The following is an 86,701-nucleotide window of genomic DNA, read 5'->3' on the forward strand; positions in this document are numbered from 1 at the left end:
TGAACTCGGCCGTGAACTGCTGACGCTTGACCATGGAACACCTCCGGGACCATTGTCCCCGTTATCAGGTGTCCGAATTAGCCGGGCCACTCCAGGTTCACTTAGTTTGGTTGTTTGAACTGGGAAGCGAGACGAGGCCATGGATCAGGCGCCCCTGACATTTGCGTTGCTGGACGCCCACATCGAGGCCATGCCCGAGGGGCCGGTCGCGACGCTCAACACGCCACAGTGGATTCGCCCTTGGACGCTCATTGGCGTTGTGGGTGCGGTGCTGGGCTTGCTGCCGTCGCTGTTGATCCAGTGGTTCGCACCGGCACAGTGGATGGTCTGGATGTCGAAGGCCGGGCTGATCGTCATGGTGATCGGATTCGCCCCGGGCTTCGTGCGCAACGTCTTTGTGTTGTGGAGCGAGTTCCGCACGCATCGACAGGGGCTGATCGCACAGGTCGACCATGATGTCGGTGAGTTCCGTGCGTTGGCGACACGGCTTGCCGCGTACCCCAAGGGTGAGCTGGAAGCGCAGGCGCGCGCTGCGCGGATGGCCTACGACCGCCTGGGTTCGCGCCTGATCATGCTGATTGGCGGTGTCGAGCGGCTCGGTCTGCTGCCATTGCTGTTGTCGCTGTTCGTGGTGCTGCGCAACTGGCGCGACCTGCTGGCCTTGCCCGGCTGGATGTCGTTCTTTGCGATCATGGCTGCGATCCTCTGGGTGATCGGCTGGGTCGGCGCCGAGTTCCGCAGGCGGTTGCAGTTCTACGGTTACCTGCTCGACGAAGCGTTGATCGTCCGGAGCGAGCAGCCAAGCACGGCATCCGGCCTGACGACGCATCGCGAGACCGGTGGGCCTGCAAACTGATACGCGTGCAGGCGCGTGCGGGTAAACAGTGAGGTCGTCGCTGTACATCAGGAGGGAACCCGCCGTGCGAACCAAGTGCCTTCTTACGCTGATCGCCGCCTTCGTTTGCTCCGCTGCAACGCTCGACGGGGCGGCGCGGGAAGTCGACACCGCCGTATTCGTCGGAGAGCGTATTTCGATTCGGCCGATGCCGGATCCATGCCGGGCGGCCGCGTCTCGGACCGGGGAACTCACCTGCATCACGATGGATGAGCTGTTCAAAGCGCGGTATCGCGTGGTGCAGAACATCGTCGGCGCGGAAGAGGGCGCGACGCTCGAGTTCGACGTGGCCGACCATTACGGATTTCCGCCGTTCGGCCGGTTCCGATACGCACTCCTGTTCGTCGCGATGGACGACGCGCCCTGGCTGCACAAGTACCAGGCAATCCCGATGCACTTGACTGCCGACAAACAGTGGGCGTCCTGTGGCGATATACGGTTCGACCCCGATGGCCAGCCCTCGGCGGACCTCAAGGCGCTGCGGTTTCCGCAGCCCATCGCACGTGAGGCGGAGCTCTCGACACACATGCGCGCGTCGTATGCAGCCGGAGAGCTGCCACATATGCGCATCGCGCGCGGTCAGGTCTGGTGTTCCGGGGGCATCCTGATCGACGACGTGTATCGGACGGTGCGCGACGGCGTGATGCGTGCTCGCGAAGTGCCGTTGCCGGAGTGGCCCGGAGTCGCTGCTCGGCCTTGAGCGCGAGTTTGGGTAACAGGTCGCGGGCCAAGTTCACTTCTGAGGTAAAGCGGTGAAAGCGGGCAGGCACGACAGAGCTGATCGGACCGTCGATCAGCGTTCCTTCGAGAATGCCGGGAACCCATCCGCCCGCTAAACTGCGCGCCCGTTTCCGCATTCGACAAGGATCCCGCCATGACCTCCATCACCACGCCGTCCGGCCTGCAGTACGAAGACACCGTCGTCGGCACCGGCAAGGAAGCGCAGCCCGGCCGCAACGTGACCGTGCACTACACGGGCTGGCTGTACGAGAACGGCGAGCAGGGCGCGAAGTTCGATTCGAGCAAGGATCGGGACGAGCCTTTCATCTTTTCCCTGGGCGGCGGCATGGTCATCAAGGGCTGGGACGAAGGCGTGCAGGGCATGAAGGAAGGCGGTCAGCGCACGCTGATCATTCCGGCCAGCCTGGGTTACGGCGCACGCGGTGCCGGCGGCGTTATTCCGCCCAACGCCACGCTGAAGTTCGAGGTGGAACTGCTGGGCGCCTGAAGCCAGCGGCGCACGCCACTTTCTGAGTGGCAGCCATTGAGCGCCATGTCGGCTTCATTTCTTTCTGCTCGCGCCCTCGCGGAAAAATCCTACGGCCAGGCGTCCCGATCGCGCCGCCGTTGACCTTGACGTTGCCGCGCGCCTCGTAGCAGACTCGATCCCAAGGAGCGTAGAAACTCCTCAGGTAGCGGTCCCCACCTCCGTCAATCTGGTGGGTTTTTTGTGCCCGTGCGCGTGCGGGCATGGACCGACGCGATTCCTGCGTCGGGAGGGCGGCTAATACAACACCCTTCGGGGAAATACGCCCGCCGTCTACCTGCGGTTTCTAACCTCCCGACTTCCCGTCCACATCCGTGGACGGGCACTTCAGGGAATGAGGAGACGACGATGTCGAAGTTGACGACGGAAGATCGCGGCGAAGTGGGCTATTTCCTGCCGGAGGACGGCCAGTTCCGGCTGCGCAAGCTGCACCAGCACATCGAGTTCCTGTCGCGTCTGGCGGAGCCACGCGTGGACGAGGAAGAGGACGGCCCGGAGATCGACCACCCGGCGTTGGCCGGCTGCCTGGAACTGTTGGCAGAGCAGGTGCAGCAAGTGCTCGATACGGTGACCTGGCCGGCACGTCTGGAGGTCAAGGGCAAGCCGGCTGCTGCAGACGTGGCTGCGGCAGTCGACGCGGCAGACGATGAAGACGAAGAGGCAGAGGAGATCGACGATGCGGCCGTGACCGGTGCGGCGGCGGTCGACCAGGACTACGACTTCGGCATGACGCTGGATCAGGTGGACGAGGCCGACCGGTTGCTTGATCTGCTGCGTGCCCAGGGCGATCTGCTGATGGCCAGCGGCGGCAATGACGTCGCGGACGGCACCATCACCGTGATGGGCGCGGCGATCTTCGATGGTGCGGAGGCGATGAAGGGCTTGATCCGTCAGATCGAGGATCAGGTGCTCGAAGCCGGGCCCGATGCGGGCGCGCGGGTGCGGGAGATGCCGGCCGTGTATGGCCCTGCCGGTGGGGTTGCCGAGCGCGAGGCAGCGCGCGTGCATTGATGAAGGCGGGCAGCGCGGCGCAGCCGCGCTGCCCTTTGGGGGAGTTTAGGCGGTCACGGGCAACCGACAGCCCGCGGGTATTCCGGCTTCTGCACGAAGAGTTGCTGAGGGAGGAATTCCGGCAGGACATGCGCGTCGCGCCACCCCACCTCGTGCCATCAGTCCGCGTCGGCCGGAACCGCGTGCAGGACGATATCGAAGTGCTCCGAGATCGCGACGGGCGCCGCGCCCGCGTCGTAGGCTAAATTGAGCGAGAACCGGACGACATAACGGCGCGCATCGCTGACAGGGGTTGTCCCGAGGCGGGGCTTCATCGCGGACCAGATGGCCTGGTGGTGTCGGGTCCAACTGCTCACCAGCAGCGTCTCTCCAGGCGCCAACGTCTTTCGCTCGGTTCGTCCGGACTGCGTGTCACCACAGCATTCGGCGAATGCGGTGGCCTCGTCCCGTCGTCCTTCGGGCCAGTAGGCGACGGACTGGAACGCGCTCGACACACCACGTCTGTAATCGACCGCCACAGGACTGGAGCCACGATTGGTGATGCGTGCGGTCGCGGTGAATTGACCGAGGTTGGCATCCCCGCCGGCCTGGAGGCAGAGCGTCGGCGTTCCGATCACGTCGAGCGCGAGTGGCCCGCTCCGGCGACTCTCCAGGATCCGGATGTCCATGTCGCAGGAGCTGGCGATGGCGGTCCCCTCCACGCTGCATGCGGCCAGTGCAACAAGCCCGACAATGGCGCACCTGGCGGACAACCATGTCGACATCTGCGGCGTCTCCCTGTCTCGCATGACCGGTTCCACCTCGACCGCCGCCCGATGCTTGATGGCCGAGGGGCGAGACGCGGGGGTGCCCATTCGGTTCGTCGTTGTCGAGACTACAGACAGTGGGAAGGCAATGGCCAGCGGGATCCCGGGTCACTTCAGGGTGGCCGCTTCGCCTATTGCTGCCCGGAGGTCGCCGACGGTGCCAGCTTCACGCATGGCGCGGGAGTCAGAACCGGTTCTCAGAATGCGGGACCCCGACCCGCCCGCTAAACTGCGCCCCCGTTTCCGCATTCGACAAGGATTTCGCCATGACCTCCATCACTACGCCGTCCGGCCTGCAGTACGAAGACACCGTCGTCGGCACGGGCAAGGAAGCACAGCCCGGCCGCAATGTGACCGTGCACTACACCGGCTGGCTGTTTGATAACGGCGTGCAGGGCGCGAAGTTCGATTCGAGCAAGGATCGCGACGAGCCTTTCATCTTTTCGCTGGGCGGCGGCATGGTCATCAAGGGCTGGGACGAAGGCGTGCAGGGCATGAAGGAAGGCGGTCAGCGCACGCTGATCATTCCGGCCAGTCTGGGCTACGGCGCACGCGGTGCCGGTGGCGTCATTCCGCCCAACGCCACGCTGAAGTTCGACGTCGAGCTGCTGGGCGCCTGAGTCCGGCAACGCGCTGTACCAGGCAGGACGCGCGCACAAGGATCGAGGACGCACTGCAGGCGTGCAGTGGCGTCTTCGACCGCTATTCGCAGCGCAGCGCCGGATGACGAAAGGCACGGCGATCCGCGGTTGCGGTGCGGTCGCGGTCAGGTCGCCGCGACGTCTGATGGACCCGCATCGTCGGCGCCAATATCCAGATCCAGCAGGCAGTCGATGAAGGCGCGCAGGGCGGGGCGCATGTGGCGCCGGCTGGCGTAATAGAGGTACAGGCCTGGCACCGTCGGTGACCAGTCGGCGAGCACGCGCTTGAGACGTCCCGCCTGCAAGGCTGCGACGACGGCGTCGTCGTCGTAGGCATAGAGGATGCCCAGCCCCGAGAGGGCCGCGGCGGTGAGCAGGTTCTGGCGGTTGGCGATCACCGGGCCCTCGCCGTAGAAATCGACCTGCCTGCCGTCCTTCGTGAATTCCCAGCCGGCGATCCGGTCGCTGCCGGGGAAGCGGAAGTTGAGGCAGGCGTGGCGTGCAAGGTCCGCGGGCGTGGCGGGCTCGCCGCACCGGGCGAGATAGTCGGGCGTCGCGACCGCCATCAGCTCCACGTCGGGCGTCAGGCGCACGGCGACGACATCCTTTTCCAGTCGCCGGCCCACGCGGATGCCGGCATCGAAGCCTTCGGCCGCGATGTCGCTGAGTTCATCGCTGATGACGATGTCGAGCACGACATCCGGATGCGCCCGCCCGAAACGCCCGAGGCGCGGCGAAATGAGTGTCTCAGCCGCCTTGCTGAAGGTGTTGATGCGCAAGGTGCCGGCGGCGCGTGCGTTCGATCCCATGGCCTCGGCCACGGCTTCGTCCATGTCGCGCAGCATCGGGGCGATGCGCGTGTGCAGGCGTCGGCCGGCTTCGGTGGGCGACACGCTGCGCGTGGTGCGGTTGAGCAGGCGCACGCCGAGGCGTTCTTCCAGCTGCCGGATGATCTGGCTCAGGACCGAGCGGGACAGCCCCAGATGATCGGCGGCCCGGGCGAAGCTGGACCGGTCGACGACGGCCGCGAAGGCCCGCAGTTCAGCGAATTCGGATCCGCGCATTGTGTACCGTTTTCGACATGGCCTGATTCGATAATAGGCGATTCACAGCACGATTCACGCGGCGCAGCATGACCGCTCCAACCGACAGGAGCGCGTCATGCACACCCTCGATCTACCCGAACCGATTGCCGCCTATTTCGAAGCCGACCGTCTGGACGGCCAGGCGTTGGCCCGCTGCTTCAACGACGATGGCGTGGTGCTGGACGAGGGCCACACCCAGCGCGGCCCCGCGCAGATCGCGGACTGGAAGACGGCGATGGACGCGAAGTACGCCGCCACCGCCCGGCCGCACACCGTGGCGCAGGACGGCCGCGCGTATGTCGTGACCTGCAATGTGTCCGGCGCGTTTCCCGGCAGCCCGGTCGATCTGCGCTACACCTTCACCCTGGCCCGCGGCCGGATCGCATCGCTGGAGATCGCGCCATGAGCTTCGATCTCCGGATCGTAGGCACACGCGTTCTGGTCACGGGCGGCACGCGGGGCGTGGGCGCCGCGGTCTCCGCAGTGCTCGCCAGCCTGGGCGCCCGCGTCGTCGCGACGGCCCGGTCGATCCCCGACAGGACCGTCGACGGCGTCCATTACCTCGCGGTCGATCTCGCCACGCCCGAAGGCGTCGCGCGCGCGGTGGCCGAGGCGCGCGCCCACCTCGGCGGTGTGGATGCACTGATCAATGTGGTCGGCGGTTCGTCGGCGCCCGCGGGCGGCTTCGCGAAACTCGACGACGCGGAATGGGCCAAGGCGCTGGACCTCAATCTCATGGCAGCCGTGCGCACCGATCGTGCGGTGCTGCCGGAGATGCTCGAGCGCGGCGCGGGCGTGATCGTGCACGTGACCTCGATCCAGCACCGCTTGCCGCTGCACGATTCCACCATCGCCTACGCCGCGGCGAAGGCCGCGCTGTCGACTTACAGCAAGGCGCTGTCGAAAGAGGTGACGCCACAGGGCGTGCGCGTGCTGCGCGTTTCGCCGGGCTGGGTGGAGACCGAGGCGACGACCGACTTCCTCGGCACCATCGCCGCCAGCGCGAACACCGATCTCGCGGGCGCACGGCAGCAGGTGATGGATGCGCTGGGCGGCATTCCGCTCGGACGGCCGGCGATGCCCGCGGAGGTTGCCGACCTCATCGCGTTCCTGATCTCGCCCCGTGCGGCGGCGATGTCGGGCAGCGAGGTCACGATCGACGGCGGCACGGTCCCCACCGCCTGACGCCGGCCGGTTGCCGCGGACGGATCCCGCGGCAGCCGGCGGTCGCGTTCGCAGATCCGGACGGATTATCAAATTATTCGGACTTTTAATTCCTCAGGGTCCGGACGCTGTGGAAAAGTAGCCCTGCCGAACGACACATCCCACTCCACGCACACCGCAATCCCATTCCGACCGGAGACCTGCCATGTCCATCCTCAAGACCGCCGTCCTCGCCGCCGCCCTGACCGCCAGCGCCGTGTCCGGCGCGTACGCAAGCGATGCAGCGACGCCGACCACCGCGACCCATGCGAAGAATGTCGTGCTGGTGCACGGGGCGTTCGCCGACGGTTCGGGCTGGCGCCCGGTGTACGACCTGCTCACCGCACGCGGCTACCGCGTGTCGATCGTGCAGAACCCGCTGACCTCGCTGGAGGACGACGTCGCAGCCACGCGTCGCGTCCTCGATCGCCAGGACGGGCCGACCGTGCTCGTCGGCCACTCCTGGGGTGGCACGGTGATCACCGAGGCCGGCGTGCACGACAAGGTGACCGCGCTGGTGTACGTGTCCGCGCTGGCGCCCGACGCCGGCGAGACCACCGCGCAGCAGTACGCCGGTTTCGCGCCGACGCCGGAATTCGTCATCGACACCGCGGCCGACGGCTTCGGCATCGTGAAGCCCGCTCAGTTCAAGGCCGGTTTCGCGCATGACACCACCGACGCCGACGCTGCATTCCTGCGCGATTCGCAGGTGCCGATCAACATGGCCGCGTTCGCCACGCCGTTGACGCAATCCGCGTGGCGCAGCAAGCCCAGCTGGGCGGTGATCGCGACCGAGGACAAGGCGTTCGACCAGGCCATGCTCGTGCACATGGCCGAACGCATCGGCGCCGACATCACCCGTGTGTCGGCCAGCCACGCGCTGTTCTACACCCAGCCGGGCGTGGTCGCCGACGCGATCGAGCGCGCCGCGCAGGGCGTGCGCCAGGAGTGAGCGTCTCGCCGCGACAGGGGCCGGTCGCGTCCGGTCCATGTCGCGGCTGGCAGCGTATCGGCTGCCTGCAGGGCGCATGTGCCGTCGGTCGGGAACTCCGTATCCGGATGCCCGATCAGCGCATCGACGCATCTCGCCACGGCACGCGCGTGACGTGTCACGCCCGGGTGGCCTGAAGCAGACCCACCGCCTCGCGCTGCAGTTTCGCTGCGACGGATTCGGGTGTCGCCCTGGACGGCCCGGCTGCGGACGAATGATCTGCAGGAATTCTCCGACCCGTTCGGGAGCAGGCGATACCGGTCGACGCGCCTCGCGTCATGCGACGATGCGTCCCGGATTCGGGGAGGAGGAGCAGGATGCTCGCGTGGCTGTTCGGAAAGAAAACACCTGAGGCGCAGCCGGCGCCGGACGCGCACGCGCGGATGCCTGTGCAGATGCATTGGCGTACCGACATGACCTTGCCTGTGCCGGACTGGTCGGCGATGGACGCCACGCTTCCCGACGATGCAGATGAGCGTCTGCTGCACGGCTACTACGACGCCGCAGCCGCGCACTGGCTCGACGTGCTCGCTGCTGCATTGCCCGCCGACTATCGGCAGACGGGCACGACGGACTTCCTGTTGCTGTCGGCGCAGTCTGCGCGCGCGTCTGCGCTGGTGCTGCGCAGCTGCACGCAGGCCTTGCGGGCGATCCGCAGCAGCCTCGGGCCACTGGCCTGCGAAAGCGGTTACGGACGTCACGTGGTGCTGGTCTTCGCCAGTCAGGACGATTACTACGCGTATCTGTCGCAGTACCAGGGCGACGGAGACGAAGTGCCGATGTCGAGCGGCGTCTTCATCAACGCCGGCTACGGGCATTTCGCGAGCTGGCACGACGGGCTGGACGAACTGGAAGCGGTGGTCGTCCACGAACTCACGCATGCGCTGCTGGCGCATCTGCCGATGCCGGACTGGTTGCACGAGGGGTTCGCGGTGAACGTGGAGCGCACCCTGCTGCCGCGGCTGGCCGATCCGCGGCTGGCGCTGTATCGCCCCGACGAGATGGCCGCGCGCCATGCGGACTGGTGGAACGCGACGACGATCCAGGCGTTCTGGTCGGGCGCGGCGTTCCACACTGCGGGTGAGGGCGTCGAGCTGGCCTACGAACTTGCGCGCGAAATCACCGTACTTGCCGCGCGCGAAGACGAAGCCGCGTTCCGGGCATTCGCGGCAAGGGCCCACAGCGAAGACGCCGGCAGTGCTGCCGCGGTCGACACGCTGGGCTATCCGCTTGAACACCTGATCGAGGCGGTGCTGGGCGAGGGGGACTGGGCGCCGAAGCCGGAATCTTGGATCGTGGCCCGGGAGATCACGGTGCCTGGTGCACGTCTCACCGCTTAGGAATTTGCGCTTACAGTCGGGTCCTTGCTGCAACGTATACGCATGCTGCTTCGTATAGACGCGCCGCCTTGCGATTGTTGGCGCAGTCATGAGGCGCAACGCCATCCACCACCGAACCCATCGGTCACCCCATGCTCTCAAGACGCGGCTTTCTCCAGGCACTTGGCGCATCCGCTGCAGCGCTGTCGCTCGATCCGCTGGCCACCGTGTCCACCACCGGCGACCTCTATCGCAATCGTCGGATCGGACTGGAAGTGTTGAAGCCGCCGGGATGGGAGTTCAGTTCGATCGCCGACTTCGCAGCGGTACGGGAGCAGACGCTGCTGTTGGACGAGGTCCGGGGCGAGCAATTTCCGGAGGAGCTGCACCCGCTCAAGGACGTGACGAACCTGCCCGTGTTCCTGTTCGAGAATCCGCGTTGGCGCCATGGCAGCTTCGTGCCGGGGATCGCGATGTATGACGAGCCGCTGGATGGCGCAGCGCCGCGTCACGAGCGCAGGGCGCACGCGCGCATGATCGCTGGCCTTGCGCAGTCGTATGCAGACTGTCGCGTGCTGGAAGCGCCCGCATACGTGGAGTTGCGTGGTGCGAAGGCGACGTGGTGCCGCTGGTCCTACCTCCACGAGATTGCCTCCGGTCAGCAGGCTGCCCTCGACGTTCAGAGCCTGCTGGTGTTCCGCGCGCCGCGCGTCCATACCTGGTATCTGATCGACCGCCATCCCGACCACCATGTCGCCGATGCGACGTGGCGCAAGGTGATCGACTCGATCGGTTACGACGGGCGTCAGGGCGACACGTCCGCCTCCTCATAGCCTGCGTTCCCGGTTCCGTATTTTTCTGGGCACGAAGCGTCGTGGGGTACGGGCGTCTGCAGCATCCATCGCAGCCTGTCTCGGGAGGTTTGAGGTTCAGAGCGTTGAGCGCGGTCACGCTGGTGATCGCAATGCTGCGGCCGGTCAGCGCGTCGGCGACGGCAAGCTGACGGTGTCAGGCTTACTTATCACGGCGATTTCAGTGCCCGGTGCACTTCATTGCGCCGTCTCGGCTGCCGAGCGGCTGAGATGGCACGCCTGGGCTGAGCGCCAGAAAGAGTTCCATGTGGATGCCTTTGCATGGAGCACCGAGGACGCAGGCGCGGATTCAAGTTCCCGTCCGCGCGGCCGCTGATAACAGACTGTCACCTTCGGTTCGGGCGGCGAGGACGCGGCCAGCTCTGCAATCCAATCTCGCTCGCTGCGAGGCACGTCGCCCGTGCCTTCGGCGGCGGCTGCGAGCGGCGCGGCGGTCCGTCATCGCCCTTGTTCCGACTTCGAGCGCCTGATGATCGCCACTCTTCTCGTCGGCATGCTGTGTGTCTACCTGCTGAGCTTCGCGGTGATGTTCCTGCTCATCGGCAGGCGCCTGGATGCCGGGAAGATGGGGATGGATGCATTCGCCGTGGGCAACTTCACCCTCGGCGCCGCGTACGTGCTGCAGCTGCTGGAAGGGCCGGCGGGGTGGAGTTGGATGGGCGTGGTCAATCACTCGCTCACGCTCGGTGCGTTGCTGGCCTACAGCGTTGGCGGCTTGCGCTTTTTCGGGCGGCCGACGTCGCTGCTTTGGCCGCTGGCCGCGCTGGGGCTGGGCTACGCGGTTGTGCAGATCATCGTGGAGTGGGTCTGGGGACCGGTGGCGCGCTACGTGTTGCTCGCGGCGATATGCGCGCTGTGTTTCGCCGGCATGGTGGTCGTGCTGCTGGCAGGGCTGCGCACGTTCGCCCGTGATCTCCGTGGCGAGGTGCTGCTGTTTGCCGCGCTGATCAGCGGCATCTGTGTGTTGAACGTGCTCAAGCTGACCAAGTTGCTGGCCGGTGGTCTTCCGGCGCTGGCGATGGATGACCAGTTCCAGGTGGTCTTCTATGTCTACATGTGCTCGCTGGCGACGATCATTCCGCCGTTCATCGTGTGGCTGGTGCTGCGTCGCCTGACCGACAAGCTCCGCGACATGGCCGCGCGTGACCCGCTGACGCAGTTGCTCAACCGCCGCGGGCTGACCGAGGCCCTGGCCGCGCGCCTGCGGCGTCCGAACGCCGGCGCGCGCTTGTTGCTGATAGACGTCGACCACTTCAAGCGCGTCAATGACAGGTACGGTCACCACGCCGGGGATGCCGTGCTGTGCGCGATTGTCGATGTGCTGCGCGGGGCCGTGGGCACGGACGATCTGCTGTGCCGGATGGGCGGTGAAGAATTCGCTGTTGTCTGCCCGGGCGCCGACGCAGACAACGCATTGCGCGTGGCCGAGCGCGTCCGCATCGCAGTGGCGTCGACGGTGATGCTGCAGGTGGCGGGCGAGGCGGTGCGCTGCACCGTCACCGTGGGCGTCTCGGGGAGCTTCGATGACGATGCGTCGCTGGTCAGGGCGATGCAGGATGCCGACGCGGCGCTCTATCGCGGCAAGAATGCAGGACGCAACCGGGTGGAATTGGGAGGCGTGACCGCGTCAGCTGCACCGGTTGGGGAGGGGGCTCCCGGCGCGCAGAGCGCCATTGAGAGCCAGGGAGGGTCTGGATAACTGGCGTCATTCCCGCGGCTCTCAACCGCCGAACGGCTGGTCAAGCGGCGGCCCAGCAGCTTCAAGCCTTTGAAAGCCGAAGACGCTGGCCACGTTTCGCGATCAGTCGGGACACGGCATTCGTAAGCGTGGCGACGCGCCGAGCAAGGCCGAGGCGAACAGCTGCGCCACCACCGGGAGAGGGCCCCAACATGCCCCGGAGGCGGCTTGTCCGCGCGCGGCGTTGTGTCTGGCAGATCGATCCGAAGACCAGCGCCATTCGCGGAAAGCTGACGGGGCCGGGCGCCTGTCCCAGAGGGCGATCAAGCGTGTGCGATGCCGGGGGCCGACGCTGCGCGACAGGTGCCTAGGGCCGGGTGTCGAGCGCGTCGATCCGCCTCTGCAGCCGGTGCAGCTGCGCACGCATCATCTCCAACACCGGCGGCGGTCGCGACAGGGCGCGTAAAGCGCGAACGGCGAACACGGCTGCCGACAGGAACAGCAGGCCCATCATCGACCGCATCAGGAGCAGGCCCCAGTACGCGGGGTCGTCGGTGCCCCGGCGTCGGCAGTCGAACGACATGCGGGGGCAATCGACGATGTAGCCCTGAAGAAGGCTCATGACCACCGGATGCAGGCACCAGACGGACACGACCAGGATCAGCGGGATCGCCAGCCCCAAGGCCCACCTGACGCGGGTGCGGTTCGCGCTGAGCTGACGCGTCGCGGTGTCCAACTCGCGTTGCTGTTCGGCGTGGAGGCGCCGCAGCCCGTCGAGCTGGCCCTGTTGTGTGTCATCCGGGTGCTCGACTTCCGTCACACGACCACCGTTTCGATCCTGTCGATTGCGCCCGCCGAATGCATGCGTGTTGCCGGCGGGAGGCGCAGTGTACGCGTGACGCCGCGGTACGGATCAGGCCGGGCGGTCCACCAGCAGCGCGAAGGCGCCCAGCTGCGTGCCCATGCCGATCGCCAGACTGCGTGTGGTGTCGGCGGCGAGTGCGGCAGCCGGCACGGTCGCGTCGGGCGGCAGTGCGCGGTAGACGGCGTCGTCATCGGTCATCACGTCGCGGACGAGATAGCCCATCAGCACATTGACCATTTCGCCCAGGGCGTCGAGCGCCAGGGCGTCGTCGCATTCCTCCGGCGTGATGCCGAGCAGGGCGCAGGCCAGCGCGCGGGCGGCGGCCATGTCGGCGGCGAGGGCGATGCCGAAGGGATGATCGCCCTGCACCTGCACGTGGGCGACGTGTGGCCAGGCGTCGAGGTCGTCCGGCGTCAGTACTTCGGCGGGCAGACACTGGCTGGCGAGCATGCGCGGGAACAGCCGTGCACACAGGTCGATCGCGCTGTTGGCGAGCCCACCCAGCGGATGGCTTTCGATCACGCTCTCGAGTGCGTGCTTTGCCTTTTCCTGGTCGGCGCGATGCAGGGCGATCTCCGACTGCAGGCGCGCGGCATCGATGGCGCCCTGTTCCAGCAGCACCTGACCGAGCATCCGGCGCCCGGTCTTCTGCGCTTCGAGCAGTGCATCGAGGCGGTCCTGATCCAGTGCGCCCATTTCCAGCGCGATATCGCCGAAGCGGCGGTCTTCCACGCGCTGGCGCTGCTGGATGCGTCGCGCCTGTGCTTCGTCGAGCCAGCCTTTGCGCACGGCCAGTTCGCCCAGGAGCGGGTTGGACGCGCGCTGCGCTTCGATCGCCGCCAACAGCTGCGGCGCGGTGATGACGCCACGTTCCAGCAGGAACTGGCCAAGGAATTTCGCTGCCATCGTGTGCCCTTTATGCAAAGAATTGGGACGGGTCGCCGCTCAGGCGAGCACCTGGTGGAGCACGCGCTCCATCGCCTCGGGGTCGATGGGCTTCTGCAGGTAGGAACGCGCGCCCAGGCGCAGACACTGCTCGATGTCGCTCTGTGCGCCGAGCGAACTGAGGATGACCACGCGGGCCTGCGGATCCACTTCGAGGATGCGGGCCAGTGCTTCGCGTCCGTCGCTTTGCGGCATCACCAGGTCCAGCAGCACCAGGTCCGGGCGCAGCGCCTGGTACTGGCTGACCGCCTCCAGGCCATCTCCGGCTTCGCCGACCACGTCGAACCCGGCGGCGTCCAGCTGCCCTGTCGCCAGCATGCGCAATGCGCGCGAGTCGTCGCACACCAGTACGGTGGGTCGTGCGGTCATTAACGTCTCCTGGTTGAGGGCGGGTGGCTCGCTGGCCTGTTGGCGTTAGCGGCTGCGGACTGCAGATCTTGAGCGCCGGCCTGCGGTGCCCGACGCGGCAGCCGACAGCGTCTTCCCGGTGCCGGCGTCGGAATATGGACCGTGACAGTTCCCTTCGCAGGCGTGTCACGAACGTAAACGTCAGCCGGCTGTGTGGCGATCAGGGCGTCTCCGTCACGCCCTGCAGGCAGCGCGCCGTCGAAACTCCCCGGCACACACCCAGACGCTGGAGCTTCAGATGACTTCCAACATCACCCGTATTCCGCTTGCCATTGCTCTGACCTCGGTGCTGGCCTTTGCCGCTGGTTGCTCGAACGATCGCGCCGCAGACGACCGCGCCGGCATGCAGCCGGCCAATGATCCGGCCATGCAGACCACGCCGCCGGTCGGCACCGCGGACACCACGGCGCCGGGCGCAATGGACAACACCCGTACCGGAATGAACGATGGTCCCGATTCCGAACAGCCGGGCACCGATACCTGGATCACCACCAAGGTGAAGTCCTCCCTGCTGGCCGACTCCGACGTGGCCGGTCTCGATATCAATGTCGAAACCGTCAATGGCGTCGTGACGCTGACGGGCCAGGTGGACGAGCAGACCCAGATCGCCGAGGCCACCCGCATTGCGCGTGAGATCGAAGGCGTGACCAATGTGGTCACCACCGGTCTGACGACCGCCGCGACCAACCGCTGAGTCGCGCTTGCCGGACCGGGCCAAGCGCCCGGTCCCGGCCGCTTCGAAACGTGTTGCCGATGCCGCACCCTCTTGAGGTGCGGCATTTTTTATTGGGCGGAAAGGCGCCGGCCAAGGTGCAGGCCGAGCGCATGAGGTGATCCGGCCTGGGCGCGGAAGTCGCGTGTCGACGCCTGCGTAGAGCAGCGCCGATTTTGGGTGTCACCCGACGGCGAGGTTGCGAAGATGCATCGCGTGCGCAGGCGATGCGCGAACTGGGCGTCGTTTCGGGTCGCGCGATGCCGATCGCACCTCGCGCCCCAGCGCGGCTGTGCCGATGGTGGGTGCACCGGCGTGGGGCGGCTACGTCGCAGCACCGCGCTGAACCGCTACCCTTCACCCGGCGTGGGCGATCCTGGCGGGCCCCGCCCGCGGTCGCGGCGAGCGCATACTTGCGCCCTATCTCCTGACGGCCGCGCGCATGATTGACCCGATTCCACTGGAAGACCTGGCGCTTCTCGACGTGCTGGAGCAGATCAGTCAGGCGAGCGAGGCGATGCAGGTGGAAACCGAAATGATGCGTCGGCTCGAGGAGAGCGCGCTGATCGAGGATCACGAAGATGGTGTCCGCCTGACCCATGCAGGCGTCGCGATGTGCAAGTCGCTGCAGCACCGGGTTGCGGCCGACAAGCTGGCCAACGAGATCATCGACAAGCGCGAGAACGCTGGCGAGAGCAACCGCCCCTTGCCGGGCGAGCGTGCGCCGGTCGAGCCGCCGACAATCCCGTGAGGCTTTGCGCGCGGCGAGTCGGGCGCTTCGGCGTCGAGGGTTCACGCACGACGTGCTGACGGACTCACGCCGGGGCTATCGGTCCCGGCTGGCGCGCTCGGTCGGCGCGCCGTTCTCGTAGACGACCAGCGCAGCGGGCGCTGACACCGCGGCGGGTTCGAACTCGAAGCGCAGATCCCGTTCCTTCGCGAAGAAGCGGGTCGCCGATTCCGGATACAGCAGTAGGACGAAGTCGCCGGCGGTCAGCTTGAGGTGCGCACCTTCGACGACCACCGACATCTCGCCGATGCGCGCCGAGCGATAACGCCCGACGTATGCGGCGAGCGTCGATGCTGGCAACTCGATCGCAGCCGGCGGCGTGTAGGGCGCCGGTCCGTGCGCGTAACTCAACACGCGGTGCATTCGCCAGCGACCGTGCTGGAAGCGCCAGAGGTTGGTGAATTCCGCTTGGCCGTCGAGGCGCTCCGGCGCATCGCCGCTGCGCACGTGGAAGCGATGGCGCCCGGACAGGATCGCGTAGCCGTCCGCCAGCGGATGAAACGCCAGACTCCCGTCGATGATTTCGCGCCGCAGCCGCATGTCGGACGTTGCGCAGGCGCCATTGCGCAATGAATCGACGACGCCTTCGCGCGTGGTCGTGCGTCCCGTTCTGTCGTGATAGAACTCCACATCTTCGGTGAGCAGTGCGCCGATGGCCGTCATGTCGCAGGCGTTGTACGCCCGCCAGAACGCGGCATCGGCGGCGCGTACCTCGCGTTCGGCATCGGGCGTCTGTGCGGTTGCCACCGTGTTCGCAATCAGCAGGACACATGTCGCGGCGTAGCGGGTGATGGCCATCGAATGGACCGGCTTGCGAACTGGCGCCCAACGTAGCGGCGCCGGGCACGCGGCGCGTCAGCCGGAAGACACCCTGCCGGATGGCGTGACGGACGTGCGTGCGCCTGGCGCGTGGTCGCGGATTGCGGACGCATGGCTGTCTGTCCGCTGCGGCGTGGGAATGCCGTTATCCAGCAGACGCGCTCATGATCCAGCGCGCGGGGCCACACCGATGTTCATTCCGAAATGGTTGTTGGCGATCGGCTTCGTTGCATTTGTCGCACTCGCGACGTGGACGTGGCTGCTGGCGAGCGGTCGCAATCCATTGCCGTTTCCTGACGGCGGCTCGCGGATCTTCGCGGCCGCCTCTCCGGAAGCCAGGGCGGCGATTGTCGAAGTGCTGGCCCGCAACGGGCTGCAGGCGCGTTTCCGCGTCGATACCGGCGGCGTGCAGCGATCGATCCTGTTCGACGGCACGATCATCAACTGGTCCGCGCCCGGTATGACGCGCAGGCTGCGGGGCGCGACATCGGCGATTGGTCTCGTCGCCGACGACCCCTTGGCGCAGGCCGAAGATGCGGCCGCCGTCTTGCGATCGCATGGCTTCAGCGCCGACGTGGTGCAGGACGGGGAACCGGGTATGCCGGTGGTGTTCGTTCTGACCGATGCGATGCCCGGCACGGTGCTCAATTTCCGTCGGCACGTGATCCACATGCCCCGACCGGCGAAACCGCCGTCGCGCTGATCGCGTCCCGAACGTGTCCGCGTCAGGCCGCCGGCGTCGCAGACCTACATCTCCGCGTCGATCGTCTCGTCCAGACGGTCGGAGCCCACCATGTAGCCGCTGGCCTCGATCGCGTCACGCACTTCGAACAGGGCGACGCCCAGAGCATCAAGATCGGCCGCGTCCGCCATGCCGACGATCTGGATGCAGCGGTCGTTGAACCACGTCCAGAACTGCCGGTAGGTCTTGCCCTGCCAGTGTTCGTGGCGAATGGCCTGATAGAGCTCGCCGACGGCGATGGTCAGATCGTCGCGCATCAGAATTCCGCCTGGCCGGGCAGCAGTCCGCGCAGTTCGGCATCGGTGAGGTTGCGCCACTGGCCGGGCTTGAGATGCGCCAGCTTGACCGGTCCGATCCGCACGCGGATCAGCTGCTTCACGCGCAGCTTGAAGTGCGCGGCCATCAGGCGGATCTGCCGGTTGAGGCCTTGGACCAGGATGATGCGGAAGCCGAACTTGCCCAGCGGGCTGGTGCGGCAGGGCAGGGTGGTCTGGCCGTGGATCGGCACGCCTCGCGACATGCCGCGCAGGATGTCCTGGCTGACCGCATGGTTCACGGTGACCAGGTATTCCTTCTCCAGCTTGTTCTCGGCGCGCAGGATCGCGTTGACGATGTCGCCGTTGCTGGTCAGCAGGATCAGGCCTTCGGAATCCTTGTCGAGCCGGCCGATGGGAAAGATGCGTTCGCGGTGGTCGACGAAGTCGACGATGTTGCCCTTGACCGACGCTTCGGTGGTGCAGGTGATGCCCACCGGCTTGTGCAGCGCGATGTAGACGTGGCGACGCTTGCCGGGCGCAGCGCTGCGCGTCTGCAGTGCCTGGCCATCGACCATGACGATGTCGCCGTCGCCGACCTCGGAACCCACGCGCCCGCGGATGCCGTTGACCGTGACCCGGCCCTCGCCGATGAGGCGGTCGGCTTCGCGCCGCGAGCAGAAGCCGGTGTCGCTGATGTGCTTGTTGAGGCGCATGGCCGCGTGCGGTGTCGGTGATCGAGAAGGGCACGCAGTCTGGCAGATCGCGTGCGCCCGGTCATCGCGCGGCGGTGCGCGGACCCCGGGAGCGCGAGTCGCCGAGAAGGATTGCCGGCGTCGCCAGGCGACGGTTCGACGGGGGCTGTCCACGAATGGCGGGCACAAAAAAACCCGGACGTTGCCGCCCGGGTTCTTTGGCGCCGCTTACGCGGCACAGGTCGAGTAGAACTTACTCGGCCTGGACTTCTTCAGCCTGCAGGCCCTTCTGGCCCTGCGCGACCTTGAACGAGACCTTCTGGCCTTCCTGGAGCGACTTGAAGCCGCTGCCCTGGATCGAACGGAAGTGGACGAACAGGTCGTCGCCGCTCTGCGGGGTGATGAAGCCGAAGCCCTTGGCGTCGTTGAACCACTTGACGGTACCGGTCTGACGATCACTCATGGTGTTACTCCTTGGATCAGTTTATTGGAAGCACGGCCCGCAAGTGCGGTGCCGGGACTGTATCGAGCAAGGGGTAACGCGAAGCGATGGAGCGGATCGTCTGGAGAGGCCGTTGCCGGCCCTGGAACCTGTGATCAACCGCATCGGAGCCACGATGTACCGTGATCCCGCTTTGAACAGTGGGGCCACCTTACAGCATTCGGAGCCGGAAAGGGGTTTGATTCGATCTGCTGTCGGATCCACGGGTGGACGGCTCAGGTTCGGCGACGCGTGACGATGGCCGGATGCCTTGGGCTTCGAGCGTGGTGATGCCGGCGCGGCGGTCGGGGCTCGACGTGTCCTGCGTCGCAGACTTGAGGCTGTGAAGCGGGGGCACATCCTGCACGGGCCCCTGACCGCAGCTTCCGCACGTCGCAGCAGGAAAAGACGCCGCCGCCGAGGCCCGAGCCGAAGCCGGCCGACACGGTGTCGAACGAGGATGCAGGCCGCCGCGCCTCGCCTCGCCTCGCCTGTCGCGGCATGAGCACGTGTACGCGGCATGCTAGCCTCGCCCGCCACCCCGCTGGTGCGCCGTATGGCCCTGACGCATTCGAAATCGCGCGTGTTGATGTGCGCAATCGTGACCAGCCTGTTCGCGCTGTCGGCATCAGAACCAGTCCGTGCGGGTGACGCCGCCGCCAGTGCAGGAATCGGCCGCTGGCAGGCCGGCGACACGTTGGTCTATGACGTCACGCAACGCGAGCGCAGGCTGGATACGCCCACGGATGTCAGCGAGGTGCGCAAGCGGATGACCTTGACGGTGGTGGATGTCGCACGGCGCGGCAGGACATCACTCGTGGATCTGCGTGAGGACGACTGCGTGCGGCTGGCGTCGGCGGCCAGTGACCCGGTGCCTGCGCGTTCCGAAGGCGAGGTCTTCTGTGCCCTGCCGCTGCGAGTGCGCCTGGCAGACAACAGCGATGCCGTGGGCATCCCCGACATCAAAGCGGTCCGTGCACGTGTCCATGCAGACGAGACCGCGCGCGTCGCTGCCACGCTCGGCCCCAAAGTCAATTTCATGATGCGCGCCTTCATGGAGGAGACGATCGCGCAGCGCAGTTCCGAGTCCGCAATTGTTGCCGAGGCGCGCGACCGCCTGCGTCTGTTCCATCTGCCGCCCCGGCTGTTGCCGGCCACCTTTACGGACACCCGGCCCGGCCCTGCAGACGAGGGACCGTTGCAGTGGACGCATGTCATCGAGTGGCTGCCGCCCGATGCGACAGGCCAGCGTCGCGCGCGTTGGCGCATGACGCCGGATCCGGACGCGGTGCGCCAGGGAATTCGCGCGCAGTGGGAAGAGGCGTCCAGTGCAGAGGTGTCGAAGGACAGCCCCATGGGCCGGGTACTGGCCGGCGATTTCGATATGCGCGTCATCACCGACTACACCTTCGACGCGACGGGTCGGGTGGTGCACGCGCTGGAGATTCGCGAATCGCGCCTGGCCGATCGTCACACGCGCCGCGAGCGCGAGGCTCGCCTGCGCACTTCGCCCTGAAGGTACGCGTCGCCGCGGGCCCGCGCACGTCGCGTGCGCTGCAGTCGTGTGGCGTCGGGGCGCGGCGATCAGCCGCGACGGCGTGAGGTGGGACGGGGCTGCAGGGCGTCGAGGACGCCCGCATTGCGGCGGGCCCAGTCGTAGATGAGTTCGATCGGTTCGACCAGCCGCTCGCCGAGCGGCGTCAGCGCGTATTCGACCGCCGGCGGCACTGTGGGATGCACGATGCGCGCGACGGCGCCGGCCTCCTCCAGGCCGCGCAGCGTCTGGGTGAGCATCTTGCGCGACAGGCCGGGCAGGCTGCGATGCAGGGCGCCGCTGCGCGCGCTGCCGGCGTGGCGTGCCGACAGTGTGTGCAAGACCATCGACGTCCATTTGGTGCCGAAGAGTTCCAGTACCCGCCGCGGCGCGCAGTCCTCGCGCCACTCGTCGTCCGCGCTGGCTGAATTCATGGGGTGGAAACCATTTGGTGCCTTCTTTCGGCGGGCGTCCCGCGTTCCTATGGTGGACGCCGGACTTGAGCAGGAGATGGATTGTGACCCAACAGGCATTGGTGGTCGGCGCGACCGGCATCGTGGGCGGCGCGCTGGTAGCGCACTTGCTGGAGGCGGGATGGGCGGTGCAGGGGCTGGCCAGGCGTCCAGACGCGTTGCCGCCCGGCGTGCAGGGCGTTGCGGCGGATCTGTCGGATGCCCAGGCAACGCGCGCAGCGCTGGCGGGCCTCGCGCCCAGCCATGTGTTCATCACCACCTGGTCGCGGCAGGCCAACGAGGCGGAGAACATCCGCGTCAATGCGGCGATGGTCCGCAATCTGCTCGATGGTCTGCAGCCTGCAGGCTCGGTGCGGCATGTGGGGCTGGTGACCGGCCTGAAGCATTACCTCGGGCCGTTCGAGGCCTATGCACAGGGCGCGCTGCCGCAGACGCCGTTCCGCGAATCACAGCCGCGACTCGACATCGAGAATTTCTACTACGCGCAGGAAGACGAGGTGTTCGCAGCCGCCGCGCGCGACGGCTTCCATTGGAGCGTGCATCGCCCGCACACGGTGATCGGCGCGGCGGTCGGCAATGCGATGAACATGGGCACCACGCTCGCCGTCTACGCATCGCTGTGCAAGGCGACGGGCCGGCCGTTCCGCTTCCCTGGTTCGTCCGCGCAATGGGAAGGCCTGACCGACATGACCGATGCACGCCAGCTGGCGAAGCATCTGCTGTGGGCGGCCACGACGCCGGCCGCGGCCGATGAAGCCTTCAACGTGGTCAATGGCGACGTGTTCCGTTGGCGCTGGATGTGGGGCCGCATTGCCGAGTGGTTCGAACTGGAACCGGCGCCGTTCGACGGCACGCTGCAGCCGCTCGAGCAGCAGATGGCCGACGACGACACGGCATGGACGACGCTCGCGGCCGCGCATGGTCTGGTCGAATCCGACATCCAGCGCCTGGTCTCGCCCTGGCACACCGATGCCGATCTGGGCCGCCCGCTGGAAGTGGTCACCGACATGTCCAAGAGCCGGCGCCTGGGGTTTCTGGACTACCAGCCAAGTGACGACGCGTTCTTCGACCTGTTCGCGAGTCTGCGCGCGCAGCGGTTGATTCCCTGACGGTGCGGGCGCGCGTCACGGGCGGTTGATCCAGCCGGGCGCAGGGTGATGCGCTCGTCCATCGCATCGCACGGAGATCGGCCATGAGCGTTCCGCAGACACCCGACAGCATGAAGAAGTCGCAGCAGGACAAAGCGCCGCCGCAGAAGCCTGAGGGCGAGAAGCCGTCGAAGCTGTCCAATGACGAGGTGGGTGACCGCGCCGAGGAGCGGCAGGGCGGGCATTGATCCCGATCGACGGCCGGGAGTTGCTCGGCCGTCGACCCGCGGACAGGGCCAGCGTCCCGTCGAACGTCGCGCAAGTCGCCATCGAAGGTCGCCGCACGCACTTGCCGGTTCACAACCGGCTGGTGCAAGGGCGCGCCTAGATCCTTGTCGGGATTGCTCGCACGCACTCGAGTCTGTGTCTGGTCGTGCGTGTTTCGCCGGAGCGCCCGGACGGACCATCAAACAGGTTTAAAGATCCGCGATCGATTTCCGGTCCGACGCCGCCTGCATCATCTGCCCGCCGCTGGCCAAGGCCTTCTTGAGCGCTTCCGCGCCGTAGGGCTTCTGCAGGATGTAGTGGTCGCGCAGACGCTCGGGCACGCCCGCCGCGCCATAGCCGGTCATGAAGATGTACGGAATGCCCCGCGCATCGAGCGCGTCGGCGATCGGAAAGCTCTGTTCGCCCCCGAGGTTGATGTCGAGGATCGCGAAGTCGATCACCCGCGTGTCGAGGATCCGCAGCGCCTGGGACACGTTCGACGCCACGGCAGGCGGCGTATAGCCCAGATCGTCGAGGAAATCCTCGAGCAGCATCGCGAGGATGGATTCGTCCTCGACGATGAGGATGGCGGCAGCGGTGTCGATCATCGGTGTTCCATTTCCGGCATGGCGCCCTCGACGGGCGCGGTTTCCAGTGGCGCGGTAGCGCGAAAGACGACGCCGTCCGGCGCATAGGCCAGTTCCACGTCGCCGCCCAGATCATTGCGCAGGCCGCGCTCGAGCAGGCGCAGGCCGAATCCGCGCCGTGTAGGGGGCTGGACCTCGGGGCCGCCGGATTCGCGCCAGGTGAACGCCATCGCGGCACCTTCGTCGGCATCGGTGCAGTCCCAGCTGATGTGCACCTCGCCCCCGTCCTGCGACAGGGCGCCGTACTTCACCGCGTTGCTCGCGAGCTCGTGCAGGGCCATGGCCAGTGCGAGCGCGCGCTGCGGGGTGAGGCGGCAGACTGGTCCGGACATTTTGAAGCGCGCGCCAGGCGTGGCTTCATAGGGCGCGATGACACCCTTGACGATGTCCTGCATGTCGGCGCTGTGCCAGTTCTCGCGCGTCAGCACATCGTGCGCCCTCGACAGTGCCAGCAGACGCGATTCGATGCGCGCGCCGCCGTCCTGCAGATCGTCGGCGGTGCCCAGGGTCTGGCGAACCAGCGACTGCACCGTCGACAGGGTGTTCTTGACCCGGTGGTTGAGTTCGTTGACCAGCAGTTCGAGCTGTTCCTCGTGCATGCGCCGGTCGGTGACGTCGCGGGTCGTCCCGGCGATGGCCTCGACCGTCCCGTCGGCGCCGATCACCGGGGTGAAGATGTAGTCGTAGATGCGCATGCCCTTGGCATGGTGTCGGAACGGCACATCGCCCCGGATCGGCGCGCGCGTGGCGATGACGCGTTCGATCTCCTCGTCGTGCATGGCCGCGTGCCATGGTTCGTAGCCGAGCTCGAGGCAGGTCTTGCCGGCGGCCTCCTCCCAGCGCATGCCCCACATGTTGAGCAGCGCGTCGTTCGCGTAGACGAAGCGGTGCTCCAGGTCGAACACGTAGAGCAGATCGGGCGTGGCCTGCAGCAGCGCCTCGTAGGCGCGCAATGTGGCGGGGTCACGCGGTTGGGCAAGTTGCACGGAGCTGGCTCGCGAGGCGGTGGCCGACTCTAGCACCGGCGTTTGTGGGCATCCTGTCACGACGCCGGCGGCAGCGGGGTGGGGCGGGCGCCGTGGTCGCGACCGGTGCGCGATCGTGAAGACGGCCCTGTCGGGCGCGCGCGTACGCTGCAGCCCCGCCCCTCGTCGTCGAACCCCGCGCATGGAAACCGAAGGTCGTTATGCACTCGCCGCGATCGTGACCCCGACGGCGCACAAGGCCGGCCGATGGACGGCGCAGGGCGCGCTGTACGTCGCCGGCTCGGACGCGCCGGTCGAGACGGTGCTGGCCGGCGACAATTTCGAAACCCCGCAGGTGGCCGAAGTGGCGGCAATCGAGGCGGCGCGGCAGGTCGCATCGACACGCGACGCGCCGGTGCTGGCGGCGGCCGACAGCGATCCGGTCTGAGCCCGGCGCAAGCGCGGGCGGGGCGAGCGCTCAGGCCTCTGGCGTGACGTCGAGCTGGTGCCAGAGCGCGTCGGGGACGGTGCCGAGTGTTTCCAGCTGGGGCCGGCCGAACAGATAACCCTGGAACAGCGGAACGCCGAGTTCTCGCAGACGGCGATATTCGGCCGCGGTTTCCACGCCTTCGGCGAGCACCGTGCAGCCGATGTCCTGGGCGATCTGCACGATCCCGCGGGCGATCGCGGTGCGGACCGGATCACGGTCGATGCCGCGGATCAGGGCGATGTCGAGCTTGAGCACATCGGGCTGGAAATCTGCCAGCAGATTGAGCCCCGCATAGCCGGCGCCGAAGTCGTCGATCGCGGTCAGGAAGCCGCGGCTGCGGTAGTCGCGAAAGATGCGCGTCAGATGTGCATGGTCGCGAATCTGTTCCGACTCCGCGGTTTCGAAGATCAACTTGTCGGTCGGAAAACCGAACATCTGCGCCGCGGTCAGCGTCAGGCGGATACAGGTCGCGGGCTCATAGACCGCGTTGGGAAAGAAGTTGATCGACAGTCGCTGCTGCAGGCCGAGGCGGGCGGCGGTCTCGATGGCTTTGACCCGGCAGGTCTGGTCGAAGCGGTAGAGCTGCGCCGGGGTGACCCGCGCGATGACCTCGGCCGCGCCGCCGCCCGCATCGGTGCGCACCAGTGCCTCGTACCCGAAGATCGAGCGGTCGCGCGCATCGACGATCGGCTGGAACGCCATGCGGACTTCGAAGTCGAGCCTGTCGTCGCTGCCGCAGCCTTTGCACGGATGCGGCGAGGGCGCCGCGCCGAAGAATTTTTCCAGATACATACCGGTGTCCGCAGTGTGGGAATCCGCCGGGTGCCGGACGCGCCGCGGCGTATCGCCATCCTACGGTCCACATGCGCAGGGATGTGAGCGCTTCCGCACATTCGACGAGCCTTTGATCACGCGTGCGCGCGACGCGTGCAGGCAAGTGAGCTGCGTGCGGCCATGCACGGCGTGACGGATCACCCGCCCATCACCCGCCTCCGCGGATGCGTCAGGCGCGTGCGCTCAGCCCGGCTGCGGCAGCACGCATTCGTCGGGCACCCGATGCTTGACGGCCAGCGCGTGGAGGGCCTCGTTGATCCACTCGCGCTCTTCGGGCGGCGCGTTGTCGCGCAGGCGCACGGCCATGTTCGCCAGGGCGGCGATCTTCTTCAGGCGGTCGCCTTCGGAATCGCCATAACTGCAGAGGCTGACATCGAGGTCGTGCAGTGAAGCGGTCGTCGCGTCGTTGATCGTCATGGGCTGGGCATCCGGAAAGCGCGCACTGTAGAACGGCCACGTGCACGGGATGTCATCACTCCACGCCGCAGCGCCAGCCAGGCGCCATCGCGTGAGGCGATGCATCGCAGGCAGCAGCAGGCGCCGATCCGCGCGGCGGCTATCGCGTGCAGCGGTGCGTCCGTTCGGGTCTGCTGCTGGCGCCGGGTCCGGCGACTGTCCGTCGTGCCGCGGGGGCGGCGAAACGTGGATGCGTCTGCAACGCAGATCCTGCCTTTGCGATGATCGTGGTCAGCCCCCGATGCCCTGCAACATGCATGAATCTGGCGGTCGGACTACCCTGCCGGCACTCTCCCGCGAGGCGCTCCGGATGAAACCGCCACACGTGCTGCTGTGCTGCCTGCTGTCGGCGATGGCGGGTGCGCTGCTCTGCTATGGCCTGATGTCCACGTCGTCCGCTCCGGGTGCGTCTCCAGTGATCGGAGCCGTCCCGTCGTCGGCCGATGTCGAAGCGCAGGCGGCTGTGCCCGATGAAGGCGCACACGACGCCCTGGGCCGAGGGCTGCAGGCGACAGGCGCGGCATCCGAGATGGGTCAGGGCGCGCTTCGTTCGGAAGGCGGTCCGAGCGGGGCGTTCGACCCACGCACCCGTGCTCCGGCGCCGGCGTCAGGCACCGGCCCCAGGCCGATGTCGGACGCGAACCTGCGCCGCGTGGACGACGTCATCGCCGAGATGCGCCTGCGTGACAGCGACATGAATGACCTCTACACGCTGCTCGACAACGAAGGCCGCGACGCCGACTGGTCCGAGGCCGCCGAAGCCCAGCTCGCGGCATTCCTGCGCACACATGCCGGCGCCTACGTCGGCCTGGAAGTCAAGCCGCCGCGCTGCAGTGTGAGCGTCTGCGAGATAGCCGCGGTGGCCCAGCCGGGCCTCGACACCCAGGCTGCGCATGCCGACTGGCAACGCCTGCTCGGGGTGATGTTCGCGCAGACATGGTTCCCCGCCACGTTCACCGATCCGCGCATGGGTATGACGACGCGGGATGGATCTGCGGTCTACGTGACGCAGTTGGTGCGCGTGGAGGCTCGGCGATGAGCCGGGTCCTGGCGGCAGCACTGGTGGCGGTGCTGTGGGCATGCCCGGCGATCGCGGCGCCGACGGTCGCATTCGCGTGGCCGGATGGCCAGCGTGCGGCGGTCAGTCTCGCCTACGACGATGCGCTCGATTCGCATCTCGACACCGCGATTCCCGAGCTCGACCGTCACGGCCTGAAAGCCAGCTTCTATCTCACGTTGTCGGCCGACACGGTGCGCTCGCGCATGTCGGACTGGCGCGCGGCGGCGCGCAATGGACACGAACTCGGCAACCACAGCCTGTTCCACCAGTGCGCAGCCTCGAAGCCCGGGCGCGACTGGGTGGCGCCACAGCGTGATCTCGACACGATGACCGCGCTGCAGATGCAGGAACAGGTGCGTCTGGCCTCGACGATGCTGCAGGCCATCGACGGCGCCGCCACGCGGACCTTCACCGTGCCCTGTGGCGACACCGCGGCCGGCGATGGTGATTACGTGGCGGCACTCGCGGACGACTTCGTTGCGATCAAGGTCATGGGCGGCGCCGTGGTGCCCGACATGCAGACGCTCGACGTGCATGCCGTGCCGGTGGAGGCGCCGGTCGGCGTCGATGGCGATGCCCTGATCGCACTGGTCGAGGACGCGGCACGGCGCGGCACGATGGTGAACCTCACGTTCCACGGCATCGGTGCCGAGCATCTCGCGGTGTCGCGCGAGGCGCATGCGCGGCTGCTCGAGCACCTGGCCGCGTCCCCGGAGATCTACTGGACCGCGACGTTCCGCGACATCATGACGTGGGTGCGCGCACGTGCGGCGCCACCTGCGCCGCGGCCTGCAGCCGTCTCTCCGTGACCCGGCACGTCCTGTTCGTCTGCAGTCGCAACCGGCTGCGCAGCCCGACCGCCGAGCAGGTGTTCGCGGACTGGCCCGGCGTGGAGACCGCTTCGGCGGGTCTGAGCCCGGACGCCGACGTGCCGGTGACGCCGGAACTGCTGGCGTGGGCCGACACGATCTTCGTCATGGAACGCGTGCACCGCGCGCGTCTGAGCGAGCGGTTCGCGCCGCATCTGCGGCATGCGCGGGTGATCTGCCTCGACATTCCTGACGACTACGACTTCATGGCCCCCCGCGCTGGTGCGCCTGCTGAACGCGAAAGTGCCCGCGCATCTGCCCCGCGGGCATGTGACGCCGCGGCGCGAGGCCTGACGCGACGTGGGCCGCGGCGTCAGCCGAGGATCTGCGTCGCCGGAATCCGGATGATGTAGTCGCTGCCGACGTCGAGCGCGGTTTCCACTGACAGCTGGTAGCCGAGCACGTCGCAGCTACGCTTGGCGATGCTGGTGCCCAGGCCCAGCGAGCCGTTGGGGTTGAGGCCGGCGAGATCCTCGGCCACGCCGCGCGCGTCGCGATCGCTCATGCCGCTGCGGTCGCCGCCGCCGCGCGCGCGGACCGACAGCACGAGGTCCTCGTCGTCGCGCACGCACTGCACGCAGACGAGGGTCGCGCGCCGTTCCAGTGCCACGCGCACCAGACTGCACAGGGCGCGGAGCAGCAGCGGCGCATTGGTGCGCAGCGCGACGTCGGTCGCTTCGACCTCCAGCCGCGTGCCGTGCACGCGCATCGGCAGCGCCATGGTGTGCGCGAGATCGGCGAAGACCTGCGACAGCGCGACACGCGTACTGGTCTGCAGGTCCTGATCGGCTTCCTCTGCGGTGGCCTCGGCGACCTGGCGGAAATCCGTTTCCAGCGTGTGCGCGGCCTCGAGCGCGAGTGCTAGCAGTTCCTTTTCCTCGGCGGAATGGGAAAAGCCGGCTAGCTCGCCGAGCACGGTGGTGATCGTGGTCAGCGGTCCGCGGAACCCACGTGTGGCGAGAACGTTGAGGCGCGTGCGATAGCGATTCGCACGGCGCGCACTCTCGAGCGCACGACGCAGTTCGAGCTGGATGCTGGCCTGGCGGACCGCGCCCTGCAGCAACGCGCGCTCCATGTCGTCGAGCGTGCGGGGGCGGGTATCCATCACGCACAGCGCGCCGAGGGCGCGGCCTGAATCCGACAGCAGCGGCAGGCCGCTGTAGAAGCGATAGCCCGCTTCGGTGACGATCGGTTCGTTGGAGAAGACCGGATGCGCCGCGAGATCCGCGACCTCGATCGGCGTGCTGTGCTCGATGACCTGGCGGCAGACCACGGTGAGGTCGGGTCCGTCGGGGTTGGCGGGTATCGTCTCGGGCGTGCGCTCGAGCGCGAACCAGGCCGAGACTTTGGGGTCGAACGTGAGCTGCGCATGGGCGATGCCGATGCTGCGCCTGAGACCCTGCAGCAGTTCGTCGAAGGCATGGCTGAGCGAGGTGCGGGTCACCGATGCGACTGCAAGATCGGCGAGATTCCCCGACTCGCTGAAGAAACGATCGCCCGTGGACACAGTGTCCTCCCGGGATGACGCCTGCTCAGGCGGGGACTCCATGTGACGACCCATTCCGTTGGCCACCCCTTGCTTCAATGTGTGGCCAGCGACTCGTCCAGTGTATTCACCGGCAGATGATGGCGTTCGACGAGCGCGTGCAGTTCGACGAAGAACCAGTGACGGTCCGGCGGCACGATGATGAACTGCAGCGCGTCGGCCACATTCGCGAACGCCGCCAGGCGGGACAGTTGGGGGGCGCCGGTGTCCGACATGCGGATGAGCTCGCCGTCCAGGTCTTCCAGCACCGCGGTCGCGGTGTCGCGAGTGGTCAAGATGTTCTCCCGGTCAATGTGGAAACCTAGCAGCCGGCAGGTGCACGGCTCCTCACATCGCGGCGCACTACGCGGCCATGGCTGCATTTCATCGAGGTCGATTGGCATGCGCGCGCTGCCGGGCCCTCACCACATGCGCCACATGTCGCGCGTGGGAGAATCCGCCACCCCCTCGGAGTGCACCATGCATCAGGCCGCCGCGAAGTTGCCCGCCCACGCCGAGTCGCGGCGCCTGTCGGCGCTGCGCAGCTACGGGATCCTCGATACACCTGCCGAAGCCGTGTTCGAAGACATCACACGGATCGCCGCGGCCGTCTGCGGCACGCCGATCTCGGTGGTCAACCTGATCGATGCCGATCGGCAGTGGTTCAAATCCGAAATCGGTCTGGGCGTGCGCGAGACGCCGTTGGAGACCTCGATCTGCGCGCACGCGATCCTCGAGCAGGATTTCCTCGAGGTGCCTGACACGACCATCGATCCCCGCTTCGCCAGCAATCCGCTGGTCACCGGCGATCCGAACCTGCGCTTCTATGCCGGCGCGTTGTTGAAGACGCCTGACGGCCTGCCGCTGGGCACGGTGTGCGTCCTCGATACCGTGCCGCGCGCACTGACCCAGGTGCAGATCGTCACCCTGCAGGCGCTGGCGCGGCAGGTGATGGCGCAGCTGGAACTGCGTCGCATGCTGGTCGAGGCGCAGGCGCTGAACCAGCACCGTGCGCGCGTGCTCGCCACCGCCGGTCACGACCTCAAGGGCCCGCTGCGCGCAGCGCTCTACGCCCTCGGCAAGGCGCGCGCGGCTGACGAAACGGATCGTGACGCGCGGCTGGAGAGCGCCGCGCAGGATCTTGCCTACATCAACCAGAAGTTCGGCGACATGATCGCCGGCGCCACCGGCAAGGGCGGCGCCGCGGCCCCCGAATTGCGGGCGACGGACCTGGCGCCGGTGCTGGAAGACGCCGCGCGCGTCTGGGCACGCGCGGCCCGCCGCAAGCAGATCGACCTGGTGGTCGAGGGCGCGCCCTGCGTCGCCAGCAGCGATGCAGCCCTGCTCGAAACCCTGATCGGCAATCTCGTGTCGAATGCGATCAAGTACACCGCCGACGGCGGCCGTGTGTCGGTTTCCTGCAGCGGGCGTGACGCCTCGGTCGACATTGTCGTCGCCGATACCGGCATCGGCATGGATGCCAGCCGTGTCGAGGACTATTTCAGCGCGTTTCGCCAGGCGGACGCCGCGTCCGAAGGGCTGGGTATCGGCCTGTGGATCGTCCGTCAGGCAGCCGAGGCGCTCGATGCCCGCGTCGACGTGGCGTCCGCGTTGGGGGCCGGGACGCGGGTGACGGTGTCGCTGCCGCGGGTCTGAGGCCTCGCCCTTGCGGCACGCGTCAATGCGGGCGCGCGCTGCACTGCAGTGCGCGCCGCGCGCACGAGCGGCTAGAGTGGTGGCCCCCAATAGAGTTGCCACCATGTCGCCAGTCCGTCGGGTGTGTTGTCTGCGGCCCCGTGCGGCCGGCACGGGTCACGTGGGGACGCTGCGCCTTCGCGGGTTGCTTGCGACGTTGATCCTGGCGCTGGGTCTGGCAAGCGCTTGCGCCCATGCGGAGGCCAGCCCCTCGGTCGTTCGGATCGTCACCACGGCGGACGGGCATCAGCTGCAGGTCGATGGCAAGCCGTTCCGCATCCGCGGCGCCGGCCTGCAGGACGGCGACCAGGAAGCCTTGGCTGCGCGGGGCGCGAATTCGTTCCGCACCTGGCACACCGCCAACGATCCCGCGCAAGTGCGCGCGATGCTCGATCGCGCGCAGCGCAACGGGTTGATGGTCGCGATGGGGCTGCATGTCGGCAAGGAACGGCATGGCTTCGATTACGGTGACGCGGCCGCGATCGCGGTGCAGCAGGCGCGCATCCTCGAACAAGTACGTGCCCACAAGGCACACCCCGCGGTCCTGATGTGGGTGGTCGGCAACGAGCTGAATCTCGAAGCCCGCGATCCACGTGTGTGGGATGTGGTCGAGTCGATCACGCAGGCGATCCATGTCGAAGATCCGCACCATCCGGTGATGACGCCGCTGGCCGGGTTCGATCCCGCGCTTGCGGAGCTGCTGCGGGCACGCGCGCCGTCACTCGATCTGATCGGCGTGCAGCTCTACGGCGACATCGTCGAGCTGCCGGCCAAGCTCGAAGACGCGCGCTGGAATGGCCCCTACGTCGTCACCGAATGGGGGCCGACCGGTCACTGGGAAAGTCCGTTGACGTCCTGGGGTGCGCCGGTCGAGGACGACGCATCACGCAAGGCGGCGCTGCTGGTCGACCGCTACACACGCATCATCGAAGCCGACGCCGCGCAGGGGCTCGGGTCCTATGTGTTCCTGTGGGGCCAGAAGCAGGAGCGCACGCCGACCTGGTATGGCCTGTTCCTGTCCAGCGGCGAATCAACGCCCGGCGTCGATGCGATGCAGAAGCTGTGGACCGGGCGTTGGCCGCACAACCGCGCGCCGGAGATCGCGCCGCTGCGCATCGACGGCCGGCTCGCCATCGACAGCGTGGTGCTGGCGCCCGATGCCGAGCATCGCGCGCAGGTGATCGCGCGCGATCCCGACGGCGATCCGCTGGCCTATCGCTGGATCGTGCGCGAGGAAAGCCGGGCGACATCGATCGGCGGCGATCCGGAAACTCTGCCGCCGGAAGTACCGCTGCGGCTGGCCGAGGCCGCGAACGGCGATCTGCGTTTCTCGGCGCCGACGACGCCGGGTGCTTACCGGTTGTTCGTCGAGGTACGCGACGGCCAGGGACACGCGGCGTACGCGAACCTCCCGTTCCATGTCGGGCCGCCGCCGGCGCAGGAGTGAGCGGTCAAGCTCCTGTAGGCGCGCGCTTGCGCGCGATGGCGCTTGTCCGGGACTGCCTGGCCGCGCGCAAGCGCGCGCCTACGGGACCGGTCAGTCCGCAGGCACGACGCGTAACACCCGCCCGCTCGCGCTGTCGGTCAACAGATACAGCGCACCGTCGGGACCGCTGCGCACGTCGCGGATGCGCTCGCCGAGTTCGTCGAAAAGGATGTCCTGTGTGCCGGGTGTCCCGCCGCGCATTGGCACCCGGCGCACGCTGCGTTCGACCAGGGCCGAGACGAACAGGCTGCCGCGCCAGGCGGGGAACAACGCACCGTCGTAGAAGGTCATGCCCGAGGGCGCGATCGACGGCGTCCAGTGGGTCAGCGGTGCGGTGATGCCGGGCCAGGTGCGATAGGGCGTCACGCGCGCGCCGGTGTAGTCCACGCCGTCGGTCGTGATCGGCCAGCCATAGTTGGCGCCGGCTGCGATTGCATTGAGTTCGTCGCCGCCCTTGGCGCCGTGCTCGTTGGAATACAGCGCATCGCCGACGCGCACCATCGCCTGCGGATTGCGGTGGCCGATCGTATAGATCTCGGGCAGGGCGCCGGCGCGGCCGACGAAGGGGTTGTCGCGCGGCACGCGGCCGTCGGTGTGCACGCGGATCGTTTTGCCCAGGTGTGTGTGCAGGCGCTGGGCATCGGTGCGTTCGAGGTTGCCGTCGCCGACTGCGGTCACCAGCGTGCCGTCGGCGAGCAGCGCCATGCGGCCGCCGAAATGCTGGCCGGCGCGCTTGGCCGGTTGCGAGGTGAACACCGGCGTGACGTCGTGCAGGCGCGTGCCGTCGAAGCGCGCACGCACGATGCGCAGGTGGTTCGCCTCCGCGGTGCCGTGTGCGAACGACAGATAGATGAGGCCGCTCTGCGCGAAGCCGGGATCGACCATGACATCGAACAGGCCGGCCTGCCCCATCGCCAAGACCTGCGGCACGCCGTCGACCGGCGCGTCGCGCAACGCGAATGCGCCGTCGGCGCCGCGGGCGATGACACGCAGGCGTCCCGCGCGTTCGGTCACCAGCATCCGGCCGTCGGGCAGGAAGGCGAGCGACCACGGATGATCCAGCCCCCCGGCAACGGTTTCCAGGCGATAGGCGGCGGTGTCGGCCGTCGCGATGCCGGCCAGCAGCAGCGACAGCAGGGCGACACACGCCATGCCGATGCGCGGGATCGGTCTGCGCGTCACGCGGGGAACCGGCAGGCGGGGGCTCGCGATCGACATGCACACTCCACATTCGGCGCCGCGACTGCGGCATCATCGACGGACATGATGCTGCATGCCACTTGCCGATGACGATTTCCCGCACGACCCGCACCCTCGGATGGGGCCAGCGCATTGCCGCGTTCGTTGCCGCGCTGCTGCTCGCCACCGTCTGGGGCAGCGTGGTGCAGACCCAATTCAATCTGCAGGCGCTGGCGGCGCTGGATGTCGACGTTCCGCTGCGCGTGCGCGCGTTGACCACGCTGCAGGATCTCGTGGGCTTCGGCCCGGCCTATGCCGGCATCGTGTTGGCGGCTTGGCTGCCGGCGTTCCTCGTCGCAGCGCTGCTGGTACGCGTTTGGCCGAAGGCGCGCGTGCCGCTGTATGCACTCGCTGCCGGCGTCGGCCTGATTGCGGCGGTGCGCGCAGTCGACGCGGTCGCGCCGATGCCGGTGCTGATCGATGCGACGCGCGGCATCGGTGGCTTGCTTGCAATGGCGGCGGGGAGTCTGCTCGCTGGCGCGGCGTTCGCATGGTGGACGCGCACCCGGCGCAGCCGGTACTGATCGCAATCGGATTGGAGGGCCGGGCGGCTTCGTCCAGCGCGAGGACGCGCATCCGCGGTCTCGGTCTTGCAGCCATTACGCCAAGCTGCGGAACGCCGCCGCGCGACCGGAGACACAGGGCGCAGGCGACAAGCCATGCGATTCATCGCTTGCACCGCCGGCGTGTTGTTCGCCACTGGAACCGGCCTGTACGGCTGACATCACGTGTGGAAGACGAGCGCAGACAGGCGTGCAATATCCCGTTGAAATCGCGGGCGTTCGTCCTCCGCGTCGCGAAACAGGCGTCGTAATCCGGGGCGATCCGCAGACAGCTTTCTGTATGGTTGGCAACAATGGCTGCGAGGCATGTACTGAATGCCCGGCCGTCTCGACCGACTCACGATCCGTGGCAGACGGTGCGCATACGGCGATTCCCGCCGTTGGAGCTTCCCATGCCTCAGCAGACTCAGAATCCGCAGCAATCCGCGCAATCGCAGAACACGCCCGGCCAGCAGGGTGGGCAGGGCAACGACCGTCAGGACGACGCAACGCGTCAGGCGCCGCAGCGGCAAACGCCCGGCGGCAGCGAAGAAGAGGAGTAAACCGCGCCGAGCTACGCAGCGCGTGACAGCGTGACGCTCCGTGTCCGGAGCGTCACGCCGATCGCATCAGGCGACGGCTTTTTGCAGATCGGCGACGCGATAGCCTGCGCCGGTGATGGTGTGCAGCAGCTGCACATCCTGGTCGCGATCCACCGCCTTGCGTAGGTTGTAGAGATGGCTGCGCAGGGTGTCGGAGTCGGGCAGGGTCAGGCCCCAGATCTCCTGTTCGATCTCGCGACGGCTGACCACGCGCGGTGCTTCGCGCATCAGGATGGTCAGGATCTTCAAGGCGATCGGCGCGAGGTTGAGTTCGCGACCGCCGCGCTGCACGCGCAGCGAGGCCGGATCGAGTACGAGATCGGAAATCTGCAGCACGCTGGCGCCGATCTCGCGACGGTCGCGGCGAATCAACGCACGCACGCGCGCTTCGAGTTCCTTGATGTCGAACGGCTTGGTCAGATAGTCGTCGGCGCCGGCTTCGAGGCCTTCGATCTTCTCTTCAAGCGAATCGCGCGCGGTCAGCATCAGGATCGGTGTCGTACTGCGATGCTCGGTGCGCAGGCGACGGCAGACTTCCAGCCCACCCAGCCGCGGCAGCATCAGGTCCAGCACGATGACGTCGAATGCGATCTCGGTTGCGAGGTTCACCGCATCGAGTCCGTCAGCCGCGTAGTCGACTTCGAAGCCACGGCTTTCGAGAAACTCGCCTACGGGTTCGGAAATATTGCGGTTGTCCTCGACGAGCAGGATGAGACCGCCGGGACTGTGGTGCGCCATGGAACGACTCCGCTCATCAGGATTAAGGTTCGCGAAGTTCGCATCAAGGCAGTGGAAATCCGGTGAAAACCCGTGTGCGTTTCCGAACATATGGCAGCGTTTTCGGGGACGTTGGCGACTCCCTGCGTGTGCGCACCGATGCGGTGTCCCGGAATGCAACGCGTCGGATATCGGCGCGCGTCCTGCGGCCGTAATGGCCGGCGCCGCTCACTCGACCTGTTCGGTCCGCCGGTCTTCGAACTGCGTGCGGTCGCGTCCGGCGTGCTTGGCTGCGTACATCGCCGCGTCCGCGCGCTGCAGCAGCGCATCGGCGCCGCCGTCGTCGGCGTGGAGCGCGCTGATGCCCGCGCTCAGGGTGACCTGCATGCCGGGCTTGCCGAGCGCGGTGCCGGTGTTCGCCAGCAGCGCGCGCAAGGTGTCGATCCGCAGCCGGGCGTCGTCGGCATCGGCGCCGGGCAGGATCACCAGAAACTCTTCGCCGCCCATGCGCGCGACGTGGTCGGCCGTCCGGAACGCGCCACGCAATGCCTGGGCCACGTGCTGCAGGACCTGGTCGCCGTAGTCGTGGCCATGGACATCGTTGATGCGTTTGAAGTGGTCGAGGTCGAGGAAGGCCACTGTCAGCGGAGCACCGCTTGCGCGGGCCATGGCAATGCTGCATCCCAGTTGTGCCAGCGCGGCGCGCCGGTTCGGCAGGCCGGTCAATGCATCGGTCTGCGCCAGTCGCGTCATCTCGTCGCGCTGCTGGCGCAGCATGCCCAGGCGCAGGGTCAGCACCATGCTGCAGGTCAGGGCCAGCCAGCCGCCCGACAGCATGAAGGCCTCGACCTTCCACAGCGCGAGCGTGTCCGGTGCGAAGGCTTCCAATGTGCCCACGGCCAGGAACGGCAGCACGCCCGCCAGCAGCGGGGCACCGCCGCTGCGTCGCTGGACCATTGCCGCCACCGCGACGCCGGCGAAGACCAGCGCCATCAGATAGAACCCGACTTCGGTGGCGACCGACATCGCGGCCAGACCGGCAGGCGCCAGCAACGGTGCGCACAGGCCGGCGAGGACGAGCGCGCGTGCGGCCCAGCGCATCCCACGTTCGAGTGCCGGCCACCGGCGGCGCAACCAGGACTGGCGCACCAGTGCCAGCGCCGTCATGCCGGCCAACGCGAGGCCCATGCCGACCATGGCTTCGACCGCGATGTCTGCGACCGGCAGCCAGGGCCGGGGCCAGGCCCACATCCCCGACAGCAGCGCCAGCCAAGTGGCGAATACGGTGACCGTGCCGGCATAGGTGAGGAACGCCCGCTCGCGCGTGGCGATGAAGTTGAGCAGGGCCGAGATCACCAGCGTCAGCACGACCGCCAGCGACGCGATCCGGATTGCGAACCGGCCGATATCGGCGCGTTGCACCGGCGTGGGTTCGCCGAATTGCACGATCGGCCGCCACAGCGGCAGCGGGTGGGGGTCGTACTCGATCTCGATCGGCGCGGTGTCGCCCTGGCGGGGCACCATCACCGTGCCCACGCCTGCGCGAAAGCGCGAGTCGAGCGTGCGGGCATCGGCCGGGGAGCCACAGCGGTCGCGTCGGCCGTGGCGGATGTCGACCTCACCCGAGAGCGCGTTGAGCACCACGACCGCTTGCGGAAATCCAGACCAGCCACCGTCCGGCGCCGGCAGGCGCACCGTCTGGCGGCCGATGTGATGCGCGTGGACGCATTCCTGCGGATCGTCGGAGACCAGCGCCGGCGCACCGGTGATGACGGGCGCGGCGCCGCCGGCCTGTCCGCAGGCCGTCAACAAGCACGCCAGTAATCCCGTCGCGATCGAAGTCGCGATCGCCCGCCAGTCCCGCTTTCGCATCATTCGTGTGCGCCAAGGCACTCTGTCGCTCGGAATGGGAGCGCCTGACAGTGTAACGGCCGGGTCGCCGGTCGCAGCGCCGACGCGCAAGGGCAAACCATGATCCGCAACGCGTGCACGTCTAAGCTGTCCCGTCTCCATCGATCGGACCGTTGCGCATGGGTGCCCGCGCCATCCTCCATCTGTTGCTGCATGCCGCCGTGCCGGCGCTGCTCGCCTGGCTGTTCTGGCGCGAGCGCTTCGGCCGGGCCTGGGCACTACTGATGCTCGGCTGGATCATCGACATCGATCATCTGCTGGCCGATCCGATCTATGCGCCCGGGCGCTGCAGCATCGGCTTCCACCCGCTGCACACGGCGCCGGCGATTGCCGTCTATGCCGGTCTCACCGTTCCGAAACGCACGCGCCTGTTCGGCATCGGCCTGCTGGTGCACATCGCACTCGATGCGATCGACTGCGTCTGGATGCGGTATGCCGGCTGACGGCGCGGTGGTCCTGCTGGCCGGCGCAACCGGCCTGGTCGGCGCGCAGGTGCTGGACAGGTTGCTGGCCGATCCGCGCGTGTCCCGCGTCGTCGCGCCCGTGCGGCGAGCGTTGCCGCGCCGCGACGCGCGCCTGGAGGCGGTGGTCGTGGATTTCGATGCACTGCCCGACGACGCCGCGCTGTGGTCGGTCGATGCAGTGATCTGCACGCTCGGCACCACGCTGCGCGCGGCCGGTTCGCGCGAGGCGTTCCGCCGCGTCGACCATGACTATCCGCTGGCCATTGCGGCGCTCGCGCGTGGTCACGGCGCGCAGGCCTTCGCGCTGACCTCGGCGATGGGCGCCGACCCGCAGTCGCGGTTCTTCTACAACCGGGTCAAGGGGGAGCTGGAAGCCGGGCTGTCCGCGCAGGGCTGGCCGTCGTTGACCTGCGTGCGTCCCGGACTGATTGGCGGCGATCGGGCCGAGGTCCGTCCCGCCGAACGCGTCGGCGCCGTGGTGCTCGGTACGCTCGCGCCGCTGCTGCCCAGGCGTTGGCGGATCAGTCCGGCGCCGCGCATCGCCGACGCACTCGTGGCCCATGCCCTGCGGGCCGCGCCAGGTTGCCGCATCGTCGATGCCGCCGCACTGGCCTGACCGCAGCCAGCACCGATTCAAGCGCGCAGTGCTAGCGTCGAACTCCGGGCCGACGCGTCCGCCCACGAAACCGGAACAGGCCTCGCCATGCGGATCACCTCAGTGTTGTGGATTTCCCTGCTCGTCACGCCGGCCATGGCGCACGCGGCGGAGGACGACCGCGTCGACCTGAGCCTGCCGTCGCAGCCGATGTTCACCGGTGACGCGGCGTTCGGCGGCGGCGAGTACACCGGTCCGCGGACCGAGACGCCCGAGTATCGCGCACGCTACGGCGACGATCTGGTGCGCCGCGGCGGCTGTCCGACCGCGCCCGACGGCAGCGAGCGCACCGTGACCGGCAGCGTCACGACCGGCATCGGCTATTCCTCGCGTGGCGGCACCAGCAACTTCAACGCCGCCGACATCAGTCTGTGCAAGGAAACGGTCAGCGAGGCCGGCAACCTCAACACGATGCAGCTCAACCTGCGCATCGCCCAGTCAGACGGCCCCGGCTACTACGGTCGCGGCTTCGGCCCTTATGGGGGCTATGGCGGGTACGGCGGGTATGGCGCCAGCGGCTACTTCGACGGCTTCGGCCCTGGCTACGGTGAGCTGCACGGCCCGTATCCGGCAGGCCGTGTGCGCGGCGAATCGTGGACCGAAGGCCGTCAGCCCTGGCGCTGACGGGCGCTGTGCACCGGACTCACAGATAGCGCAACCATGCGATATCACGGCGGCGTGCCTTGAGCCTGGCGAACGCCGCGGTCGGCGGTTGCAGCATCAGGGTCAGCGCGACTGTGATCGCCAACAGCGTGGCGACGCTGTCGAAGCCGAAGAGCGCGCCGTGATTGGTGCCCCATAGCGCAACCGCGCCCAGATACAGCAGCCGCAGCACGTAGATGTGCAGCAGATAGAAGAACATCGGTGCGGCGCCCAGCGCGGACAGCGGCTGCAAGTGGCGCGCCAGTGCGGGCGACTCGTACAGCCGCAGCAGCAACAGCCCCACGCCCAGCGTCAGCAGCACGAATTGCAGGGAGGGCGGGTACTTGGTCACGTTGAAGAACGCCATCAGCGTGCGCGTGGTGTCCGCCTGCAGGGCCCAGGCTGCATCCCCGTAGCCGTTCGCCAGACGCAGCAGCAGAAAGCCGGCGAGCGCGCCGAGTCCGCTCCAGAGCAGCAGCGCATGCCGCCGTGGCACGGAGGCCTCGCGCGCGAACCACGGCCCGGCTGCCCAGCCCAGTACGATGACGCCGATCCACGGGAGCAGCGGGTACGACGTGCGCGCACGCATCGCATCGCCGAACTGCAGCCAGTCGCGCTGGTGCAATACTGCCCACAGCGCATGCAGGGGATGCCCTGCCTCGAGTCGAACGCCATCGAGCAGGTTGTGACCGGCGATGATCGCCACCGCCAGTGCAACCAGCGCGGCGCGCGGCAGCCACAGCAGCGCCGAGAGCGCGAGCATGCTCAGCCCGATCGCCCAGATCACCTGCAGATACAGGGTCTGTGGCGGCAGCTCCAACGTCCACGCGAAGTTGACCAGGGTCACCTCGAGCAGGATGAGGACCAGTCCGCGCTTGAACAGGAAGGCAGAGGCCGCGCGACGGCCGTCGACGTGCCGGCTCGCGTAGAGCCAGGCCGATAGACCGGTCAGGAATACGAACACCGGCGCGCACAGATGCGCGAGCAGCCGGCAGGCGAAGAGCGCGGGTGAGGTCGTGTCCACATCGACGGGATCGCCCATCTGCAAATGCAGAAAGAACGTCTCGCGCACGTGGTCGAGCAGCATCAGCACCATCACGGTGCCTCGGAGCAGATCGATCGAGGACAGGCGCGCTGCGAGCGGCGCAGGAATCGCGTTGGAGGACACGGCGTCACCGGAACACTGCAAACGTTAGATTATTACATGGCGCTCTGCGCGCCCCTGGTCCTGAACCCCGTGCGGCGGTGCAAACGCCCCCGTGCCACGCCGCTCACATTTGCCTGCCTACGCTGATTGCAGCCGTATCGCGGCGCAAACCAAACAGAAGTGGAGACGATGATGACGATGAAGATTCCGCAGGGTGCCCTGGTCGTAGTGGCGGATGGCGGTTCGGCCCGCGTGTTCAGCAACGCCGGAGACGAGCGCAGCCTGGCCCTGAAGCAGGAAGCACTGCTGGAAGGCATGAACCTCGACGACGACGGTCCGTCGGGTTCGATGCCGGCGGAATCCAGCGCCTCCCAGCTCGACGAGGCCACGTTCGCCAAACAGCTCGCCCAGGGCCTCAACGACGGCGCCTTGAAGAACAAGTACGCGCACCTGGTGCTGATCGCCGATGCCAAGACCCTCGGCCGCGTGCGTCCGCTGCTGCACAAGGAAACCCAGCAGCGCCTGATTGGCGATCTCGCCAAGGACCTGACCAACGCGCCGCTCGACACCATCCAGCGCGCACTGTCCTGATGCGTGCCGCCAGCGGCTACCGCGAGAAGGCGCCGTCCCGTGATGTGGTCGACGCAATGCACGGCCCGCTGGTGATCGAATTCGGCACCGACTGGTGCGGCCATTGCCAGGCCGCGCAACCGGCGATCGCATCCGCGCTCGCCGGTCGCGACGGTGTCGAACATCTGAAGATCGAGGACGGCAAGGGCCGCCCGCTTGGCCGAAGCTTTGCGGTCAAGCTGTGGCCCACGCTGATCGTGATGCGTGACGGCGTGGAACTCGCGCGTGTAGTGCGTCCGACGGACGCTGCGACCGTTACAGAGGCCTTGCGCGCACTCGACTAGCGCGAGACTCCGCACCGCACCTTTGGCGGTCCGCGATGGCGCGATACGTGAAGATTCCCCGGAACACAAAAGCGCCACGGCGCATCGACTGCGCGGCGGATGCCGATGCGGGTGGTGATCAACGGCGTCTCCGGCGGCACCACGCCGTCATTGCCGATCCAGATGCGCGATGTGCGTTTGGTGATGTCGAGCCCACCGTCCTCGCGCGTCACGCCCAGCGCTTGCGCCAGACGGCCCGGCCCCGATGCCAGCAGGGTGGGGGTGGTCGTGTGGCGCGCGTCGGCCATCGTCTCCAGGGCGGCCAGCGGTTCGGCGGCGCGGATCAGCACGCCATGCCCGGAACGCTGTCCACAGACGGCGTTGATCGCCCAGTGCATGCCGTAGATGAAATACACATACAGATGACCTGGCGCGCCGAACATCACCGCATTGCGCGGCGTCGGGCCGCGGAACGAATGCGCCGCCGGATCGTCGCCCCCGCAATAAGCTTCGACTTCGACAATGCGCGCACGACGTCCGTCTGCGGTGACCAGCACCTTGTTGAGCAGTTCGGGCGCGACAACATGTGCATCGCGGGCGTAAAAACGGCGGGACAGGGGGCGCATGCATGCAGCGTGCATGCCCAGGCGTCGCCCACACGCGAAAATCTCACGTCTTGAACGCGGTCATGGTCTGTTGGGATGCACGTGATTCCCGCAGAGGTTCGAGCCGGCTTGATCTCGCCCAGCATCGCTGACTGGAAGCGCGACCATCGAAACGTGCCCGTCGAAGGGCGACATGTGCACTGTTGTCGGGACACTTCGCGGCGATGCGCGGGCTTCATCGGATTCCCATCGAAGAGCCGTTCGAAGCCGAGACACGGCAGTGCGTCTGCGTGTAACGGGCTCAAGCCGTTGAACACCACGAGGCCGTCATGCCCGATGTGCGAGGCTGCCGTGGTGCCCGGCTTCCCCTTCAAGCCGATGGACGCCCTGCATGCCTCCCCTGAGCTTTACCCTGCGCCACAACGCGGCGACATTCGACTGGGAACTCGCCGTTGCCGGCGATTCCGCGGCCTCGCACCATGCCACCCACTCGTCGGCTTTCGACATGCTCGCGACCCATCCGCAGCTCTTCGCGCGCGGGGCAACCGTCCGTGTCTTCGGCGCCGACGGCGGCTACGAGTGCGAGCGCACGTACGCGGCTGCAGGGTCTGTATCCGACACCGACGCTGCGGTCTCGACCGTCGCACTGTAAGGCAGCCGCTTTCAGCGCCAGGCGCGCGGGGATGCAGGCACACGATCGATACCTCTTGCGTGACGTAAGCAGGATCACCAGCAGGGCTATTTTGCATTCCACGCATGCGTGTCAACGCATCGCCTTCCCGCGATGCATTGGTGCTTTCCTGCGCTGATCAGGACTGCTGCGGGGGATCCTGTGGCTGGCCCGGTGCGGGCGGGTCCTGTACCGGCTGCGGATCGCGCTCCGGGTCGCCGGGCGTCGGCAGTGGTGGATCGACGGGCTGGTCCGGCATGGGGTCGTGCATCGGGTGCGGGATGCTGCCGGGTACGTCATTCGGCGGCGTCGGCGGTCGCGAAGGATTCGGCATCTGCATGGCATCGTCTCGTGGCGGGTGGTGCAACCACCGTGGCCGCGACGGCGACATGCAGGCGTGAAATCCGCGCCTGCTTCACGCATCGCGTCGCAGGCTGGCCGCATGTCGCATCGCGCACGTCCAATCAATCACCCGGAGCGTGCCGATGCGTAGGTTCGTGCAGGCCATCGCGCCCGATGCCGTACCGGCGGCATTGTCGGTGGATATCGCAAGTGGGCTGTCGGATGCACCGCCGCGCTACAACATCGCATCAAACGGCGACGCGCTCGTGCTGGTGATGCATGACGACGAGATGGCCGTGGACACCCTGCGCTGGGGGCTGGTGCCGCGCTGGTCGAAAATGCCGGAGACGCCATACAGCACGATCACCGCGCGCCTGAATCGCGCACCGAAGAGCCGCATCTTCGCAAGACCCTGGGCGTTCCGAAGATGCGTCATTCCGATGAATGGCTATTACAAATGGGACCGCAGTGGCGCGCGCCCGGTTCCCCACTTCATCCAGTCACGCACCGGCGAACTGCTGTTCGCGGCAGGTGTATGGGATCTGTGGGAGCGAGAGCTGCCACCACTCGCATCGTTCGCCCTGCTGACGATGGCCAATGCCGCGATTCCTGCGCCACTGTCCCCCGATGGCCCGCTGTTCCTGCCGGCGAAGGCACTTCGTACATGGCTTTCCGGTCCGGCGCCCGACCCTGCGCGGATCGCCGGTACGCCGCAGCCGGCGCTGGAGGCCTATCCGGTCTCGCGGCGGATCCGCAGTCGCGATGTCGACGATTACACGCTGCTCGAGCCGGCCATGCCCGAAGCGCCCGAAGACGCGGACGAGACACGTGACCCGGACGACGACATCGACGACGACTGACGGAAATCTCACATCGCAGCGCTATTGTCCGCGCTTCCCCCGATCCGTTCCGGAGTTCGTCATGCCGATCCTGCGTACCGCGTGCCTCGCGATGTCCCTTGCCGCCGTCGGCGCCCCTGCGTTTGCACAGGCCCCTCTCGACGATGGACAGGCCGCCTATATGGGCGCACACGTCTTCGACCGTCAGATCGAAGTGTTCCGCGAGTTCTGCGCCAAGGATGCGGCCGGCGCGCAGGCGCTCGACACCGGCGTGACCCAGTTCCGCATCAACAATCCAGACTATGTGGCCGCGAAGGGCAGCAAGCCCGACTCCCCCGAGTTCGCCGCGACGGTGCAGGCCGTCGACGCCCAGTTCGACCAGGTGGCCGGCACCATGCGGACGCAGCTCGCATCGCAACCCGTCGGTCCGCAGTGCATCACGCTCGGCGACCAGCTGCGGCAGGCGCGCTTCGCGGCACTGCTGGAGCAGGCCAAGCGCGGTGCGCCGCCCGCGCCTGCAACGCCCTGATGCCACGCGCTAGGACGGCGTGCCGTCGACGGGGTCTCGCGCAGGCGCCGGCAATCCATGGATGCGCGCGCGTGTCGCCGCATCCGGCGCGGCGCGTTGTAGATCCCAGACCTGTCCGTCGGGATAGGCGCCCACAACACGAAACGCGGCATCGGCATCGATACAGCGATGGCCGGTGCCGGCCGGTAGCAGCAGCGCATCGCCTGCTTCGACTGTGATCGCCTCGCCACCAGGGCCGCCGATCTCGAGCCGCGCGCGCCCGGCGTACACGCCGAGCACCTCGTGCGCGGTCGAGTGGTAGTGGTGATCGTCGTAGACGCCGCCGCGCCAGTCCGGCGGCCAGCCATGCGCCCCGAACATGTGCTCGAACGCCGGCGCATCCGGCACATGGCCGTCAGCCGTATGCAGGCCGCGATAAACGCGTACCGCGATTGACGGATTGTTCGGCACCCAGTCGTTGGGGCCGAGGACCAGACGTTCGATGCGCATCACAGGCTCCGGCACGATTCACCGGCAGCGTGCCTGCGGACGTGTCGCCGCGCCTTGAAATCAGCCCTGCAGGGCGACGTGCAGTGGCGCGTCGACATCCCAGCGTGCGCGGCCATCGAGTTCGGGCAATTCGACCAGGACCGCGGCGCCGACCACGGTCGCGCCCTGCTGGCGTGCCAGCGACAGCGCCGCGCGCAGGGTGCCGCCGGTGGCGAGTACGTCGTCGACCAGCACCACGCGGGCCCCGGGCGGCAATGCATCGGCATGCATCTCCAACCGGTCGCTGCCGTATTCGAGCGCGTAATCGTGGGCCAACGTGCGCGCCGGCAGCTTGCCCGGCTTGCGCACCGGCACGAAGCCCGTGCCCAGCGCATGCGCGAGCGCGGCGGCGAAAATGAAGCCGCGCGATTCGATGCCGATGAAGGCATCCGGCACCGCATCGCGCCAGGGCGCGGCCATCGCATCGATCGCATCGGCGAACCCGCGTGCATCGGCGAGGACCGGCGTGATGTCCTTGAACACGATGCCGGGTTTGGGAAAGTCCGGGATGTCCCGGATCAGCGACGACCAGTGCGGCATCGGGGGAGGGCTCGTTCGGCGGGCGACGATCATGGCCGCACATGCGTTCCGACACAATGTGCACGCCAATCGGCGTATACAGCCGCGACCCGTCTCCGGTGCCGCCATGTCCCAGCTCCAGCCCATGTCGCACCGATGGACGGCCGTTCTGGTCGTGGCTGCGCTCATGGCCGCTGCGCCGGTCGAGGCGCGCACCGTGTGGCGTTGCGTCAAGGGCGGGACGGTGAGCCTGTCGACCGCGCCCGAGCCGGGTTCGACATGCGAGGCGCGCGAGATTGCCGACGGGGCGGTGCAGACGCCGAACCTGTGGGGTTCGATGGGCGTCTTCAGTGGCGTGCTGTACGAGCGTGAGCAGGACGGCGTGCTGGTCTACGGCACGCGCCGGCTGCCGGGCGCGCGCGAGTATCTGCGCTTCACCGCGCAGACCCCGCCCGGCGAACCCGCACACGAAGGCCTGGGCAAGGTCGGCGCGCCGCAGCTCAAGCCGCACTCGGCGCTGTTCGCGGCGAACGCGAAGACCTACGGCCTCGACGAGGCCTGGCTCCGTGCGATCGCCCATGCGGAAAGTGGTTTCGACGCCACGGCAGTCTCGTTGAAAGGCGCGCGCGGGGTGATGCAGCTGATGCCCGACGTGATCGCCGATTACGGTGTGGTGGATCCGGGTGCGCCGGCCGAATCGATCCGCGCCGGCGCGCGCCATCTGCGGGGCCTGCTGCGGCGTTACGACGGCGATCGCACGCTTGCGCTCGCGGCCTACAACGCCGGCATCGGTACGGTCACGCGGTTCGACGGTGTGCCCCCGTATGCGGAAACGCGTGCCTACATTGACAAGGTGCAGGCGTTGTACGTGCGCTATCGCGCGGCGCTGGGCAATCCGATCGAACGTCCGGAAATCTGAAGGCCCCAAAACGAAGAAAGCCGCGGTGTCCCGCGGCCTTCGATGCGACGCGTGGGGGATCAGCCCTCGCGCGGCGCCAGCCGGATCAGGCGGCCGTTCTGGCCGTCCTCGATCACGTACAGCGCGCCGTCCGGGCCTTGCGCGACATCGCGGATACGGCCGCCCATCGCGAAACGCTCGGCCTCGCGCGCGCTGTCGCCGTCGATCTCCACGCGCACCAGCGTCTGGCCCGACAGGCCACCGATGAAGGCGTTGCCGGTCCATTCCGGGAACAGCGTGCCGCTGTAGAACGCGAGGCTCGACGGCGAAATCACCGGCGTCCAGGTGATCGCCGGCTTCTCGAATTCCGGACGCGTGTCGTGGTCGGGAATCTCGCGACCATCGTAGTGGTCGCCATTGGAGACGGTCGGATACCCGTAGTTCGCGCCACGCTTGACGAGGTTGAGCTCGTCGCCACCGGCCGGCCCCATCTCGCTGTTCCACAGACGGCCCTGCGCGTCGAACGCGATGCCGAGCGGATTGCGGTGGCCGAGCGACCAGACCTGCGACGCGACCTCACCCTTGCCCGCAAACGGGTTGTCGTCCGGCACGCTGCCGTCGTCGTTGAGACGCACGATCTTGCCGAGGTTGGACTGCATGTTCTGCGAGGGATCGAACTTCTGCCGCTCGCCCGAGGAAATCCACAGCTTGCCGTCGCCATCGAATGCGATGCGATGGCCGTAATGCCCGTTGCCGTCGACCTTGGGCACCTGGCGCCAGATCACCGAGACATCCTGCAGCGCACCGGCATCGAGATCGAGACGCGCACGTGCGACCGCGGCGCCGCGACCGCCTTCGCCGTCTTCCGCATAGCTCAGATAGACGATGCCGTTATCCGCGAACTGCGGATGCGGCTTGATGTCGCCCAGGCCGCCCTGGCCCGCGTTGGCGACAGCCGGCACGCCGGAGATCTCACGCGCTTCGCCGCCGGGCAGCGTCACATGCTTGAGCACGCCGCTCTTCTCGGTGATCAGCACGCTGCCGTCGGGCAGAAAACCGATTGCCCACGGCTCGTTGAAACTCGCGACCGCGGTGCTCGCGAACGGCAGGCCTTCGATTGCATCGGCTGCGGGCGCTGCAGTTGCATCGGCGCTGTCCGCCGGCGGCGCTGCGGTGTCCTGCGTCGCGGCGCCGTTGGCGGCATTGCCGTCGCAGCCCGACAGCCACAACAGCGAAGCGGCGAGGGTGGTCAGAACGAGGGGTCGCGTGCGTGTCATACGGATCTCCAGAGCACAATCGGGGTAAACCCGAGTGTCGCATACAGACCTGGACGCGCCGGTCGCCGCGCGGTTGTGTGGCCGCTCGTAAACGTTGTGTTTTGTTCATCGTTTCCGCTGCAGCAGGACGCGCGCAACACACGAGAACTTGAACACCCGCAACACCTTCATGCCGCGTTTTGCGCGCACCCGCTCACGCCTTATGAACGTTTGGCGTAGAGCCTCTTGCTGGCGTTGTGGTTAAACCTTCGTAAGTCCCGCGATCGCAGCCAGCAGTCGGTTCATTCCGGCGCCTGCATGGTGGGCCCCGTGCGGTATCCCCGACGAGGACGTATCACCACCCCGCGCACCAAACCCAAGTTTCGTATTACGGAGAAGACGCTCATGAAGAATGCACGCAAGCCGCTGACCGCGATGATCGCCCTGGGTCTTGCCATGGCCATGCCGATGGCGTTCGCGCAGGATCCGGCCGCGTCCACCACGCAGGCGCCGCCCACCACGGATACCACCACTCAGGACTATGCGCAGGACGCCACGGCCGATGCGCCGCAGGCCCAGCAGGGTCAGGTGACCTGGGCAGATCTCGATGCGGACGGTGACGGCAAGCTGAGCCAGGCCGAAGCCGCCGGCCTTGAGGGCCTCGCGCAGGTCTTCAGTGAAGTCGATGCCGACGGCGATGGCTTCATCACGCCCGAGGAGTATCGCGACTTCGTGAACCGTCAGGCTGCAGGTGCGGGCGCTGCCGAGGAGTGATGCCGTAACGCGCATGACGTGATCGGTTGACCGATATCACGTGCGATGGGGCGGCCTTCGGGCCGCCCTTTTTCGTGCCCCGCGTATTCGATACGCATCACGTCTGCCACGCATAATGCACGCATGACCGAGATCCGGATGATCGGCTTCGATGCCGATGACACCCTCTGGCGCAGCCAGGATTATTTCGACGACGCGCAGGCCGAGTTCGAACGCATCGTCGGCCGCTATGTCGACCTGGCCGATGTGCGTGTGCTCGATGCGCTGTACGCGGTCGAGACCGCCAACATCGCGGTGTTCGGATACGGCGTCAAGGGCATGACGTTGTCGATGATCGAATCGGCGACGCAGATCACCGGGGGTCGCATTGCTGCGCTCGATCTGCACCGCATCGTCGAGATGGCCAAGGGATTGTTGCGACATCCGGTGGAATTGCTGCCCGGCATCCGCACGGCGGTTGAAGCGATCGCCCCGGATTTCGAAGTGGTGCTGATCACCAAGGGTGACCTGTTCCATCAGGAGGCCAAGGTGCGCGACTCGGGACTGTCGGATCTGTTCCGGCGCATCGAGATCGTCAGTGAAAAGGACCCGCCGACCTATGCGCGCTTGTTGGCCGAGTTCGACATCGATGCCGGGCAATTCCTGATGATCGGCAATTCGCTGCGCTCGGACATCGCGCCGGTACTCGCACTCGGTGGCTGGGGCGTGCACATGCCTTATCGCACCACCTGGGCGCATGAAACCGAGGCGCGGATCGATGCGGCGCTCGCCGCGCGGATGTGTGTTGCCGCGGCACCGGAGGTCTTGCCGGAAGCCGTCGCGCGACTCGCCGCGCGCGCGTCGGCGAAGCCGGTTGGAGAGTCGAACGCGCGCGCACCTGCGGCGTAATCGCTTCCAGCGCCAGGAAACGTTTACAGTTTGAACCGTTTCTTTACGTGCCTGCGTCGACCCAGACGCATCCGGGGAAATTGCACGCTTGTTCATTCCCGGCGCGCCATGGTCGATCCATGGCCGCTGCGGTGGCGGCCCACTGGAGAAACGTCATGCGCACCAACCCCCTGACCCGATGGTTCGCGCCCGGCCTGCTGGCTGCGGGCTTGTCAGCTGCCGCGTTCGCGCCCGCACCGGCGCAGGCCCAGTCCAACGATGACCTGGTCCGGGTGATCGTCGATGTCGCCGATGTGGTGCTGCGCGGCAACCAGCCCTACTACCGCGGCGACTACAACAACCGCCTGCTCGTGTCCTACGACAACCGGGGTCGTCCGGTGTATTACCGCACCGCGCCGCGCTACAACACGCCCCACTATCGCAACGGCCCCCCGCGCCATGCACCGGCCCACGGTTGGCGCAACCAGCAGCAGGTGCGGCGCGAGACCTGTGACCGCCGTGGCCGCTGCACGGTGCAGTACTACGATCCGCGGCAGGACCGTTCGCGGGATCGCCGCTGGCGCTGAGCCTTCGCGTCGCGCGACGACATCTTCGTATTCAGTCAATCAGCACGCCGCAGTCATCGACTGCGGCGTGTGTCTGCCCCGACCTTCTGCTAGCGTTGACGCATGCACTCGTCTCTTCGCATCCGCCGAAACCAAGGTCCGCTTGCCGCGATGCTGATCGGTGCGGTGTTGTCCGCGGGCGCGTCCGGACATACGCTCGCGGCGGAGTCGATGACCTGCGAACTGGTGTTCACGGCTGGCAACTGGTCACTGCAGCACCGCACCGCGCGTGGAACCGGCGAACTGCAATGCAGTGATGGTCGGTCCCTTCCGGTGCGCGTGAGCGTCAAGGCCAGGGGCGGTGACAGCCTGCGCATCGACGCCGGCGCCGCGAGCTTCAGCGGGGTCGAGGATCCGCGCGACGTGATCGGCGCCTACGTCGCCAACGGCCAGTTCGGCAATGACCTGGCGATGCGCAAAGGCGACATCTCCCTGCGCGTCACTGGTACAGGCGACTGGTGGCAGCAAGGCGGTCGTCCGGGCACACTAGTCATCGCCGCGCGCTGAAACCTCTACGCCGCATGCCGGCGTAACCGGATCCGGTCAGTCCGTCGGCCGACGGGTGTCTTCGTTGCGCGGCAGTTCCCGCATCGTGCTTTCAGCGTCGAGCCCGACCCGCGCCGCGACACGGTCCAGCGCCAGCCACCACACGCCGAGCAGGGCGATGCCCACGCCAATGCCCAGGCCCCAGCGCCACAGGCGTGCGGCGCGATTGTGCGAAGGGCGGATGGGCATGGCAGCTGTCCTTGGGTTGCGAGGGTGCAGTATGGTCGTTCGTCACGCGTCGCGGGCACGTTGTCCGCGGATGCCGCCTGATCAACCGGCGGATCGCATCCGTCCAGTCCGTGTTCAAGGAGCCCATCCCTATGCACATGCGTTCCGTACTGATCGCCGTGCTGCTGTCCGGCCTCGGCCTGCCTGTGCTGGCGCAGGACAACGCCGATGTGCCGGCGCCGCCCGCGGTCGTGGTCTGGTCGGCGGCAACCGGAGATGCGTGGCTCGATACCTGGCTCGCGGACGTCAATACCTATGCAGGCCGTTATCGCGGCGCGTTCGTCGACGAACTGGTGCGCTACCAGGGCGCGCCACGCGCCTTCGTCATCGAGCTGCTGGATGCAGGCGCGCGGCCCGCGGATGTCTACCTGGCCTGCGCGACGGCGCGGGCGCTGGGACGTACCTGCCGGGAAGTGGTCGGCGAATGGCGATTCGACCCGGCCGCGACCTGGAACGACGTGCTGGTGCGACTGGATGCGGGGCCGGGCACGGAGACATTCCCGCGTGTGCGGCAAGGCCTGGTGTCGAGCTTCGACCGATGGGCGAGACCGATCCGCCTCGACGCGGCGCTGCGCCGCGCGCTTCCCGACCGCGAGGGCTGAGCGCCCGGATGTCCCGGGAGCGCTCGGCCCCGATGCCGTATCAACCGATCGCCAGCGTCTTGTTCTTGCGTTCGGCCAGCCGTTTTTCCAGGTAGTGGATGTTCTGCCCACCGGCATGGAAGCCCTGGTCGCGCATGATCCGCTGCTGCAGCGGGATGTTGGTCTTGATGCCGTCGACGACCATCTCCGACAGCGCCACGCGCATGCGGCAGATCGCCTGTTCGCGATCGGCGCCATGCACGATCAGCTTGCCGATCATCGAGTCGTAGTTCGGCGGCACCGCGTAGCCTTCGTAGACGTGCGTGTCGACGCGCACGCCCGGTCCGCCGGGCGCGTGGAAGTGGCGGATCGTGCCGGGCGAGGGCATGAAGGTGTCGGGGTCCTCGGCATTGATGCGGCACTCGATCGCGTGGCCTGTCAGCACCACGTCTTCCTGCCGGATCGACAGCTTGTGGCCCGAGGCGATCATCAGCTGTTCGCGGACCAGATCGATGCCCGTCACCATTTCGGTCACCGGGTGCTCGACCTGGATGCGGGTGTTCATTTCGATGAAGTAGAAGCGGCCGTCCTCGTAGAGGAACTCGAACGTGCCCGCGCCGCGGTAGCCGATGCGGATGCAGGCATCCACGCAGACCTTGCCGATTGCCGCACGCGCCTCGGGCGTGATGCCTGGCGCCGGCGCTTCTTCGACGACCTTCTGGTGGCGACGCTGCATCGAACAGTCGCGCTCGCCGAGGTGGATCGCATTGCCCTGGCCGTCGGCCAGTACCTGGATTTCCACGTGGCGCGGGTTCTCGAGGAACTTCTCCATGTAGACCATGTCGTTCGAGAACGCGGCTTTCGCTTCCTGCTTGGTCGTCGCGATCGCGTTGACCAGTGCGGCCTCGGTGTGGACCACGCGCATGCCGCGTCCGCCGCCGCCGCCGGCGGCCTTGACGATGACCGGGTAGCCGATCTCGCGCGCGATCTTGACGTTGGTGGCCGCGTCGTCGTCGAGCGGACCGCCGGAACCGGGCACGCAGGGCACGCCGGCCTCCTTCATCGCGCGGATCGCCTCGACCTTGTCGCCCATCAGGCGGATGGTCTCGGCCTTCGGCCCGATGAAGATGAAGCCCGATTGTTCGACGCGCTCGGCGAAGTCGGCGTTCTCGCTGAGAAAGCCGTAGCCGGGATGGATCGCCTGGGCGTCGGTGACCTCGGCCGCGGCGATGATCGCCGGCATGTCGAGATAGCTCTGACCCGAAGGCGGCGGGCCGATGCAGACCGACTCGTCGGCCATCGCGACGTGCTTGAGATTGCGGTCGACGGTGGAATGCACCGCGACCGTACGGATGCCGAGGGTGTGACACGCGCGCAGGATGCGCAGCGCGATCTCACCGCGATTGGCGATGACGACTTTCTCCAGCATCGCCGCCGCCTCAGCCGATCACGAACAGCGGCTGGTCGAATTCGACCGGCTGGCCGCTCTCGACCAGGATCGCGACGACGGTGCCCGAGGTTTCGGCCTCGATGGGGTTGAACATCTTCATCGCTTCGATGATGCCCAGCGTGTCGCCGGCTTTGACCTGCTGGCCGACCGAGACGAAAGCCGGCTTGTCCGGCGCGGGCGAGGCGTAATACGTGCCGACCATCGGCGACTTGGCCACCTGGCCGGGTGGCAGCTCGTCGCCGGCGGACTTGGGTGCGCCGCCGGTCGCGGCGTCCACCGGCGAACTCATCGGCATCACCGGCTCTGCGGCGCGCGGGGCGGCAGCAGCCGGGGCGGGGGCGTACATCATCGGCGCGGCGGCCGAGTTGCGTGACAGGCGCACCGACTCCTCGCCTTCCTTGATCTCGATCTCGGTCAGATTGGACTCTTCGAGCAGGTCGATGAGCTTCTTGATCTTTCTCAGGTCCATGGTGGCCTCGTGCGTCGTTTATGCGTGGAAGTGGCGGGTTGCGCGCGTCACAGCTCGGAATCGAGTGCGCGCAACCGGCGGGTACGTGAGTCGGTGTGGTCGATCATGCAATCGAGCCGCGCCTGGTTGCGGCCGCTGCCATCAGCGGCAATGGCGTAGGCCAAGTCGCAATCGGCATCGCGGAATGCGATCCAGCGGCGCTGCGCATCCACCAGTTGCGCCGACGTACATTGGCTGCAGGCGCCATCGCGGCGCTGGGCGTCGAGCCTCGGCAGCAGTTGCCGATAGGCGTCATTGAGTTGCTGGTCGGCGCGCGAGAGGGCATCGCTCAGGCACAGGTCGGTGTCCATCGTGCCGATCGGGCGGGCGCAGTCGATGCCGTGGTCGCTCTCGACAACCGGATCGGCGGCCTGCGCCGGTGCGGCAAGTGCCAACATCAGCAGGGTGAGCCAGCGCAGTGTCATGCCGCGGCCGGACCGATCCGCCGCAGCGCGGCGTCGAGCGCATAGCGGTAACTGTCGGCGCCGAAGCCGCAGACCACGCCGACGGCGAGGTCGCTGAAGTAACTGGTGTGGCGGAACGGCTCGCGGCGGTGCGGGTTCGACAGATGGATCTCGTAGAACGGCAGGGCCACCGCGGCCAGCGCGTCGCGCAAGGCCACCGAGGTGTGGGTGAACGCAGCCGGGTTGAGCAGGATCAGCGCGGTGCCGTCGCTGCGTGCGGCCTGCACCCGGTCGACCAGCACGTGTTCGGCGTTCGACTGCAGTGTCTCGAGCGCATGACCGGCGGCCTCCGCGGTCGCCTGCAGCGACGTATCGATGTCGGCCAGCGTCGCATGCCCATAGACCTCTGGCTCGCGGGTGCCGAGCAGGTTGAGGTTGGGGCCGTGGAGAACGAGAATCGAGGCCATCGGGGACGCAGTGCGGCAGTTGCGCGAAGTCTGCGGGATGTCCCCGATCGTGTCCAGTTCGCAGACGTTTGACGATTTTAAACGTCCGTTTGAATTCCCGCGGTCAGGGCGCGACCCAGCTGTCGATCTCGCCATGGGCGAACGGACCGATCCGTTGCTTGAGCAACCGACCGTCGCCCGACAGCAGCACGGTGTAGGGCAGCACGCCCCGCGGATTGCCCAGGCGCACGCCGGCATCGGCCGGGCCGGGCGTGTCGAGGGCGATGGTGTAGGTCACCGGAATCCGCTCGAGAAACGCGCGTACCGCATCCGTATCGTCGAGCGCGATCCCGAGGACCTGCACGCCGTTGGCGCCCTGTTCGCGGGCGAAGCGGTCGAGCTCGGGCATTTCCTCGATGCAGGGCCCGCACCAGCTGGCCCACAGGTTCACCAGCACCGGGCGGTCGTTGTGGGCGGCTGGCAACTGCAGGGCCGCGCCGTCAAGGCCGGCGACTTCAAACGGTGCAATGGCATCACCGCGGCGGGCGACGACCACGCCTTCGGGCGGCGCGGGTGCAGTGGCACTCAAAGTGTCGGCGTACAGGCGTTGCCCGGCCTCGGTCCCGAGCAGCGGGCCGGGACCGCCGACGAACAGACTGGCGAGCACGCCCAGGCCGCCGGCGACGACCGCGATGGCAACGACGGTCAGTGGACCGACCTTCATTCGGCCGCCCCGGCGCGCGCGCGCGCCAATGCCTCGACGACGATCGCATCACTGAGCAGGGCCGGCAGCACGACGCCGTCACCACCGCCTGCCGGATACACCACATAGAGCGGTACACCCACCGCGCCGTAGGTTTCGAGGAACGCGCCGATCTCCGGATCCACATTGGTCCAGTCGCCGACCATGTATGTCGCCCTGGCATCGGCCAGCGCCGTCTTGAACGTGGCGCCCGACAGCACCCGGCGCTCGTTGGCCTTGCAGGTCACGCACCAATCGGCGGTCATGTTGACGAACACCGGTGTGCCAGCGGCGCGCAATGCGGCCAGGCGCTCCGCGGAATACGCGACGTGCGTGCTGCCTTCGGTGACTGCGGCGGCCGCGGTTGCTGGCGCCGTCAGCCGGCCGACCGCGACCACCGGCAACAACGCCACCAGCGCGAGCGCCAGCGCGAGTCCGCGATGCAGCGGGTGACCGGTCCAACGGCGACGCTCGAACCACCACAACGCCAGCGCGAGCACGGTCATGCCCGCGACCAGCAGCGCCATCGCATCGACGCCGCGCTGCTTGCCGAGCACCCAGGCTAGCCACAGCGCGGTCAGATACATCGGGAACGCGAGCACCTGCTTCAGCGTTTCCATCCAGGCGCCGGGTTTCGGCAGCCGGTCGGCGAGCGCGGGCACCAGACCGATCAACAGGAACGGCAGCGCCAGCCCCAGACCCAGCATCAGGAACACCGCCAGCGCCATCGGCGTTGACGCGGTGAAGGCATACGCGAGCGCGCCGCCCATAAACGGCGCGATGCACGGACTGGCGACCACGCAGGCCAGCACACCCGTGAAGAAATCGCCGACCGGACCGCTGCGCCCCGCGAGTGCCTGACCGACATTGCCGATACGCCCGCCGAGGTTGAACACGCCCGACAGACTCAGACCGACCGCGAACATCAGATAGGCGAGCGCGGCGACGAACCACGGCTGCTGCAACTGGAAGCCCCAGCCCATGGCCTGGCCGGCGGCACGTAGCCCGATCACGAGCAGGCCCACCATCGCGAACGCGACCAGCACACCGGCCGTGTACCAGAGTGCATGCGAGCGAGCAGCCGCGCGACTGCCGCCGCTCCTGGCGATGCCCAGCACCTTCAGCGACAGGATCGGCAGCACGCAGGGCATCAGGTTCAACAACACGCCGCCGAGCAGGGCCAGGCCGAGGGCTGCGAACAGGCCGATCGACTTGTCGCCCGGTGGGCGCGTGCGCGATGCGTTGTCGGCGCTGGCATCAGGCGCGTCGACAGCGGTGCCCGCTGCGGATGCGTCGATGTCTCCGGTCGCAACCGGCGCAGGATTCGCCGGCGCTGCGGCGTCGTCCACATCGACGGAGGGCGTTGCCGCCGCAGGCTCGCCGGACGATGCGGCGCCGGCCATTGCAACCGCGGCCTCGGCCACGGTCTGCACGCGGCCCGCCGGCAAGGCGACGCGCACCGTGCGGGTCATCGGCGGATAGCAGATGCCCTCGTCCTGGCAGCCCTGGAACGTGGCGACGACATCGACCTCCACAGCGTCGGCGATCGTGCGCACCAGCGGCAGCGGCACGTCGACCTGGTCGAAGTACACGGTGACGTCGCCGAAATGCGCGTCGTGATGCGACTGCCCCGCCGGCCAGCGCGGCACGCCGGCGCGAATGCCGTCGGCACCGCGGATTTCGAAGCGGTTGCGGTCGCGATAGAGGTAATAGCCCTTGGCCGGCGTGAAGCGAAGCAGAATCGTGTCGCCGTCGCCCGCGATGGCTTCGAACGCGAATGCGCGTTCCGGTGGCAGCGCATCGTTGGCGCCGGTGAGCGTCGGCGCGCGCCCGGCGCTGTTGCCGCCGAGCGCCTGGCCGAACGCGGCGAAGTTCGAATCGCTCGCGGCCGGCGTGCGCGCCATGCCGCCGGCATCCCGCGGCAGCGCGACCTGCAGCATGCGCGTCTGCGGGGGATAGCAGATGCCCGCGTCCGCGCAGCCCTGGTACTTCACTTCGACCTGCAGCGTGTCGACGCCGTTGGCCGGGGCGCCGGTCAGCACGCCGGTGACCTGTCGACGGTAGGTCTCGACTTCGCCGAAGAACTCGTCGGTGTGCTTGCGACCCGCCGGCAGCTGCAGCGGTTTTGTCTTGAAGCCGCTCTCGACCCGTGCGCCCATGCGATGTCGATACAGGTAATAACCGTCGGCGATCGCCCAGCGGATCTCGATCCGGTCCGGCGCAACTGCTTCGGCGGACACCTTCAGTGCGTCATCGACCGGCAGCACATCGTCGAAGCCGATGCCCTGGCCCCAGGCCGGCAGCCCCGCGAGCAGCAGCACGCAGGCCAGCAGCCACGCGGTCGCACGGGCCGGCGACCCGGCGAAGAAGCGGAGCCGGCGATCGCGGCCGGAGAGGACATCGGAGAAGGGCGGACGCATCGCGTCAGTATCGCAGGCCGTCGCGGCCGATGCCGAACGCAGGTTCAGCGCACGCGCGTCATGGCGGCCCGCCTGACGCGACGGCATCGGCGATCCATTGCAGATACGCCGGCAGCCCGTCGGCGGCCTGCAGGGCGATCAGTTCCGGCACGGCATAGGGATGCAGCGCGACCAGATGCGCGCGCAGCGCGGGCAACTGCGCGGTCGTGGTCTTGATCATCATCAGCACCTCCGCCTCGCTGGCGACCGCGCCTTCCCAGCGGTAGATCGAACGCACGCCCGGCAGCAGGTTCACGCAGGCGGCCAGTCGGGACTCGACAAGCGTGCGGGCGATCCGCTCGGCGGTCGAGGCATCGGGACAGGTGCTGAAGCAAACGAGGATGTCCATGCCCCACATTATCGGCTGGCATCGTGCACGGCACCTCCACGCGTTCGCGGCCACGCTTGCGCGTCGGTGGACGGACACAGCATCCCGTCAGTGGGAGAAAGACCCCGCGCGCATTAGTGAACCGGCCGGTATAATTACTGCCCTTCACACACCAGCCGGATCGCCCCGCGATTCCCACCGAGTTCGATGCGCCCGATCATTTCCTCTATTGCCGCCGCCGCTCTGGCCTGCACTGTCCTGCCCGCCGCTGCCCAGAGCGCGCCCGTCGATATCGGCATCGGCGCGTCCGCGACCCGCGAGAACGAAACCACGCTGGTCGCCAGTGTGGCCTGGTTGCCCGAGTGGCGCCGCACCCGGAACGGTGTGCTGCGCTGGGACCTCGGCGCGGTCTATGTCCGCGGACGCGACAACACTCGCTTCGATCTGTCCGAAGACGCCGGCGTCTTCCACGGTGGCGCCCGCTACGAACGCGACAACGGCTTCGTCGCCGGCTTCGGCGTCGGCGTGCAGGCCGGTCGCACCACCGCGCTGTCGGGCAATCCGCAGTTCGTCAGCACGGCCGGCTGGCGCTGGGAGCGGTTTTCGTTGCTGGCCCGGCACATCTCCAACGCCAGCATCAAGCAGCCCAACGACGGCGAGACGATGCTGCTCGCGGCGTGGCGCTTCCGCTGACGGTGGACCGGGCTCGCAGTTGCATTGCCGGCCGCTTGGCCGCTTCGCCTGACGGTCCGCATCGGATGCAGTCGGCGATGACGATGGCCAATTTCTGATCGCGGGCCGCGTCGTTGCGCGCGCCGGCTAGACGAGGCGCTTCCCGAGCGATTGCACAGCTGCGCTCCGACCTCGATGCACCGTCGGTGCGGCGTGCTGCGCTGTGTCGGCCGGGCTCTTCCTTACAGAGCCCGCAGAGGGGGGCGCCAAGGCGCCAAGGGCGCAGCTTCTGCAGACCTTGTGAATGACGTGCTGGCGGATCCCGCCGGAGCTGCGCCTGTCGACGACGCCCGAAATTCTTTCGCGGGCAGCCCTTGTATTCCAATTCCCCGCGCCCATCTCCCGTGCGGCCCCGGTTCTGCCGGGTGCGTGCGCCAGGATTTCTGGCAGTCGCCATGGGCGAGTGCTAGAATCGGCGACCGATTTCTTTCCAATCAACAACTTAGCGAGGCTGTAATGAGCAACCTGAAGCCGCTTTACGACCGCATTGTGGTCAAGCCTGTCGAGGCCGAAGAGAAGAGCGCCGGCGGCATCCTGATTCCGGACAACGCCAAGGAAAAGCCCACCAAGGGTGAAGTCGTCGCCATCGGTGAAGGCAAAGCCCTGGACAACGGCAGCGTGCGCGCGCCGAAGGTCAAGGTCGGCGACATCGTGATCTACGGCCAGTACGCGGGCAGCGCCTACAAGGCCGACGGCATCGAATACAAGATCGTCAAGGAAGACGACGTCCTCGCGATCGTCGGTTGATCGAACGCGGGATTCGGAATTCGGGCATTGGGATTCAAGGCGTTGAGCGCCGTTTCCCAGTCCGTCCGAACTGACCGCAATCCCGCTTCTTCGGTGGTCAACGGACGCGTGTCCGTTCACCCCTAATCCCCAAATCCAGATTCCGGAGTTTTCCAAATGGCTGCCAAAGAAATCCGCTTCGGCGAAGACGCACGTTCCAAGATGGTGCGTGGTGTCAATATTCTCGCCAATGCCGTCAAGGCCACCCTGGGCCCGAAGGGCCGCAACGTCGTGCTCGAGAAGAGCTTCGGCGCGCCGACGATCACCAAGGACGGCGTGTCCGTCGCCAAGGAGATCGAACTGGCCGACAAGTTCGAGAACATGGGCGCGCAGATGGTCAAGGAAGTCGCGTCCAAGACCTCCGACAACGCCGGTGACGGCACCACCACCGCCACCGTGCTGGCGCAGGCGCTGATCCGTGAAGGTTCCAAGGCCGTCGCGGCCGGCATGAACCCGATGGACCTCAAGCGCGGTATCGACCAGGCCGTCAAGGCCGCCGTCGCCGAGCTCAAGAAGCTGTCCAAGCCGACGGCCGACGACAAGGCGATCGCGCAGGTCGGCACGATCTCCGCCAACTCGGACGAGTCGATCGGCACGATCATCGCCGACGCGATGAAGAAGGTCGGCAAGGAAGGCGTGATCACCGTTGAGGAAGGCTCGGGCCTGGACAACGAACTCGACGTCGTTGAGGGCATGCAGTTCGACCGCGGCTACCTGTCGCCGTATTTCGTCAACAACCAGCAGTCGATGTCGGCCGAGCTCGATGACCCCTTCATCCTGCTGTACGACAAGAAGATCTCCAACGTCCGTGACCTGCTGCCCGTGCTCGAAGGCGTGGCCAAGGCTGGCAAGCCGCTGCTGATCGTCGCCGAGGAAGTCGAAGGCGAAGCGCTGGCGACCCTGGTCGTCAACACGATCCGCGGCATCGTCAAGGTCTGCGCCGTCAAGGCACCGGGCTTCGGCGACCGTCGCAAGGCGATGCTCGAAGACATGGCCACCCTGACCGGCGGCACCGTGATCTCCGAGGAAGTCGGCCTGACGCTCGAGAAGGCGACCATCGCCGACCTCGGCCGTGCGAAGAAGATCCAGGTCTCGAAGGAAAACACCACGATCATCGACGGCGCCGGCGAGACCGGTGGCATCGAAGCCCGCATCAAGCAGATCAAGGCGCAGATCGAGGACACCTCGTCCGATTACGACCGCGAGAAGCTGCAGGAGCGCGTGGCCAAGCTGGCCGGCGGCGTTGCGGTGATCAAGGTCGGCGCGTCGACCGAGATCGAGATGAAGGAAAAGAAGGCCCGCGTCGAAGACGCCCTGCACGCCACGCGCGCAGCGGTCGAGGAAGGCGTGGTCCCCGGTGGTGGCGTGGCGCTGGTGCGCGCGCTGCAGGCGATCGGCGAGCTCAAGGGCGCGAACGAAGACCAGAACCACGGCATCATCATCGCCCTGCGCGCGATGGAAGCGCCGCTGCGCGAGATCGTCACCAACTGCGGTGAAGAGCCGAGCGTCGTGCTCAACAAGGTCAAGGACGGCACCGGCAACTACGGCTACAACGCCGCGACCGGCGAATACGGCGACATGATCGCGTTCGGCATCCTGGACCCGACCAAGGTCACGCGTTCGGCGCTGCAGAACGCGGCTTCGATCGCCGGTCTGATGATCACGACCGAAGCGATGGTTGCCGAACTGCCGAAGAAGGAAGAGCCGGCGATGCCGGGCGGCGGCGGCATGGGCGGCATGGGCGGCATGGATTTCTGATCCAGCCCCACTCTGTTGCATCGTGAAACAGAAAACCCCGCCGCGAGGCGGGGTTTTTTCGTCTGGGCTGCAGGGCCGCTCGCCGCATATCCCACGGGCGCGCGGTGCGCGCGTGCAGGCTGTCGTCACCGGCATTCGCCCATGCTGGATGGATGTCGATGTCTGCTCCTGATCCGTGGTGGCGCACGCACCGCACGGGCTTGCGCCGTGCGGGCGTGGCGCTGGCCGTGCTCTATCTGCTGTATCTCATCGCGGCCAACCTGTTCCTCAACAGCACGTTCGGCGCGGACGTGATCAACCGCAAGCCCGAGCGCTTCCACGCGCGCTGGGACTGGGCGATGAGCCTGTATCCGGGCCATATCCACGCGCGGGGCATCGTCATGGGCGGCCACGCACGGACCAACCTGTGGACCATCGCCAGTCCGCGCGCCAACGGCCGTATCAAACTGCTGCCGTTGCTGGGCCGCGAGCTCGCTTTTGGCACCATCCGTGCGCAGCGGGTGTCGGTGCATGTCGCACGCACCCCGCACGACATGCCGACGACCCGCAAGCCGGGCAAGCCGCCGTGGACCCTGCGCTTCGATGCGATCACCACGCCCAGCCTGCTGCGGATGGACTTCTACGAGGCCCGCGTGACCGGTCACGGCGAGGCGCGGTTCGAATTCGAGAAGACCCTGCAGGGCGGCGCGATGGAAGTCGGCCCGTCCACGCTGAAGATGCCGGATGCGATCCTGCAGGTCAGCGACGTGACCCTGCTGCGCAACGGCAGTCTCGAACTCGACATAGAAATTCCCGCGCATATCCGCGAACAGGCGCAGGGCGAGGAAAAGCTGGTGCTGCTCGATGCGCGCATGCGCGTGGACGGGCCGGCGCCGGGCATCGATCTGGTCGCGCGCAACGATGACGCGTTGCCGATCGGCACGGCCGGTTTCGTCGGCCAGCTGCGCGCCGACCTGACCCTCGAACGTGGCGTGCTGATGCCCGGCAGCCAGCTCGACTGGTCGGCGCCGGTGTATTCCGATGCCGCCGACGGCACGCCGCTACGGCATCCGCTCGGCGTCGCATTGCGCACCTCCGATGACGCCATTCTCGTCGCCGCGCGCGTACCGGCGCCGGCCTCGGGCACGCCGTGGCTGCGCGCCGATCTGCGCGTCGCCGATCGCCGCATCGGTCCCGACGACTGGCTGCGGCCGGTGCGCGCGCTGGGCGGTACGGTCGAGACGCAATGGCCCGCGGTACCGCTGCGCTGGATCGACGTGATCCTGCGCGATCTCGACTGGCTGGCCTTCGACGGCCGCGCCGATCTGGATGCGGACGTGCGCCTGCACGACGGGCAGTTGCAGCCTGGCAGCCGCATCGACCTCGATGATGCCGCGCTGTCGGCGCGGGTACTCGACAACCGTTTCAGCGGCAATGCGCATGCCCGCATGCGGATGCGCGACGACGCCGAGGCCGGCCAGCGTACGACGATCGGCATCGTGCTCGACCGCTTCACGCTCGCGCCCGAGGCCACGCCGGACAGCATCGACCTGCGCGGTCGCGATCTGAGGCTCGATCTGGCCTCGACGGGCACGCTGGCCGAGTTCCACGAACATCTGGACGCGCGGCTGCGCTTCGACGATGCGCAGGTGCCGGACCTGCGCACCTACAACCGCTACCTGCCCGGCGACAGTGCGCGCCTCGTCGGCGGCAGTGGGCATGCCAGCGGCGACATCCGTCTCGACAATGGCGGCGAAATGATCAGCGGCCGCATGCGCGTGCGCGGGCAGGACGTGCGCGTGGCGCTGGGCCCGTCGCAACTGTCGGGCAATGTCGATCTCGACAGCCGCCTGTCACGCATGCAGCGCGTCGGCCGCCGTTACAAGATCGATGCGATGGCGGTGCGTCTGGGTGGTGTGCGGCTCGATGGATCGGGCGGCGACGATGCACCGTGGTGGGCGCGGCTTGCCCTCGAGGACGGCACGCTGGACTGGCGTGAGCCGTTCGAGGTCAGCGGCCGCGGCCGCGTCGACATGCGCGATGTCAGCGTGCTGCTGGGCCTGTTCGCCGAGCGCACCGTGTTCCCGCGCTGGATCGGCAATCTGATCGATTCGGGTGAGGCGCATGCGACCGGTGACCTGCACGTGCGTGGCAACGAACTGGTGTTCGACCGTGTTGAGGCGAGCAACGACCGCATCGACATGCAGGCCCGCCTGCGCATCGCCGACGGCACGCCCAACGGCGATCTCTACGCGCGCTGGGGTGTGCTCGGCATGGGCGTCGAGCTGCAGGGCGGCGAGCGCACACTGCATATCGCAGGTGCGCGCGACTGGTACGAATCGCGGCCGCCACTGTTGCCTGAGTGACCGCAGTCCGGCGCGATGGTCGCGACTGCAACCGTCGCAACGCGTGGAGTGCCGTGTTATCAATGGCGCCATGACCTCGCGCCCCGCCCGCTTTTTCTATTGGTATGCGTTTCCGACGCCACCGGCGGCGGACGGTCTGCGCGCGCCCTGAGACCAGGTCGCACGACTTCCCGAAAGCCGCCATAGACCCTGGCGGCTTTTTTCGTTTTCAGCCTTCCGTTTCCGAGATCGACCATGCCCCCGCACACCGATGACCTTCGCATCCGCGACCTGCAACCGCTGACCCCGCCCGCCACGCTGCTCGCCGAACTGCCCTGCACTGACGCGATGTCGACCACCGTCTCCGATGCACGCAACGCCTGCCACGCGATCCTGCATGGCGAGGACGATCGTCTGATCGTCGTCGTGGGTCCGTGCTCGATCCACGACCCGGTCGCGGCGATGGAATACGCGCACCGCCTGCGCACGCTGCGCGATACGCACGGCGACGCGCTGGAACTGGTAATGCGCGTGTACTTCGAGAAGCCGCGCACGACGATCGGCTGGAAGGGCCTGATCAACGATCCCAATCTCGACGGCAGCTTCCACATCGACAAAGGTCTGCGTCTGGCGCGCGGCCTGCTGCGTGAGATCAATGCGCTGGGCCTGCCGGCGGGCGTGGAGTTCCTCGACATCATCAGCCCGCAGTACCTCGCCGATCTTGTCGCCTGGGGCGCGATCGGCGCGCGCACGACCGAGAGCCAGGTGCATCGCGAGATGGCGTCGGGCCTGTCGTGTCCGGTCGGCTTCAAGAACGGCACCGGCGGCGACGTGCGTATCGCGGTGGACGCAGTCGGCGCGGCCTCGCATCCGCATCATTTCCTCGCCGTCGGCAAGGACGGGCGTTGCGCGGTGGCGTCGACGTCCGGCAATCCGGATTGTCATGTGATCCTCCGCGGCGGCGCGGCGCCGAACTACGACGCGGCGCATGTCGAGGCGGCCTCCGGCGTGCTGCAGGCGCAGGACCTGCGCGCGGCGCTGATGATCGATGCCAGCCACGCCAACAGCAGCAAGAATCCCGACAACCAGCCCAGGGTCATCGACGACATCGCACGTCAGCTCGAAGGCGGCGAGCGCCGCATCGTCGGCGCGATGATCGAGAGCCATCTGGTCGGCGGAAAGCAGGCGCTGGTGCCGGGCACGCCGTTGGTCTACGGCCAGAGCATCACCGACGGCTGCATCGACTGGGCGACCACGGTGCGCACGCTCGACCGCCTCGCCGATGCCATTCGCACGCGTCGCGCGCGGGCGGATTCGCAGGCAGCCTGATCTCGTGTAGGAGCGCGCTTGCGCGCGATCGGGCGTCGCCGGGAATGCCATCGCGCGCGAGCGCGCTCCTACAAAATTCTTTACGCCGCGCTGCCGGCGGCCATGCCTGACGCCCAGGCCCACTGGAAGTTGTAGCCGCCCAGCCAGCCGGTGACGTCGAGCACTTCACCGATGAAATACAGCCCGGGCGCGTGCTGTGATTCCATCGTCCGCGACGACACGCCGCCGGTGTCCACGCCGCCCAGGGTGACCTCGGCGGTCCGGTAGCCCTCGGTGCCGCTGGCGACCAGCGGCCAGGCCTGCAGCAGCGCAGCGGTGTCCTGCAGCTGCGGCGGCGTGAACTGTTTCATCGGCCGGTTCGGCAGCCAGATCTCGCACAGGCGCTGGGCGAAGCGGCGCGGCATCAGTTCGGCCAGCACGTTCTTGAGTTCGGTGCCGGGGCGCTCGGCCTGCTGCGTCTGCAGCCAGGCGAGCGCGTCGCGGCCGGGCAGCAGATCCAGGCGCAGATCATCGCCGGGCTGCCAGTAGGACGAGATCTGCAGGATCGCGGGCCCGCTGATGCCGCGGTGGGTGATGAGCATGCGGTTGCGGAAGAACGCGCCATTGCAGCCGGCTTCGACATCGAGCGCGACGCCGGACAGTGCGTCCAGGCGTTCCTGGTGCTTGCCGCTGAGCGTCAGCGGCACCAGGCCGGCGCGTGTCGGCACCAGCGTATGGCCGAAGCTGCGCGCGAGGTCGTAGCCGAAACCAGTTGCGCCCATGCTCGGGATCGACAGGCCGCCGGTCGCGACGATCAGCGAGGCGCAGCGCAGACGCCCGGCGACGGTGTCGATTGCGTAGCCGTCGTCGATGCGCCGCGGCAGCTGCACCGTGCAATGCGTGCGCACCTGCACCCCGACGGCGTCGGCTTCGTCGAGCAGCAGCTGCACGATCTGCTTCGAGGACCCGTCACAGAACAGCTGGCCCAGTTCCTTTTCGTGCCAGGCGATGCCGTGACGATCGACCAGCTCGATGAAATCCTGCGGCGTGTAGCGCGCCAGCGCCGATTTGCAGAAATGCGGGTTGTGCGACAGGTACTGCGCCGGCGTGGTGCCGGTGTTGGTGAAATTGCAGTGGCCGCCGCCCGACATCAGGATCTTCTTGCCGACCTTGTTCGCGTGGTCGAGCACCAGCACGCGACGGCCGCGCTGGCCGGCCGCGATCGCCGCCATCAGCCCGGCCGCGCCGGCGCCGAGCACGATGACGTCCCAGTCGGTGGCCGGCAGGGTGGTGGCGGCAGTGGCAGGCACGACGGGCATCGCGGCACGGGACGGATACGGGGGCGCGCAGTCTAGCGGCACGGGCTGCGGGCGTCGTCGGCGTATTCACACAGCCCTGCCTAGGCTGTCGCACCTCCCGCCCGATGCGCACCCATGGACCTCAAGAGCGGATACCCCTTCTGGGCCGTGCGCAATGGTCTGATGCATGCGTTTCCGCGGCTCGAGGCCGATGTGGCCTGCGATGTGCTGGTCGTCGGCGGTGGCATCACCGGCGCATTGATCGCCGATGAACTCGCCACGCACGGTCATTCGGTCCTCGTCGTCGAGCAGCGCGACATCGCCTGGGGCAGCACGGCCGCGAGCACCGCGCTGCTGCAATACGAGATCGACACGCATCTGGTGGATCTGGCCAAGCGCTACGGCGAGGACGATGCGGCGCTGGCGTATCGCGCCTGCAGCGAATCGATCGACATGCTGGGCGAGGTGGCACGCGGCCTGCGCGATGTGGATTTCGAACGCGCCGACAGCCTGTATTACGCCAGCCGCAAGCGCGATGTCGCCAGTCTGCGCGCCGAATACGAGGCGCGTCGCAGCCATGGGTTCGACATCGAGTATCTGGAATCGGAACCGCTGAAAGCCGAGTACATGATCGACGCGCCTGCTGCGCTGCGCAGCAAGCAGGCTGCGCAGGTTGATCCCTACCGCTTCGCGTCGCGCCTGCTCACGCGGCTGGTCAAGCGCGGTGCGCGGGTGTTCGACCGCACCGCGGTTCTGCGACTCGATGCGCGCGCCCGCGATGTGGTTGCGACCACCGACAACGGCGCGCGCATCCGCGCCCGCCACGTGGTGATCGCCGCCGGCTACGCCAGCCAACACTGGTTGCCCAAGCAGGTGGCGCGCAACCGCAGCAGCTACGCCTTCGTCACTGATCCGATCTCCGAAGCACAGCTTGGCTCGCTGGTCGGCACCCTGGTCTGGGAAACCGCGCGGCCCTACCTCTACATGCGCACCACCGGGGACCGCCGCCTGCTGATCGGCGGCGAGGACGACAATGTCGACGTGCCCGCGCGGCGCGACGCGCGGGTGGAGAAGAAGGCGCGGGTGCTGATGAAGCAGGTCGCCAAACTCCGCCCGGATCTCGACCTGACGCCGACGTTCTCCTGGGCTGGCACCTTCGCCGAAACCGAAGACGGCCTGCCGTTCTTCGGCCCGCATCCGGCGACCGGCAAGCGCGTGCACTTCGCGATGGCCTATGGCGGCAACGGCATCACCTATTCGATGCTCGGCGCCGGCCTGCTGCGTGCGCTGATCGAGCGGCGCAAGCATTCGCTTGCCGCCCTGTTTTCCTTCGATCGCCTCGACCGCTGACAGCGCCGCGCGCGCGTGGATAATCGGTGCGATGACCGCACCGTCGCCCTGGCACCTCTACCTGCTCGAATGTCGCAACGGCAGCTGGTATGCCGGCATCACCAATGATCTCGATGCCCGGTTCGCCGCCCATGCGGCCGGCCGCGGGGCCAAGTACACGCGCGGCAATCCGCCGGTGCGCATCCTGGCCAGCCGCGGCTATCCGGATCGCGCCAGCGCCTCGCGGGCCGAATGGCAACTCAAGCGCCAGCCGCGTGCGCGCAAGCTGGCGTGGCTCCAGGCGCCCGAGTCGACGCTGGAGATCCGCGCCGGTGGCCTTGACGATCCACGCGTCGTCGAGTTGCTGCAGGCGCATCTCGATGCGATGGCACTGCATTCGCCGCCCGAAAGTATCCATGCGCTGGATCTGTCGGATCTTCGCGCGCCCGGCGTGTCGTTCTGGAGCGCCTGGCGTGGCGATGCACTCGCCGGCTGCGGCGCGCTCAAGGATCTCGGCGACGGGCATGGCGAACTCAAATCGATGCGCACCGATGCCGCGCACCTGCGCCAGGGCGTGGCCGCAGCAATACTCGCGCACCTGATGGCCACGGCCCGCGCGCAGGGCTGGCAGCGGCTGAGCCTGGAGACCGGCACCGCGGCGGCGTTCGCGCCCGCGCATGCGCTGTACGCGCGCCACGGGTTCACGCCTTGCGGCCCCTTCGGCGATTACGTCGACGATCCCTTCAGCACGTTCATGACGCGCTCGCTCGACGACTGAGCGCCGTGCGCGGGCGTGAACGCGCCGGGCGCACTGGCTATAGTCGTGCGCTGTCGTTTTCGCAGGTCGTCCATGTCGTACGTGTCTCCCGCATCGCTTCCCACCATCGCCTGTGCCGCCGGCGGCACCGGTGGGCATCTGTTCCCGGCCGAGGCGCTAGCGCGCGAACTGCAGCGTCGCGGCCATCCGGTGGTGATCTACACCGAGCGCCGCGGCGCGGCGTACACGCAAGCACTGGCCGGGCTCGACCACGTGGTGCTGCCGGCGCGCAGTCTTGAAGGCGGACTGTCGGGCAAGCTGGCCGCCGGCCTGACCATCCTGCGCGCGACGGCGCAGGCACGCGCCGACATGCGCCGCCGCGATGTGCGCCTGCTGGTCGGTTTCGGCGGTTATCCGAGCTTCGCGCCGGCACTCGCCGCCAGGAGCCGCGCGTTGCCGTTGCTGCTGCACGAGCAGGGCGCGCGGTTGAGCATGGCGAATCGCAAGCTGCTGCGCTTCGCCGATGGCGTGGCGACCTCGTTCCCGGAGACCGCCGGCCTCGACGCCTTCGACGCCGCGCGCATCGTCGACACCGGCAATCCCGTGCGCCAGGCGATCCTCGATGCGCGCGGCGACTATCCGCTGCTCGATGCAGCTGCCCCGCTGCGCCTGCTCGTCGTCGGCGGCAGCCAGAGCGCGCGCGTATTCGGCGAGGTCGTGCCGCCGGCGTTGCTGCAACTGCCCGAGTCGATCCGCCAGCGCCTGCAGGTTTCGCTGCAATACAAGGGCGATGCGACCGACCAGATCGAGCGCACGCTGCGCGCCGCCGGCATCGACGCGACCGTGCGTCCGTTCTTCGACGACATGGGTGCGCGCCTGCGTGATGCGCATCTGGTGATCACCCGCGCCGGCGCGACCACGGCGGCCGATCTGCTGACCGTGGGCCGTCCGGCCGTGCTGGTGCCGATTCCCGCGGGTGGCTCGCGCGACGAGCAACGCCGCAATGCCGAGACGCTGGCCGCGGCCGGCGTCGGCTGGTGCGTGCCCGAACCCGAACTGACGCCCGAACATCTGTCGACGCTGCTCGCCGATGCGTTCGCCTCGCCGACGGTCCTGCCCGATGCCGCGCGCGCGTCCGCCGCGCTCGGTCGTCCGCAAGCGGCCTCGACCCTGGCCGATCTGGTGCAGTCCACACTGGCCCGGCACACATGAGCGCAGCGTCCGACGACTGCGATGTGCTGGTCGTCGGCGGCGGCCACAACGGACTGGTCTGCGCTGCGTATCTCGCCGGCGCCGGCCTGCGCGTGCGCGTGCTCGAACGGCGCCGCGTCGTCGGCGGCGCAGCGGTCACCGAGGAATTCCATCCGGGCTTCCGCAATTCGTTGGCGAGCTACACCGTCAGCCTGCTCAATCCGAAAGTGATCGCTGATCTGCGTCTGGTGCAGCACGGCCTGCGCGTGGTCGAGCGGCCGTACTCGAATTTTTTGCCTTTGCCGGACGGCCGTGCATTCCGTCTCGGCGGTCCGGATGGCGCGGCCGAACTCGCACGCTGGTCGCCGCGCGATGCCGCGCGTCTGCCCGACTACTACGCGATGCTCGATCGCGTGGTCGTCGTGCTGCGAGAACTGATGCACGCCACACCGCCCAATGTCAGTGACCGTTTCGTACTCGCCGACTGGCTCAGCTCACTGACCGTCGCGCGGCAATTGAAATCGCTGGACATGCGCGGCCGTCGCGACCTGCTGGACCTGTTCTCCAAATCCGCCGGCGAACTGCTTGACGACTGGTTCGAATGCGAGCCGCTCAAAGCGGCGCTGGGCTGGGATTCGATCGTTGGCAATTTCGCCAGTCCCTACACGCCGGGCTCGGCCTACGTGCTGCTGCACCACGTGTTCGGCGAGGTCAACGGCAAGAGTGGCGTCTGGGGTCACGCGATCGGCGGCATGGGTGCGATCAGCGATGCGATCGCGACCGAATGCCGCGCGCGTGGCGTGGTGATCGACACCGATGCGGAGGTCGCGCAGGTGCTGGTCGAATGCGGTCGCGCGGTCGGCGTCGCGCTGGCCGACGGGCGCACACTGCGCGCAGGCGTGATCGCGTCCAACCTCAACCCGAAGCTGCTGTACACGCGCCTGGTCGCGCCCGAGCATCTCGACGACGACACCACCGCGCGTATCCGCCGCTACCGCTGCGGCTCCGGTACGTTCCGTATGAATGTTGCGCTGTCGGAACTGCCGGACTTCCGCGCCGCCCCTGGCACCACGCTGCAGCCGCATCATCAGAGCGGGATCCTGATCGGCGATTCGCTCAGCTATTTCGAACGTGCGTATTTCGATGCGAAATCGCGCGAACACAATCCGGGCTGGTCGCGCGCGTCCGTCGTGGAACTGGTGATCTCGTCGACGCTCGACGACAGCCTTGCGCCGACCGGCCAGCACGTCGCCAGCCTATTCTGCCAGCACGTCAATCCGATCATCGAGGATGCCGACGGTGGCTGGGACGCGCATCGCGACACGGTCGCCAAACTGATGATCGACACCGTGGACGCACGGGCGCCGAACTTCGCGCGCAGCGTGCTCGGTTATGACGCGCTGACCCCGCTCGATCTCGAACGACGGCTCGGCCTCGTCGGCGGCGACATCTTCCACGGCGCACTCGGTCCGGACCAGTTATTCAGCGCGCGACCCGTGCTCGGGCAGGGCCATTACCGCGGCGCGCTGGGCGGGTTGTACCTGTGCGGCTCCGGGTCGCATCCGGGCGGCGGCGTCACCGGGCTGCCAGGACGTAACGCCGCGCGCGAGATCCTGCGCGACCTGAGGCGCGGCCCGAAACCCTGAACAGGCGGGTTTTTGAACCCGCCGGTATCGTTTTGCAATGCAGCGTGCAAAGCGGTAACGACTCTTTCACTATCGCCCTGCACCCGACGTGGGGGAGGGAGCAAGGCCCGCAACCGGTTTACCGGTCGCGGGCTTTTTTTTTGCTTGGTGTTTGTGCAGGTCATGCCGAAACACCACGCGTCCGGGCTCGATATCCGCATCGCGATGCGACAATCCGCGGATGCCTGACGCCCCCCTGCCGCCCGAACTCGACGCCCAGCTCGACCGCCTGGTCGCGCGATTGCCGGACACCATCCGCGGCGATGCCGACGCCATCGCGCGTATCCGCCCCGTAGCACTCGCCAGCGATTTCGCGCTCGACCTATTGCAACGTCAGCCGGACGTGCTCGCGCAACTCCTGGAGAACGACGCGCAGCACGGCATCGCAGCGCCCGTGCTCGACGCCGGCAACCGGAGCGAATGGCCGACCTTGCTGCGTCGCTATCGCACCGCGTGTTCGGCGCGGCTGGTCTGGCGCGATGTGCACGGTCTCGATGATGTGGATGCGACGCTGGCTGGCAGCACGGCGCTGGCGGAACAATGTCTGACGCTCGCGCTCGATGCGCTCGAAGCCGAGTTTGCGCAGCGCTACGGGCGCGTGCGCGATATCGACGGCAATGTCGTGCGGCTGGTCGTGTTCGGACTCGGCAAGCTCGGCGGCGGCGAACTCAATTTCAGTTCCGACATCGACCTGATCTACAGCTTCGCGACCGCGGGCGAGAGCGATGGTGCGCGTGCACTCGCCGCCGAGGACTACTTCACCCGGCTCGGCCAGCAGTTCGCCAAGCTGCTCGACGAAAACACCGGCGACGGTTTCAGCCATCGCGTCGATCTGCGGTTGCGCCCGTTCGGCAGCGCCGGACGCATCGCCTTGAGCTTCGCGGCGATGGAGCAGTACTTCCAGCACGAAGGTCGCGACTGGGAACGCTACGCCTGGCAGAAGGCGCGCCCGGTCGCTGGTGACATCGAGGCCGGCGAACGCTTCCTGACGCAGCTGCGGCCCTTCATCTATCGACGCTATCTCGACTACGGTGCGCTCGACGGCCTGCGGCAGATGAAGGCGATGATCGCGGCCGAAGTTGCGCGCAAGGAGCTGTCCGACGACATCAAGCGCGGTGACGGCGGCATTCGCGAGATCGAATTCCTGGCCCAGGCGCTGCAGCTGATCCGTGGTGGGCGCGAGCCGGCACTGCGCGACCGGCGCCTGCTGCCGACGCTCGACGCCTTGCACGCGCATGCGCAGATCGATGCCGACACGCTGGTCTTGTTGCAACGCGCCTATCGCTTCTTGCGCCAGCTGGAGAACCGGCTGCAGATGCTGCGCGATGCGCAGACGCACAGGCTGCCCGCCGATCCACTGGACCGCCTGCGGATCGCGCGCGGGCTCGGTTACGCCGACTGGGACGCACTCGTCGCTACGCTGCGCGACGTGCGTGCGTCGGTGGCGCAGGAATTCGATGCATTGTTCGCCGTGCGCAGCCAGCAGCGTGCGGCGACTGCAGATAACGATCTCACGGGCTACTGGGCAGCTTTGCCGGAAGGCGGCGAGCGCGCGGTGCTGGAGACGGCCGGTTTCAGCGACAGCGCCGATGTCGACGCGGCGCTGCGAGACTTCGCGCGTTCGCCGAGCGTGCGCGATCTGTCCGACAGCGCACGCACGCGACTGGACCGGTTGATGCCGATCCTGCTGCAGGCGTCGGCGCCCGCCGATCGTCCGCTGCAGGCGATCCGCCGGCTGCTCGCGCTGCTGCACAACATTCTGCGACGTGCGAGCTATCTGGCCCTGCTCGATGAACGCCCGGCCGCGCTGGCGCGCCTGGTGGACGTGGTCACACGCAGCGCCTTCCTCGCCGAGCGCCTCGCGGCCCATCCGTTGCTGCTCGATGAATTGCTCGACGCGCGCGACGAAGGTCCGCTGCTGCAGCGGGGCGAGATGGCAACGGCCTGCGGGCGGGCGTTGCGCCAGTCCGATCTGGAAGCCGGCCTGCTCGATCTCAACGAGACACGGCAGCAACTGAGTTTCCGCATCGCGCTCGCGACGCTGGATGGTCGCCAGTCCGGACAGGACGCCACGCGCCAGCTCGCGTGGCTGGCCGACGCGGTGGTCGATACCGTGCTCGCGCTGGCGATGCGCGATCTCGAGGCCACGCATGGCGCGCTGCCCGATGCGCGGTTTGCGGTGATCGGCTACGGCAGCCTCGGCGGCGAGGAGTTGGGCTTCGGCTCCGATCTCGACCTCGTGTTTCTCTACGACGCGCCCGCCGACGCGCAATCCACCGGCGCGCGTCCGCTCGATGCACAGCGCTGGGCGGCGCGCCTGGGACAGAAGATCGTCGCGCTGCTGGGCACCGTGACCGGCGGCGGCCGCCTCTACGACGTCGACGTGCGCCTGCGCCCGGACGGCGGCAAGGGCCTGCTGGTGTCGTCGCTGGCCAGCTACGCGGAATACCAGCGCGAGCGGGCCTGGACCTGGGAGCACCAGGCGCTGGTCCGCGCGCGCTTCGTGGCCGGGCATGACGCCATGGCCGCCGCGTTCGAGGACGTACGCCGCGACATTCTGGCGACGCCGCGCGATCCGGCGAAACTGCACGAGGACGTGCTGTCGATGCGGCGACGCATGCGCGCCGAACTGGACCGCAGCGCCGGGGATCGCTTCGACCTCAAGCAGGGCAGCGGCGGCCTGGTCGATCTGGAATTCCTGTTGCAGTGGCTGGTGCTGCGCGAGGGGGCGACCCGCCCCGCGTTGCTAGCCCCGCGCGCCACGCCGCTGCTTCTGGAGACGGCCGGAGCCGAAGGTCTGCTCGATGCGGGCACCAGCGCGGACCTGCGGGCGGCCCACGCCACGCTGCTCGAACTCGGACTGGGTTGCACGCTGGACCGCCGGACCCGGATCGTGGTCGAGACACCCGATCTCGACTCCGCCCGCGAGACGATCCGTTGCGCTGCGGATTGGACCTGAATAGGTCAGGTTTCATGCGGGGTTGGCGGCCAGGGCGGCAAACTTGCGTATAGATTGCAGAGGCACCGGCAGGCGTGCGTGAAAATCCTGCCGGCGAACAGAATTCAAATGATTTCCCGATCTCGTTCTGTGAATGGAACATTCGGGAACTCTTGTGTGTCTTAGCAGTCAGACCTATCGACTGCTAATATCCCTCCCCATGAGCACGCAGACCATGTCCCACGCCCTGGTTGCCAACAGCCTCCCGACCCTCAGCCCGCTGGGTTCGCTGGACGCCTATATCGGTGCCGTGCACCAGATCCCGGTGCTGTCGGTCGAAGACGAGCAGGCGCTGGCGCAGCGTTATCGCGACGACGACGATCTCGACGCCGCGCGCGAGCTGGTGCATTCGCATCTGCGCTTCGTCGTGCACGTGGCCCGTGGCTACAACGGCTACGGCCTGCCCCTGGGCGATCTGATCCAGGAAGGCAACATCGGTCTGATGAAGGCGGTCAAGCGTTTCGACCCCGACGTGGGCGTGCGCCTGGTGAGCTTCGCCGTGCACTGGATCCGTGCCGAGATGCACGAGTTCATTTTGAAGAACTGGCGCATCGTCAAGGTCGCCACGACCAAGGCGCAGCGCAAACTGTTCTTCAACCTGCGCAAGAGCAAGAAGCGCCTGGGTTGGCTCAACGCGGCCGAGGTCAAGGCGGTTGCCGCCGACCTCAACGTGTCCGAGCGCGAAGTGCTGGAAATGGAGTCGCGACTCTCGGGTCGCGATATCGGTTTCGACGCCCCGGCTGGCGAGGACGACGACAATGCGCCGCCCGCACCGGTCGCCTATCTGGTCGCCCGCGACGAGGACCCGGCCCAGCTCTACGAACGTACCGACAGCGAGGACAACAAGCTCGACCTGCTGCGCGAAGGCATGGCGACGCTCGACGCCCGCTCGCGCGACATCATCAGCCGCCGCTGGCTCGACGACGAGCACAAGGTCACGTTGCAGGAACTGGCCGACGAGTACGGCGTGTCCGCCGAGCGTATCCGCCAAGTCGAAGCCAACGCGCTGAAGAAGATGAAGGCGCTGTTCGCGGCCTGATCGTCAGGACCAGAGCGACACATGAGACGGCCCGCGCAAGCGGGCCGTTTCTGTTTGAATCTCCAGTTCATACAGGAAGGTAAGCATGCGATCGAGATGGCTGGATACGGCGGTGGTGCTGGCGCTCGGCACCGGGCTGCTTTACGCAGGTGGCCACTATTACCGGCAAAGCTATTTGGCGGCCTTCGGGCTCAGCGCCGAGCAGTTTCAGAAGAGTGGCGAAGCGCTGATGCTCTTCGGATTCCATGCGGGTCTGACAAGGGGGCGTCCAATACATCTGGTGGGGAATTGCGGTCCTGTACGCCGGTCTGGTCGTTCTGATCCTTTGGCTCGTGATCCGGAAGATGGCGAGGCTTCACCTTAGGTGGCGGGCGAGGCGAATCGCAAGAATTCGGGCCTCACGAAATGCTCCTCGAAAGCGCCCTCGTCCTATCAAGATCCCAGGCATTGATACGCTGGATAGAATCGCAACCGCGCTGCCAGTTGCGTTGATCGCCTTCTCATCGATCCTGCTGGCGCTAGCGGGTGCCGAAAAGCTGGGAAAGTTGCGTGCCGAGCGCACGATCGCTAACTTCAACGGCGCATCTCAAGCCGTGTTGAGGTTGGAGAACGGTGCGAGTGTGCGTGTAGGGCCGCTGATCGTTTGCGACGACACGGCGTGCGCATATCTCATGCAGAATGGTGTCATCGTGCTGCGACGCGACCGCATTGTCAGTGCAAGTTTGACCACGCGATGAGCGGCTCAATCACCACTTGAACAGCACCAGGCTGATCGCCAGCGCCGCCATGCCCGAGACCAAGCCATAGACCGTCTCGTGACCCTTGGCGTAGCGCTTGGCGGCGGGCAGCAGTTCGTCGAGGGCGAGGAACACCATGACGCCGGCGATCAGGCCGAAGACGACGCCGAACACCGGCTCGGACAGGAACGGGCGCAGCACCGCATAGCCGATCAACGCGCCCAGCGGTTCGGCCAGGCCCGACAGCAGGCAGGCGAGGAAGGCGTAGAGCTTGTTGTTGGTCGCGAAGTACACCGGCACCGCGATCGCGATACCTTCGGGGATGTTGTGGATCGCGATTGCGAAGGCGAGCGGCATGCCGACCCCCGGGTTCGACAGCGTGGCGAAGAACGTCGCCAGGCCTTCGGGGAAGTTGTGCGCGGTGATCGCAACGGCGGTCAGCAGGCCGACGCGCTTGATGTAGCTGGTGTTGTGCTCACGGAAATAGGGATCGTCGACTTCCAGACGCTCGTGTGGATTCGGCACGAGGCGGTCGATGCCGACGATGAACAGCAGGCCGCCGAGAAACGACAGCGTGCCCCAGGTGAAACCGAGCTGTTCGCCGTAGGCGTTGGTAAAGGCGAGGATCGACTTGTCGAGGATCTCGGTCAGCGACACGTAGACCATCGCGCCGGCCGCAAACGCCAGGCCGAACGACAGCAGGCGCGCATTCGGTTGCTTCGCGAACAGCACCAGCAGGCTGCCGAGACCCGTAGCCAGTCCAGCGGCGGTGGTGACCGCGAGCGCGATCCAGAAGTTGTGGGTCGAAATTTCGAGCATGCGCGATAACGCCGGAACGTGTGGAGGGCGCGACTCAGCCCGGCTGCGGATCCGGCTTGGGTGGGCGCGCGGCCATGCTAGCCGATGCGCGGTGTATCGGGCCCCTCACCATCAGACTTCATGGCCGGTTCTGCATCCAGCGGCGGTCCGAAGATGATCCGCGCCGCGCGCTGGTAGCTCCAGTACGCCCAGGTCCAGTTGAGCAAGACGACCACACGGTTGCGGAAGCCGATCAGGAAGAACACATGGGCGATCAGCCAGAACCACCAGGCGAGCACGCCGGACAGTTTCAGGCGTCCGAAATGGACGACGGCGGCCATGCGCCCGATCGTTGCGAGGTTGCCGAAGTCGCGGTAGGCGAACGGCGTCGTCGACTGGCCGCGCAGGCGTGCGCGAATGCTGGTCGCGACATGCCGCCCCATCTGCTTGGCCGCCGGCGCAACACCCGGCACCGGCTGACCGTTGCTCTGGATCGCAGCGAGATCGCCGGCGACATAGATGTCGGGATGGCCCGGCACACGCAGATCCTGTTCGACCTGGACCCGTCCGGCGCGGTCACGCGGCGCATCGAGCAGGGCGCCGAGTGGAGACGCCGCCACGCCCGCGGCCCAGATCACCGTCTTCGCGGCGACGCGCTGGTCGCCGAGGCGATAGCCGTCGGCATCGATATCGGCGACCGGGGTGCCGGTCTGCACTTCGACACCGAGCTTCTGCAACTGCCTGCGCGCCTTGTCCGACAGATCGTCCGGAAACGACGACAGCACGCGCGGGCCGGCCTCGACCAGGCGCACTTTCGCCTGCGCCGGATCGATGTTGCGGAACTCGCTGCGCAGCGTGTGACGCGCGATCTCGGCCAACGTGCCGGCGAGTTCCACGCCGGTCGGACCACCGCCGACGACGGCGAAGCTGAGCCATGCGGCGCGCTTGTCTGGATTGGCTTCCGCCTCGGCGCGTTCGAACGCGAGCAGCATCTTGCGACGCAGCAGCAGCGCGTCATCGAGCGTCTTCAGGCCCGGCGCATGCGCGGCCCAATGATCGTTGCCGAAGTAGGCGTGCGTGGCGCCTGCGGCGAGCACCAGGGTGTCGAAGGCGAGTGTGGTGCCATCTGCGAGCGCGAGGGTCTTCGCAGCGGTGTCGATGCCCTGGACCTCGGCCAGCCGCACCTCGACGTTGTCCTGGCTGCGCAGGATGTGGCGCAGCGGCGCAGCAATATCCGGCGCCGACAGGCCGGCCGTCGCCACCTGGTAGAGCAGGGGCTGGAACAGGTGATGGTTGCCGCGATCAACGAGCGTGATGCGCACCGGGTCGCGCGCCAGCGCGCGCGTGGCCCAGAGGCCGGCGAAACCGCCGCCGATGATGACGACGTGTGGGGTGCGATCGGAACTGGACATGTGATCGACGTGCGTGGGGTTGGCCGATTGTAGGCGGCCACCCGAAAACGCGATGTCAGGGGCGGAACCTGTAGGCGCGCGCTTGCGCGCGATGGAGCGTTCACGGGAATGCCCATCGCGCGCAAGCGCGCTCCTAGAGGCCGGCGCCGTACCTCAGAGCCGCGCGCGCTGCGCGGCAAGGGCGTCGTGCTGCGCGGTCCAGTCGACGAGGCGCTGACGCTCCTGATCGACGACGGCCGCCGGCACCTTGTCGCTGAACTTCGCGATCTTCGCCGCGCTCTTGTCCTTCTCCGCGAGCACGCGCGCGATTTCCTTGTCCAGGCGCGCGCGCTCGGCATCCAGATCGACCAGGCCTTCCAGCGGCACGAACAGCTTCACGTCACCCACCAGGCCGGTCGCGGCCGGCGGCGGATCGCCGTCGACGGTGTCGATGCGCTCGAGCCGGTTGAGGAACTTCAGCTGCGAATCGAAACGCTGCAGACGCGCGCGCGACGCGTCGCTGCCGGCCTGCACCAGCAATGGCACCTGCTTGCCCGGCGACACGCCCAGTTCGCTGCGCACGCGGCGCAGCGCGGTGACCATCTGCTTCAGCCATTCGACGTCGGTGGTGGCCTGCGCGCAGCGGGCGATCAGATCGCCGTCGGGCGCCGGGTAGGGCCGCAGCGAAATCGTCGCGTCCGCGATGCCGACGCGCGGCGCGACCTGACGCCACAGTTCTTCGGTGACGAACGGAATCAGCGGATGCAGCAGACGCAGCAACGATTCGAGCACGTGCAGCAGCGTGTGGCGGGTGCTGTTCGCGGCCGCGGCATCGTCTCCCAGCAGCGCCGGCTTGGCGAGTTCGACGAACCAGTCGCAGAAGTCGTTCCAGGCGAATTCGTACAGCGTCTGCGCCAGCAGGTCGAAGCGGTAGCTGGTGAAGTGCGCGCGTGCTTCCTCGGCGGTGGTGGCCAGGCGAGCGAGGATCCACTTCTCGGCATCGGTCGTCGGCTCGGGCGCACCGTCGGCGCTGAAGCCTTCGGTGTTCATCAGCACGAAGCGCGTCGCGTTCCACAGCTTGTTGCAGAAATTCTTGTAGCCCTCGGCGCGGCCGAGATCGAACTTGATGTCGCGGCCCGGGCCGGCCAGCGCGGCCATCGTGAAGCGCAGCGGGTCGGCGCCATGGGCGATGATGCCGTCCGGAAATTCCTTGCGCGTCGCCTTCTCGATCTTCGGCGCGTCCTTGGGCTTCATCAGGCCGGTGGTGCGCTTGGCGACGAGATCCTCAATGGAAATGCCGTCGATGATGTCGAGCGGATCGAGCACGTTGCCCTTCGACTTCGACATCTTCTGGCCGTCGCGGTCACGCACCAGGCCGGTCATGTAGACGTCGCGGAACGGCACCTGGCCGGTCAGGTGATCGGTCAGCATGATCATCCGGGCGACCCAGAAGAAGATGATGTCGAAGCCCGTGACCAGAACGCTCGACGGCACGAAGTGTGCGAAGCCGCGCTCGGCCATCGCCGCCTCGTCCGGCCAGCCCATGGTGTTGATCGGCCACAGACCCGACGAGAACCAGGTCTCGAGCACGTCGGTGTCCTGGGTTAGCGGCACATCCGGGCCGAGACCGGCACGCGCGCGCGCGTCGGCTTCGTCGCGGCCGACGTGGATGTTGCCGTCCGCGTCGTACCACGCCGGAATGCGATGGCCCCACCACAGCTGGCGGCTGATGCACCAGTCCTGGATGTTTTCCATCCAGTGGCGATAGGTGCTGGTCCAGTTCGGCGGGACGAACTTCACCGCGCCGCTCTCGACCAGCTCCATGCCGCGTTTGGCGAAGCCGTCCATCGCGACGAACCACTGGTCGGTCAGGTAGGGCTCGATGACCTGGCCGGTGCGGTCGCCGCGCGGGACCTGCAGTTTGTGCGGCTTCGTTTCGACCAGGAAATCGCCGGCTTCGAGATCGGCGAGCACGGCCTTGCGTGCGTCGAAGCGGTCGAGGCCGCGGTACTGCTCGGGCGCGTTCTCGTTGATCGCGGCGTCCGGCGTGAACAGGTTGATCATCGGCAGGCCGTGGCGCTGGCCGACCTGGTAATCGTTGAAGTCGTGCGCGGGCGTGACCTTGACCACGCCGGTGCCGAAGGCGCGGTCGACATAGCCGTCGCCGATCACCGGGACCAGGCGACCGGTCAGCGGCAGCACGACCGATTGGCCGATCAGATGCGCGTAGCGCGCGTCATCGGGATGCACCATCGCCGCGGTGTCGCCGAGCATGGTTTCCGGGCGCGTCGTCGCGACGACGAGATAGTCGCGCGTCTCGCGCAGGGTCTCGTTGCCGTCGGCGTCGACTTCGACGTGCTCGTAGCTCGCGCCATCGGCCAGCGGGTAGCGGATCGACCACAGCGATCCGTCTTCTTCCTCGCTGACGACTTCGAGGTCGGAGATCGCGGTCTTGAGCACCGGATCCCAGTTGACCAGGCGCTGGCCGCGATAGATCAGGCCTTCCTCGTGCAGGCGCACGAAGGCTTCGACCACGGCCTTCGACGGCAGCGGATCCATCGTGAAGGTCTTGCGCGACCAGTCACCCGACGCACCGAGGCGGCGCATCTGGCGCTCGATCGTGTCGCCGGACTGGCCCTTCCATTCCCACACCTTCTCGATGAAGCCATCACGGCCCAGCGAGTCGCGGGTCTCGCCCTTGCCTTCGAGCGCGAGATTGCGCGCGACCACCATCTCGGTCGCGATACCGGCGTGGTCGGTGCCCATCTGCCACAGCGTGCGATGCCCGAGCATGCGGTGGTAGCGGATCAGCGCATCCTGCAGCGTGTGCTGGAAGGCATGGCCCATGTGCAGCGTGCCGGTGACGTTCGGCGGCGGCAGCAGGATCGTGTAGGCCGGGCCGTCGCCCTGCGGCTGGAAGACGCCGGTCTTCTCCCATTCCGCGTACAGGCGGGCTTCGAAGGTGCCGGGGTCGTAGCTGGGGGCGAGTGTGTCGGTCATGGTCGCAACAGGAAATTGGATGGCCTCCTCCCCCGCGTGCGGGGGAGGGCTGGGGTGGGGGCATCGGCCGGGCGCCCCCATCCGCCCTTCGGGCACCTTCCCCCGCAGGCGGGAGAAGGGAATCACTGTGGTCCGACCTCATGCCCAGCTTCCTGCCTGCGCAGGAGGCGGGATGTCACATGTCGTGCTTGGCGAGATCGAGGCCGGCGGCCTTGTACTGCTTCCAGCGCTCGCGAAGCGGTTCGCGTGCCGAGTCGTCGGCCGGCACCACTTCGAGCACGCGCTCGAAGCCCGGCGGCGCCACTTCGTCGCGCAGATTGATGACCAGCGCGCGCATCGGCGCGTCGAAGTCGGGCGTGGCGATGAGGACGGGCGTCTCGTCGTCCTCTTCGTCCATGCCGGCGATCTGGTGGGGAATGTAGGCGTCCTCGCCCATGTCCCACAGCATGTCGTCGAGCGCTTCGGCCTGTTCGGCGTCGCGAGCGAGGATCAGCGTCCACAGTTCGGCCGCATAGGACTTGCGGACGAGTTCGCACACCAGGCGCAGCGGTTCCTCGCGGAAGCGCGGCTTGGCGATCAGGTAGAAGTCGGCGCGGGCCATGGCAGTGGCGGTCGGGCCGGAACCGGAGATGCGGCGTGATACCGCATCCCCGCGAGGCCCGGACCGGTCAGGCGACCTGGTCCATGAGCCACTGGCTCAGCAGGCCGACCGGGCGACCGGTGGCGTAGGCCATCTTGCCGCTGCCGCTGGCACTGCCGGCGATGTCGAGATGCGCCCAGCGCTGGCCTTCGGTGAAGCGCGACAGGAAGCAGCCTGCGGTGATCGCGCCGCCCCAGCGGCCGCCGATGTTGTAGACGTCGGCAAAGTTGGAATCGAGCATCGACTGGTATTCGTCCCACAGCGGCAGACGCCACGCGCGGTCGAACACGTGCTCGCCGGCGGCCAGCAGTTCGGCGGCCAGATCGTCGTGCTTGCTCATCAGGCCGGTGGCCTGGGTGCCGAGCGCGACCATGCAGGCGCCGGTCAGCGTGGCGACGTCGACCAGTGCGGCCGGATCGAACCGCTCGGCGTAGGTCAGCGCGTCGCACAGGATCAGGCGGCCTTCGGCGTCGGTGTTGCCGACTTCGATGGTCTTGCCCGACATGCTGGTGATGACGTCCGACGGGCGATACGCGTCGCCGTCGATGCCGTTCTCCACCGCCGGCACGATCACGTGCAGGTTGATCGGCAGGTCGAGGCCGACCGCGGACACGAACGTGCCCATGACCGTCGCCGCGCCGCACATGTCGAACTTCATTTCCTCAATGCCGCCCTGCGTCTTGAGGTTGACGCCGCCGGTGTCGAAGGTGATGCCCTTGCCGACCAGCACGTAGGGCTTGGCGTCGCCGCCGTTGTTCCAGCTCAGCACCACGAGGCGTGGGCGGTTGGCCGAACCGCGCGCCACGGCGAGCAGCGAGCCCATGCCCAGCGCTTCCATCTGCGCATCTTCGAGCACTTCGCACGACGCCTTCTCGAAGCGCGAGGCGAAGGTCATCGCCTGCTCGCCCAGATAGGCCGGGTTGCAGATGTTCGGCGGCAGGTTGCCGAGCTCGCGGGCGAACTTGACGCCGGCGGCGATCGCCTTGCCCTGGGTCACTGCATCGGCGTCGTCGCCGACGATCGAGATCGCGGTCAGCGTGTCGGGTTCGCGCTTCTTGTTCTTGGCGCCCAGGGTGGCCACGTAGCGATACGCGGCGTGGTCGGCGGCGACCACGGTCTGGCGGATCTTCCACGCGGTGTCGCGACCAGCAACGTCGAGATCGGCGAGTGCGATCGCGGCATTGCTGCTGTTGCCGTCGCGCAAAGCGCGCACGGCATCGGCGACCGCCTTGAGGTACTGCGGCACGCCGAACTTGGCGCGCTCGCCCAGGCCGACCGTCAGCACGCGCGGCGCCGTGACGCCCGGCAGGTCGTGCAGCAGGCTGGTGCGACCGGCCTTGCCGGACACGTCGCCGCGGGTGGCGAGGGTGGACAGACGGCCGCCGCTGGCGGTGTCGATCGCCGCGGCGGCACCGGCCAGCGGACCGTCGGCGAAGACGCCCACGACGAGGCAATCACTGGACAGGGCGGCGGGAGACGCTTGGTTCAGGGAGAATTCGAGGGTCATCAACCAGATTCCATGGGGTGATCGGTACACTTCATGGTCCAGCGCGCGGCGCCCGTGTCAGGCTTGCCGCCGCAGAAGCGCCGTGCTGGCGCGGCTGGACGAACCCCCAAGTCTAAAGCAAAGCCCCCACACCTGATGTCGAAGCTCGACCGATACCTGTCCCGCGAGCTCGCCCAGTCCACCTTCGCAGCCCTCGTGGTGCTGCTGATCGTGAGCCTCGGCGGCGTATTCGCGGACGTGCTGAGCGACATCGCCCGCGGGCGCGTGCCGGCCGGCCTGATGCTGGCCCAACTCGGCCTGCAGGTCCTCAACTACCTGCCGCTGATCCTGCCGCTGGGCCTGATGCTCGGCCTGATGCTGGGGTTCGGCCGTCTGTACCGTGATTCGGAGATGCCGGTGCTGACCTCGGTCGGCATCGGGCCAAGGCGTCTGCTGCGACCGCTGTCGCTGGTGGTCGTGCCGATGCTGCTGGTGATCGGCGCCTGTTCGCTATGGCTGGGTCCGTGGGCGCGCGACTACTCCCAGCAGATGATCGAGGCCGGGCAGCGCAGCCTGCTGGTGTCCGGCCTGGAGGCCGGGCGTTTCGTCGAGTTCCCCGGCGGTGGCGGCGTGGTCTACGTCAACGCCATGTCGGACGACGGCAGCAAGCTCGGTCGCGTGTTCGTTTATCGCCAGGACGAGGGGCGCATGGATGTCACCACCTCGCTGACCGGCGCATTGAGCATCGACGGCACCGAGCGCTTCCTGCGCCTGGACGAAGGGTTTCGCGTCGAAGGCCCGCTGGATGCCGGTCTCGACTACCGGCTGATGCGCTATGCGAGCAATGAACTGCGTTTGCCAGCGGTGGAATCGCGTGCGGACGGGAATGATCCCGACCTGCAGCCGACGTTCGCGCTGTTCGGCGATGCGCGCCCAGCGGCCCACGCGGAACTGCATTACCGCCTCGCGCCCGTGCTGCTGACGCTGGCCTTCGCGCTGCTGGCCGTGCCACTCGCGCGCAGCCCCCCGCGCCAGGCGCGCTACGGCCGGATGATGACCGGCTTTCTGGCCTATGTGATGGGCATGAACCTGATGATGCTCGGCAAGGACTGGGTCGCCGAAGGGCGCATTCCGGTGCTGCTCGGGCTGTGGTGGCTGGTGCTGCCGCTGCTCGGATTCGCGGCCTGGATGTATTTCAAAGATGGCCGGGTCACCGCGCCCAAATGGAAGCGCGTGCAATGAGGCCCCTGCTGCGCATCCATGATGTCTACGTGGCCAAGGTCGTCACCGTGATGGTGCTGGCAACCTGGATGGTGCTGGTCGGTCTCGACGCGGTGATGGCCGGTGTCAGCGAGATCGGCGCCGTCGGCCAGGGCGACTACACCTACTTCGGCGCGGTGACCTACATCCTGCAGACCTTGCCGCGACGTGCCTACGTGATGTTTCCCACGGCGGCAGTCATCGGCTCGCTGATGGGGCTGGGCCAGTTGGCGGCCACGTCCGAACTCATCGCGATGCGTGCCGTGGGCTTGTCGCGCACGCGGCTGAGCGTGTCGGTCGCGCTGCCGTTGCTGGTGCTGACCGCGGTCATGGTGCTCAATGGCGAGACGCTTGGGCCGATGGCCCAGCGCAGCGCCGACAGCATGAAGTCGGCCGCGCGCTCAAGCGACATGATCGTCGGCCGGTACTCGGGCCTGTGGGCGCGCGAGGGTGACACCTTCCTCAACGCGCAGAACGGCACCGAGATCAGCGACGGCGCCGGTGCCCGGATCCAGCTGCAGGACGTGCGCCTGTTCGAATTCGCCAGCGACGGTCGCCTCGAATCGGTGGCCTATGCCAAGACCGCCGAGCATGGCGCGGGCGGCTGGTTGTTGCGGGACGTGCAACGCACCTGGTTCGAGCCGCGCGCGGTGACCCGCACCGAGGCGCTGGAAGAGCACTGGGACTCGCAACTCGATGCGACCACGCTGGCCGCGAGCGCCAGCAACATCTGGCGGCCGCGTTACATGCCCGCCAGCGAGCTGCGCGCGGGCATCGACTACCGGCATCGCAACCAGCTCGACGCCAGCGAATTCGAGGAGCACTACTGGGGACGCTGGTTCTACCCGCTCAACGTTCTGGCCCTGTGCCTGGCCGCCATTCCCTTCGCATTCGGCTCCTTGCGCAGCGGCAATGCAGGCACGCGGCTCTTCATCGGCGTGGTTTTTGCGCTGGGCTTCTGGCTGGGCCAGACGCAGGTCGTCAAGCTGGCCGCGGTCTACCACCTGGATTACCGCTTGGCTTATCTCATTCCGCCAATGGTCATGCTGACCGTCTCATGGGCCCTCTTCCGCCGCCGGAGTGGGTGAGCGCCCGTCGAGCACGCGGCATCGCCGCGTGGCGGGCGCGAACGCCCGGCGTGCTTCGCCGGGCCGGACGTGCGATCCAGTGAGTAGCCGATAAGGTGTCGGTCGAAGCCGCGCGACCGGCGTGAGCAGCTCGCGTGCTTGGCGAGGGCGACGCGGGCATTTCAAGCAGATCGTGCGCTGTAACCCAGGGCGCGGCAGAAACTTGAGCCGTCGCCCCGGCGAACGCCGGGGTCCATCTTGATCTTCTGCGCCGTCACCAAGGCCAGACTGGATCCCAGTGTTCGCTGGGACGACGGGAGGCGGGGGCAATCGCGCACGTGCGACGCCGCTCCATCGCTCGACAGCTTCACTGCGGCCGCGATGCCGTCATCCCGGCGGGCGCCGGCATGACGAGTCGGGTAGCGAGGCAGCATTCCCGCCCGGGTACCACGGCTTGGGACATGAGTCTCTCAAGCTCGGCGAATCACCCGTCCGCCGAACGCCGCTTCGCATCGCGCAGCACCCGCGTCCCGCTCGCACGGTCGTGCCAGGTCAATCGTTCGCGATCGACCCACGCCCACCAGAATCCAAGGCCGCCGGCCAGTACGGAAAACGTCGCGACGCAGAAGCGCAGCCACAATGCCGGCGTCGACGCCCTGCCGCCATCCAGCGTGCGCACACGCAGGCGCCAGGGCCGCATGCCCAATGTCTGCCCACCATTGCGCCAGCTGATGACGGCATACAGCCCGGTCACCAGCCAACACGCTGCCCACAACGCGAGCTGCAGCCCGCTCAGCGGCGCGATGTTTTCGTGCGCATCGTGGTGGCCGAGGAAGGTGAAAGCCGCGGTGAAGGCGGCGGATAACAGCAGCCACAGGGCGAGCGCCGGCCACAGGTCGTAGAACATCGCCAGCAGGCGCCAGCCGATCCATGGCCGGGGCGGTGTGGTGGGCGGGGCGGGGGCGTCGGACATCGACAAAGCATAGCTGCAGCCTCGACCGTCTAAGCTGGTGTCGATGTCCAGCCGCAGCCCTACGACCACGCCTGCAGAGCGCCGCGCCCTCGCGATCGCGCTGCCGCCGTTGCGCGATGAGGATCGCCACGACATTGAGGGGTTTCTGGATGCGTTCTGGGCCGAGCACGGCATCGCCAGACAGACCGCGGACGCATACCGGCGTGATCTGGAAGGCCTCGCGCGTTGGCGTGACGGTCGTGATGGCGGCATCGCGCATGCCGATCGCGTTGCGTTGTTCGAACACCTCGCCTGGCGCACCCGGCATGGCTGGTCGCCGCGCAGCAACGCGCGCCTGCTGTCCGCGCTACGCGCGTTCTTCGCGCACCGCCAGCGCCGGCATGGACGGATTGATGATCCCACCGCGTTGCTCGAACCGCCCAAGCTGCCGCGCTCCCTGCCCAAGGCATTGGGCGAGTCGGAGATCGACGCGCTGCTCGACGCGCCCGACATCACCAGCGTCGACGGCCTGCGCGACCGTACGATGCTGGAACTGATGTACGCCTGCGGCCTGCGCGTCAGCGAGCTGGTCGACCTGCCGGCGAATGGCGTCAACCTGCGCCAGGGCGCCTTGCGGGTGACCGGCAAGGGCGAGCGCACGCGTCTGGTGCCGCTCGGCGAGGAAGCGCAGCACTGGTTGCGGCGGTACCTCGACGAGGCCCGGCCGACGTTGGCCGGTGGCAAAGGCCTCGCGCGTGATGCCGCTGGCGACACGCCGCTGTTCCTGACCGCGCGCCGCGCGGCGATGACCCGGCAACAGTTCTGGGTGCTGGTGAAACGCCATGCCGCCACCGCCGGCATCGATCCCGCCCGCATCAGCCCGCACGGCCTGCGCCACAGTTTCGCCACCCATCTGCTGAACCACGGCGCGGACCTGCGCGCGCTGCAGATGCTGCTGGGCCACAGTTCCCTGTCGACAACCCAGATCTACACCCTGGTCGCCCGCGAACAGCTCAAGCGCCTCCACACCACCCATCACCCGAGGGGGTGAGGCGCCGTTGCTCACGCGGCATGCCGCGTAACGGCGCCGAACGCCTCGCGTGCTGCGCGAGGCCGGACGTGCGATGAAACGACTGGCCGGCAGCGACTCGATCCAGACCGCGCGGGTGCGCCGAACGCCCGGCGTGCTTCGCCGGGCGGGACGTGCGATGCAATGAAAAGCCGAGAGCAATTCGATCCGAACTGCGCGTAACGGCGCCGAACGCCTCGCGTGCTGCGCGAGGCCGGACGTGCGATGAAACGACTGGCCGGCAGCGACTCGATCCAGACCGCGCGGGTGC

At 67.6% G+C, this 86,701-nt stretch carries 93 protein-coding genes and 2 pseudogenes; 55 read left to right on the forward strand and 40 right to left on the reverse strand.

Translation table 11 applies throughout. The features are described from left to right. Nucleotides 1-139: 139 nt before the first annotated feature. From J2X52_RS14970 to J2X52_RS14985, 4 genes are all read left to right on the forward strand, one after another. Nucleotides 140-856: a hypothetical protein gene (locus tag J2X52_RS14970; RefSeq protein ID WP_310155062.1), complete on the forward strand. Its 717-nt coding sequence runs from the start codon at nucleotides 140-142 to the stop codon at nucleotides 854-856. Between the two features lie 64 nt (nucleotides 857-920). Then, on the forward strand, nucleotides 921-1,595 hold the full coding sequence (locus J2X52_RS14975; protein ID WP_310155065.1) for a hypothetical protein: 675 nt from the start codon (nucleotides 921-923) through the stop codon (nucleotides 1,593-1,595). A gap of 174 nt (nucleotides 1,596-1,769) precedes the next feature. Next, nucleotides 1,770-2,123: an FKBP-type peptidyl-prolyl cis-trans isomerase gene (locus J2X52_RS14980; RefSeq protein WP_310155068.1), complete on the forward strand. Its 354-nt coding sequence runs from the start codon at nucleotides 1,770-1,772 to the stop codon at nucleotides 2,121-2,123. Nucleotides 2,124-2,510: 387 nt separating this feature from the next. Beyond that, the gene (locus J2X52_RS14985; protein WP_310155071.1) at nucleotides 2,511-3,173 is read left to right on the forward strand and encodes a hypothetical protein; all 663 of its coding nucleotides are present in this window, start codon (nucleotides 2,511-2,513) and stop codon (nucleotides 3,171-3,173) included. 158 nt (nucleotides 3,174-3,331) lie between these two features. Here J2X52_RS14985 and J2X52_RS14990 read toward each other — a convergent pair whose 3' ends face one another. After that, on the reverse strand, nucleotides 3,332-4,027 hold the full coding sequence (locus tag J2X52_RS14990) for a hypothetical protein (RefSeq protein ID WP_310155074.1): 696 nt from the start codon (nucleotides 4,025-4,027) through the stop codon (nucleotides 3,332-3,334). 218 nt (nucleotides 4,028-4,245) lie between these two features. Here J2X52_RS14990 and J2X52_RS14995 point away from each other — a divergent pair, with 218 nt between their 5' ends. Further along, a complete protein-coding gene (locus J2X52_RS14995; protein WP_310155077.1) occupies nucleotides 4,246-4,599 on the forward strand; it encodes an FKBP-type peptidyl-prolyl cis-trans isomerase in 354 nt (117 codons plus the stop codon). A 146-nt stretch (nucleotides 4,600-4,745) separates the two neighbouring features. Here J2X52_RS14995 and J2X52_RS15000 read toward each other — a convergent pair whose 3' ends face one another. Continuing rightward, on the reverse strand, nucleotides 4,746-5,684 hold the full coding sequence (locus J2X52_RS15000; RefSeq protein ID WP_310155080.1) for a LysR family transcriptional regulator: 939 nt from the start codon (nucleotides 5,682-5,684) through the stop codon (nucleotides 4,746-4,748). Nucleotides 5,685-5,781: 97 nt separating this feature from the next. On the opposite strand from J2X52_RS15000, the gene J2X52_RS15005 reads away from it, so the two are divergent. From J2X52_RS15005 to J2X52_RS15030, 6 genes are all read left to right on the forward strand, one after another. Beyond that, nucleotides 5,782-6,111, forward strand: coding sequence for a nuclear transport factor 2 family protein (locus tag J2X52_RS15005; protein ID WP_310155082.1), 330 nt, complete (start codon nucleotides 5,782-5,784; stop codon nucleotides 6,109-6,111). Continuing rightward, nucleotides 6,108-6,890, forward strand: coding sequence for an SDR family oxidoreductase (locus J2X52_RS15010; RefSeq protein WP_310155085.1), 783 nt, complete (start codon nucleotides 6,108-6,110; stop codon nucleotides 6,888-6,890). The genes J2X52_RS15005 and J2X52_RS15010 overlap by 4 nt, the downstream gene beginning before the upstream one ends. A 184-nt stretch (nucleotides 6,891-7,074) precedes the next feature. After that, nucleotides 7,075-7,860, forward strand: a complete 786-nt coding sequence (locus J2X52_RS15015) for an alpha/beta hydrolase (protein ID WP_310155088.1) — start codon at nucleotides 7,075-7,077, stop codon at nucleotides 7,858-7,860. A gap of 356 nt (nucleotides 7,861-8,216) precedes the next feature. Further along, nucleotides 8,217-9,239, forward strand: coding sequence for a hypothetical protein (locus J2X52_RS15020; RefSeq protein ID WP_310155093.1), 1,023 nt, complete (start codon nucleotides 8,217-8,219; stop codon nucleotides 9,237-9,239). A gap of 206 nt (nucleotides 9,240-9,445) precedes the next feature. Continuing rightward, the gene (locus J2X52_RS15025) at nucleotides 9,446-10,051 is read left to right on the forward strand and encodes a hypothetical protein (RefSeq protein ID WP_310155096.1); all 606 of its coding nucleotides are present in this window, start codon (nucleotides 9,446-9,448) and stop codon (nucleotides 10,049-10,051) included. Nucleotides 10,052-10,559: 508 nt separating this feature from the next. Then, nucleotides 10,560-11,789 (forward strand): GGDEF domain-containing protein, encoded by a 1,230-nt coding sequence (locus tag J2X52_RS15030; RefSeq protein ID WP_310155099.1) that lies wholly within the window; start codon nucleotides 10,560-10,562, stop codon nucleotides 11,787-11,789. 346 nt (nucleotides 11,790-12,135) lie between these two features. Here the strand turns inward: J2X52_RS15030 and J2X52_RS15035 are convergent, their stop codons facing one another. The 3 genes from J2X52_RS15035 to J2X52_RS15045 form a co-directional block, all read right to left on the reverse strand. Then, nucleotides 12,136-12,588, reverse strand: a complete 453-nt coding sequence (locus J2X52_RS15035) for a hypothetical protein (protein ID WP_310155102.1) — start codon at nucleotides 12,586-12,588, stop codon at nucleotides 12,136-12,138. 93 nt (nucleotides 12,589-12,681) lie between these two features. Then, on the reverse strand, nucleotides 12,682-13,539 hold the full coding sequence (locus J2X52_RS15040; RefSeq protein ID WP_310155104.1) for a chemotaxis protein CheX: 858 nt from the start codon (nucleotides 13,537-13,539) through the stop codon (nucleotides 12,682-12,684). A 39-nt stretch (nucleotides 13,540-13,578) separates the two neighbouring features. Beyond that, nucleotides 13,579-13,947, reverse strand: coding sequence for a response regulator (locus J2X52_RS15045; RefSeq protein WP_310155107.1), 369 nt, complete (start codon nucleotides 13,945-13,947; stop codon nucleotides 13,579-13,581). Nucleotides 13,948-14,224: 277 nt separating this feature from the next. Between J2X52_RS15045 and J2X52_RS15050 the strand changes: the two genes are divergently transcribed. Further along, the gene (locus J2X52_RS15050; RefSeq protein WP_310155110.1) at nucleotides 14,225-14,680 is read left to right on the forward strand and encodes a BON domain-containing protein; all 456 of its coding nucleotides are present in this window, start codon (nucleotides 14,225-14,227) and stop codon (nucleotides 14,678-14,680) included. Nucleotides 14,681-15,140: 460 nt separating this feature from the next. Further along, entirely contained in the window at nucleotides 15,141-15,449 is a 309-nt protein-coding gene (locus tag J2X52_RS15055) for a hypothetical protein (protein WP_310155112.1), read from the forward strand. A 75-nt stretch (nucleotides 15,450-15,524) separates the two neighbouring features. Here J2X52_RS15055 and J2X52_RS15060 read toward each other — a convergent pair whose 3' ends face one another. Then, nucleotides 15,525-16,286 (reverse strand): DUF4440 domain-containing protein, encoded by a 762-nt coding sequence (locus J2X52_RS15060; RefSeq protein WP_310155114.1) that lies wholly within the window; start codon nucleotides 16,284-16,286, stop codon nucleotides 15,525-15,527. Between the two features lie 211 nt (nucleotides 16,287-16,497). Between J2X52_RS15060 and J2X52_RS15065 the strand changes: the two genes are divergently transcribed. Then, entirely contained in the window at nucleotides 16,498-17,010 is a 513-nt protein-coding gene (locus J2X52_RS15065) for a hypothetical protein (RefSeq protein ID WP_310155117.1), read from the forward strand. A 44-nt stretch (nucleotides 17,011-17,054) separates the two neighbouring features. Here J2X52_RS15065 and J2X52_RS15070 read toward each other — a convergent pair whose 3' ends face one another. The 3 genes from J2X52_RS15070 to J2X52_RS15080 form a co-directional block, all read right to left on the reverse strand. Continuing rightward, nucleotides 17,055-17,306, reverse strand: coding sequence for a hypothetical protein (locus J2X52_RS15070; RefSeq protein WP_310155119.1), 252 nt, complete (start codon nucleotides 17,304-17,306; stop codon nucleotides 17,055-17,057). Continuing rightward, nucleotides 17,306-18,019, reverse strand: a complete 714-nt coding sequence (locus J2X52_RS15075) for a pseudouridine synthase (protein WP_310155121.1) — start codon at nucleotides 18,017-18,019, stop codon at nucleotides 17,306-17,308. Before J2X52_RS15075 ends, J2X52_RS15070 begins: the two co-directional genes overlap by 1 nt. A gap of 232 nt (nucleotides 18,020-18,251) precedes the next feature. Continuing rightward, on the reverse strand, nucleotides 18,252-18,461 hold the full coding sequence (locus J2X52_RS15080) for a cold-shock protein (RefSeq protein WP_100321765.1): 210 nt from the start codon (nucleotides 18,459-18,461) through the stop codon (nucleotides 18,252-18,254). Nucleotides 18,462-19,035: 574 nt separating this feature from the next. On the opposite strand from J2X52_RS15080, the gene J2X52_RS15085 reads away from it, so the two are divergent. Beyond that, entirely contained in the window at nucleotides 19,036-19,995 is a 960-nt protein-coding gene (locus tag J2X52_RS15085; protein WP_310155132.1) for a hypothetical protein, read from the forward strand. A gap of 68 nt (nucleotides 19,996-20,063) precedes the next feature. On the opposite strand, the gene J2X52_RS15090 is transcribed toward J2X52_RS15085, so the two are convergent. After that, nucleotides 20,064-20,447 (reverse strand): helix-turn-helix domain-containing protein, encoded by a 384-nt coding sequence (locus J2X52_RS15090; protein WP_310155135.1) that lies wholly within the window; start codon nucleotides 20,445-20,447, stop codon nucleotides 20,064-20,066. Nucleotides 20,448-20,530: 83 nt separating this feature from the next. Between J2X52_RS15090 and J2X52_RS15095 the strand changes: the two genes are divergently transcribed. Beyond that, nucleotides 20,531-21,595, forward strand: a complete 1,065-nt coding sequence (locus tag J2X52_RS15095) for an SDR family oxidoreductase (protein WP_310155138.1) — start codon at nucleotides 20,531-20,533, stop codon at nucleotides 21,593-21,595. A gap of 83 nt (nucleotides 21,596-21,678) precedes the next feature. Beyond that, entirely contained in the window at nucleotides 21,679-21,822 is a 144-nt protein-coding gene (locus tag J2X52_RS15100) for a hypothetical protein (protein ID WP_310155141.1), read from the forward strand. A gap of 228 nt (nucleotides 21,823-22,050) precedes the next feature. On the opposite strand, the gene J2X52_RS15105 is transcribed toward J2X52_RS15100, so the two are convergent. Beyond that, nucleotides 22,051-22,449 (reverse strand): response regulator, encoded by a 399-nt coding sequence (locus J2X52_RS15105; RefSeq protein WP_310155144.1) that lies wholly within the window; start codon nucleotides 22,447-22,449, stop codon nucleotides 22,051-22,053. After that, nucleotides 22,446-23,474, reverse strand: a complete 1,029-nt coding sequence (locus J2X52_RS15110; protein ID WP_310155147.1) for an HWE histidine kinase domain-containing protein — start codon at nucleotides 23,472-23,474, stop codon at nucleotides 22,446-22,448. Before J2X52_RS15110 ends, J2X52_RS15105 begins: the two co-directional genes overlap by 4 nt. Nucleotides 23,475-23,655: 181 nt before the next feature. Between J2X52_RS15110 and J2X52_RS15115 the strand changes: the two genes are divergently transcribed. Next, the gene (locus tag J2X52_RS15115; protein WP_310155150.1) at nucleotides 23,656-23,901 is read left to right on the forward strand and encodes a hypothetical protein; all 246 of its coding nucleotides are present in this window, start codon (nucleotides 23,656-23,658) and stop codon (nucleotides 23,899-23,901) included. Between the two features lie 30 nt (nucleotides 23,902-23,931). Here J2X52_RS15115 and J2X52_RS15120 read toward each other — a convergent pair whose 3' ends face one another. Both J2X52_RS15120 and J2X52_RS15125 read right to left on the reverse strand, forming a co-directional pair. Beyond that, nucleotides 23,932-24,645: an EAL domain-containing protein gene (locus J2X52_RS15120; protein ID WP_343226792.1), complete on the reverse strand. Its 714-nt coding sequence runs from the start codon at nucleotides 24,643-24,645 to the stop codon at nucleotides 23,932-23,934. A gap of 315 nt (nucleotides 24,646-24,960) precedes the next feature. Next, nucleotides 24,961-25,194, reverse strand: coding sequence for a hypothetical protein (locus J2X52_RS15125; protein ID WP_310155155.1), 234 nt, complete (start codon nucleotides 25,192-25,194; stop codon nucleotides 24,961-24,963). Between the two features lie 349 nt (nucleotides 25,195-25,543). On the opposite strand from J2X52_RS15125, the gene J2X52_RS15130 reads away from it, so the two are divergent. The 3 genes and pseudogenes from J2X52_RS15130 (at nucleotide 25,544) to J2X52_RS15140 (ending at nucleotide 27,456) form a co-directional block, all read left to right on the forward strand. Further along, nucleotides 25,544-26,272 (forward strand): hypothetical protein, encoded by a 729-nt coding sequence (locus J2X52_RS15130; protein ID WP_310155159.1) that lies wholly within the window; start codon nucleotides 25,544-25,546, stop codon nucleotides 26,270-26,272. Continuing rightward, nucleotides 26,269-27,102: a polysaccharide deacetylase family protein gene (locus J2X52_RS15135; protein WP_310155161.1), complete on the forward strand. Its 834-nt coding sequence runs from the start codon at nucleotides 26,269-26,271 to the stop codon at nucleotides 27,100-27,102. Before J2X52_RS15130 ends, J2X52_RS15135 begins: the two co-directional genes overlap by 4 nt. Continuing rightward, a pseudogene (locus J2X52_RS15140) lies at nucleotides 27,099-27,456 on the forward strand (low molecular weight protein tyrosine phosphatase family protein). The gene J2X52_RS15135 and the pseudogene J2X52_RS15140 overlap by 4 nt, the downstream one beginning before the upstream one ends. Before the next feature lie 19 nt (nucleotides 27,457-27,475). Here the strand turns inward: J2X52_RS15140 and J2X52_RS15145 are convergent. Beyond that, the gene (locus J2X52_RS15145; RefSeq protein ID WP_310155163.1) at nucleotides 27,476-28,669 is read right to left on the reverse strand and encodes a GAF domain-containing protein; all 1,194 of its coding nucleotides are present in this window, start codon (nucleotides 28,667-28,669) and stop codon (nucleotides 27,476-27,478) included. Between the two features lie 74 nt (nucleotides 28,670-28,743). Continuing rightward, nucleotides 28,744-28,983 carry a hypothetical protein gene (locus J2X52_RS15150; protein ID WP_310155166.1) on the reverse strand — a complete coding sequence of 80 codons (240 nt, stop codon included), beginning with the start codon at nucleotides 28,981-28,983 and terminating at the stop codon, nucleotides 28,744-28,746. 184 nt (nucleotides 28,984-29,167) lie between these two features. On the opposite strand from J2X52_RS15150, the gene J2X52_RS15155 reads away from it, so the two are divergent. Further along, nucleotides 29,168-30,343 (forward strand): GAF domain-containing sensor histidine kinase, encoded by a 1,176-nt coding sequence (locus J2X52_RS15155; RefSeq protein ID WP_310155169.1) that lies wholly within the window; start codon nucleotides 29,168-29,170, stop codon nucleotides 30,341-30,343. 103 nt (nucleotides 30,344-30,446) lie between these two features. After that, nucleotides 30,447-31,829, forward strand: a complete 1,383-nt coding sequence (locus tag J2X52_RS15160; RefSeq protein WP_310155172.1) for a glycoside hydrolase family 2 TIM barrel-domain containing protein — start codon at nucleotides 30,447-30,449, stop codon at nucleotides 31,827-31,829. Nucleotides 31,830-31,919: 90 nt separating this feature from the next. Here J2X52_RS15160 and J2X52_RS15165 read toward each other — a convergent pair whose 3' ends face one another. Then, nucleotides 31,920-33,050 carry a PQQ-dependent sugar dehydrogenase gene (locus tag J2X52_RS15165; RefSeq protein WP_310155175.1) on the reverse strand — a complete coding sequence of 377 codons (1,131 nt, stop codon included), beginning with the start codon at nucleotides 33,048-33,050 and terminating at the stop codon, nucleotides 31,920-31,922. Between the two features lie 104 nt (nucleotides 33,051-33,154). Here J2X52_RS15165 and J2X52_RS15170 point away from each other — a divergent pair, with 104 nt between their 5' ends. Together J2X52_RS15170 and J2X52_RS15175 are read left to right on the forward strand one after the other, a co-directional pair. Continuing rightward, nucleotides 33,155-33,631: a hypothetical protein gene (locus tag J2X52_RS15170; protein ID WP_310155177.1), complete on the forward strand. Its 477-nt coding sequence runs from the start codon at nucleotides 33,155-33,157 to the stop codon at nucleotides 33,629-33,631. Nucleotides 33,632-34,062: 431 nt separating this feature from the next. Continuing rightward, nucleotides 34,063-34,212: a hypothetical protein gene (locus J2X52_RS15175; protein WP_310155180.1), complete on the forward strand. Its 150-nt coding sequence runs from the start codon at nucleotides 34,063-34,065 to the stop codon at nucleotides 34,210-34,212. Between the two features lie 66 nt (nucleotides 34,213-34,278). On the opposite strand, the gene J2X52_RS15180 is transcribed toward J2X52_RS15175, so the two are convergent. Next, a complete protein-coding gene (locus J2X52_RS15180) occupies nucleotides 34,279-34,989 on the reverse strand; it encodes a response regulator transcription factor (RefSeq protein ID WP_310155182.1) in 711 nt (236 codons plus the stop codon). A 207-nt stretch (nucleotides 34,990-35,196) separates the two neighbouring features. Next, entirely contained in the window at nucleotides 35,197-36,780 is a 1,584-nt protein-coding gene (locus J2X52_RS15185; RefSeq protein WP_310155186.1) for a diguanylate cyclase, read from the reverse strand. Nucleotides 36,781-36,998: 218 nt separating this feature from the next. On the opposite strand from J2X52_RS15185, the gene J2X52_RS15190 reads away from it, so the two are divergent. The 3 genes from J2X52_RS15190 (at nucleotide 36,999) to J2X52_RS15200 (ending at nucleotide 38,622) form a co-directional block, all read left to right on the forward strand. After that, the gene (locus J2X52_RS15190; RefSeq protein ID WP_310155189.1) at nucleotides 36,999-37,322 is read left to right on the forward strand and encodes a DUF6122 family protein; all 324 of its coding nucleotides are present in this window, start codon (nucleotides 36,999-37,001) and stop codon (nucleotides 37,320-37,322) included. Beyond that, nucleotides 37,312-37,959, forward strand: a complete 648-nt coding sequence (locus J2X52_RS15195; RefSeq protein ID WP_310155190.1) for an NAD(P)H-binding protein — start codon at nucleotides 37,312-37,314, stop codon at nucleotides 37,957-37,959. Before J2X52_RS15190 ends, J2X52_RS15195 begins: the two co-directional genes overlap by 11 nt. Before the next feature lie 87 nt (nucleotides 37,960-38,046). Beyond that, complete coding sequence (locus J2X52_RS15200) at nucleotides 38,047-38,622, forward strand: hypothetical protein (protein ID WP_310155193.1); 576 nt, start codon at nucleotides 38,047-38,049, stop codon at nucleotides 38,620-38,622. A gap of 19 nt (nucleotides 38,623-38,641) precedes the next feature. Here J2X52_RS15200 and J2X52_RS15205 read toward each other — a convergent pair whose 3' ends face one another. Next, nucleotides 38,642-39,793, reverse strand: coding sequence for a heparan-alpha-glucosaminide N-acetyltransferase domain-containing protein (locus tag J2X52_RS15205; RefSeq protein WP_310155321.1), 1,152 nt, complete (start codon nucleotides 39,791-39,793; stop codon nucleotides 38,642-38,644). Between the two features lie 186 nt (nucleotides 39,794-39,979). Here J2X52_RS15205 and J2X52_RS15210 point away from each other — a divergent pair, with 186 nt between their 5' ends. Further along, the gene (locus J2X52_RS15210; protein ID WP_310155196.1) at nucleotides 39,980-40,378 is read left to right on the forward strand and encodes a host attachment family protein; all 399 of its coding nucleotides are present in this window, start codon (nucleotides 39,980-39,982) and stop codon (nucleotides 40,376-40,378) included. After that, nucleotides 40,378-40,701: a thioredoxin family protein gene (locus J2X52_RS15215; RefSeq protein ID WP_310155200.1), complete on the forward strand. Its 324-nt coding sequence runs from the start codon at nucleotides 40,378-40,380 to the stop codon at nucleotides 40,699-40,701. Before J2X52_RS15210 ends, J2X52_RS15215 begins: the two co-directional genes overlap by 1 nt. Here the strand turns inward: J2X52_RS15215 and J2X52_RS15220 are convergent. Beyond that, a complete protein-coding gene (locus tag J2X52_RS15220; RefSeq protein WP_310155325.1) occupies nucleotides 40,698-41,297 on the reverse strand; it encodes a DNA-3-methyladenine glycosylase in 600 nt (199 codons plus the stop codon). The genes J2X52_RS15215 and J2X52_RS15220 overlap by 4 nt on opposite strands. A 379-nt stretch (nucleotides 41,298-41,676) precedes the next feature. Between J2X52_RS15220 and J2X52_RS15225 the strand changes: the two genes are divergently transcribed. After that, entirely contained in the window at nucleotides 41,677-41,937 is a 261-nt protein-coding gene (locus J2X52_RS15225) for a hypothetical protein (protein ID WP_310155204.1), read from the forward strand. Nucleotides 41,938-42,094: 157 nt separating this feature from the next. Here the strand turns inward: J2X52_RS15225 and J2X52_RS15230 are convergent, their stop codons facing one another. Further along, on the reverse strand, nucleotides 42,095-42,295 hold the full coding sequence (locus tag J2X52_RS15230; RefSeq protein WP_310155209.1) for a hypothetical protein: 201 nt from the start codon (nucleotides 42,293-42,295) through the stop codon (nucleotides 42,095-42,097). A gap of 145 nt (nucleotides 42,296-42,440) precedes the next feature. On the opposite strand from J2X52_RS15230, the gene J2X52_RS15235 reads away from it, so the two are divergent. Together J2X52_RS15235 and J2X52_RS15240 are read left to right on the forward strand one after the other, a co-directional pair. Further along, a complete protein-coding gene (locus J2X52_RS15235; protein WP_310155212.1) occupies nucleotides 42,441-43,157 on the forward strand; it encodes an SOS response-associated peptidase in 717 nt (238 codons plus the stop codon). A gap of 61 nt (nucleotides 43,158-43,218) precedes the next feature. Continuing rightward, nucleotides 43,219-43,665, forward strand: a complete 447-nt coding sequence (locus J2X52_RS15240; RefSeq protein ID WP_310155215.1) for a hypothetical protein — start codon at nucleotides 43,219-43,221, stop codon at nucleotides 43,663-43,665. 9 nt (nucleotides 43,666-43,674) lie between these two features. Here J2X52_RS15240 and J2X52_RS15245 read toward each other — a convergent pair whose 3' ends face one another. Beyond that, nucleotides 43,675-44,154: a cupin domain-containing protein gene (locus tag J2X52_RS15245; RefSeq protein WP_310155218.1), complete on the reverse strand. Its 480-nt coding sequence runs from the start codon at nucleotides 44,152-44,154 to the stop codon at nucleotides 43,675-43,677. A 60-nt stretch (nucleotides 44,155-44,214) separates the two neighbouring features. Continuing rightward, nucleotides 44,215-44,733 (reverse strand): adenine phosphoribosyltransferase, encoded by a 519-nt coding sequence (locus J2X52_RS15250; protein ID WP_310155220.1) that lies wholly within the window; start codon nucleotides 44,731-44,733, stop codon nucleotides 44,215-44,217. A gap of 166 nt (nucleotides 44,734-44,899) precedes the next feature. Between J2X52_RS15250 and J2X52_RS15255 the strand changes: the two genes are divergently transcribed. Continuing rightward, nucleotides 44,900-45,631, forward strand: coding sequence for a lytic transglycosylase domain-containing protein (locus J2X52_RS15255; RefSeq protein ID WP_310155328.1), 732 nt, complete (start codon nucleotides 44,900-44,902; stop codon nucleotides 45,629-45,631). A 59-nt stretch (nucleotides 45,632-45,690) separates the two neighbouring features. On the opposite strand, the gene J2X52_RS15260 is transcribed toward J2X52_RS15255, so the two are convergent. After that, nucleotides 45,691-46,887, reverse strand: a complete 1,197-nt coding sequence (locus J2X52_RS15260) for a PQQ-dependent sugar dehydrogenase (RefSeq protein WP_310155225.1) — start codon at nucleotides 46,885-46,887, stop codon at nucleotides 45,691-45,693. A 384-nt stretch (nucleotides 46,888-47,271) separates the two neighbouring features. Between J2X52_RS15260 and J2X52_RS15265 the strand changes: the two genes are divergently transcribed. The 4 genes from J2X52_RS15265 (at nucleotide 47,272) to J2X52_RS15280 (ending at nucleotide 49,640) form a co-directional block, all read left to right on the forward strand. Further along, nucleotides 47,272-47,640, forward strand: a complete 369-nt coding sequence (locus J2X52_RS15265) for an EF-hand domain-containing protein (RefSeq protein WP_310155228.1) — start codon at nucleotides 47,272-47,274, stop codon at nucleotides 47,638-47,640. Between the two features lie 123 nt (nucleotides 47,641-47,763). Further along, nucleotides 47,764-48,528, forward strand: coding sequence for an HAD family hydrolase (locus tag J2X52_RS15270; RefSeq protein ID WP_310155231.1), 765 nt, complete (start codon nucleotides 47,764-47,766; stop codon nucleotides 48,526-48,528). 155 nt (nucleotides 48,529-48,683) lie between these two features. Further along, nucleotides 48,684-49,094, forward strand: a complete 411-nt coding sequence (locus J2X52_RS15275) for a hypothetical protein (RefSeq protein ID WP_310155234.1) — start codon at nucleotides 48,684-48,686, stop codon at nucleotides 49,092-49,094. Nucleotides 49,095-49,196: 102 nt separating this feature from the next. Next, on the forward strand, nucleotides 49,197-49,640 hold the full coding sequence (locus tag J2X52_RS15280; RefSeq protein ID WP_310155236.1) for a hypothetical protein: 444 nt from the start codon (nucleotides 49,197-49,199) through the stop codon (nucleotides 49,638-49,640). Nucleotides 49,641-49,676: 36 nt separating this feature from the next. Here J2X52_RS15280 and J2X52_RS15285 read toward each other — a convergent pair whose 3' ends face one another. Continuing rightward, nucleotides 49,677-49,868, reverse strand: coding sequence for a hypothetical protein (locus J2X52_RS15285; protein WP_310155239.1), 192 nt, complete (start codon nucleotides 49,866-49,868; stop codon nucleotides 49,677-49,679). A gap of 131 nt (nucleotides 49,869-49,999) precedes the next feature. On the opposite strand from J2X52_RS15285, the gene J2X52_RS15290 reads away from it, so the two are divergent. Further along, on the forward strand, nucleotides 50,000-50,509 hold the full coding sequence (locus J2X52_RS15290) for a hypothetical protein (protein ID WP_310155241.1): 510 nt from the start codon (nucleotides 50,000-50,002) through the stop codon (nucleotides 50,507-50,509). Between the two features lie 40 nt (nucleotides 50,510-50,549). On the opposite strand, the gene accC is transcribed toward J2X52_RS15290, so the two are convergent. The 7 genes from accC to cutA all read right to left on the reverse strand — a co-directional run bounded on the left by accC (nucleotide 50,550) and on the right by cutA (nucleotide 56,846). After that, entirely contained in the window at nucleotides 50,550-51,917 is a 1,368-nt protein-coding gene (accC, locus tag J2X52_RS15295) for an acetyl-CoA carboxylase biotin carboxylase subunit (RefSeq protein ID WP_310155245.1), read from the reverse strand. Between the two features lie 10 nt (nucleotides 51,918-51,927). Next, nucleotides 51,928-52,407 carry an acetyl-CoA carboxylase biotin carboxyl carrier protein gene (accB, locus tag J2X52_RS15300; protein WP_310155248.1) on the reverse strand — a complete coding sequence of 160 codons (480 nt, stop codon included), beginning with the start codon at nucleotides 52,405-52,407 and terminating at the stop codon, nucleotides 51,928-51,930. A gap of 47 nt (nucleotides 52,408-52,454) precedes the next feature. Continuing rightward, nucleotides 52,455-52,871, reverse strand: a complete 417-nt coding sequence (locus tag J2X52_RS15305) for a lysozyme inhibitor LprI family protein (RefSeq protein ID WP_310155250.1) — start codon at nucleotides 52,869-52,871, stop codon at nucleotides 52,455-52,457. Then, the gene (gene aroQ, locus J2X52_RS15310; protein ID WP_310155253.1) at nucleotides 52,868-53,317 is read right to left on the reverse strand and encodes a type II 3-dehydroquinate dehydratase; all 450 of its coding nucleotides are present in this window, start codon (nucleotides 53,315-53,317) and stop codon (nucleotides 52,868-52,870) included. Before aroQ ends, J2X52_RS15305 begins: the two co-directional genes overlap by 4 nt. Nucleotides 53,318-53,420: 103 nt before the next feature. After that, nucleotides 53,421-54,020: a TlpA disulfide reductase family protein gene (locus J2X52_RS15315; RefSeq protein ID WP_310155257.1), complete on the reverse strand. Its 600-nt coding sequence runs from the start codon at nucleotides 54,018-54,020 to the stop codon at nucleotides 53,421-53,423. Further along, nucleotides 54,017-56,458: a protein-disulfide reductase DsbD gene (locus tag J2X52_RS15320; protein ID WP_310155259.1), complete on the reverse strand. Its 2,442-nt coding sequence runs from the start codon at nucleotides 56,456-56,458 to the stop codon at nucleotides 54,017-54,019. The genes J2X52_RS15315 and J2X52_RS15320 overlap by 4 nt, the downstream gene beginning before the upstream one ends. 58 nt (nucleotides 56,459-56,516) lie before the next feature. Beyond that, nucleotides 56,517-56,846 (reverse strand): divalent-cation tolerance protein CutA, encoded by a 330-nt coding sequence (gene cutA / locus J2X52_RS15325; protein ID WP_310155260.1) that lies wholly within the window; start codon nucleotides 56,844-56,846, stop codon nucleotides 56,517-56,519. Nucleotides 56,847-57,032: 186 nt separating this feature from the next. Between cutA and J2X52_RS15330 the strand changes: the two genes are divergently transcribed. The 5 genes from J2X52_RS15330 (at nucleotide 57,033) to J2X52_RS15350 (ending at nucleotide 63,754) form a co-directional block, all read left to right on the forward strand. Next, entirely contained in the window at nucleotides 57,033-57,518 is a 486-nt protein-coding gene (locus tag J2X52_RS15330; protein WP_310155262.1) for an acyloxyacyl hydrolase, read from the forward strand. Between the two features lie 495 nt (nucleotides 57,519-58,013). Continuing rightward, entirely contained in the window at nucleotides 58,014-58,304 is a 291-nt protein-coding gene (locus J2X52_RS15335; protein WP_310155264.1) for a co-chaperone GroES, read from the forward strand. Between the two features lie 156 nt (nucleotides 58,305-58,460). Continuing rightward, nucleotides 58,461-60,101: a chaperonin GroEL gene (gene groL, locus J2X52_RS15340; protein ID WP_310155266.1), complete on the forward strand. Its 1,641-nt coding sequence runs from the start codon at nucleotides 58,461-58,463 to the stop codon at nucleotides 60,099-60,101. A 158-nt stretch (nucleotides 60,102-60,259) separates the two neighbouring features. After that, a complete protein-coding gene (locus tag J2X52_RS15345) occupies nucleotides 60,260-62,446 on the forward strand; it encodes a hypothetical protein (RefSeq protein ID WP_310155268.1) in 2,187 nt (728 codons plus the stop codon). 234 nt (nucleotides 62,447-62,680) lie between these two features. Next, nucleotides 62,681-63,754: a 3-deoxy-7-phosphoheptulonate synthase gene (locus J2X52_RS15350; RefSeq protein ID WP_310155270.1), complete on the forward strand. Its 1,074-nt coding sequence runs from the start codon at nucleotides 62,681-62,683 to the stop codon at nucleotides 63,752-63,754. 80 nt (nucleotides 63,755-63,834) lie between these two features. On the opposite strand, the gene J2X52_RS15355 is transcribed toward J2X52_RS15350, so the two are convergent. Further along, on the reverse strand, nucleotides 63,835-65,052 hold the full coding sequence (locus J2X52_RS15355; protein WP_310155273.1) for an NAD(P)/FAD-dependent oxidoreductase: 1,218 nt from the start codon (nucleotides 65,050-65,052) through the stop codon (nucleotides 63,835-63,837). A gap of 114 nt (nucleotides 65,053-65,166) precedes the next feature. Here J2X52_RS15355 and J2X52_RS15360 point away from each other — a divergent pair, with 114 nt between their 5' ends. The 8 genes and pseudogenes from J2X52_RS15360 (at nucleotide 65,167) to J2X52_RS15395 (ending at nucleotide 74,767) form a co-directional block, all read left to right on the forward strand. Next, nucleotides 65,167-66,381 carry an FAD-dependent oxidoreductase gene (locus J2X52_RS15360; RefSeq protein ID WP_310155276.1) on the forward strand — a complete coding sequence of 405 codons (1,215 nt, stop codon included), beginning with the start codon at nucleotides 65,167-65,169 and terminating at the stop codon, nucleotides 66,379-66,381. Nucleotides 66,382-66,412: 31 nt separating this feature from the next. Next, a pseudogene (locus J2X52_RS15365) lies at nucleotides 66,413-66,664 on the forward strand (GIY-YIG nuclease family protein); the annotation flags it as partial. Further along, nucleotides 66,647-67,138, forward strand: a complete 492-nt coding sequence (locus J2X52_RS15370) for a GNAT family N-acetyltransferase (protein WP_343226793.1) — start codon at nucleotides 66,647-66,649, stop codon at nucleotides 67,136-67,138. The pseudogene J2X52_RS15365 and the gene J2X52_RS15370, both read left to right, overlap by 18 nt. Before the next feature lie 72 nt (nucleotides 67,139-67,210). Continuing rightward, a complete protein-coding gene (locus J2X52_RS15375; protein WP_310155278.1) occupies nucleotides 67,211-68,329 on the forward strand; it encodes a UDP-N-acetylglucosamine--N-acetylmuramyl-(pentapeptide) pyrophosphoryl-undecaprenol N-acetylglucosamine transferase in 1,119 nt (372 codons plus the stop codon). After that, nucleotides 68,326-69,954: an NAD(P)/FAD-dependent oxidoreductase gene (locus tag J2X52_RS15380; protein ID WP_310155281.1), complete on the forward strand. Its 1,629-nt coding sequence runs from the start codon at nucleotides 68,326-68,328 to the stop codon at nucleotides 69,952-69,954. The genes J2X52_RS15375 and J2X52_RS15380 overlap by 4 nt, the downstream gene beginning before the upstream one ends. 220 nt (nucleotides 69,955-70,174) lie before the next feature. Next, nucleotides 70,175-72,952, forward strand: coding sequence for a bifunctional [glutamate--ammonia ligase]-adenylyl-L-tyrosine phosphorylase/[glutamate--ammonia-ligase] adenylyltransferase (glnE, locus tag J2X52_RS15385; RefSeq protein ID WP_310155284.1), 2,778 nt, complete (start codon nucleotides 70,175-70,177; stop codon nucleotides 72,950-72,952). A gap of 199 nt (nucleotides 72,953-73,151) precedes the next feature. Next, on the forward strand, nucleotides 73,152-74,030 hold the full coding sequence (gene rpoH / locus J2X52_RS15390; RefSeq protein ID WP_310155287.1) for an RNA polymerase sigma factor RpoH: 879 nt from the start codon (nucleotides 73,152-73,154) through the stop codon (nucleotides 74,028-74,030). 488 nt (nucleotides 74,031-74,518) lie between these two features. After that, nucleotides 74,519-74,767 (forward strand): hypothetical protein, encoded by a 249-nt coding sequence (locus J2X52_RS15395; protein WP_310155289.1) that lies wholly within the window; start codon nucleotides 74,519-74,521, stop codon nucleotides 74,765-74,767. Nucleotides 74,768-74,776: 9 nt separating this feature from the next. Here the strand turns inward: J2X52_RS15395 and zupT are convergent, their stop codons facing one another. From zupT to J2X52_RS15420, 5 genes are all read right to left on the reverse strand, one after another. After that, entirely contained in the window at nucleotides 74,777-75,586 is an 810-nt protein-coding gene (gene zupT, locus J2X52_RS15400) for a zinc transporter ZupT (protein ID WP_310155292.1), read from the reverse strand. 77 nt (nucleotides 75,587-75,663) lie between these two features. Beyond that, nucleotides 75,664-76,977, reverse strand: coding sequence for an NAD(P)/FAD-dependent oxidoreductase (locus J2X52_RS15405; RefSeq protein ID WP_310155295.1), 1,314 nt, complete (start codon nucleotides 76,975-76,977; stop codon nucleotides 75,664-75,666). 153 nt (nucleotides 76,978-77,130) lie between these two features. Continuing rightward, a complete protein-coding gene (locus J2X52_RS15410; protein ID WP_310155298.1) occupies nucleotides 77,131-79,956 on the reverse strand; it encodes a valine--tRNA ligase in 2,826 nt (941 codons plus the stop codon). Nucleotides 79,957-80,131: 175 nt separating this feature from the next. Beyond that, nucleotides 80,132-80,557 carry a DNA polymerase III subunit chi gene (locus J2X52_RS15415; RefSeq protein WP_310155301.1) on the reverse strand — a complete coding sequence of 142 codons (426 nt, stop codon included), beginning with the start codon at nucleotides 80,555-80,557 and terminating at the stop codon, nucleotides 80,132-80,134. Nucleotides 80,558-80,624: 67 nt separating this feature from the next. Then, nucleotides 80,625-82,103, reverse strand: a complete 1,479-nt coding sequence (locus J2X52_RS15420; protein ID WP_310155304.1) for a leucyl aminopeptidase — start codon at nucleotides 82,101-82,103, stop codon at nucleotides 80,625-80,627. A gap of 135 nt (nucleotides 82,104-82,238) precedes the next feature. Between J2X52_RS15420 and lptF the strand changes: the two genes are divergently transcribed. Continuing rightward, nucleotides 82,239-83,324 (forward strand): LPS export ABC transporter permease LptF, encoded by a 1,086-nt coding sequence (lptF, locus tag J2X52_RS15425; protein ID WP_310155307.1) that lies wholly within the window; start codon nucleotides 82,239-82,241, stop codon nucleotides 83,322-83,324. Beyond that, nucleotides 83,321-84,430, forward strand: a complete 1,110-nt coding sequence (gene lptG, locus J2X52_RS15430; RefSeq protein ID WP_310155313.1) for an LPS export ABC transporter permease LptG — start codon at nucleotides 83,321-83,323, stop codon at nucleotides 84,428-84,430. The genes lptF and lptG overlap by 4 nt, the downstream gene beginning before the upstream one ends. Nucleotides 84,431-84,893: 463 nt before the next feature. On the opposite strand, the gene J2X52_RS15435 is transcribed toward lptG, so the two are convergent. Then, nucleotides 84,894-85,382: an RDD family protein gene (locus J2X52_RS15435; protein WP_310155316.1), complete on the reverse strand. Its 489-nt coding sequence runs from the start codon at nucleotides 85,380-85,382 to the stop codon at nucleotides 84,894-84,896. A 43-nt stretch (nucleotides 85,383-85,425) separates the two neighbouring features. Between J2X52_RS15435 and xerD the strand changes: the two genes are divergently transcribed. After that, nucleotides 85,426-86,412, forward strand: a complete 987-nt coding sequence (gene xerD / locus J2X52_RS15440; RefSeq protein WP_310155318.1) for a site-specific tyrosine recombinase XerD — start codon at nucleotides 85,426-85,428, stop codon at nucleotides 86,410-86,412. Nucleotides 86,413-86,701: the final 289 nt, after the last annotated feature.

The organism is Luteimonas sp. 3794 (assembly GCF_031456825.1).
Classification (GTDB): Bacteria; Pseudomonadota; Gammaproteobacteria; order Xanthomonadales; family Xanthomonadaceae; genus Luteimonas.

Bases quoted from the DNA above. Each gene is read 5' to 3' on its own strand.
- J2X52_RS15330 (WP_310155262.1), top strand. From the start codon at position 57,033: ATGCGCCCGATCATTTCCTCTATTGCCGCCGCCGCTCTGGCCTGCACT.
- J2X52_RS15065 (WP_310155117.1), top strand. From the start codon at position 16,498: ATGTTCATTCCGAAATGGTTGTTGGCGATCGGCTTCGTTGCATTTGTC.
- J2X52_RS14985 (WP_310155071.1), top strand. From the start codon at position 2,511: ATGTCGAAGTTGACGACGGAAGATCGCGGCGAAGTGGGCTATTTCCTG.
- J2X52_RS15305 (WP_310155250.1), bottom strand. From the start codon at position 52,871: ATGACACTGCGCTGGCTCACCCTGCTGATGTTGGCACTTGCCGCACCG.
- J2X52_RS15280 (WP_310155236.1), top strand. From the start codon at position 49,197: ATGCACTCGTCTCTTCGCATCCGCCGAAACCAAGGTCCGCTTGCCGCG.
- lptG (WP_310155313.1), top strand. From the start codon at position 83,321: ATGAGGCCCCTGCTGCGCATCCATGATGTCTACGTGGCCAAGGTCGTC.
- J2X52_RS15010 (WP_310155085.1), top strand. From the start codon at position 6,108: ATGAGCTTCGATCTCCGGATCGTAGGCACACGCGTTCTGGTCACGGGC.
- J2X52_RS15285 (WP_310155239.1), bottom strand. From the start codon at position 49,868: ATGCCCATCCGCCCTTCGCACAATCGCGCCGCACGCCTGTGGCGCTGG.
- J2X52_RS15290 (WP_310155241.1), top strand. From the start codon at position 50,000: ATGCACATGCGTTCCGTACTGATCGCCGTGCTGCTGTCCGGCCTCGGC.
- J2X52_RS15045 (WP_310155107.1), bottom strand. From the start codon at position 13,947: ATGACCGCACGACCCACCGTACTGGTGTGCGACGACTCGCGCGCATTG.
- J2X52_RS15230 (WP_310155209.1), bottom strand. From the start codon at position 42,295: ATGCAGATGCCGAATCCTTCGCGACCGCCGACGCCGCCGAATGACGTA.
- J2X52_RS15060 (WP_310155114.1), bottom strand. From the start codon at position 16,286: ATGGCCATCACCCGCTACGCCGCGACATGTGTCCTGCTGATTGCGAAC.
- J2X52_RS15050 (WP_310155110.1), top strand. From the start codon at position 14,225: ATGACTTCCAACATCACCCGTATTCCGCTTGCCATTGCTCTGACCTCG.
- J2X52_RS15070 (WP_310155119.1), bottom strand. From the start codon at position 17,306: ATGCGCGACGATCTGACCATCGCCGTCGGCGAGCTCTATCAGGCCATT.
- J2X52_RS14995 (WP_310155077.1), top strand. From the start codon at position 4,246: ATGACCTCCATCACTACGCCGTCCGGCCTGCAGTACGAAGACACCGTC.
- J2X52_RS14970 (WP_310155062.1), top strand. From the start codon at position 140: ATGGATCAGGCGCCCCTGACATTTGCGTTGCTGGACGCCCACATCGAG.
- J2X52_RS15410 (WP_310155298.1), bottom strand. From the start codon at position 79,956: ATGACCGACACACTCGCCCCCAGCTACGACCCCGGCACCTTCGAAGCC.
- J2X52_RS15160 (WP_310155172.1), top strand. From the start codon at position 30,447: ATGTCGCCAGTCCGTCGGGTGTGTTGTCTGCGGCCCCGTGCGGCCGGC.
- J2X52_RS15105 (WP_310155144.1), bottom strand. From the start codon at position 22,449: ATGATCGACACCGCTGCCGCCATCCTCATCGTCGAGGACGAATCCATC.
- J2X52_RS15415 (WP_310155301.1), bottom strand. From the start codon at position 80,557: ATGGCCCGCGCCGACTTCTACCTGATCGCCAAGCCGCGCTTCCGCGAG.
- rpoH (WP_310155287.1), top strand. From the start codon at position 73,152: ATGAGCACGCAGACCATGTCCCACGCCCTGGTTGCCAACAGCCTCCCG.
- J2X52_RS15260 (WP_310155225.1), bottom strand. From the start codon at position 46,887: ATGACACGCACGCGACCCCTCGTTCTGACCACCCTCGCCGCTTCGCTG.
- accB (WP_310155248.1), bottom strand. From the start codon at position 52,407: ATGGACCTGAGAAAGATCAAGAAGCTCATCGACCTGCTCGAAGAGTCC.
- J2X52_RS15080 (WP_100321765.1), bottom strand. From the start codon at position 18,461: ATGAGTGATCGTCAGACCGGTACCGTCAAGTGGTTCAACGACGCCAAG.
- J2X52_RS14990 (WP_310155074.1), bottom strand. From the start codon at position 4,027: ATGGGCACCCCCGCGTCTCGCCCCTCGGCCATCAAGCATCGGGCGGCG.
- J2X52_RS15265 (WP_310155228.1), top strand. From the start codon at position 47,272: ATGAAGAATGCACGCAAGCCGCTGACCGCGATGATCGCCCTGGGTCTT.
- J2X52_RS15195 (WP_310155190.1), top strand. From the start codon at position 37,312: ATGCCGGCTGACGGCGCGGTGGTCCTGCTGGCCGGCGCAACCGGCCTG.
- J2X52_RS15350 (WP_310155270.1), top strand. From the start codon at position 62,681: ATGCCCCCGCACACCGATGACCTTCGCATCCGCGACCTGCAACCGCTG.
- J2X52_RS15120 (WP_343226792.1), bottom strand. From the start codon at position 24,645: ATGGCGTTCCAGCCGATCGTCGATGCGCGCGACCGCTCGATCTTCGGG.
- J2X52_RS15275 (WP_310155234.1), top strand. From the start codon at position 48,684: ATGCGCACCAACCCCCTGACCCGATGGTTCGCGCCCGGCCTGCTGGCT.
- zupT (WP_310155292.1), bottom strand. From the start codon at position 75,586: ATGCTCGAAATTTCGACCCACAACTTCTGGATCGCGCTCGCGGTCACC.
- J2X52_RS15355 (WP_310155273.1), bottom strand. From the start codon at position 65,052: ATGCCCGTCGTGCCTGCCACTGCCGCCACCACCCTGCCGGCCACCGAC.
- J2X52_RS15175 (WP_310155180.1), top strand. From the start codon at position 34,063: ATGCCTCAGCAGACTCAGAATCCGCAGCAATCCGCGCAATCGCAGAAC.
- J2X52_RS15100 (WP_310155141.1), top strand. From the start codon at position 21,679: ATGAGCGTTCCGCAGACACCCGACAGCATGAAGAAGTCGCAGCAGGAC.
- J2X52_RS15235 (WP_310155212.1), top strand. From the start codon at position 42,441: ATGCGTAGGTTCGTGCAGGCCATCGCGCCCGATGCCGTACCGGCGGCA.
- J2X52_RS15005 (WP_310155082.1), top strand. From the start codon at position 5,782: ATGCACACCCTCGATCTACCCGAACCGATTGCCGCCTATTTCGAAGCC.
- J2X52_RS15135 (WP_310155161.1), top strand. From the start codon at position 26,269: ATGAGCCGGGTCCTGGCGGCAGCACTGGTGGCGGTGCTGTGGGCATGC.
- J2X52_RS15075 (WP_310155121.1), bottom strand. From the start codon at position 18,019: ATGCGCCTCAACAAGCACATCAGCGACACCGGCTTCTGCTCGCGGCGC.
- J2X52_RS15000 (WP_310155080.1), bottom strand. From the start codon at position 5,684: ATGCGCGGATCCGAATTCGCTGAACTGCGGGCCTTCGCGGCCGTCGTC.
- J2X52_RS15215 (WP_310155200.1), top strand. From the start codon at position 40,378: ATGCGTGCCGCCAGCGGCTACCGCGAGAAGGCGCCGTCCCGTGATGTG.
- J2X52_RS15405 (WP_310155295.1), bottom strand. From the start codon at position 76,977: ATGTCCAGTTCCGATCGCACCCCACACGTCGTCATCATCGGCGGCGGT.
- J2X52_RS15130 (WP_310155159.1), top strand. From the start codon at position 25,544: ATGAAACCGCCACACGTGCTGCTGTGCTGCCTGCTGTCGGCGATGGCG.
- aroQ (WP_310155253.1), bottom strand. From the start codon at position 53,317: ATGGCCTCGATTCTCGTTCTCCACGGCCCCAACCTCAACCTGCTCGGC.
- J2X52_RS15030 (WP_310155099.1), top strand. From the start codon at position 10,560: ATGATCGCCACTCTTCTCGTCGGCATGCTGTGTGTCTACCTGCTGAGC.
- J2X52_RS15170 (WP_310155177.1), top strand. From the start codon at position 33,155: ATGACGATTTCCCGCACGACCCGCACCCTCGGATGGGGCCAGCGCATT.
- J2X52_RS15015 (WP_310155088.1), top strand. From the start codon at position 7,075: ATGTCCATCCTCAAGACCGCCGTCCTCGCCGCCGCCCTGACCGCCAGC.
- J2X52_RS15375 (WP_310155278.1), top strand. From the start codon at position 67,211: ATGTCGTACGTGTCTCCCGCATCGCTTCCCACCATCGCCTGTGCCGCC.
- J2X52_RS15240 (WP_310155215.1), top strand. From the start codon at position 43,219: ATGCCGATCCTGCGTACCGCGTGCCTCGCGATGTCCCTTGCCGCCGTC.
- J2X52_RS15085 (WP_310155132.1), top strand. From the start codon at position 19,036: ATGGCCCTGACGCATTCGAAATCGCGCGTGTTGATGTGCGCAATCGTG.
- glnE (WP_310155284.1), top strand. From the start codon at position 70,175: ATGCCTGACGCCCCCCTGCCGCCCGAACTCGACGCCCAGCTCGACCGC.
- J2X52_RS15125 (WP_310155155.1), bottom strand. From the start codon at position 25,194: ATGACGATCAACGACGCGACGACCGCTTCACTGCACGACCTCGATGTC.
- J2X52_RS15040 (WP_310155104.1), bottom strand. From the start codon at position 13,539: ATGGCAGCGAAATTCCTTGGCCAGTTCCTGCTGGAACGTGGCGTCATC.
- J2X52_RS15360 (WP_310155276.1), top strand. From the start codon at position 65,167: ATGGACCTCAAGAGCGGATACCCCTTCTGGGCCGTGCGCAATGGTCTG.
- J2X52_RS15200 (WP_310155193.1), top strand. From the start codon at position 38,047: ATGCGGATCACCTCAGTGTTGTGGATTTCCCTGCTCGTCACGCCGGCC.
- J2X52_RS15320 (WP_310155259.1), bottom strand. From the start codon at position 56,458: ATGCGTCCGCCCTTCTCCGATGTCCTCTCCGGCCGCGATCGCCGGCTC.
- J2X52_RS15270 (WP_310155231.1), top strand. From the start codon at position 47,764: ATGACCGAGATCCGGATGATCGGCTTCGATGCCGATGACACCCTCTGG.
- J2X52_RS15435 (WP_310155316.1), bottom strand. From the start codon at position 85,382: ATGTCCGACGCCCCCGCCCCGCCCACCACACCGCCCCGGCCATGGATC.
- J2X52_RS15255 (WP_310155328.1), top strand. From the start codon at position 44,900: ATGGCCGCTGCGCCGGTCGAGGCGCGCACCGTGTGGCGTTGCGTCAAG.
- xerD (WP_310155318.1), top strand. From the start codon at position 85,426: ATGTCCAGCCGCAGCCCTACGACCACGCCTGCAGAGCGCCGCGCCCTC.
- J2X52_RS15380 (WP_310155281.1), top strand. From the start codon at position 68,326: ATGAGCGCAGCGTCCGACGACTGCGATGTGCTGGTCGTCGGCGGCGGC.
- J2X52_RS15055 (WP_310155112.1), top strand. From the start codon at position 15,141: ATGATTGACCCGATTCCACTGGAAGACCTGGCGCTTCTCGACGTGCTG.
- J2X52_RS15315 (WP_310155257.1), bottom strand. From the start codon at position 54,020: ATGAAGGTCGGTCCACTGACCGTCGTTGCCATCGCGGTCGTCGCCGGC.
- cutA (WP_310155260.1), bottom strand. From the start codon at position 56,846: ATGGACATCCTCGTTTGCTTCAGCACCTGTCCCGATGCCTCGACCGCC.
- J2X52_RS15225 (WP_310155204.1), top strand. From the start codon at position 41,677: ATGCCTCCCCTGAGCTTTACCCTGCGCCACAACGCGGCGACATTCGAC.
- lptF (WP_310155307.1), top strand. From the start codon at position 82,239: ATGTCGAAGCTCGACCGATACCTGTCCCGCGAGCTCGCCCAGTCCACC.
- J2X52_RS15345 (WP_310155268.1), top strand. From the start codon at position 60,260: ATGTCTGCTCCTGATCCGTGGTGGCGCACGCACCGCACGGGCTTGCGC.
- J2X52_RS15180 (WP_310155182.1), bottom strand. From the start codon at position 34,989: ATGGCGCACCACAGTCCCGGCGGTCTCATCCTGCTCGTCGAGGACAAC.
- J2X52_RS15245 (WP_310155218.1), bottom strand. From the start codon at position 44,154: ATGCGCATCGAACGTCTGGTCCTCGGCCCCAACGACTGGGTGCCGAAC.
- accC (WP_310155245.1), bottom strand. From the start codon at position 51,917: ATGCTGGAGAAAGTCGTCATCGCCAATCGCGGTGAGATCGCGCTGCGC.
- J2X52_RS15190 (WP_310155189.1), top strand. From the start codon at position 36,999: ATGGGTGCCCGCGCCATCCTCCATCTGTTGCTGCATGCCGCCGTGCCG.
- J2X52_RS15115 (WP_310155150.1), top strand. From the start codon at position 23,656: ATGGAAACCGAAGGTCGTTATGCACTCGCCGCGATCGTGACCCCGACG.
- J2X52_RS15335 (WP_310155264.1), top strand. From the start codon at position 58,014: ATGAGCAACCTGAAGCCGCTTTACGACCGCATTGTGGTCAAGCCTGTC.
- J2X52_RS15090 (WP_310155135.1), bottom strand. From the start codon at position 20,447: ATGAATTCAGCCAGCGCGGACGACGAGTGGCGCGAGGACTGCGCGCCG.
- J2X52_RS15155 (WP_310155169.1), top strand. From the start codon at position 29,168: ATGCATCAGGCCGCCGCGAAGTTGCCCGCCCACGCCGAGTCGCGGCGC.
- J2X52_RS15020 (WP_310155093.1), top strand. From the start codon at position 8,217: ATGCTCGCGTGGCTGTTCGGAAAGAAAACACCTGAGGCGCAGCCGGCG.
- J2X52_RS14980 (WP_310155068.1), top strand. From the start codon at position 1,770: ATGACCTCCATCACCACGCCGTCCGGCCTGCAGTACGAAGACACCGTC.
- J2X52_RS15420 (WP_310155304.1), bottom strand. From the start codon at position 82,103: ATGACCCTCGAATTCTCCCTGAACCAAGCGTCTCCCGCCGCCCTGTCC.
- J2X52_RS15210 (WP_310155196.1), top strand. From the start codon at position 39,980: ATGACGATGAAGATTCCGCAGGGTGCCCTGGTCGTAGTGGCGGATGGC.
- J2X52_RS15250 (WP_310155220.1), bottom strand. From the start codon at position 44,733: ATGCCGCACTGGTCGTCGCTGATCCGGGACATCCCGGACTTTCCCAAA.
- groL (WP_310155266.1), top strand. From the start codon at position 58,461: ATGGCTGCCAAAGAAATCCGCTTCGGCGAAGACGCACGTTCCAAGATG.